General features: G+C 71.0%; 106 protein-coding genes and 3 pseudogenes (2 of these 109 only partly in view). 59 read left to right on the top strand and 50 right to left on the bottom strand.

Annotated elements, in window-relative coordinates:
• Positions 1-732 carry the 3' portion of an RICIN domain-containing protein gene (locus KGS77_RS33735; RefSeq protein ID WP_242587102.1) on the top strand. The gene continues 507 nt to the left of window position 1, outside the view, so the window shows 732 of its 1,239 coding nt (coding positions 508-1,239); its start codon lies beyond the left edge, outside the window; it ends in the stop codon at positions 730-732.
• Positions 733-892: 160 nt separating this feature from the next.
• Here KGS77_RS33735 and KGS77_RS33740 read toward each other — a convergent pair whose 3' ends face one another.
• A complete protein-coding gene (locus KGS77_RS33740) occupies positions 893-2,461 on the bottom strand; it encodes a PLP-dependent aminotransferase family protein (protein WP_242587103.1) in 1,569 nt (522 codons plus the stop codon).
• A gap of 156 nt (positions 2,462-2,617) precedes the next feature.
• Between KGS77_RS33740 and KGS77_RS33745 the strand changes: the two genes are divergently transcribed.
• The 5 genes from KGS77_RS33745 to KGS77_RS33765 all read left to right on the top strand — a co-directional run bounded on the left by KGS77_RS33745 (position 2,618) and on the right by KGS77_RS33765 (position 6,256).
• Positions 2,618-3,223, top strand: a complete 606-nt coding sequence (locus KGS77_RS33745; RefSeq protein WP_242587104.1) for a LysE family translocator — start codon at positions 2,618-2,620, stop codon at positions 3,221-3,223.
• 72 nt (positions 3,224-3,295) lie between these two features.
• Positions 3,296-3,988, top strand: a complete 693-nt coding sequence (locus tag KGS77_RS33750; protein ID WP_242587105.1) for a phenylalanine--tRNA ligase beta subunit-related protein — start codon at positions 3,296-3,298, stop codon at positions 3,986-3,988.
• 115 nt (positions 3,989-4,103) lie between these two features.
• Entirely contained in the window at positions 4,104-4,406 is a 303-nt protein-coding gene (locus KGS77_RS33755) for a hypothetical protein (protein ID WP_242587854.1), read from the top strand.
• Between the two features lie 166 nt (positions 4,407-4,572).
• The gene (locus KGS77_RS33760; RefSeq protein ID WP_242587106.1) at positions 4,573-5,301 is read left to right on the top strand and encodes an acetoacetate decarboxylase family protein; all 729 of its coding nucleotides are present in this window, start codon (positions 4,573-4,575) and stop codon (positions 5,299-5,301) included.
• Positions 5,302-5,563: 262 nt separating this feature from the next.
• Positions 5,564-6,256, top strand: coding sequence for a 2OG-Fe dioxygenase family protein (locus tag KGS77_RS33765; protein WP_242587107.1), 693 nt, complete (start codon positions 5,564-5,566; stop codon positions 6,254-6,256).
• Between the two features lie 77 nt (positions 6,257-6,333).
• Here KGS77_RS33765 and KGS77_RS33770 read toward each other — a convergent pair whose 3' ends face one another.
• Together KGS77_RS33770 and KGS77_RS33775 are read right to left on the bottom strand one after the other, a co-directional pair.
• Positions 6,334-6,921 carry a hemerythrin domain-containing protein gene (locus KGS77_RS33770; protein ID WP_242587108.1) on the bottom strand — a complete coding sequence of 196 codons (588 nt, stop codon included), beginning with the start codon at positions 6,919-6,921 and terminating at the stop codon, positions 6,334-6,336.
• A 108-nt stretch (positions 6,922-7,029) separates the two neighbouring features.
• Positions 7,030-8,235: a hypothetical protein gene (locus KGS77_RS33775; protein ID WP_242587109.1), complete on the bottom strand. Its 1,206-nt coding sequence runs from the start codon at positions 8,233-8,235 to the stop codon at positions 7,030-7,032.
• Between the two features lie 366 nt (positions 8,236-8,601).
• On the opposite strand from KGS77_RS33775, the gene KGS77_RS33780 reads away from it, so the two are divergent.
• Positions 8,602-9,642 (top strand): hypothetical protein, encoded by a 1,041-nt coding sequence (locus KGS77_RS33780; RefSeq protein ID WP_242587110.1) that lies wholly within the window; start codon positions 8,602-8,604, stop codon positions 9,640-9,642.
• A gap of 345 nt (positions 9,643-9,987) precedes the next feature.
• On the top strand, positions 9,988-10,731 hold the full coding sequence (locus KGS77_RS33785; RefSeq protein WP_242587111.1) for an alpha/beta hydrolase: 744 nt from the start codon (positions 9,988-9,990) through the stop codon (positions 10,729-10,731).
• A gap of 65 nt (positions 10,732-10,796) precedes the next feature.
• Here the strand turns inward: KGS77_RS33785 and KGS77_RS33790 are convergent, their stop codons facing one another.
• Positions 10,797-11,411, bottom strand: a complete 615-nt coding sequence (locus tag KGS77_RS33790) for a TetR/AcrR family transcriptional regulator (RefSeq protein WP_242587112.1) — start codon at positions 11,409-11,411, stop codon at positions 10,797-10,799.
• Positions 11,412-11,501: 90 nt separating this feature from the next.
• Here KGS77_RS33790 and KGS77_RS33795 point away from each other — a divergent pair, with 90 nt between their 5' ends.
• From KGS77_RS33795 to KGS77_RS35145, 6 genes are all read left to right on the top strand, one after another.
• The gene (locus KGS77_RS33795) at positions 11,502-12,500 is read left to right on the top strand and encodes a beta-ketoacyl-ACP synthase III (protein WP_242587113.1); all 999 of its coding nucleotides are present in this window, start codon (positions 11,502-11,504) and stop codon (positions 12,498-12,500) included.
• 228 nt (positions 12,501-12,728) lie between these two features.
• On the top strand, positions 12,729-12,989 hold the full coding sequence (locus KGS77_RS33800; protein ID WP_242587114.1) for a hypothetical protein: 261 nt from the start codon (positions 12,729-12,731) through the stop codon (positions 12,987-12,989).
• A gap of 135 nt (positions 12,990-13,124) precedes the next feature.
• Positions 13,125-14,339: a serine/threonine protein kinase gene (locus KGS77_RS33805; protein WP_347404562.1), complete on the top strand. Its 1,215-nt coding sequence runs from the start codon at positions 13,125-13,127 to the stop codon at positions 14,337-14,339.
• 7 nt (positions 14,340-14,346) lie between these two features.
• Positions 14,347-16,572 (top strand): protein kinase, encoded by a 2,226-nt coding sequence (locus tag KGS77_RS33810; protein ID WP_242587115.1) that lies wholly within the window; start codon positions 14,347-14,349, stop codon positions 16,570-16,572.
• 53 nt (positions 16,573-16,625) lie between these two features.
• Complete coding sequence (locus KGS77_RS33815; protein ID WP_347404563.1) at positions 16,626-18,287, top strand: protein kinase; 1,662 nt, start codon at positions 16,626-16,628, stop codon at positions 18,285-18,287.
• Positions 18,245-18,760 carry a PQQ-binding-like beta-propeller repeat protein gene (locus KGS77_RS35145; protein ID WP_347404599.1) on the top strand — a complete coding sequence of 172 codons (516 nt, stop codon included), beginning with the start codon at positions 18,245-18,247 and terminating at the stop codon, positions 18,758-18,760. Before KGS77_RS33815 ends, KGS77_RS35145 begins: the two co-directional genes overlap by 43 nt.
• A 102-nt stretch (positions 18,761-18,862) precedes the next feature.
• Here KGS77_RS35145 and KGS77_RS33820 read toward each other — a convergent pair whose 3' ends face one another.
• The 3 genes from KGS77_RS33820 to KGS77_RS33830 all read right to left on the bottom strand — a co-directional run bounded on the left by KGS77_RS33820 (position 18,863) and on the right by KGS77_RS33830 (position 22,062).
• Positions 18,863-20,101, bottom strand: a complete 1,239-nt coding sequence (locus KGS77_RS33820) for a cytochrome P450 (protein ID WP_242587116.1) — start codon at positions 20,099-20,101, stop codon at positions 18,863-18,865.
• 234 nt (positions 20,102-20,335) lie between these two features.
• Complete coding sequence (locus tag KGS77_RS33825) at positions 20,336-21,256, bottom strand: GNAT family N-acetyltransferase (protein WP_242587117.1); 921 nt, start codon at positions 21,254-21,256, stop codon at positions 20,336-20,338.
• 143 nt (positions 21,257-21,399) lie between these two features.
• Complete coding sequence (locus KGS77_RS33830) at positions 21,400-22,062, bottom strand: hypothetical protein (protein WP_242587118.1); 663 nt, start codon at positions 22,060-22,062, stop codon at positions 21,400-21,402.
• A gap of 210 nt (positions 22,063-22,272) precedes the next feature.
• Between KGS77_RS33830 and KGS77_RS33835 the strand changes: the two genes are divergently transcribed.
• Positions 22,273-23,226, top strand: coding sequence for an IS481 family transposase (locus KGS77_RS33835; RefSeq protein WP_242587119.1), 954 nt, complete (start codon positions 22,273-22,275; stop codon positions 23,224-23,226).
• Here KGS77_RS33835 and KGS77_RS33840 read toward each other — a convergent pair.
• The 4 genes from KGS77_RS33840 to KGS77_RS34770 all read right to left on the bottom strand — a co-directional run bounded on the left by KGS77_RS33840 (position 23,223) and on the right by KGS77_RS34770 (position 27,167).
• A complete protein-coding gene (locus KGS77_RS33840; protein ID WP_242587120.1) occupies positions 23,223-23,555 on the bottom strand; it encodes a type I phosphomannose isomerase catalytic subunit in 333 nt (110 codons plus the stop codon). The genes KGS77_RS33835 and KGS77_RS33840 overlap by 4 nt on opposite strands.
• Before the next feature lie 288 nt (positions 23,556-23,843).
• Entirely contained in the window at positions 23,844-24,482 is a 639-nt protein-coding gene (locus KGS77_RS33845; RefSeq protein ID WP_242587121.1) for a maleylpyruvate isomerase N-terminal domain-containing protein, read from the bottom strand.
• A gap of 260 nt (positions 24,483-24,742) precedes the next feature.
• Positions 24,743-26,170 (bottom strand): hypothetical protein, encoded by a 1,428-nt coding sequence (locus KGS77_RS33850; RefSeq protein WP_242587122.1) that lies wholly within the window; start codon positions 26,168-26,170, stop codon positions 24,743-24,745.
• Between the two features lie 862 nt (positions 26,171-27,032).
• Positions 27,033-27,167 carry a hypothetical protein gene (locus tag KGS77_RS34770; RefSeq protein ID WP_277994298.1) on the bottom strand — a complete coding sequence of 45 codons (135 nt, stop codon included), beginning with the start codon at positions 27,165-27,167 and terminating at the stop codon, positions 27,033-27,035.
• A gap of 833 nt (positions 27,168-28,000) precedes the next feature.
• On the opposite strand from KGS77_RS34770, the gene KGS77_RS33860 reads away from it, so the two are divergent.
• Positions 28,001-28,354: a hypothetical protein gene (locus KGS77_RS33860; protein WP_242587123.1), complete on the top strand. Its 354-nt coding sequence runs from the start codon at positions 28,001-28,003 to the stop codon at positions 28,352-28,354.
• A gap of 117 nt (positions 28,355-28,471) precedes the next feature.
• Here the strand turns inward: KGS77_RS33860 and KGS77_RS33865 are convergent, their stop codons facing one another.
• The 11 genes and pseudogenes from KGS77_RS33865 to KGS77_RS33915 form a co-directional block, all read right to left on the bottom strand.
• On the bottom strand, positions 28,472-29,668 hold the full coding sequence (locus tag KGS77_RS33865; RefSeq protein WP_242587124.1) for a hypothetical protein: 1,197 nt from the start codon (positions 29,666-29,668) through the stop codon (positions 28,472-28,474).
• Positions 29,669-30,180: 512 nt separating this feature from the next.
• Positions 30,181-31,641, bottom strand: a complete 1,461-nt coding sequence (locus tag KGS77_RS33870; protein WP_242587125.1) for a SulP family inorganic anion transporter — start codon at positions 31,639-31,641, stop codon at positions 30,181-30,183.
• Between the two features lie 68 nt (positions 31,642-31,709).
• Positions 31,710-32,368, bottom strand: a pseudogene (locus KGS77_RS33875) (carbonic anhydrase).
• 457 nt (positions 32,369-32,825) lie between these two features.
• Entirely contained in the window at positions 32,826-34,115 is a 1,290-nt protein-coding gene (locus KGS77_RS33880) for an MFS transporter (RefSeq protein WP_242587834.1), read from the bottom strand.
• A gap of 227 nt (positions 34,116-34,342) precedes the next feature.
• Complete coding sequence (locus KGS77_RS33885) at positions 34,343-34,921, bottom strand: hypothetical protein (protein ID WP_242587126.1); 579 nt, start codon at positions 34,919-34,921, stop codon at positions 34,343-34,345.
• 57 nt (positions 34,922-34,978) lie between these two features.
• On the bottom strand, positions 34,979-36,217 hold the full coding sequence (locus tag KGS77_RS33890) for a hypothetical protein (protein WP_242587835.1): 1,239 nt from the start codon (positions 36,215-36,217) through the stop codon (positions 34,979-34,981).
• 242 nt (positions 36,218-36,459) lie between these two features.
• Positions 36,460-36,615 (bottom strand): hypothetical protein, encoded by a 156-nt coding sequence (locus KGS77_RS33895; protein ID WP_242587127.1) that lies wholly within the window; start codon positions 36,613-36,615, stop codon positions 36,460-36,462.
• A gap of 141 nt (positions 36,616-36,756) precedes the next feature.
• Complete coding sequence (locus KGS77_RS33900; RefSeq protein ID WP_242587128.1) at positions 36,757-38,106, bottom strand: MFS transporter; 1,350 nt, start codon at positions 38,104-38,106, stop codon at positions 36,757-36,759.
• Complete coding sequence (locus tag KGS77_RS33905; protein ID WP_242587129.1) at positions 38,103-39,332, bottom strand: PLP-dependent cysteine synthase family protein; 1,230 nt, start codon at positions 39,330-39,332, stop codon at positions 38,103-38,105. Before KGS77_RS33905 ends, KGS77_RS33900 begins: the two co-directional genes overlap by 4 nt.
• Positions 39,333-39,479: 147 nt before the next feature.
• Positions 39,480-39,908, bottom strand: coding sequence for a hypothetical protein (locus KGS77_RS33910; RefSeq protein ID WP_242587130.1), 429 nt, complete (start codon positions 39,906-39,908; stop codon positions 39,480-39,482).
• 98 nt (positions 39,909-40,006) lie between these two features.
• On the bottom strand, positions 40,007-40,567 hold the full coding sequence (locus tag KGS77_RS33915; protein WP_242587131.1) for a cysteine hydrolase: 561 nt from the start codon (positions 40,565-40,567) through the stop codon (positions 40,007-40,009).
• Positions 40,568-40,871: 304 nt separating this feature from the next.
• Here KGS77_RS33915 and thrS point away from each other — a divergent pair, with 304 nt between their 5' ends.
• Positions 40,872-42,164: a threonine--tRNA ligase gene (gene thrS / locus KGS77_RS33920; protein WP_347404564.1), complete on the top strand. Its 1,293-nt coding sequence runs from the start codon at positions 40,872-40,874 to the stop codon at positions 42,162-42,164.
• A gap of 150 nt (positions 42,165-42,314) precedes the next feature.
• Here thrS and KGS77_RS33925 read toward each other — a convergent pair whose 3' ends face one another.
• Positions 42,315-43,397, bottom strand: coding sequence for an Lrp/AsnC family transcriptional regulator (locus KGS77_RS33925; RefSeq protein ID WP_242587133.1), 1,083 nt, complete (start codon positions 43,395-43,397; stop codon positions 42,315-42,317).
• Between the two features lie 84 nt (positions 43,398-43,481).
• On the opposite strand from KGS77_RS33925, the gene KGS77_RS33930 reads away from it, so the two are divergent.
• Together KGS77_RS33930 and KGS77_RS33935 are read left to right on the top strand one after the other, a co-directional pair.
• On the top strand, positions 43,482-44,423 hold the full coding sequence (locus KGS77_RS33930; RefSeq protein ID WP_242587134.1) for a VOC family protein: 942 nt from the start codon (positions 43,482-43,484) through the stop codon (positions 44,421-44,423).
• Positions 44,420-45,850 carry a carboxylesterase family protein gene (locus tag KGS77_RS33935; protein ID WP_242587135.1) on the top strand — a complete coding sequence of 477 codons (1,431 nt, stop codon included), beginning with the start codon at positions 44,420-44,422 and terminating at the stop codon, positions 45,848-45,850. The genes KGS77_RS33930 and KGS77_RS33935 overlap by 4 nt, the downstream gene beginning before the upstream one ends.
• On the opposite strand, the gene KGS77_RS33940 is transcribed toward KGS77_RS33935, so the two are convergent.
• Positions 45,770-46,897 (bottom strand): hypothetical protein, encoded by a 1,128-nt coding sequence (locus tag KGS77_RS33940; protein WP_242587136.1) that lies wholly within the window; start codon positions 46,895-46,897, stop codon positions 45,770-45,772. The genes KGS77_RS33935 and KGS77_RS33940 overlap by 81 nt on opposite strands.
• Positions 46,898-47,235: 338 nt before the next feature.
• Here KGS77_RS33940 and KGS77_RS33945 point away from each other — a divergent pair, with 338 nt between their 5' ends.
• The 4 genes from KGS77_RS33945 to KGS77_RS34775 all read left to right on the top strand — a co-directional run bounded on the left by KGS77_RS33945 (position 47,236) and on the right by KGS77_RS34775 (position 50,546).
• Positions 47,236-48,252 (top strand): DUF998 domain-containing protein, encoded by a 1,017-nt coding sequence (locus tag KGS77_RS33945; protein WP_242587137.1) that lies wholly within the window; start codon positions 47,236-47,238, stop codon positions 48,250-48,252.
• Positions 48,253-48,912: 660 nt separating this feature from the next.
• Positions 48,913-49,521, top strand: coding sequence for a sigma-70 family RNA polymerase sigma factor (locus KGS77_RS33950; protein WP_242587138.1), 609 nt, complete (start codon positions 48,913-48,915; stop codon positions 49,519-49,521).
• Positions 49,518-50,180, top strand: coding sequence for a hypothetical protein (locus tag KGS77_RS33955; protein ID WP_242587139.1), 663 nt, complete (start codon positions 49,518-49,520; stop codon positions 50,178-50,180). The genes KGS77_RS33950 and KGS77_RS33955 overlap by 4 nt, the downstream gene beginning before the upstream one ends.
• 234 nt (positions 50,181-50,414) lie before the next feature.
• A complete protein-coding gene (locus KGS77_RS34775; RefSeq protein ID WP_277994299.1) occupies positions 50,415-50,546 on the top strand; it encodes a hypothetical protein in 132 nt (43 codons plus the stop codon).
• Positions 50,547-50,648: 102 nt separating this feature from the next.
• Here KGS77_RS34775 and KGS77_RS33960 read toward each other — a convergent pair whose 3' ends face one another.
• On the bottom strand, positions 50,649-51,923 hold the full coding sequence (locus KGS77_RS33960; protein WP_242587140.1) for an FAD-dependent monooxygenase: 1,275 nt from the start codon (positions 51,921-51,923) through the stop codon (positions 50,649-50,651).
• 331 nt (positions 51,924-52,254) lie between these two features.
• On the opposite strand from KGS77_RS33960, the gene KGS77_RS33965 reads away from it, so the two are divergent.
• The 4 genes from KGS77_RS33965 (at position 52,255) to KGS77_RS33980 (ending at position 54,532) form a co-directional block, all read left to right on the top strand.
• Positions 52,255-52,416: a hypothetical protein gene (locus KGS77_RS33965; RefSeq protein ID WP_242587141.1), complete on the top strand. Its 162-nt coding sequence runs from the start codon at positions 52,255-52,257 to the stop codon at positions 52,414-52,416.
• 65 nt (positions 52,417-52,481) lie between these two features.
• Complete coding sequence (locus KGS77_RS33970; protein ID WP_242587142.1) at positions 52,482-53,150, top strand: class I SAM-dependent methyltransferase; 669 nt, start codon at positions 52,482-52,484, stop codon at positions 53,148-53,150.
• Between the two features lie 187 nt (positions 53,151-53,337).
• A complete protein-coding gene (locus KGS77_RS33975) occupies positions 53,338-53,850 on the top strand; it encodes a hypothetical protein (protein ID WP_242587143.1) in 513 nt (170 codons plus the stop codon).
• A 163-nt stretch (positions 53,851-54,013) separates the two neighbouring features.
• Positions 54,014-54,532, top strand: a complete 519-nt coding sequence (locus KGS77_RS33980; RefSeq protein ID WP_242587144.1) for a hypothetical protein — start codon at positions 54,014-54,016, stop codon at positions 54,530-54,532.
• A 56-nt stretch (positions 54,533-54,588) separates the two neighbouring features.
• On the opposite strand, the gene KGS77_RS33985 is transcribed toward KGS77_RS33980, so the two are convergent.
• Both KGS77_RS33985 and KGS77_RS33990 read right to left on the bottom strand, forming a co-directional pair.
• Positions 54,589-55,173, bottom strand: coding sequence for a S1 RNA-binding domain-containing protein (locus KGS77_RS33985; protein WP_242587145.1), 585 nt, complete (start codon positions 55,171-55,173; stop codon positions 54,589-54,591).
• Positions 55,164-56,090 carry a LysR family transcriptional regulator gene (locus KGS77_RS33990; RefSeq protein ID WP_242587146.1) on the bottom strand — a complete coding sequence of 309 codons (927 nt, stop codon included), beginning with the start codon at positions 56,088-56,090 and terminating at the stop codon, positions 55,164-55,166. The genes KGS77_RS33985 and KGS77_RS33990 overlap by 10 nt, the downstream gene beginning before the upstream one ends.
• A 71-nt stretch (positions 56,091-56,161) precedes the next feature.
• Here KGS77_RS33990 and KGS77_RS33995 point away from each other — a divergent pair, with 71 nt between their 5' ends.
• The gene (locus KGS77_RS33995; protein WP_242587147.1) at positions 56,162-56,893 is read left to right on the top strand and encodes an SDR family oxidoreductase; all 732 of its coding nucleotides are present in this window, start codon (positions 56,162-56,164) and stop codon (positions 56,891-56,893) included.
• 100 nt (positions 56,894-56,993) lie between these two features.
• Complete coding sequence (locus tag KGS77_RS34000) at positions 56,994-58,061, top strand: hypothetical protein (RefSeq protein WP_242587148.1); 1,068 nt, start codon at positions 56,994-56,996, stop codon at positions 58,059-58,061.
• A 45-nt stretch (positions 58,062-58,106) separates the two neighbouring features.
• On the opposite strand, the pseudogene KGS77_RS34005 reads toward KGS77_RS34000, so the two are convergent.
• Positions 58,107-59,376 (bottom strand): annotated as a pseudogene (locus tag KGS77_RS34005) (MFS transporter).
• 53 nt (positions 59,377-59,429) lie between these two features.
• Here KGS77_RS34005 and KGS77_RS34010 point away from each other — a divergent pair.
• Positions 59,430-60,194 carry a helix-turn-helix transcriptional regulator gene (locus tag KGS77_RS34010; protein WP_242587149.1) on the top strand — a complete coding sequence of 255 codons (765 nt, stop codon included), beginning with the start codon at positions 59,430-59,432 and terminating at the stop codon, positions 60,192-60,194.
• A 79-nt stretch (positions 60,195-60,273) separates the two neighbouring features.
• On the top strand, positions 60,274-60,792 hold the full coding sequence (locus tag KGS77_RS34015; RefSeq protein ID WP_242587150.1) for a hypothetical protein: 519 nt from the start codon (positions 60,274-60,276) through the stop codon (positions 60,790-60,792).
• Positions 60,793-60,834: 42 nt separating this feature from the next.
• On the opposite strand, the gene KGS77_RS34020 is transcribed toward KGS77_RS34015, so the two are convergent.
• The 3 genes from KGS77_RS34020 to KGS77_RS34030 form a co-directional block, all read right to left on the bottom strand.
• Entirely contained in the window at positions 60,835-62,421 is a 1,587-nt protein-coding gene (locus tag KGS77_RS34020) for a PE-PGRS family protein (RefSeq protein ID WP_242587151.1), read from the bottom strand.
• A complete protein-coding gene (locus tag KGS77_RS34025) occupies positions 62,393-62,830 on the bottom strand; it encodes a hypothetical protein (RefSeq protein ID WP_242587152.1) in 438 nt (145 codons plus the stop codon). The genes KGS77_RS34020 and KGS77_RS34025 overlap by 29 nt, the downstream gene beginning before the upstream one ends.
• 128 nt (positions 62,831-62,958) lie before the next feature.
• Positions 62,959-63,297 carry a hypothetical protein gene (locus KGS77_RS34030; protein ID WP_242587153.1) on the bottom strand — a complete coding sequence of 113 codons (339 nt, stop codon included), beginning with the start codon at positions 63,295-63,297 and terminating at the stop codon, positions 62,959-62,961.
• Positions 63,298-63,541: 244 nt separating this feature from the next.
• Here KGS77_RS34030 and KGS77_RS34035 point away from each other — a divergent pair, with 244 nt between their 5' ends.
• Positions 63,542-63,883, top strand: a complete 342-nt coding sequence (locus KGS77_RS34035; protein WP_242587154.1) for a hypothetical protein — start codon at positions 63,542-63,544, stop codon at positions 63,881-63,883.
• A 64-nt stretch (positions 63,884-63,947) separates the two neighbouring features.
• Here the strand turns inward: KGS77_RS34035 and KGS77_RS34040 are convergent, their stop codons facing one another.
• Together KGS77_RS34040 and KGS77_RS34045 are read right to left on the bottom strand one after the other, a co-directional pair.
• On the bottom strand, positions 63,948-64,430 hold the full coding sequence (locus KGS77_RS34040) for a hypothetical protein (protein WP_242587155.1): 483 nt from the start codon (positions 64,428-64,430) through the stop codon (positions 63,948-63,950).
• Complete coding sequence (locus KGS77_RS34045) at positions 64,427-66,964, bottom strand: nitrate reductase (protein WP_242587156.1); 2,538 nt, start codon at positions 66,962-66,964, stop codon at positions 64,427-64,429. The genes KGS77_RS34040 and KGS77_RS34045 overlap by 4 nt, the downstream gene beginning before the upstream one ends.
• 518 nt (positions 66,965-67,482) lie before the next feature.
• Here KGS77_RS34045 and KGS77_RS34050 point away from each other — a divergent pair.
• Positions 67,483-68,214, top strand: coding sequence for a chaplin family protein (locus KGS77_RS34050; RefSeq protein WP_277994339.1), 732 nt, complete (start codon positions 67,483-67,485; stop codon positions 68,212-68,214).
• A gap of 150 nt (positions 68,215-68,364) precedes the next feature.
• Here KGS77_RS34050 and KGS77_RS34055 read toward each other — a convergent pair whose 3' ends face one another.
• The 4 genes from KGS77_RS34055 to KGS77_RS34070 form a co-directional block, all read right to left on the bottom strand.
• Positions 68,365-69,192 (bottom strand): pentapeptide repeat-containing protein, encoded by an 828-nt coding sequence (locus KGS77_RS34055; protein ID WP_242587158.1) that lies wholly within the window; start codon positions 69,190-69,192, stop codon positions 68,365-68,367.
• A gap of 284 nt (positions 69,193-69,476) precedes the next feature.
• Positions 69,477-70,475 carry a TauD/TfdA family dioxygenase gene (locus KGS77_RS34060; RefSeq protein WP_242587159.1) on the bottom strand — a complete coding sequence of 333 codons (999 nt, stop codon included), beginning with the start codon at positions 70,473-70,475 and terminating at the stop codon, positions 69,477-69,479.
• Positions 70,476-71,159: 684 nt separating this feature from the next.
• Positions 71,160-71,828 (bottom strand): LysE family translocator, encoded by a 669-nt coding sequence (locus KGS77_RS34065; protein WP_242587160.1) that lies wholly within the window; start codon positions 71,826-71,828, stop codon positions 71,160-71,162.
• A gap of 169 nt (positions 71,829-71,997) precedes the next feature.
• A complete protein-coding gene (locus KGS77_RS34070; RefSeq protein ID WP_242587161.1) occupies positions 71,998-72,705 on the bottom strand; it encodes a TetR/AcrR family transcriptional regulator C-terminal domain-containing protein in 708 nt (235 codons plus the stop codon).
• A gap of 156 nt (positions 72,706-72,861) precedes the next feature.
• Here KGS77_RS34070 and KGS77_RS34075 point away from each other — a divergent pair, with 156 nt between their 5' ends.
• A complete protein-coding gene (locus tag KGS77_RS34075; RefSeq protein ID WP_242587162.1) occupies positions 72,862-74,337 on the top strand; it encodes an MFS transporter in 1,476 nt (491 codons plus the stop codon).
• A 197-nt stretch (positions 74,338-74,534) separates the two neighbouring features.
• On the opposite strand, the gene KGS77_RS34080 is transcribed toward KGS77_RS34075, so the two are convergent.
• Complete coding sequence (locus KGS77_RS34080; RefSeq protein WP_242587163.1) at positions 74,535-75,434, bottom strand: aminoglycoside phosphotransferase family protein; 900 nt, start codon at positions 75,432-75,434, stop codon at positions 74,535-74,537.
• 253 nt (positions 75,435-75,687) lie between these two features.
• On the opposite strand from KGS77_RS34080, the gene KGS77_RS34085 reads away from it, so the two are divergent.
• On the top strand, positions 75,688-76,302 hold the full coding sequence (locus KGS77_RS34085; protein ID WP_242587164.1) for a ScbR family autoregulator-binding transcription factor: 615 nt from the start codon (positions 75,688-75,690) through the stop codon (positions 76,300-76,302).
• Between the two features lie 125 nt (positions 76,303-76,427).
• Here the strand turns inward: KGS77_RS34085 and KGS77_RS34090 are convergent, their stop codons facing one another.
• Entirely contained in the window at positions 76,428-77,027 is a 600-nt protein-coding gene (locus tag KGS77_RS34090; RefSeq protein ID WP_242587165.1) for a hypothetical protein, read from the bottom strand.
• Positions 77,028-77,114: 87 nt separating this feature from the next.
• Here KGS77_RS34090 and KGS77_RS34095 point away from each other — a divergent pair, with 87 nt between their 5' ends.
• The 5 genes from KGS77_RS34095 to KGS77_RS34115 all read left to right on the top strand — a co-directional run bounded on the left by KGS77_RS34095 (position 77,115) and on the right by KGS77_RS34115 (position 82,421).
• Positions 77,115-77,639, top strand: coding sequence for a hypothetical protein (locus tag KGS77_RS34095; RefSeq protein ID WP_242587166.1), 525 nt, complete (start codon positions 77,115-77,117; stop codon positions 77,637-77,639).
• A 268-nt stretch (positions 77,640-77,907) separates the two neighbouring features.
• A complete protein-coding gene (locus tag KGS77_RS34100) occupies positions 77,908-78,264 on the top strand; it encodes an ArsC/Spx/MgsR family protein (RefSeq protein WP_242587167.1) in 357 nt (118 codons plus the stop codon).
• Between the two features lie 193 nt (positions 78,265-78,457).
• Positions 78,458-80,185, top strand: coding sequence for a sel1 repeat family protein (locus tag KGS77_RS34105; RefSeq protein WP_242587168.1), 1,728 nt, complete (start codon positions 78,458-78,460; stop codon positions 80,183-80,185).
• Positions 80,186-80,552: 367 nt separating this feature from the next.
• Positions 80,553-81,755 carry a hypothetical protein gene (locus KGS77_RS34110; RefSeq protein ID WP_242587169.1) on the top strand — a complete coding sequence of 401 codons (1,203 nt, stop codon included), beginning with the start codon at positions 80,553-80,555 and terminating at the stop codon, positions 81,753-81,755.
• A gap of 153 nt (positions 81,756-81,908) precedes the next feature.
• On the top strand, positions 81,909-82,421 hold the full coding sequence (locus KGS77_RS34115; RefSeq protein ID WP_242587170.1) for a hypothetical protein: 513 nt from the start codon (positions 81,909-81,911) through the stop codon (positions 82,419-82,421).
• Between the two features lie 60 nt (positions 82,422-82,481).
• Here the strand turns inward: KGS77_RS34115 and KGS77_RS34120 are convergent, their stop codons facing one another.
• A complete protein-coding gene (locus KGS77_RS34120; protein WP_242587171.1) occupies positions 82,482-83,243 on the bottom strand; it encodes a class I SAM-dependent methyltransferase in 762 nt (253 codons plus the stop codon).
• Positions 83,244-83,511: 268 nt separating this feature from the next.
• Entirely contained in the window at positions 83,512-84,360 is an 849-nt protein-coding gene (locus tag KGS77_RS34125; RefSeq protein WP_242587172.1) for a phytanoyl-CoA dioxygenase family protein, read from the bottom strand.
• Positions 84,361-85,002: 642 nt separating this feature from the next.
• Between KGS77_RS34125 and KGS77_RS34130 the strand changes: the two genes are divergently transcribed.
• From KGS77_RS34130 to KGS77_RS34155, 5 genes are all read left to right on the top strand, one after another.
• Positions 85,003-86,199, top strand: a complete 1,197-nt coding sequence (locus KGS77_RS34130; protein WP_242587173.1) for a SagB/ThcOx family dehydrogenase — start codon at positions 85,003-85,005, stop codon at positions 86,197-86,199.
• A 150-nt stretch (positions 86,200-86,349) separates the two neighbouring features.
• Positions 86,350-87,708: a cytochrome P450 gene (locus KGS77_RS34135; protein ID WP_242587174.1), complete on the top strand. Its 1,359-nt coding sequence runs from the start codon at positions 86,350-86,352 to the stop codon at positions 87,706-87,708.
• A gap of 135 nt (positions 87,709-87,843) precedes the next feature.
• A complete protein-coding gene (locus KGS77_RS34140) occupies positions 87,844-88,641 on the top strand; it encodes a MerR family transcriptional regulator (RefSeq protein WP_242587175.1) in 798 nt (265 codons plus the stop codon).
• Positions 88,642-88,916: 275 nt separating this feature from the next.
• Positions 88,917-90,350, top strand: a complete 1,434-nt coding sequence (rox, locus tag KGS77_RS34145; protein WP_242587176.1) for a rifampin monooxygenase — start codon at positions 88,917-88,919, stop codon at positions 90,348-90,350.
• Between the two features lie 178 nt (positions 90,351-90,528).
• Positions 90,529-91,926: a hypothetical protein gene (locus KGS77_RS34155; protein WP_242587177.1), complete on the top strand. Its 1,398-nt coding sequence runs from the start codon at positions 90,529-90,531 to the stop codon at positions 91,924-91,926.
• A gap of 110 nt (positions 91,927-92,036) precedes the next feature.
• Here KGS77_RS34155 and KGS77_RS34160 read toward each other — a convergent pair whose 3' ends face one another.
• Together KGS77_RS34160 and KGS77_RS34165 are read right to left on the bottom strand one after the other, a co-directional pair.
• The gene (locus KGS77_RS34160; protein ID WP_242587178.1) at positions 92,037-92,468 is read right to left on the bottom strand and encodes a VOC family protein; all 432 of its coding nucleotides are present in this window, start codon (positions 92,466-92,468) and stop codon (positions 92,037-92,039) included.
• Positions 92,469-92,710: 242 nt separating this feature from the next.
• Positions 92,711-93,823: a hypothetical protein gene (locus KGS77_RS34165; protein ID WP_242587179.1), complete on the bottom strand. Its 1,113-nt coding sequence runs from the start codon at positions 93,821-93,823 to the stop codon at positions 92,711-92,713.
• Positions 93,824-94,017: 194 nt separating this feature from the next.
• On the opposite strand from KGS77_RS34165, the gene KGS77_RS34170 reads away from it, so the two are divergent.
• From KGS77_RS34170 to KGS77_RS34185, 4 genes are all read left to right on the top strand, one after another.
• Entirely contained in the window at positions 94,018-95,232 is a 1,215-nt protein-coding gene (locus KGS77_RS34170; protein ID WP_242587180.1) for a pyridoxal-phosphate dependent enzyme, read from the top strand.
• 545 nt (positions 95,233-95,777) lie between these two features.
• Entirely contained in the window at positions 95,778-95,942 is a 165-nt protein-coding gene (locus KGS77_RS34175) for a hypothetical protein (RefSeq protein ID WP_242587181.1), read from the top strand.
• Between the two features lie 229 nt (positions 95,943-96,171).
• Positions 96,172-97,290, top strand: coding sequence for a helix-turn-helix domain-containing protein (locus tag KGS77_RS34180; RefSeq protein ID WP_242587182.1), 1,119 nt, complete (start codon positions 96,172-96,174; stop codon positions 97,288-97,290).
• A gap of 36 nt (positions 97,291-97,326) precedes the next feature.
• The gene (locus KGS77_RS34185) at positions 97,327-97,890 is read left to right on the top strand and encodes a hypothetical protein (RefSeq protein WP_242587183.1); all 564 of its coding nucleotides are present in this window, start codon (positions 97,327-97,329) and stop codon (positions 97,888-97,890) included.
• 521 nt (positions 97,891-98,411) lie between these two features.
• On the opposite strand, the gene KGS77_RS34190 is transcribed toward KGS77_RS34185, so the two are convergent.
• The 3 genes from KGS77_RS34190 to KGS77_RS34200 all read right to left on the bottom strand — a co-directional run bounded on the left by KGS77_RS34190 (position 98,412) and on the right by KGS77_RS34200 (position 100,464).
• Positions 98,412-99,164: an ANTAR domain-containing protein gene (locus KGS77_RS34190; protein WP_242587184.1), complete on the bottom strand. Its 753-nt coding sequence runs from the start codon at positions 99,162-99,164 to the stop codon at positions 98,412-98,414.
• A gap of 63 nt (positions 99,165-99,227) precedes the next feature.
• Positions 99,228-99,905 (bottom strand): ANTAR domain-containing protein, encoded by a 678-nt coding sequence (locus KGS77_RS34195; RefSeq protein WP_242587185.1) that lies wholly within the window; start codon positions 99,903-99,905, stop codon positions 99,228-99,230.
• A gap of 232 nt (positions 99,906-100,137) precedes the next feature.
• A complete protein-coding gene (locus KGS77_RS34200) occupies positions 100,138-100,464 on the bottom strand; it encodes a transposase (protein WP_242587186.1) in 327 nt (108 codons plus the stop codon).
• Positions 100,465-100,670: 206 nt separating this feature from the next.
• Between KGS77_RS34200 and KGS77_RS34205 the strand changes: the two genes are divergently transcribed.
• Positions 100,671-101,033 (top strand): MarR family transcriptional regulator, encoded by a 363-nt coding sequence (locus tag KGS77_RS34205; protein WP_347404600.1) that lies wholly within the window; start codon positions 100,671-100,673, stop codon positions 101,031-101,033.
• A complete protein-coding gene (locus KGS77_RS34210) occupies positions 101,030-102,463 on the top strand; it encodes an MFS transporter (protein WP_347404565.1) in 1,434 nt (477 codons plus the stop codon). Before KGS77_RS34205 ends, KGS77_RS34210 begins: the two co-directional genes overlap by 4 nt.
• 122 nt (positions 102,464-102,585) lie before the next feature.
• On the opposite strand, the gene KGS77_RS34215 is transcribed toward KGS77_RS34210, so the two are convergent.
• Complete coding sequence (locus KGS77_RS34215) at positions 102,586-102,861, bottom strand: helix-turn-helix domain-containing protein (protein WP_242587189.1); 276 nt, start codon at positions 102,859-102,861, stop codon at positions 102,586-102,588.
• Between the two features lie 102 nt (positions 102,862-102,963).
• On the opposite strand from KGS77_RS34215, the gene KGS77_RS34220 reads away from it, so the two are divergent.
• The 5 genes from KGS77_RS34220 (at position 102,964) to KGS77_RS34240 (ending at position 106,870) form a co-directional block, all read left to right on the top strand.
• On the top strand, positions 102,964-103,527 hold the full coding sequence (locus KGS77_RS34220; protein WP_242587190.1) for a carboxymuconolactone decarboxylase family protein: 564 nt from the start codon (positions 102,964-102,966) through the stop codon (positions 103,525-103,527).
• A gap of 35 nt (positions 103,528-103,562) precedes the next feature.
• Positions 103,563-103,856 carry a DUF1330 domain-containing protein gene (locus KGS77_RS34225; RefSeq protein ID WP_242587191.1) on the top strand — a complete coding sequence of 98 codons (294 nt, stop codon included), beginning with the start codon at positions 103,563-103,565 and terminating at the stop codon, positions 103,854-103,856.
• A 269-nt stretch (positions 103,857-104,125) separates the two neighbouring features.
• On the top strand, positions 104,126-105,013 hold the full coding sequence (gene nadC / locus KGS77_RS34230) for a carboxylating nicotinate-nucleotide diphosphorylase (RefSeq protein WP_242587192.1): 888 nt from the start codon (positions 104,126-104,128) through the stop codon (positions 105,011-105,013).
• Positions 105,013-105,861, top strand: a complete 849-nt coding sequence (locus KGS77_RS34235) for a PhzF family phenazine biosynthesis isomerase (RefSeq protein ID WP_242587193.1) — start codon at positions 105,013-105,015, stop codon at positions 105,859-105,861. Before nadC ends, KGS77_RS34235 begins: the two co-directional genes overlap by 1 nt.
• Positions 105,862-106,225: 364 nt before the next feature.
• The gene (locus KGS77_RS34240) at positions 106,226-106,870 is read left to right on the top strand and encodes a DUF6461 domain-containing protein (protein ID WP_242587194.1); all 645 of its coding nucleotides are present in this window, start codon (positions 106,226-106,228) and stop codon (positions 106,868-106,870) included.
• A 444-nt stretch (positions 106,871-107,314) separates the two neighbouring features.
• Here the strand turns inward: KGS77_RS34240 and KGS77_RS34245 are convergent, their stop codons facing one another.
• A complete protein-coding gene (locus KGS77_RS34245; RefSeq protein WP_242587195.1) occupies positions 107,315-107,941 on the bottom strand; it encodes a methyltransferase domain-containing protein in 627 nt (208 codons plus the stop codon).
• A 131-nt stretch (positions 107,942-108,072) separates the two neighbouring features.
• Here KGS77_RS34245 and KGS77_RS34250 point away from each other — a divergent pair.
• Positions 108,073-108,246, top strand: a pseudogene (locus KGS77_RS34250) (XRE family transcriptional regulator); the annotation flags it as partial.
• A gap of 112 nt (positions 108,247-108,358) precedes the next feature.
• Here KGS77_RS34250 and KGS77_RS34255 read toward each other — a convergent pair.
• Both KGS77_RS34255 and KGS77_RS34260 read right to left on the bottom strand, forming a co-directional pair.
• The gene (locus tag KGS77_RS34255) at positions 108,359-108,970 is read right to left on the bottom strand and encodes a pyrroline-5-carboxylate reductase (protein ID WP_242587196.1); all 612 of its coding nucleotides are present in this window, start codon (positions 108,968-108,970) and stop codon (positions 108,359-108,361) included.
• A gap of 376 nt (positions 108,971-109,346) precedes the next feature.
• On the bottom strand, positions 109,347-110,465 hold the full coding sequence (locus KGS77_RS34260) for a serine hydrolase domain-containing protein (protein WP_242587197.1): 1,119 nt from the start codon (positions 110,463-110,465) through the stop codon (positions 109,347-109,349).
• Positions 110,466-110,709: 244 nt separating this feature from the next.
• Here KGS77_RS34260 and KGS77_RS34265 point away from each other — a divergent pair, with 244 nt between their 5' ends.
• Complete coding sequence (locus tag KGS77_RS34265) at positions 110,710-111,369, top strand: TetR/AcrR family transcriptional regulator (protein WP_242587198.1); 660 nt, start codon at positions 110,710-110,712, stop codon at positions 111,367-111,369.
• Positions 111,370-112,040: 671 nt separating this feature from the next.
• Positions 112,041-113,340: the beginning of a TIR domain-containing protein gene (locus tag KGS77_RS34270; RefSeq protein WP_242587199.1), read on the top strand. 1,715 nt of this gene lie beyond the right edge of the window; 1,300 of the gene's 3,015 nt are visible here — the first part of the coding sequence; it begins with the start codon at positions 112,041-112,043; its stop codon lies off the right edge, out of view.

Genomic DNA, 113,340 nt, shown 5'->3' on the forward strand with positions numbered 1-113,340 from the left:
CTGACCGGTGCCGTGGTCGAGCCGACCGGCGGCATCATCTCCGCCATCACCACCGGCTTCAAGGCGACCCTGGAAGCCACCGGCGGGGTCTTCGGCACGGTCTCGCGGTGGGTCCCGGGCATCGACCGTACGCCCTACGTCCGGTTCTCCGGGTTCCGCGCGGATGAATTCATCCGCTTCTCGCAGCGCAACCGGGTCGAGGTCGGTCCGAAGAAGATCAGCGAGCAGTTCCGTCATCTGCCCAAGGAGTTCCGCGACGGCTTCGACGTCGTCATCGCCGCTCCCAAGCGCAGCGGCTACGACTACATCGGTGTCGCACAGGAGCTGTACGTCGAGTTCTCCGACCGGCGCAGCAGCGCTCCGCTGCCGTGGGACCGCCTCTTCCCCGCCGAGATCGCGGGCGGCCGGGGCATCTCCGAGGTGAAGGCCGTGGCGACCGCCTCCCCGGACGGGTCACGTCACCTGGCCTTCACCACCGCCGGAATCGAGGTCATCGAGGGGCACCTGCCCATCGACCCGAACCGCCGGCCGGTCGTGGAACCGGTCACCCTGGATTTCCTTCCCGAGGAATTCAAGCAGCCGGACGCGGTCTCCTCCGCCGTGCTCGGCGAGGAGACGCACTTCTTCGCCACCAAGGGCGACCAGTTCACCGTCTTCACCTGGGAGAAGGTCGTCCAGGGGCCGACGAAGGTGGTCGCGGCGTACCCGTTCCTGCTGGGGCTGTGGATGTAGGACGGTACGGGAGTACGGGAGTACGGAGAGGGCCCGGTTCTCCGGGCGCCATCCTGTCCGCCGCCCACGAGGAGTGATCCGGCGGGCGGCGGACAAGGTCCGGGCCAGGCTCAAGGCGGCCTCGGCCCGGGTGCCGGCGCACGGCACCTCGGACCAGGTGTCAGCGCAGGCGCCGCAGTACGTCCCCGATGACGGCGACGCCTTCGTCGATGCCGCTTCGCGCGTTCGCGGCGTACCCCAGGACCAGACCCGGGCGGTACGGCCGCCGGCAGTGCCACGACAGCGGCTGCGCCTTGACCCCGCGCTCCAGCGCCGCGGCGGCGACGCAGGTGTCGGCGAAGTCCCCGTCGAAGGTGACCGTCAGATGCAGACCCGCCGCGGCGCCGTGCACCACCGCGCCCGGCAGATGCGCGGCGATCGCCTCGATCATGGCGTCCCGGCGACGGCGGTGCCGCGTACGCAGGTACCGCAACTGACGCTCCAGTTCGCCCGATTCCATCAGGTGGGCCAGCACGAGCTGCGGCAGCGCGGCGTTGCCGAGATCCGCGAACCGCTTGGCGTCCACCAAGGCGTCCCGGTACCTCGGCGGCACGATCGCCCAGCCCACGCGCAGAGCGGGAGCGAGGGTTTTGGACACGCTGCCGGCGTAACAGACCTGCTCGGGGAGCATCGCCCGCAGCGCGGGAACGGGCGGCCGGTCGTAACGGTGCTCGGCGTCGTAGTCGTCCTCGATGATCAGCCCGCCGTCACCGGCCCACCGCATCAGCTCACGACGCCTGCCACCGCCGAGCACCACCCCCGTCGGGAACTGGTGCGCCGGCGTCAGCAGTACCGCCGGGGCGCCCTGTGCGCGCAGCTCGTCCACGCGGATGCCCTCGGCGTCGACCGCGATCGGCGGGGTGTCCAACCGCCGGTTCTGTATGTGCTGCCGGGCCCCGAGCGACCCGGGGTCCTCCACCGCCACCTCACGCACACCGTCCCGGCGCAGGATGTCCGCGAGCAGCCCGAGCGCCTGGGCCACGCCGGCGACGACGACCACCTCGCCCGGGTCGACCCTGATACCGCGGTTACGGGCCAGCCAGTGGGCGACGGCCACCCGCAGGGCCGGCGTCCCGCGGGGATCCCCGTACCCGAAGGCGGACGCCGGGAGGTCCCTGAGCACGGACCGCTCGGCGCGCAGCCACGCCGCACGCGGGAAGGCCGCCAGGTCGGGCACGCCGGGCGTCAGATCGATACGGGCCGGGGCGGCCCGCAACGCGTCGAAGACATCGGTACCGGGTGTGGCGGTGAACAGCGTACGGGCCGAGGGCGGGCCGGCCGCCCGTGCCGGCGGCGCTCCGGCAGGGGAGCCGTCGGCCGTGGCCGCCGCCATGTCCGGTGCCGTGGCCCCTGCCGTGTCCGCCGCGGACGCCGTGCCCGTCGCCGCCATCACGGGCGTGGCGAGCACCACCGTGCCATTGCGTCCGCGGCCCGCCACATGCCCGTCCTCGGTCAGCCGCTGGTACGCCTCGGTGACCACGCCACGGGAGACGCGCAGTTCGGCGGCGAGCACCCGGGTGGCGGGCAGTCTGCTCCCCACCGGCAGACGGCCGTCCGCCATCGCGAGCCGCAGCTCCCCGGCGAGCCAGTCGGACAGCCCGCCCGCCGGGGCGTCGGCGATCCGGAGCTGGAGGAAGTCGGCCCCCGAGGTTATGGACCGGTCAGTGCATGCTCCTTTGGACCTGTTCACCAGGCCATTGTGGCAGCACGCTGATCACATGCACACAGCGATGTCCCCGTACGCCCTCCATGGAAGCCTCCGCGGAAGACCCGGCCGGTCCGCCGGGACCGGCCGCCCGGTGTCCGGCCGGTCAACTCCCGTGGCGTTCCCGCACGGCAGGCGGCCATGAGCGTCGAATTCCTGGTGACCACCCTGGTCATCGTCCTCACCCCCGGGACCGGCGTCATCTACACCATGGCGACGGCCCTTTCCCGAGGCGCCCGCGCCGGCGTCATCGCGGCCCTGGGCTGCACGCTCGGCAGCGTGCCGCACATGGTGGCGGCGGTCACGGGCCTGGCCGCACTGCTCAATGCGAGCACGGTGGCCTTCCAGTCCCTCAAATACCTGGGCGTCGCCTACCTCCTTTACATGGCGTGGAGCACCTTGAAGGACAAAGGAGCCCTCACCCCGGACGAGGAGAACGCCCCTCGCCCGGCGGCGAAGGTGATTGTCTCCGCCGTCCTGATGAACATCCTCAATCCCAAACTCACCCTCTTCTTCTTCGCCTTCCTGCCGCAATTCGTCGACACCGGCGACCCGCGCGCCTTCCCCCGGATGGTCGAACTGAGCCTGGTCTTCATGCTGTTCACCTTCCTGGTCTTCATCGGCTACGGCGTCTTCGCCGCCGCCGTCCGCCACCACATCACCTCCCGGCCGCACGTCATGCTCTGGATGCGCCGGATCTTCGCGGGTTCCTTCGTCGCCCTGAGCGCCAAACTGGCCTTCTTCTAGAGCCACACGCCACCGGCCCTGCGCCGCCCGTCACCCCGCCACTCGTCACCGTCCAGAAAAAGGCAGCCGAACATGTATTTCCGTCACTCGCCCGACATCTGGCAGGATTTCCCGGAACTCGTCCCCGGCGTCCTGTACGCCAAGGGAATCACCGGCGACGTCTCCGTCGGCCACCGGGCCGCCAAGTACAACGCCATAGCCGAATCCCGCCTCGGCATCGCCTCGGAAGGTGAACTGCCCGAGATCCAGGCCTGGCGCCGTACGTTCTCCCGTATGGGCCACAAGCCCACCCAATACCGCTGCGCCGCGGAATCACTGCTGCGCCGCTTCAAGAAGGAAGGCTCCCTGCCTTCGATCCACCCTCTCATCGACCTGTGCAACGCCATTTCCCTGGCGTACGCGATTCCGGTGGGCGTGTTCGACGTCTCGCGACTGTCCGGTTCCCTGGAAGTCGCCTACGCGACGGGCAAGGAGACCTACGAGACCCTCTCCGGACAGACGGAGCCCCCCGCTCCGGGCGAGGTCGTCTTCGTCGACGACGCCGGCCACGCCCACGCCCGCCGCTGGACCCACCGGCAAAGCGGCCGGTCGGCCGTCCGCGACACCACCACCGACGTACTGATCGTCGCCGAGGCGATGCACGACTCGGCCATCCCCGACATACAGAGCCTCATGGCGACGATCGCCGAGGAACTCGGCATCGTCTGGTCCGTTCCCACCGAATCCGCCGTCCTCGCCAGCCTGTCACCCCGCTTCGACTTCTGACCACGCATGACCGGGTGACGGATGGGTAGCGGCGGACATGACATGCCTCGGGCGGTGCGCGTACGGATTCCCGCGCACCGCCTGCCCGAACCGTCCGCAGAAGGAATGACGCGCCATGACCCCCACCGCCGGCCGGACCACGCTGGTGCCCATTTACGACAGCCTCGTCCAGGAGCACGGCGATGTGCCGGCCCGGGCCCGCCAGGTGGCGCGGGAGGTGGAACGCGAAGCCAGGCATCTGCTGGACTGGAGCGAACTGCATCCCATAGAGGCCGAAGAGCGCGAAAAGAGCCGGGAGGGAGCGGCGAGGAAGGAAAAACCGCAGAAGGCGGAAAAGACCGGGGCGGACGGTGACAGCGGCCGGGGAGACGCCAAGGACCGACCGGCCGTTTTCCACAGTTTCCGTCGGCCGGGGTAAGGCAGAAAAGCAGCGGCCGGGCTGCCGGCGCGCGTACGCCGGGCAGCCGGGCCGGTCGCGTTCGTACGCTGTATGACGGGTCGGGTTACAGTCGGTTCCGTGTCCGAGGATGACGTCGAGCCCGCCGTCCGCACCTTCCCGCCGTCGCCGTGGCGCCTGGGGGGACATGTACGTATCGGTCTGGTGCGTTCCCCGCGGCGCCCTGCCCGCGTGGCCGCTGCCGCGCGGCGTACGGCCCCTGATGCTGCGACGGCGCTGCGTCCTGCTCACCATCTGGGCCGACTACCAGCGCGGCGGGGTCCTGGAGTACCACGAGCTCCTGGTCGCTCTCGCCGTCCGGCACCGGTGGCGGATCGCCGCGACCGCCGTTTCGGTGTGGGTGGACAACCAACGGTCGAAAGCCGGCGGGCGGGCGCTGTGGGGCATCCCCAAGGAATGCGCGCGACTGGTTTTCCGTCACGATCAGGAGGGCGGCTTCCGCGCGGAGTTGACGGCGGACGCGGACACGCACGCGGGCCCGGGTACGAACAGGAGCCCGGGTACGAACGGGAGCCCGGGCAGGGCTCCCGGGGTACGCGTCCGGGGATCCTTCCGCGATGCCGTACGGCTGCCGGTGCGTCTGACTCTGCGCACCCGGCTGGTGCAGCGGGCCGGTACGGACACCCGTCACGTACCCCTGCGTCTGACGGGCACGGTGAGTTGGGGCCGTGGCCGGATTCTCGTCGCCGCACCGGCGGCCCGGCCGGCCGCCGCCCTCAACGGCCGTCGCCCGCTCCTCAGCGTGGCGGTCAGGGATTTCCGCTTCACCGTCGGCAGGGATGACGGGAAGGACGGTCACGGCGGCGGTGACAGGAGCCGTTCGGCATCTGCCCGGGGCGAGCGACGCGGCCGGTGAGACGGGGCGGGACGGACGGGAGGCCCGGATGCGCACGGGGCCTGGGATGCGGGCGGTGCGCGCTCGGCCGACGATGGGAGGACCGTGACCGGACGCGTCGCAAGGCGGCGCGGTGAAGGAAGGCGGCCATCCCGTGGACAGCAGGGCCGACGACGGTGGACGGGGGCCCATACGGCAGGGGCCCGGGCAGCGCCCGGACGGTACGGCATCCGGCCCCCTGGAGGCCGCTCGGCGGGCACTGGTATCACAGGGGGCGCATCTGATGCCTCCGGCCGCCGTGTCCTCGTGCCTGGGGACGGACGGGGACGGCTGGACCGGCTTCTCCGCCCACTGGGAGGAGCTGTCACCGGATGTGTACGCGGCCGGGCGCGGCACCCGCCGCCTGCGGCGGTACGGGCAGTTCGCCGTCGCGCCGGCCACCGGCGAGGTGAAACCGCTGCCGCACATCCCATTCGTACAGCCGTACGATACCAACCCGCTCTACGTCCAGATGGACCGGCATTTCGACCCGCTGACCGAGACCTTCGCGGCCGATCCGCTCCTGCTGGGCCTGCTCGGGTTCCTGGGGCAGGTGGCGTCCGCCCTGGACGGGGCGGCCGAGTGGAACGCCAAGGTCCATCCGTTCCGTGTCATCGCGTCGGCCGACGGGCAGGGTGAGCCGACCCCGGAAGGGCGGCACCGTGACGGCGTCACCCTGGTCTCCTCCCTGATGATCGGCCGGCGCAACGCCGTCGGCGGTGAGAGTTCGGTCTACGACCTGGACGAGAGACCGCTGATGGCGACCACGCTCGACGAACCGGGCACGCTCCTCCTGGGGGACGACCGCCGTACCCTCCACGCCGTCTCGCCGATCCGCCCCCTGGACCCGGCCGGCCCCGCGTACCGCGACGTACTGGTCGTGACCCTCACGGCCCCGGAACCGGCCCCGCAAGCGCCGACCACTGCTGCTGCATAGACGGCCGGCGGCGGGCGGCCGACGCCGGGCAGCAGGCGAGGCACGGGGGTCCGGGGCCGGGGCTCAGCCGTCGGCCGTCATTCCTTCTTCTGCTGGGCGTTGCGGATGGCGTCACGGGTACGGTCCACGATGGCCGCCAGCGGCCCGAGAGCCATGTTCTTGAGCCCGGATTCCACGCCCGGGTGCGGATGCGTGGGCGCGGTCGCCTCGGCGGCCTTGACGCTCTTGGCCATGGCCGCCAGCCGCGCGGAGTCCTTCAGCCGCCGCAACTGGGCGAACTCATACCGTTCCTCGGCGCGGGCGTGCTCCATCACATCGGTGCGCAGGATCAGCAGTTCGGCACCGAACTTGGGGTCGTCGGTGTCCATGTCCTCCAGCCGGCCGAGGGTTTCCTTGGCGGACCGCTCCTCCGCCAGCCGGTCGGCCACGATCTCCTGGCCGCCGTCCACGGACCGTTTGACGTACGGGTGCACCACCTCCTCCTCGGCCGTCTCGTGCACCGCGAGCATCCGCACCAGCCGCTGGAAGGCGTCGCGACGGGCGTCACCGGTGGCCTGCTCGACCTCGTCGAAGAGGTTACGGATCTCGCCGTGCTGTGCCATCAGAAGGGCGACGACGTCCTGGTCGGGCCGGGGTGCCTCGCGAGGTGCCTCGGTCGCACTCATGGTTCCTCCTAGGTCGTGGACGCGGTCACGTGTGTGCGCGAGCGGTCACGCACGTTCGCGAGCGCTCACGGATGTGTGTGAGCGTTGACGGGCGCAGCGGGCCGGGGCTCACGAAGAGCGTTCGCGCAGCGCGGGGACCGGGTGCTCGCCCTCGGTCTCCAGCCGGTACTCGCGCCCGAAGTCCTGCTGGTGCTGCACCATGACCCGGTCGCTCGGACTCGCCTCGCCACCGTGGATCTCCTGCTGCATCCGCTCGAACCGCTCGTGCGCCTCCCGTACGTACCCGGCACCCAAGGTGGTCAGGTCCAGTTGCCCGGCGATCAGCTCCCGGAGGTAGCCCTTGTTCGGCTCGAAGGTCAGTACATTCGGCAGCTCCGGGGCCACGACCTGGGCCGGGTCCCGGCCGTCGTGCCGGCGCATCAGGTCGCACGCCTGGTGCAGATGCTCCAGCTCCATGTTCAGGTGCAGCTCCCACAGTGCCTTCACCTTGGGGTCGCTCTCCTGCTCCATGAAGGAGTGGTAGAGGTAGCACTCGTTGTACTCGTGGTTGACCAACTGCTCCCACCAGGTCTCGCCCGGGTCCACCAGGGATTCGTAGTGGGTGACGTGCTCCTCCTCGATCAGCCCGATCTCCTGGTAGAGCTGCCGGGCGATCGGCTCCATGTACGTCGGCCCGACGTTCATGTAGAAGTTCATCGTCTGCTGCTCCGCCGACATGATCGTCAGCGCGTGGAGCTTGGACAGCGGGTCGGTGCGCGTCTTGTCGTACGGATCACGTACGTTGTCGACCGGGTCGCGATGGTGCATCGGGGTCGGGCGGCCGGGCATCAGCTCGGTGAGGCCGTCGACGATCGACTCGGCCTTGCGGTGCTCGATCATCTCGTACAGATTCGCATACCGGTACAGATGGTCGAAATCCTCCAGGACGCCGAACTGGTACGCCTGCTTCAGGTACGGGTCCGGCTCCATCCGGGCCACCCATGCGGTCAGGTCCACCGCGACCTGTTCGTAGGCGATCGTCGTCTCCAGGACCGAAGAGACTCCCGGCAGCAGCCAGTTCACGGCCTTCTGCTGCTGGGCCTCGATGTAGCGCACCCGTGCCAGTTGGCGCTTCACCTCCTGATCCGGACAGTGCCGGGCGAATTGATGACTGAACATGATCGCCTCGACTTCGATCCCGTTCATCGTGATGATGCGGCATCGGGTGTACGGGTCGCAGTGATCGGGGTCGACCGGCTCCACGTTCAGTTCACGCCAGTTGCGTATCTGGCGGTCCAGCGGTATCCCGCGCTGTTCCAACGGATTGAACGACATCAACGGGCCTCCTGCCGCCGGGGTCGGTTCCGAAGCGGAATCGGAGTACCCCGTCGGGCCGGGGTGAACCACCCCGCCCGTCAAATGATCAGGAGGTGAGCATGGTGCGCGAGTGACCAAGGGGGTGGGTGAGGAGTGCCGTACGGGGGCGGTTAACCTGGCGAAAAGGTCCGGCCGACCGGTCGGATCCGAACCGATACCCAGATCCCGGGCCCGGATCCCGCACCCCGGACATCGGGCACCGTATTCCGGACTCCGCACTCCGGGCGCCGGATGCCGGACCACTGGATCACGATCATGACAACGGGGGTTTTACCTGTGCGAGTCCGCAGGCGGATGGCCGGCACCGTGGGAGCGAGCGTGCTCATGGTTCTCGCCGTGGGATGTGGCGGCACCCAGTCCGACGGGAAGGCGTCCCCGGGCGGCGCGTCCGCGTCGAAGACGGCGGCCCACCCGCTGCCGATGCAGACCACGACCCTCCCGGCCACCTGGACCGATTCCGATCACAAGGCGCACCCGCTGCGGGTCACGCCCAAGTCGCTGATGCGCGGCTCGGTCTCCGACTTCGAGCACATCCGGCTGGACGGCGACCTCAAGGGCCTGGTGCCCTACTACCTCACCGTCTCCTACAGCAACACCGACAGCAAGACGCTGAGCCGGGCGACCCCGCTGAGCAACTTCTCGGTCAACGGGGCGGACGGCGAGCCGGCCAAGCAGATCATGATGTTCTCCAACCCGCTCGCCACCAGCTCCGGCATGCCGGAGCAGTGCCGCAAGGGCAGTCCGGACAGCCTGGCCGCGGGCGCGTCCGCGGAGGCGTGCAAGGTCTTCATGCTGCCGCCGAAGCAGCAGCCGGTCACCGTCTCGTACAAGGACGACAAGAACGACAAGGGCGAGCCGCTGATCTGGAAGGTCGGCAGCGGCAAGGGCGACGCCGCCAGCGGTGTGCTGGCGGCGGGCAAGGCCGCCGACTCCGGCTGGCAGGACAGCAAGAACCACGACGTCACGGTGCGGGTCACCCCGAAGAGCGTGCGGGCCGGGTCCATCGCGGACCTGAGCCGGTTCAAGCTGAACGACGAGGAGAAGAAGCAGATCCCGTACTACGTGACGGTCGAGTACCGCAACACGGGCACCTACGATCTGTACCCGTCCATGCAGGAAGGCGTGACGCTGCGGGGCGCCAGCGGTCAGCAGGCGCGGAAGATGATGCTGATCGACATCGGCGGTGACGGGGTCAAGCAGTGCCCGGAGACGGTCCCCGACAAGATGGTCAAGCCGCAGGGCACCGTCACACAGTGCTCCATCCACCTGATGCCCAAGGGCGACCGCCCGGCGACGGTCGTCTTCACGGGCCGGGGGAGCGGCGCACAGCCCCTCACCTGGCACGCCACGGACGGCGAGAAGTAAACCGGCGCCGCGCCGCACCGGCCCGTCGGCGGGCGGCGCGCACCACACGGCCGGACGCCCGCCCACGGAGCGGGACGAGCGGGACATCCGCCCGTCGCCGCAGGGAACACCCCTGCGGCGACGGGCGGTTGTCGTTCCTACGGTCCTACGGTCGGCGCCGCCGGCCCGGGCAGGCGGGACCGCGATCCCGGCCGACGGACCTACGGATATATGGCGGGCGCGCCGGGAAGATCCCCGTTACGCTGCCGGCCGCGGCCCGGCGCCTGCCGTGCCGACCGCCCTGGCCGTTCATCTCGTCCGGGCCACCTGGCCGTTCGTCTCATTCAGTCCAGCAGGAGTCCCACCATGTCCGTGACCACCACGTCCGTGACCGCGACCCGCCCGACCTTCCTCCTCGTCCCCGGCGCCTGGCACCGGCCCACGTGCTGGGCCGCTCTGCAGGAGGCCCTCACCGCCGACGGCCGGCACTCCCGTACGGTCGCCCTGCGCAGCGCCGGCCCGCAGTCCACGCCCACCGCCGGCATGTACGACGACGCCGAGGAGATAGCCGCGCATCTGCGCCGGATCGAAGGCCCCGTGGTCGTCGTCGCCCACTCCTACGGCGGCCTCCCGGCCACCCAGGCGGTCACCGGCGACTCGAACGTCACCCACCTCGTCTACCTGGCGGCCTACATGCCCATGGAGGGCGAATCCCTCGGCGCCGTCCACGGCCAGGACGGCCCCGCACCCGGGGACGAGGATGTCGAACGCACCTGCCCGGCCGTCTTCGACGACCCCCGCACGGCCCTGTACGCGGACCTCCCCGAGGACCGGGCGACGCATGCCCTCGGTCAACTCGTGGAGCAGAGCCTGCGGTCCTTCCAGCAGCGGGTGACCCGCGCGGCGTGGCGGACCGTACCTTCCACGTACGTGCTGTGCGAACGCGACCAGGCGCTCCCGCCCGCGCTCCAGGAGAAGATGGCCGCACGTGCCACGCACGTCGAGCGACTCGCCACGGGCCACTCCCCGTTCCTCGCGGCCCCCGCCGAACTGGCCACCCTCCTCGGCAAGATCGCCTCGTCCGCCTCCCGGGCCGCCACCGCTTCCTGAGGCCGTTCGCCGACTTGTCCCGGCCGGACGGGTTCAGCAGGCGAGCGCTGGTGTGCCCGCAGGGCTTACACGGACGCGTCACCCAGCAGGCGGTTCACGGCGCGGCGGGTGCGGTCGGGGGCCGTGGGGTCGGCGAAGAGCTGGATCGCCTGGTTGAGTGCCATGTAGATGCCGAGCAGCTCGTAGGCGATCTGTTCGGGGTCGGTCGCCGGGGGCAGCTCGCCGGCTTCGACGGCGCGGCGCAGTTCGCCGATCAGCCGTCGTCGCCAGAGGATGAGCAGCCGGGCGACGGTGTCCCGTACGGGCCCGCCGCGCGCGTCGAACTCCACCGAGGCGGTGGTGAAGAAACAGCCGCCGGGGAAGGTGTCGCGTTCCCGTTCGAGGTAGGTGATCCATGCCTCGCAGATCGCTCGCAGCCGGGTCAGGCCGGGCGCCGAGGGCGCGGCGGGCTCCCATACGGTCCGCGAGAAGATCGCCGACGCTTCTTCGAGGGCGGCCAGTTGGAGCGCCTGCTTGGTGCCGAAGTGGCCGAGCACCCCGGCCTTGCTCATCTCCAGATCGGTCGCCAGACGTCCGATGGTCAGGCCCTCCAGCCCCTCCACCGACGCGATTGCGACGCTGCGCTCGATGATCCGGTGCCGCGTTCTACGGGCCTCGGCGGCGGACTTGCGTGGGCTCATGCCGCCATCGTAACCGTAGGGCTCATTTAACTTCCGACCGATCGGTTGCTATAAGCTCGGCGCCACCACGACACCAAGGAGACGACCGACGTGCCGGAAACCGCGACCCGCATCCTGGCCCTGGGGCACCACCAGCCCACCCGCGTACTGACCAACGACGACCTCGCGGGCATGGTCGACACCAGCGACGAATGGATCCGCCGACGCCCCGGGATCGCCACCCGCCGCATCGCCGACCGGGACGAGTCGGTGACCGACATGGCCACCGCCGCCGCGGCGAAAGCCCTGGCCAACGCGGGTCTGCGGCCCCAGGACATAGGGCTCGTCACCGTGGCGACCTGCTCGGCGATCGACCGCTGCCCCTCGATCGCCGCCCAGGTGGCGGGCCGTCTCGGCATCCCCGATGCCGTCACCTTCGACCTGAACAACGGCTGCGCGGGCTTCTGTACGGCGCTGGCCACCGCGGACCATTCGGTACGGGCGTCAGCCGCCCGCCATGCGCTCGTCATCGGGGCCGAGAAGATGTCGGACGTGGTGGACTGGACCGATCGCTCCACCTGCGTCCTGCTGGGCGACGGCGCGGGTGCCGCCGTGATCGGGCCGGCCGCGGGGGAGCAGACGGCGTCCGCGGGTGAGCGAGGGGCGAGGGGGACGCACGGCCAGGGGATCGGGCCGGTCGTCTGGGGCTCGGACCCCACCCGCTCCGACGCCGTACGGCTGCTCGACGACTGGCATCCGCGCTTCGCGCAGGAAGGCCAGACCGTCTTCCGCTGGGTCACCGCCGAACTCCCCGGCATCGCCCGGGAAGCCTGTCGCCGGGCCGGGATCACCCCCGCCGACCTGGCCGGGGTCGTCACCCACCAGGCCAACCTGCGCATCATCGAAGCCGTCGTACGCCAACTCGACCTGGCGCCGGACGCGGTGACGGCCCAGGACGTCGTCGACTCGGGCAACACCTCGGCCGCGTCCGTGCCGCTGGCCCTGTCCAAGCTGGTGGAGCGCGGCGAGGTGCCCTCCGGCAGCCCGGTGCTGCTGCTGAGCTTCGGCGGCGGGCTCTCCTGGGCGGGCCAAGTGGTCACCTGCCCGTGAGGGAGGAGGAAGGAGGGGGTGGCCGGTGCCCGCCGCCGGGCGTACGCGCGGGGCGGGGGCGGCGGTTTCCGCGGCTCGCTCCAGGGGACCAGTACAGGGCACGACACCGCAGGACACGTCAGAGCATGGAATGTCATGGCACGACATGCCATGACGTGCCGCGACAGGAAATGGCTTGCCGTCATCTCCTCCGCATCCTCCTCCCACAGCGAAGGAAGGTCAGGGAACATGGCCGACGAAGTGATCGACAAGTTCTTGGAACTGCTCAGTCCGGAGAACCGGGCGTGGGTGGCGGGACTGCCGGCGGCAAGGCAGCGGCTCTACGCCACGCGGCACCTGGAGCTGATGAACGGTGACCGGACCAGTGGCCATCTGCGGTCGCACGACATCCTCAACCCCGACGCGCAGGGGATGGTGCTGGGCGATCTCCAGGATCCGGGGAAGCTGGCCGACGCCATGGTGCGGCAGGAGCGGGAGCGTACGGAATAACGGAATAGGGGACGGGCAGCGGGCGGAGGGACGGGGAACGGGGATGGCCCTCGCTCCCGACCCGGTCTGCCGCGGACCGGCGCAGACCCCCTAGTAGGCTTTTCGTGTCGTGTCTCAACAGGGGGGACGTTGTCCATGCACGTGCCACGTACGGATGTTCCGCAGCGCATCGGTCCGTACACGGTGATCGTCGGTCTGGACGACGAAGCGGGCGCCACACCCATGCCGGAGAAACGTTTCATCGCCCGTAGCGCGGACGGCGAACGTACCGTCCTGGTCTGCGTTCCGGGCGACGGGGCCGATCCCGGCCGTTTCCTGGCCGAGGCCGAGGCGTCCCGCCATCTCCTAGGCGCCTGGTCATCCCCGGCCACCGAGACCTCCGGCCCGGGCGAGGCCCCATGGCACGCCCGCCCGTACGTTCCCGCGATCCCGCTCCCCACCGCTCTCGCCGTCCACGGCGGGCCCCTCCCGGAGCGTACGGTCCGGGCGCTGGGCGCGGCCCTGGTGGAAACCCTCGTCGTGGGGCACGGGCAGTCCCTGGTCCACGCGGGCGTCGCGCCGGCCGCGGTGCTGCTCACGGCCGACGGCCCCCGGCTCACCTGCTTCGGCGCCGTACGGGCCGCGGCCGTGGACGGCACGGTGCGCTCCGGCCTGCCGGGCCTGGAATCGGGCAGTCTCCCCCCGGAACAGGCCGCCGGCGGGCGGCCCGACGCGATGGGGGACATCTACGCCCTCGGCGCGACCCTCGCCTATGCCGCGACCGGCCACACCGTCCCGGAGCGGGAGGAGCTCCCGGCCGCCCTGCGCGCCGCCATCGCACGCTGCCTGTCCCGGGACCCCGCGGCCCGTCCGCGGCCCGCCGAACTGCTGGAGGTGTTCAGCCCCGCCCAGGCACCCGGATCCCCGGCCGCCGACGCGCACCCGGCGAGCCGTGCGGCGGCCGTGCTGGGCGCCGGCTGGCTGCCCGCCCGGGTCGTCGCGGCCCTGGCCCGTCAGTCGGCCGCGGTCCTCGCCGCGGAGATCCCGGTACCGGCTGAGGACCCCGCGGCCGAGAACTCCGCACCGCCGCCCGAGGACCCCGCGGGCCAGAACCTCTCGCCTTCGGCGAAAAGCCCTTCGCCCACGATCCCCGACTCCGCGCCCCCGGCAGCCGGCCGCCCCACCCCGCCCGGCCCGCCCCTGCCGTCCGATCCGCCGGCCCCCGCCTCCCCGCCGAAGGAGCCCCTTCCCCCGGCGTCCCCCCGGACCGTCCCGCTGCTCCCGCAGGCGTCCTCGCCCACCACCCCGCCCGGCCCCGCGTCCCCGCCGACCACACCCCTGCGCCTCGCGCCCGCGCCCCGCCAGGACTGACACCTCCATGCCCTTCCCCCTCACCCACGACGACCCGCACGGGTTCGGCCCGTACCGCCTCCTGGCCCGCCTCGGCAGCGGCGGCATGGGCACCGTCTACCTGGGCCGCTCCGCCGGCGGCCGTACCGTGGCCGTCAAGACGATGCACGCCCGTATCGCCGCGGACGCCGAGTTCCGCACCCGCTTCCGCCTGGAGTCCGACGCCGCCCGCGTCATCGGCGGCCGGTACGGCGCACAGGTCGTGGACGCCGATCCGCTGGCCGAGACACCGTGGCTGGCCACCGAGTACGTCCTCGGCCCGCCGCTGGACGAGGCGGTCGAGCGCTGCGGCCCGCTCCCCGAGCCCGCGGTACGCGCGCTGGGCGCGGCCCTGTGCGGGGCGCTGGGCCAGTTGCACCGCTCGGACGTCGTCCACCGCGACCTCAAGCCGTCCAACATCATGATCACCGCGCACGGGCCGAAGGTCATCGACTTCGGCATCGCCCGTGCCATCGGCGACGACCACCTCACCCGTACGGGCTCCGCGGTCGGCACCCCGGCGTTCATGTCGCCGGAACAGGCGACCGGAGAGGAACACACCCCGGCGGGCGACGTGTTCGCGCTCGCCGGGGTACTGGTCTTCGCCGCCACCGGCCGAGGCCCCTTCGGCGCGGGGCAGCCGGCGGACCTCCTGTACCGGGTCCGCCACGCCGAGCCGGACCTCACCGGCGTCCCCGCGGCCCTCGCCCCGGTCCTGGCCCGCTGCCTGGCCAAGGACCCCTCCCACCGCCCCACCACCTCACAACTGGCGGCCGAACTCCACGACGGCCGCGGCGAGTTCGCCGACCATCTGCCGGACGCCCTGCTGGCCCGCATCGCCGAGCGCGCCGACGAGGTCTGGCGGTTCGTACCACAGCGCCGGCCGGCTCCGGAGGGCGAACCCGCCCGGCCGCCCGAGCCCGCCACCCGGCCGGTGGCCGCGGGGCCGTCCCGGCGCGCACTGCTGCTCGCGGGCGCCGCCACCGTACTCGGCGTGGGCGCGGCCGGGGCGGGCACCTGGGCCTGGCTGGGCACGCGCGCATCGCGGGGACCGGGCCCGTACCGCACACCGCCTCCCGGACCCAGTGCCGCCCCACTGCCCAGAAAGAAACTCGACTCGCTGTGGCAGCGGCAGGCCCAGGACCCCGGAGACGTCATGATGCCCGCCGCGCCCCTGGCCGTCGGTGACCTGGTCGCGCTCGCGGTGGGCAGCGGCACCGGAGCCGTCGACGCGAGGTCCGGTGAGGTCAGATGGCTGTCGACGCAAGGACATACCTGGCAGCTCGCCTCGGACGGCGAGCGGCTGTACCGGATGACGGAAGCCTCCGGCGCCCGCAGACGCGGACACCGGACCTGGCCGCTGTCCGTCTCCACCGTCGACCTGGCGACCGGCAAGGAGGACAGGACGCTGCCCGGGCTCCCGGAGTTCAACGGGATCCTCTACGAGAACCAACTGCTGTGCGCCGCCGACGGCGTGCTGTACCTGGCGGCGGGACACGGCGACGAAGACATGGACGCCTTCCCGCCGGGCCAGTCCTGGCACCTCCTGGCCGTCGCCGCCGACTCGGGCAGGAAGCTGTGGTCCCAGCCGTTGCCGCGCCGGCCGCGCAAGTCCCTGCGGCTGTACTTCCTGGCCGCCACCGCCGTCGGCAACCGCCTGGTGCTCCTCCAGGAGACCAACGAGGGCACAGTACGGGTCGTCGCGCGCGACACGCGTACGGGCGACGTCCGCTGGGACCAGCCGCTGGACGTGGCCGGGCCCGACTTCCTCCGGGTCCCGCTGACGACCGACGCCCAGCACCTCTACCTGGGCAGCGGCCGGCTCCAGGCGCTGCGGCTCAGTGACGGCAGACAGGTGTGGAACAGCGGCACCGGCCGCCCGGGGCGGGTCTACGGGCCGCCCGCCGTCAAGGACGGTGTGCTGTACGCGGTCGAAAAGGGCCTCGGACTGGTCGCTCTGGACGCCGGCAGCGGCAAGACGCGGTGGACGGAGCGGAGCGAGGACGGCGTGAAGGCGGCCGTGACCGACCGGCCCGTGGTCGGCCCCGGACACGTATACACCAAAGGCAGCACGCTGCTGCGGGCCGCCGACCGCTCCACCGGACGGATCACCCGCGTCTACAGGACCACCGGGGACCGCTTCATCGCCCACGAGCGGAGCAAGATGGTCATCGCCCTGGGAGGCCACTTCCTGGCGGCCTTCCCCTTGCAGTGACACCGACCGCCGTCCCCCTCGCGTGACATGAGAAGAAAGCCATCTGCATTCCGATGAAACCGCTGGATACCGGAGACCCGCTGCGCCTGGGCCCCTACCGCCTGCTCGGTGTACTGGGTGAGGGCGGCATGGGCAAGGTCTACCTCGGCCAGGAAAGCACCACAACCGCCGCCGGGACGGGGGCCGCCACCAGAACCGCCACCGCAACCGTTGCCGCGGTCAAGGTGCTGCGCCCCGAACTCGTCGACGAACCCGGCCTGGCCGGACGGTTCGTACGCGAGGCACACGCGGCACAGGCCGTACACAGCCCGGGAGTGGCACGCGTCCTGGCGGCCCAGACCGAGGGCGGACGCCCGTGGATCGCGACCGAGTTCCTGGCCGGCCCGACCCTGGACCAGGCCGTCGAGGCGTACGGGCCGCTGGAGGAGCCGGCCGTACGGGCCCTGGCAGCATCCCTCGCCCGTACTCTGGCGGACATCCACGCCGCCGGGCTGATCCACCGCGACCTCAAACCGTCCAACATCGTCCTGACCTCGCAGGGCCCGCGCGTCATCGACTTCGGCATCGCCCGCCCCGAGCACGGCCTAACCCTCACCACCACCGGCCAGGTGCCCGTCACCCCGGGCTACGGGGCACCGGAACAAGTGCTGGGCCGCAGGGTCGCCTTCCCCGCGGATGTCTTCTCCCTGGGTGCGGTCCTGGTCTACGCGGCCAGTGGGCGGCGCGCGTACGAAGGCGGTCATGTGGCCGCCGTACAGTACGAGGTCGTCCACGGCGACCCGCAACTGGACGCCGTACCGGAGCAGGTGCGGCAGCTCATCGCGCCCTGCCTGGCGAAGGACCCGGCGCTTCGGCCCACTCCCGCACAGATCGTCACGGCGGCGGCACCGCCCCGTGGCGCCGGGCGCCTGTGGCGGCGCGGCCCGGTCGCCGAGGAAATCAAGGAGCGCGAGAGCGGTATCCACCAGCTCACCACGCAGATCGCGGGCACCACCACCGGACGCTCCCTGTCCCGGCGCCGGCTGCTGGCCTCACTCGGGGCGGGCGGCACGGTCCTGGCGGCCGGCGGTGCGGCGACGGCGTGGTGGCTGCATCCCGGCCCGCCGGTGAAGAAACCGGACCTTTTCGCCTTCCCGCCCGCGGTGCGCACCCCCAAGGCGCACGTCATGTCGGCGGACGACGGCGACTACATCAAGGGCGAGCCCCCCAAGGCACTCTGGGGCCCCCTGAAGGTGGTCGCCGACGACTCACCCGCGCCGCTGCCCGTACGGGACGTCATCGTCCTCGGAGCGCCGGGCGGCGGCATCGCGGCCCACAACGTCGTGGACGGCAGGCGCCGCTGGACCGCGCCCGCGATCCGCGCGGCCGGACGGTATCTCTCGCTCTCGGACCGGCTGATCGCGGCCGTCGACGCCCGGGGGACGCTGCGTACGTACGTGGCGTCCACCGGCGAACCGAAGTGGACGGCCGCCGCCGGCGCGGACGCGCTGCTGGCCGCGGACGCCACGGCGGTGTACCTCCTGACGAAGGACGGCCGGCTGCGTGCCGTCGGCCGCTTCGACGCCCGCGTCCGCTGGACGGCCGCGCTTCCCGCCGCCTTCCGGGGCAAGGTCCGGCCTCCGGGGCCACGGGGGCAGGCCGGCTGGTCCTGGCGACCTCGGACGGCGACGTCCTGGCCGTCGAGACGGCGACCGGCCGCCGGGTGTGGGACCTGAGGAACCAGTCCGACGGCCCGGTCCGCCCGGCCGCCGCCGACGGGGCGGTGTACCTCAACGGCAAGACCCTCACCGCCCGCCGGATCACCGACGGCAAGGAACTGTGGACGCTCAAGACCAGGTCCCCGGCCTGGGGAACCCCGGAGATCTGGGGCCCGCCGACCGTCTACGGGACATCCGTCTGTGCCGTCCACGGAAGGGCCATGGGCCGGTTCAGGTCCAGCGACGGCGCCAAGGAGTGGAAGGAGTACCGCGGCTTCGCGGACAACACCGGCCCGGTCGTCCTCCAGGGCGGCGGAGGATGGGCGATCGACGGCACGGAGGGCAGCGAGGTGACCACCATTGCCGCGAAGGACGGCCGGCCGGTCTTCACCTTCCCGCTCCCCGAGGCCGGCCGTCGCTGGATCGCGGCCGACGGCAACCGGGTCTTCGTCATGAACGGCAACTCCCTTTACGCGCTGCCGGTGTTCTGAGGCGTACGGGGGAGCGGACGCGCCAGGCGGGGCGTGCGGGACGGAGCGTGCGGGCGGAGCGTGCGGGACGGGGCATGCAGGAAGAGGGCGTGTGGGAGAGGGCTACCGGCTGGCGCCGGTTCGCGGCTGCCCGGTGACGGGCAGTTCACGCAGCGCGTGCGAGCGGAAGGAGGCGCGCCACCGCAACGTGCTGGCGGGGACCGCGAGTTCGAGGTCCGGAAAGCGGTGCATCAGGGTCTCCAGGGCGATCGCGATCTCCATACGGGCCAGTGGCGCGCCCAGGCAGTAGTGCAGGCCCTGGCCGAGGGCGAGGTGGGCCTTGTCCCGCCGGTGGATGTCGAAGCGGTCCGGGTCGGGGTAGCGGTCCGGGTCGCGGTGGGCCGAGGCCAGGCACAGCAGCACCGTCTCGCCGGGCGGTATCCGTACGCCGCCGATCTCGACGGGCTCGGTGGGGAAGCGGCGGATGGCCATCTGGTTGGGGTGGGCGTAGCGCAGCAGCTCCTCGACGGCGCCCGGCAGGAGGGCGGGGTCGGCACGCAGTTCGGCGAGCTGACCGGGGTGCCGGAGCAGGGTGAGCAGACCGCCGCTGATCAGGTGCTGGGCGTTCTCGCTGCCGGCCATGAGGATCAGGAAGGCCAGCGAGAGGAGTTCGTCCTCGCTGAGCCGGTCACCCTCGTCGCGGGCGGCGATCAGCGCCGAGAGCAGGTCGTCGCCGGGCTCGGCCCGGCGCGCGGCGATCAGGGCGAGAAGGAAGCGGTGGATGCGATCGATGGCCTCGGGCACCTGCCCCGGGTGCTCGGGGGCGAACATGGTGGACACCCACGCGGAGAACGGCTTGCGGTCCGGTTCGGGCACGTCGAACAGGTCACCGATGACGACCAGCGGCAGCGGGTTGGCGAAGTCGGTGACGATGTCGGCGTGGTGCCCGGCGGTGAAGGTGGCGGCGAGCCCGTCGGCGAGGCGGTCGGCCGCTTCCTGTACGCGCCGGCGCAGCCCTTCCACCCGGCGCGGCGTGAAACCCTGCGAGACCAGACGACGCAGCCGCAGATGGTCGGCCGGGTCGATGTTGAGCAGGTTGGCGTCCAGGGCCGGGGGCAGGGCGAACCCCCGGTAACCGGTGCCGGAGTGCGCCTTGTTCACCGACAGCCGGGGATCGGTGAGCCCCGCGCGTACGTCGGCCTCCCGGGTCACGAGCCAGACCGGGGAGCCGTCGGGGAGCGCGATCCGGTGCACCGGAGCCGCGGCGCGCAGCCGTGCGTACGTGGGATAGGGGTCGATGAAATGCGCCTTGCCGAACGGCTGCGGAAGGCCGGTGGAAGACGTGGCAGACGTGGAAGACATGGCAGGCAAGGACCGTGACGTCACTTCAGCTCCTTGGGGCGGGCGGGATCGATGGCGCGTCCCCGCCGGTCGCCGGCCGGTCGCCGGTCGGGCGGACACGGGCGGGGAATGCCGACCGTACAGGCAGCGCCAGAGGCGATGATCTTCGGCCGTCGGATGTCCGATGTCACGTCGCGCGAGCTGGTCGAGCCGGCCGGGACGGTCCTGTCGGCCGGGGGTGTGTCCCGCGCGCCGTCAGCCCGTCGGGGGCCCGGGGTGGCGATATGTGTACGTACGGGTGTACGGCGTGAAGCCCAGGGAGATGTAGAGCCGGCGCGGGAGGGGGTAAGCGGCGTCGCCGCGGCAGTACACAATGGCCCGCCGTCCTCCGGCGGCGGCGAAGGCGTGCAGCACGGCGGTGCACACGGCGCGGGCCAGGCCGAGGCGGCGATGACCGGGGCGGGTCCCCACCGGCTCGAACGCGCCGGTGCGGTTGACCTCGTCGTACCAGCCCTGGCAGTACGCGACGACCTCACCGGCGGGCGCGGTCACGACGAGATCGAACTCGGCCCGGTAGGGCCAGGTCTCGCGCATACGGGCGTGCCGCTCGGTGGTGACCCGGGTCGAGCCGAAGGCCAGGCGGTGGGCCCGTGCCCGGCCGGCCACATCGGTGCGGTCGTGCTGGACACGGATGGTGTAGCCGTCGGGGAGACGCGGGACATCCGGCAGATCCGTGAGCGGACGGCCGAGGCACATCATGAAAGGACCGTCGGCGGCACGTACGCAGCCGGCCCGGTCCAGGGCGGCGATCAGGTGGGACTCCGTCCCGGCGGCCTCGACGGTCAGCGGACCGCCGGCCGTGTGCGCCGCTGTCCGCGCCGCAGCGTGCCCGGCGGTGCGCACCGCCCAGGCCAGCACCTCGTCGGCCAGTTCCGGGTGGCCCGGGTCGGTCTGGAGCAGCAGGCCGTCCGGCGGGTCCAGCCATCCCCAGGCGGCCGTCCGGCCGTCACGGGTCCAGACGGCTGCCGGGGCGGTGGCCTCGCCGCGGTCCGGGGACAGGCACCAGTTCCAGGTGAGGTCACCGATGTGCCGGTAGCCCGTGGCGGGGAAGACTCGGACGGCCAGGCTCTGCATGGCACGCAGCGCCATGGGCCCGACGTACTCATGGTGTTGCACGGATGCCATGCTGCCCGGCCGTCCGGCCGTCGGGCAACGGATATTGTGCCGGCCGGTCGCAGCGCACGGCCGGGGACCGACCAGGGGGCCAATGGCCCGTGGGGCAAGGGCCCGTGGGGCAAGGCGGTGGCTGCGCTGGTGGGTCAGCGCAGTCCCTCGCCGAGTGCGGCGATCGCGGCCGGGTCGTGGCCCGCGGCGAGCAGGGGCGCGCGGACGTCACGGTCGAGGTCGGGGAGATATCCGAGGAGTACGTCGGCGGGGCCGTGGAGGTCCACGCCGTCGAGGGCGGCGGGCAGGAGAAGCGTTTCGGCCGGGCCGAGCCGTTCCCTCCGTCCCTTCCCCGCCGCGCAGGACACGGCCGTCGCGGCACCGATGTTGCTGAGCACCACACAGCTGTCGACGGTACGGAGACGGTACGTGGACGCCCGCACCCGCCACCGTTCGAGAGCGAAATACGGGCCGGCGCACAGCACCCGCCCCTCCACCTCACGGTGCCCGTCCGGCCCGACCGGCAGCCCGGGGTGGAAGTCCGGCCGGTGCTGCGGCTTCCACTCCCGCAGCAACGCCTCGACATTGGCGTGCCACCGGGCGTCGTCGATCGGCGCGCCGTCCTCCATCCGGTACCGCATCGCGTGCTGCTGGAGGTCGGAGGTCTGCTCGATCTCGTAGACGAGGGTGCCGGGCCCGAAGCTGTGCGGTGTCCCGGCCGGTACGTACAGGGTGTGGCCGGCGTGGACGGGCAGCCGGCGCAGGACCGCGTCGAAGTCCTGGTCCAGCAGCGCCTGCCGCAGTCGGTCGCGGTCCACCCCGGGGTGTACGCCGGCCAGTGCGGTGGCGCCGGGCGGGGCGTGGAGGATGTGCCATGCCTCGGTCTTGCCGTTCGGCTCGCCCTAGTTGTTCTGTTCCGGGAGGTTGTGGACGGTGACAGGGCTCACGGCTGATCGATCTTGAAATGGGTGAGGGCCTTCTGGCCTGGTGTGGATTGCGACATCTGCACCAGCAACAGAAAGGCCCTCGTGGTCCACCGTAATGCACCCCTGACCGAGACAGGCCGCCTGCGTCTGGCTCGCTGCGTGGTCGAGGACAACTGGCCCCTCAGGCGCGCCGCGGAACGCTTCCAGGTCTCGCCGACGACAGCCCAGCGGTGGGCTGAGCGCTACCGGCGGTTCGGTGAGGCCGGGATGTGCGACCGCTCCTCCCGCCCGCGCACAAGCCCGCGCCGCACCCCCACCCGCACCGAGCGCCGCATCATCAAGGTTCGTGTCCTGCGCCGCTGGGGACCAGCCCGCATCGCGGGCCTGCTGCGGCTGGTGCCCTCGACCGTGCACCGCGTGCTGACTCGCTACGGCCTGGCCCGCCTCGCGCATCTGGACCGGGCAACCGGCCCTGTCATACGCCGCTACGAACGCCAACGGCCAGGCGAACTGGTCCACGTCGACATCAAGAAACTCGGCAACATCCCCGACGGCGGCGGACACAAGGTCCTGGGCCGGCAGACAGGCCGAAAGACCCGCTCGAACGTCGGCTACAGCTACTTGCACACCGCCGTCGACGACCACTCCCGCCTGGCCTACAGCGAGATCCACACCGACGAGAAGAAGGAAACAGCCACCAGCTTCTGGAAGCGGGCCCACGCTTTCTTCGCCGAGTGCGGCATCACCGTCGAGCGGGTGCTGACCGACAACGGCGCCTGCTACCGCTCACACGACTGGCAAGACGAGCTGGCCCGGGCCGGGATCACGCACAAACGCACCCGGCCCTACCGGCCCCAGACCAATGGCAAGGTCGAACGCTTCAACCGCACGCTGCTGGACGAGTGGGCCTACGCCCGCCCCTACCGCTCGGAGCAGGAACGACGCGACGCCTTCCCCGGCTGGCTCCACACCTACAATCACCACCGCGGCCACACCGCGCTGCAAGGGAAACCACCCGCCAGCCGCGTCCCCAACCTCACGGGCCAGTACACCTAGTGCTCGCGGGCGGCGGTGTCGTCGGGGTGCAGATGCACCGGGAGCGGATGGTGGGCGTCGATGAACTTGGTCAGCAGCGGAAAGCGCGGCCCGCGCCGCCCGGGGCCGACCAGCTCATCGGGGTGCTCCTGGGTGAGCTCTCGCAGCGTACGGCCCGCCAGGGCGCCGTCGAGCACCCGCGCGCCATTTCCCTCGACGTCGCTGACCTCCCAGGTCTCGGCCACCGGACCGTCGGGCAGCCCGGCCCGGCCGAGCCGCTCGGGGATGGCCCGGCCGCCGAAGACATGCTGCTTGACCGGTGTGCTCAGCCGCAGTGGATACCAGTTCACGGGGACGCCCGGATCTCGACGCGGGAGGGGAGGACGGGGACCGGGGGACGGCGAAGACGGCGGGAAGGGCGGAGTCGTTGGGAAGGGCGGTGTCGTCGGGAAGGGCGGAGTCGGCGGGGACGGGCGCGGACGCAGGCACAGGACGAGTACACCGCGCCCGCCCGTGCCCGGCGTCCCATTACTCCGGCCACCGGCGCGTTCGCGGCGCGGTCCCGGCACGCCACCGCGTACTCCCCGCCGTTGACGCCTCGTCCGCTTCCCGGCGGTCTGGGACGGTCCCGGGCGAGCTCAGAAGGCGGCGACGGTGGCCGGGGCCCGCTCGGCACGGCTGAGGGCCCGGAGGACGGCGGTCGGGCCGTGGCGGCGTACGGCGAGCCGGGACAGCAGGCCGATCACCGTTGCGGCGGCACCCGGCAAGAGCACCGGCGTGGCGATGCCGACGCTGACCGCCAGGTCGTCCGAGTGCACCGCGAGTTCCATCATCCGTGTGACCAGCAGATCGTCGAGCGTCAAGGACCACGGCCCCCACAGGGGGATGCGCACCGGCCGGTCGGCGGCCGACGCCAGAACGGCGGTCAGTTCCCGTACGGCCGCGTCCACGCTCGCGGCCAGCGCCGCCGGCCCCTGCGCCGCGGTCTCCTCGCCGCCCCGCCGGATACGTACGTTGATCTCGTCGTCGAGGCCGGCGTCGGTCCACCGCACCCGGGCGTAGTGCTCCAGGAGGGGGACGGCCGGCTCCCGCGGCACCGGCGCGGACAGGCACTGCGGGACGGCGAGGACCTGGTAGGCCAGATGACCGGCGAGGCCGGCCACGCCGAACTCCGGCAGTGCGCTCGGGCCGCTCCACGCGGCGGCGACCGCGGGGTCGTGCAGCAGGTCCGCGGCCGAATCGGCCGTGGCCAGGAAATCGTCGCGTACGCCGGACATCCGCACCCGCCCCCTGTACTCGCGTCTACCCGTATGCATATCAGGCCGTGGTGCCGGTGCACATCAGGCCGTCGTGCCGGCGAGCGCCCGCCTTTCCGGGTTCTGCGGAGCCGGTGAGCCTTTGGGCACGGGACGGCTCGGCCGGCCGGCCGGAGCGACAGCCCCGGGCCGGCCGGCCGGACGAGAGGACTCACAGGAGTCGGGAGGTCGGAGGAATCGGTGGAGTTGGGGAAGCGGGACAGGGAGGTGGAGCGGGCGGGTCAGCCGCGGGGGAGCCGGACGTTGTAGACGACGCGCCCGTTCAGCTCGGGGTGCGGCCGTACGTAGCCGCGGTACGGCGACTCGTTCGCGACCCACAGCCGGCCGGTGGAGGGCCAGTAGAAGAGGTTCTCGGCCGCCGCCGGGGTCCGGCTCCACGTGTCGACGTGACCGCCGGAGCTCCCCCGGTACAGGCAGTACGGCTCGCCGAAGGTGCGCCGGGCACCGGGACACGTCGCCGAGAAGAAGAACCGGTCACCTCTTTGGACCACACCCTGCGGGCCGGCCAGCGGGACGCGGTAGCCCCCTTGCGCCTGGACCGTGCCGTCGTGCTCCTGGTGCAGCAGATGCGTCCGCGGACTCAGCGGCCACCGGACCACGCGCGAGGTGGAGGAGCCTTTCTCCACGGTCACCAGCGCCGGTGAGGAGGCGGAGGTGTGGTCGATGGACGCCCCGCTGAAGCACGGCGCCTCCTCGGGCCTGCTCCCGCAGCCGTCGGAGCCGACGAAGGAGTACTGGGCGACCTGCGGCAGCGCGGCGGACTGCCAGTTGGCGCTCACCCTGCCGCGGCTGACGCCCACGCGCGAGGTGGCGGCGTTCGTGGCCCACAGATGACGCAGGTCGAAGACGTGCAGCCGCTCACTGCTGTAGAGGAACAGATGGTTGCCGTACCAGGAGAGGGTGTCGGCGTGCCCGTGCAGCGCCTTGAACCCGCTGCCGTCGCGCCGGGGAACCACGAGCAGCGCACTGCGGTAACGAGGACGCGCGGGGGAGGTGACGTCCGTGAAGGAGACCCGCATGAAGTGGTCGATCTCCTTGGCGCCGGCCCACGGCCCCTTGCCCTTGGCGGGGGGAGCGCTGGGGTGGTCGTAGCTGGAGGCCCAGCTCGTCGCGACGATCCGCCGGCCGTTCCACCGCCCCGTACGGGGGTGGGCCTCGCCCGACCCGGTCAGGCCCTGCGGCACGTACGCCCAGCCCAGGTCGTCCGCGGACTTGTGCTTCCAGCAGAAGCCGTCCGCACCGCGCAGCGGCACCTTGGTGGGGCAGTGCGGCAGATGGACGGCGGGCCGGGAGTGGGTGTGCAGCCACTTCGTCAAGGACGCGGGGCGCAGTTGCCGGTGGTGCCGCTCCAGGGCGAGCACACGCTCCCGGTCGGAGGTGTCCAGGCGCAGGTGGAACCCGCTGGTGTCGATGGGCGAGATGACGCCGGTGGACTTGCCGCGGGGCATGGCGCTCTGCGGAACCTGCTCGTCGAGGAGGGCCTGCTGCTCACCTTCGTGGGAGTAGGGGCGTACGTCCGCGGGCGAGGGCGCCGGGGACCGCTGCGACGTCTGTGACGTCTGCGATGTCGCCGCCGGGGCCCCGACCGTCAGGGCGGTCACGAGCGAGCTCAGTACGCCCGCGACCGCCAAATGCCGAGAGAATTTCAATTGCACCAGCCACCTTTTCCGCGTTGTCCGCGTGATCCGCGTGTCCCGCGCCGCGGCTCAAAGAAAAGAGCCGCACGGGGACGCGCGAGTCGCGGAGTCACGGTGCTCCCCGGTTGGCAGCACCCTGAGATCACGGAAGGAGGATTCCACCGCTAGATCGTCGGGCGGGTGAACATCAGCCTCAACAGGCCGGTCTTCACCCAGTTGAGCTATCGGATGAGCTGTCAGGTGGACTATCGGCTGAGCTGTGGGCCGGTCTGTCGGATGAGCTGCGGGACGAGAGCCCCGAGAGTCACAAGAGCCGCGAGGGGTCGCCTTCCGCACGGGTGAGCCGCTGGGAGAGGCGGCCGAGGGAATGGGGGAAGGGCTTCGCGCTGGGGGAGACCATGAGAGGGGCCGGCCGGCGCGCTGCGCGCTGCCGCACAAGGTGGCCGCCACCGCCGGTGGCCGTGACGCCTGCGACGTCAAGGACGTCCTGCTGCCCCGGACCCTGCGCTTCGCCGGTCAGCCGGTCCCGGGCCGCCGGGCCGCTTCTCCGTACGGCACCGGGTCCGTCCACGTCGAGGGGCCTTGGCGCCGCCGTACGGCACCAAGGCCCCGAGGGTATGAACACCATCTGCCGGCTCAACGAGACGCCGGCTTCCTTTTTCCGTGCCCGGGCCCGGGAGGGCCGAGGCGCAAGGATCGCGGATGCGTGACCGGGGACCACCTTCCAATCCGGGGCCTGCAGTACCCGGGCGGATACGTCCTCGCCCGGGCGATCCTGATGGCGTCTGTCCTCCTTCTTGTTTCTCGTGACCAATCTGTCGTCCTGCTGAACTCCGGGATGCCCGCGGCCCCTGTGAGCCGCCGGGCCCGGCGGTCAGCGACGGGACCCCTCGGTCTTTCCGGCCCCGTCACTCCACTGCCGTGCCGCATCCCGTTCGCGGCAGTGCGTCCGTTCGTCCTTCTTGTCTGCCGCGTCCTGCTCGACGCTCGACGTCTTGGTTACGGGCACGACGTTACTCCCGTCACGCGGCCATGTCTACTTCGGCCGCGATAGATTTTCTCGTGTCGGGGAAGTCGAGACTCTGTCACCCACGTGCAGTAAACATCTGGCATATCTGCACAAGTCTGTAAACATCGACACGCTTGCGTACGTGTCCGTGCGTACCCCCGGACCGTGCGTATCCCTGACGGCGTGGCTTGCGGGTCCATCGCTCGGGGAGCGGGCCGGGGCCGGCCCCGAGTGCCACGCAACCAAAAGCACTCTTCCTCGCGTCGTGCCCATGGCACCGGAAACAGCGACCCCATCCGACCCTTCCTCACCCCTCTCCCCTCCCGCCCGTCCAAATGTATGAATATGCAAGACGTGTACGATCCGCTGGCCCGTGCCGGGCACCGTCCGCAGCCTGACCCCATCGAGGAACACGCACCATGAGCAGTCCCCACCCGCCGGCCTCCCCCCAGTTCCCCACGCCCCACCCGGGTGCTCCCCAGGCTCCGTATGTGCCTCCCACGGCACCGCCGCCAGGACCGCCCGGGACGCCGTTCCCCACGGCACCGCAGCCGCCCGGCCAACCCGGCGCGCCCGGTCACCCGGGTCCGGGCCAGCCCGGTCCCCCCGGTCCGCCCGGTGCGGCGTTCCCGACGGCGCCGCAGCCCGGCGCACCCGGCACGCCGTTCCCCACGGCGCCTCCTGCGGGCCCGGCCGGCGCCCCCTTTCCGACCGCGCCGCCGCCCGGCCCGCCCGGGGCGCCGTTCCCCACGGCCGGGCCGGTGCCGATGGGCCACGGCGTGCCCGGGGCGCAGCCGGCGTGCCGGCTCTGCGGTGCGGTTCCCGCCGTTCCGGTGACCTTCCGCGCCCACCAGGGCGTACTGCTGTGGATGCGTTTCTCCAGCCTGCAGGGCCCCTTCTGCCGGCCGTGCGGTACCGCGGTCTTCCGTGAGATGACCGGCAAGACCCTGTGGCAGGGCTGGTGGTCGCCGCTGTCGCTGGTGCTGTTCACCCCGGGCACCCTCATCATCAACGGCGTCGCGCTCGCCCGGATCAACAAGCTGTCCGCACCTGTCCCCGGACAGCCGGGCCAGCAACTCCAGCCCGGCACGCCGGTTCTGCGCCGCCCCACTTCACTGGCCGTCATCTTGCCCTTGATATGGGCCGGCTGGGTCATCGCCAACATCATCAACGACCTGACGTCCTGATCCTGCGCCCTGCGCCCTGTGAAACCCGATGGACGAAGTCCCGGCAGCGGAGCGTGATGGCTCCGGTGCCGGGACTTCGCGATCGGACCGTGGTTCCAGCGGTGTGGCGTGCGGCGGTCAGCCCTTCGCGGCGCCGATGTTGGGGACCTGGGCGCGGACGTAGTTGTACCAGCCGTCCCAGAATCCGTTCCGGTCGGTGCCCAGGTACTGGGAGAAGTGTTCCTGTTGCTTTCCGGGCCGCGCGTACTGCGCGGCCACGAATCCGAAGGCGGCCTTCTCACCGTACTTCTTGGCCATGTACTGAATCGCCAGCCGCGCCAGGACGTAAATGGAGCGGCGCTCCTTGGCCGTTTTCGCGTAGAACGTCTCGGCGTCATCGGCGGGGCGTACCCAAGGGCCGAATTTGTAGCCGTCCAGCGACCGCCGGGCCTCGGCGCTCGCCCGGGCGGTGTTGTCGCGGGATTCCAGGTAACCGGCGAAACCCTCGGCGATCCAGGTGTCGGGGAAGACCGGCAGGGGGCCCCGCGAGGTGTCGTACGTGGCCACCATCGCATGGCCGATCTCGTGACGGCTGATGTCGGTGACACCCTGGCGCCACGCGCTGGAGGTGAACCGGCTCAGGGAGGAGTCCATGACGATACGGGAACCGCCGTACTGGGCCTTTTCCTCGTACTCCGCCTTGTATTTGGGCATGGCCAGGTTGACGCCGGCTTCCAGTGAGTCGTGGTCCCCGTTGCCCTTGTAGAACTTGTCGTAGACGTTGCGCTCGGGCTCCAGCACGATCAACGCACCTTTGGACAGCCTGGTGGTGTCCGCGCCGCTGCGCTCCCACGTCCGTACGTCGTCATCCGCGGCACGGGCCACATACGGCGCGAAACGCCGGGTGTCCGCCTGGTGCTTCTTGTCCGAGATGATCATGACGCGGCCCTTGCGGACGACCGTCATGTCCTCGTAGACGTCCCACGGCGCCGGGTAGAACGAGCCGGGTGTGCCGAGGTACGGCTCGGTCGCGCCACGGAATCCGGTGATGACCTGGTAGTGCTCGGGCTTCGATTCGAATTCGAAGATGTACTGCTCGTAGACCGGAGCGTAGTCGATGCCCTTGATCTGGTGGACGAAGGCGACGGGCCGGCTGCCGTTTCCCGCGTTGAGTTCCTCGAACTTGGCCACCGTGAACGGCACCTTCACCAGATTGCGGAACAGCTTCCTGGCGTGCTCCTTGTTCTGTGCTCCCTCGAAGGGTTTGAGGTAGGCCGCCTCGTCCTTGTCCTTGATGGCCTTGGCGAGGGTGTCATACACCTTCTCCCGCGACATGGCGTACTCTTCGGCGGGCGTGACGTCGTGCGAGTTGAGGATATTTCTCGCGAATATGAAGCCCACTCCGAGGACCAGGACCAGGACTATCCCCAGGACGCTGAATCCAATGATCTTCCCCGTCCTGCGGCGCGGCGGAGGCGGCGGAGCGAATGGCGGGGCGGGTGCGAAGGCGCCCGGCGGCTGCTGATGCGCGTAACCTCCGGCGTACGGCTGGTACGGGGCATTCATCTGGTGTGGAGGCTGGTCCGGCATATTCCCCCTTTGCTGGTGACAGGCGTAGGGAGCCTATCCCAGACGTCATTTGGGGGCAGCGGCCAGCCCGCATCCCGTTGCTGATCGCCCCGGAAAAGCGACGGGATGTGAAGAAAATTGGGTGACCGGCTGGATGGGTTCCGGTTTTCGGGGCCGCGTTCCACGGGCGGCAAAGGCTTCGGCCGGGCCGGCGTGCGCGCCATCGGTACGTACACCGGCCCGGCCGGATTCGGTCCGGGGCCCGCCGAACCGATCGGTCAGGCGGCTTCGGACAGCGCCCCTATCGTCGTTCCGCGCCGCTCGGCCCAGTTCTCCAGCGTCGTACGGCAGGCGTGGTCGAGATGGCGGAGCTGGGAGAGGTCGAGTTCCACGATCCGGTTGGGCGGAAGCGCTTCGAGCGTTTCCAGCATCCGGGGCAGGCGCAGGAAAGTCGCATAGCCGGTGATCGTGACGACGAGCCGGCCGTCGGAGGGTTCCTGGACGTCCACGTGGATGTGAGAGGTCTCCCAGGCGATCTTGACGACGGCGAGGAGCAGGCCGAGGATGACGCCTTCGAACATGTTGGTGGTGACGATGGCGACAGCCGTCGCGGCCAGTACGACCACCTCACCGCGGTGGGCGCGCCACAGCGGCGGCAGTTCCTTGACCGGGATGAGCTTGCAGCCGGCGTGGACCAGGACACCGGCGAGGGCGGCCAGCGGGATGACACCGATCGCGGCCGGCAGGAGAGCGGCGAACAGCAGCAGCCACGCCCCGTGCAGGAAACGGGAGAGGGCGGTCTTCGCCCCGGCCTGGACATTGGCGGAGCTGCGGACGATGACGGCGGTCATGGGCAGCGCGCCGAGCACGCCGCAGACGGTGTTGCCCACGCCCTGCGCCATGAGTTCCTTGTCGTAGTCGGTACGCGGGCCGTCGTGCATACGGTCGACGGCGGCGGCACTGAACAGGCTCTCGGCCGAGGCGATCAGGGCGAAGGCGAGGACCGTGCCGACGGCGGCGAGGCTGGTCAGCGAGGCGAAGTCGGAGACCCCCGGCGGCTGGATCGCCGCCAGCAGACCCTGTACCCGGACCCGGGGAACGGCCAGGCCGGCCACGGCCGTCACAAGAGTGGCCAGGGCGACCGCGGCGAGCGGGGCGGGCACCACCTGGACCCTGCGCGGGAGTTTCTTCCACAGCACCAGGACCGCGACGGTGCCGGCGCCCACGGCGAAGGCGGTGAGTGCGGCGCCGTCGGTGACGATCTCGGCGGCGAGCCGCGGCACGCCCGTGATCTTCTCCAGTCCGGAGCGGGACTGCGCGACACCGGCCATGGTGTAGAGCTGGCCGAAGAGCAGGACCAGTCCGATGCCGGCGAGCATGCCCTGGACGACGGCCACCGATATCGCGCGGAAGAAGCGGCCGAAGCGCAGGAAGCCCAGAGCCAGTTGGATCAGGCCCGCGGCCAGGACCAGCGCGCCGAGGGCCGTCAGGCCGAATTCCTGGACGGCCTCGAAGACCAGGACGGTCAGGCCGGCGGCCGGCCCGCTGACCTGGAGGGCGCTGCCGGGCATGGCGCCGACGACAAGACCGCCGACGATGCCGGTGATCAGGCCGAGTTCGGCGGGCACCCCCGAGGCGACGGCCACCCCCACGCACAAGGGCAGAGCCACCAGGAAGACGACGAGGGAGGCCAGGAGGTCGCGTCGCAGGAAAGCGCGATCCTTGAAAGCGGAGAGCATGTGATGAGGTTCCTCGGACGGCAGGAGGGGGAGGGACCGGGGAGGCCCGTGGGACGGGCGGAGGCGTTTCACAGCGGCCGGAATCGCGCGTCGTCGGCCCGGTACTCGCTGACTTCGCCGGTGTGGACCTCGTAGTACCAGGCGTGCACCGACAGGGTTCCTTCCGCGACCCGTTCCGCCACGCAGGGATGGGTGCCGAGCCGCTCCAACTGGGCCACCGCGTGCCGCTGCACCGCCTGTGCCAGGTCCGGGAGGTGGGAGGAGGCCGGGGAGGTGAGGGTGGCGGAGACGGACGAGGCGGACGAGGCGGCGGGGGAGTGCGGGGCCAGGGCCTGCGCGGACCGTGGCACCGCCCGTTCGAGCCAGCCGCGCACCGCCGGCGCGGCGGACAGGTCGTCCCCCGGACCAGAGCGCTGACCGCACCGCAGTGGGAGTGGCCGCACACGATGACGTCGCGGACGCCCAGTACCCGTACCGCGTACTCGATGGTGGCCGTCTCGCCCGTGGGGTGGTCGCTGCGGTATTCGGGCACGATGTTCCCCGCCGTACGCAGCTCGAACAGCTCGCCCGGCCGCGCGCCGGTGATCAGGGACGGCACCACACGCGCGTCGGAGCACGTGATGAACAGGACTTCCGGGCACTGCCCGGCCGCGAAGGCCCGGAACTCCTCGGCCCGTCCGGCGACGTGCGTCGCGAAGGATCGTGCGTTGTCTACCAGAGACTTCATGGTGGCCTTTCTCCTGCGCCCGCCAAGGTGCGAAGGGCGCGGTGTGTGCAGGTCAGCATCGGGTGTCGTGGGCGTCGGGAGCCGGCATGCCCGGTGGCCGGGAGACCTGGCCCACCGCGGCACCGTTGACGCGAGGGGCCGGCCAGGACCCAGCTCATGACGATGGGAGCCAACGCCTCGCCGCCGTACGGGAGACGAGGGAACGCTCAGGGCGCCCGGCCGCGATCGCGCCGGTCGGCTTCCGCGGTCGTCCGGCACCCGTCGTCATTCCTCAGCACAGATTCCCCCGGCAACGTGAGCCGTCGGCCAGACGTCATACGTGCTACAGCAGCGCAGCGCCGGCAATTGGCCGCGACAGCCGCTTTACTTAGAGATTACCTTAAGTGGCTAGGTCAAACACCAGTCAAATAACGGTCAAACAACGGCCACGGACAGGCTATGGAATTGCAATGTTCAACTAGTGGTGCGAGCCGTGCCCGCTGACGCTCCCGTGGTCGTCCTCCGCCTCGCCGATTGCCTGCGCCGCCTCCAAGTGGGCCGGCACGGCACGCGGTGGGGCGGCCAGGGCGAGAAGCGGTACGAGTGTGACCGCGAGCAGCCCGCCAGCGATCGCCAGTACGGAGTACCCGCCGGCCGCGACGACCAGGCCCGACGCCATCCCCCCGGTGGCACCGGCGACCGACACGCCGACGTCGACCACGCCCTGGACGGCGGCGCGGGTGGCGAGCGGGACCGAGTCGGTGACCATGGCCGTCCCGCTGACCAGCCCGAAGTTCCAGCCCAGGCCGAGGAGTACGAGCGCGGCGGCGAGGGCCGGGACCGAGTGCGCGGGAGCCAGGGCGGCGAGCAGGCCGGCGGCCAGAAGAACGACGCCGGACGCCGCCGCGACCCGCGTCCGGCCCAGGCGGTCGACGAGCAGGCCGGTGAGCGGGGAGGGCAGGAACATCGCCCCTACGTGGAGGGCGATGACGAGACCGGCCGTGTGGGTGTCGTGTCCATGGGCGCGCATATGGACGGGGGTCATCGTCATGATCGCGATCATCACGAGCTGGGTGAGGATCATCACCGTGGCGCCGATGACGACACCGCGCGGGCGGGCACGGCCTGTTGGGGCTTCCTCCGGGGGCGGAGGCGGGGGAGCGGAAGGGGGTGGCTGGGCCGCGGCCCGGGTACGTGCCAGGAGCAGGGGATCGGGACGCAGCAGGCACCACAGCACGGCGGCGGCGACCGCGTAGGCGACCGCGGCCAGTACGAACGGTCCCGCGAGCCGGGGCACGGCCCAGGAGTGCGCGAGGTCTCCCGTGACGCTCACGAGGTTGGGCCCGGCGACCGCGCCGAAGGTCGTGGCGAACAGGACGGTGCTCACCGCACGCCCGCGCCGGGCCGGCGAGGCCAGGTCGGCGCCCGCGTACCGGGCCAGCAGATTGGTCGCGGTGCCGGCCCCGTACACGAGGAGGGAGAGGAACAGCAGTGGTACGTCGCCCCGGGCGGCGGCCACGACGACGCCGAGGCTGCCGAGGGCGGCGGTGAGGTACCCCAGCGCGAGGCCGGGCCTGCGGCCCCACCGCTGACAGGTCCGGCCGATGCCGACGGCGCCCAGCGCGGCCCCGCCGGTGAACAGCGCGGCGGGCACACCGGCGAGACCGGTCGAGCCGAGCATCTCCTCGGCGAGCAGCGCGCCGACGGTGATGCCCGCGGCGAGCCCCAGGCCGCTGAGGACCTGGGCGATCACCAGGACGGACAGCACCCTTTTCTGCTCGGGGGCCTCGGGCGGCTCGGGAGCCTCGGAAGGCTCGGGCGGCTCGGAAGCCTCCGGCGGCTCGGAAGGCTCGGGAGCGCCGCACGCTGCCGGGGATTCGTCGGGACGCCGTGCGGGCCGTGTGGCCCGGGCGGCGCCGACGGGCCCGTCGCCGGTCCCCTTTCCGATGTTCCCGGGGCGCTTCAAGGAGCCTCCAAGAGGGATGCGCGGATTTCTTATGCCGCGCCCAGCGGTTCGAGTGCCGAGATCTCCTCCAGCGTCAGATCCATCTGGTGGTGGAGGAAGCGTACGATCGTCCAGTGCGGCAGCGCGCCCTCGTCGAACGGGCCGAATTCCCGGCAGTACAGCGGAACCCAGCGCAGCGCCTCTTCGGCCGCCTGCTCCCGGCCGGGTTCGCGCTGGTATTCCTCGTACGCGATGCTCCGGTGCTCGACGAAGAACCGGCCCGGCAGCCGTTGTTCGCACAGGGCGCGGTATTCACGCGTCTGGAGAATGAGATAGTGCCAGATCTCGTCGATCTCCTGTTCCACGGGCAGGAAGAGACCGCTGAGCCGGTCGCGGTACTTCGATACGAGGTACAGGTACCGCAGGCATTCGAGGACCTGGCGCTCGACGAATTGCCGTGCCGTGTCCGTATCCGTATCCGTGTCCGTGTCCGGGGCGTCGGCGGAGGGGGAACTACGCCGTCCGCCGGCGGCGTTCGCGGTGAAATGTGTGACCACTTCGGCGTGGAGTGCCTCGCCGAGCAGTTCCTTGAGGTCGTCGGCGGACACGTAAGACTGTGCGGTCGTCATGGTTCTCCCGTGCAGGGGGCGGCGAGGCTGACGCCCGGCCCGTATGCGGACGGTGTGTCAGTGATCGGGCGCGAGCCAGGCGTATTTTCCGGACTTTCCGATGGGAAGGTGCGAGTGATGTTCCGACCGGCAGTGGCGCCCGGTCAGTTCGGCTACGGCGCGCTCCAGCCGGGCGGTCTCCGCGGCGCTCAGCGCGGCACCGTCGAAGGTGGTGTACCGCAGTTCGGCCTTCGCCTCGCCCGTCACCCGCAACTGGTGGACGAAGACGCGAGGGGAGACGCCGCCGAGGCAGTCGTCGAGATCGCCGTGGGCCACGGGGCCGTGCGGCGTGGCGAGCAACTCCTTCTCCCGGCCGCAGAACCGGGAGATCCGCTCCGGGTCCGGGGTCCCGTCCAGGGTGCGGACACAGTCCCCCGAGCGGTACCGGATCAGTGGCATGTACGGATTGCGCACACTGGTGACGATCAGGCTGAAGATACGGCTCCCCGGGGCGACCGGAAGGAGCTCGACGCTCATTCCGTCCAGATACGGGCGGTATCGCCCCTGCCGGTCGCTGTAGTACATGTAGCCGAGTTCGGTGCTGCCGAACAGGTCGATGATCGGGCACGCGAAGTGCTGTTGCAGAAAACGCCGGACGTTGACCGGGGTGTACTCGTACGCGTGGATGATGCTCGCCGGCGGCGGAAAGTCGTCCCACAGGCCCCACTGCGTGACTTTGCGTATCAGATGCGCCAAGTGGTAGCTGGAGCAGTCCAGGTGGTACCAGCCCTGCGGATGCGCCGCCCGGGCCGTCCGGATTTCGGCGAGCATCCGCTCGACGTCGGCCCGCTCCCACAGGGCCGGATCGAGCCGCAGATTGAGGTAGCGGGTGCGCGCGTCGAGCCGCCGTTCTTCCGGATCCGGTACGGGGTCCGGCTGCGCGCCGCGTTTCTTGGCGTTGACGCGGGCGACGTGTTCGGTGGCCAGCACCGTGGTCAGTGAGACGCGTTGGCAGTTCGCGTGCCAGGTCCCGGAGATGTCCGGGTGTTCGCTCCACAACCGGTAATAGGAATTGAGCAGGAAGTACGGGGGCCGGATGATCTGCATCCGGTCGTGGTGGGTGCCCGTGGACAGTACGAACTCCGCCTTGCCGGCCGCCAGTGCGTCGGCGAGCTCCGGCGTCATCCAGTTGTCGGGGAATCCGTGGGCTATCTCCGGCTTTTCGAGTACGGGGAAGTGGCCCCGCTCGATCGACGTGCGGTAGATCGGTATGTTCTTGATCCGGTCGACGACCTCGGCCGTCGGCTGACCGTCCATGGTCACCCTCTGAGCGTCAGGGGAAGAAGGAGTGGGGAGCGGGCCGGGAGTCCGGACGGATGTGTCCCGGCCCGCTCGGGGTGTTCACTCGGTGGTTGTTCCGGAATCGAGGGATTCGGGAAACGGAGTCGGACTCGGAATGGGAGTCGGACTCGGAATGGGAGTCGGACTCGGACTCGGAATGGGACTTGGAGTCGGAGCAGGAGTCGTCGTCGGACTCGAAGGAACCGGCGGTTCAGAGGTCAGGAGATGCAGCCGGTCTTGGGTGCCGCACTGATGCAGCCCGCCTTGGGAGCCGCGCTGATACACCCGTCCTTGGCCGCCGCCTGCGCCGAGTTGACGGCGACCCAGTTCCGCCAGATGTCGTCCTGAGCCATCTTCTTGATCAGCTTTTCCATGGTGAACCTCCGAGAGGTGTCGTATGGGTGGGAGATCAGGTGGTGGTGTGACGCGTTCAGACGGTAAAGTGAACACCAAGGATGTGTCAATGACAGGTAATGCGCCGCGTTCCGATCAAGTCACCGACACGGATGGACGCGTCAGCCGCGCCCGGCTGTATCGCCGACGCGTCGGCCTTCGCCGGGCCGGGGCCCGGTGACCGGGATGGGAGCCAGCTTGCCGGAGCGGGCCAGAGCCGATACCGCGCCCGCGCAGACCAGCCCGGTGGCGCCGAGTACGGTCCAGGTCAGCCACCCGGCGTGGTGGGCACGGGCGAAGTCCCACAGGGCGCCGGTGGCCAGGTTGCCCACGGTGATGCCGAGCCCGGACACCGTGTTGTAGAGGCCGTAGTGAGTGGCGACCAGCTTTCCGCCGGAGAGGGAGACCACGGTGTCCATCTCCAGCGGATAGACCACCGCGCTGCCCGCGGCCAGCCCCACCACGGCCATCGCCAGGGCCGCCAGGTGCGCGGCGGTCCGCGGCGTACCGTCGGCGGCGGGGACGGCGATGGTGACCAGCGCGAGCGGGACGAATGCCAGACCCATGGCGGCCAGCCCGCGGACCATGGCCCGCGGGCCGCTCCAGCGCCGTCCGGCCCAGCCGGTCAGCCCTAGCTGCCCGGTCACCGCGACGCCGGCGGAGAGGACGAACAGGCCGCCGGTGGCCTTCGTGCCGTCGGTGCCGAGGGCGGCGTCGGCGGCCATGGGAAGGGCCAGGTAGACCTGGAAGGTCAGTACGTAGGAGCCGATCATCGCCACCGAGAAGAGGAGGAACGGCCGGTTGGCCACCACCTGCCGCCACTGCCCCCACACCCGGTCCGCCGCCGCCGGCTCCCCGGCCCGGGCGCCGGCCCCGGCGCGGTTCCCGGCCTGTCGGCCGCCGCGGGCGGGCAGCGCCCGCCACTGGAGCACCGACAGTGCGGCGAAGACCGCCGCTGCCACCGTGCACACCAGCCGGAAGTCACCGGCCAGCAGGGCCAGCCCGACCAGCGGGCCGAGCAGCATTCCGGCCTGGTAGTAGACGTTGAAGGCGGCGAACGCCGCCACCCGTCGCTCGCCCGCCTCGACGGCCAGGTAGGCGCGTACGGCCGGGTTGAACAGGGCCCCGGCCAGCCCGGTGGCGGCCGACGCGACGATCAGGGCCGGCAGTTCGTCCACCCAGCCCAGCAGGGCGAACCCGCCCGTACGCAGCAGGCACCCGGCCATGATCGGCGCCTTGTAGCCGTACCGGTCGGCGATCGTGCCCCCGACCAGGAACATGCCCTGCTGGGACAGGTTGCGTATGCCCAGCACCAGTCCGACCGCCCACGCGGCCAGCCCCAGTTGGCCCGACAGATGCGCCGCCAGATAGGGCATGAGCATGTAGAAGGCGAGGTTGATGGAGAATTGGTTGGCCATCAGCATCTGCGCGGCGGGCGGGAAGGAGCGCGTGGTGCGCCACAGCGTCTTCATCGGCCGCGCGCCTTCGCGCCCGCTCCCGCTCCTGGCCCTGCCCCTCTCCTCGGCCCCGCCCCTTCCTCTGCTCCCGCTCCCGCTTCCTCACCCGGTCCTGTTCCTGTTCCCGTCCCGGATTTTGGCCCCGGGCCGGCCGTCGGCCGCTCCCGTCCCCCGCCCGCAACCAGCGGATCGACCACCGTGGAGCAACGGGTCCACCGTGTCACCGTCTCCTGCGTCGGGTGGGCGATCTCCCGTGGCGCCTGCGGGGGCTGCCCGTCGAGCAACCGGTGCGCGCGGCACCAGTCGTCGTCGAACACGGTGCCGACGTAGCGCTGCGGGCCGTCGGGGAAGACCGCGGCGATCCGCGTCCTCGCCGGCAGGGTGGCCGCCAGGTGGCGGGCCGTCAGGGCGACCGCGCCCACGCTCCAGCCACCGCTGGCGTAGCGTGCCCGGGCCAGCGCGCGGGCCGCCCACACCGCCTCGCCGGGGGCCACCCAGTGCACCTCGTCGAACAGCGCGTAATCCACGTTCCGGGGGTAGATGCTGCTGCCCAGCCCGCGCATCAGCCGGGGGGCCGCGGGCTGCCCGAAGACGGTTGAGCCGATCGCGTCCACGCCCACCACCCGCAGGTGCGGGAAGTGCTTGCGCAGCACGCGTCCCACCCCGGCGGAATGTCCGCCGGTGCCCACGCTGACCACCAGGACGTCGATCCGTCCGAGCTGGGCGACCAGTTCGCGGGCCAGCGGCGCGTAGGCCGCCACGTTGTCGGGATTGTGGTACTGGTCCGGACACCAGGCGCCGGGGCGCTCGGCCAGCAGTCGCCCGACCAGCTCGCGGCGGGCCTGCTGCCAGCCGCCGACCGGATGCGGCGCGGACACCAGGTGCAGCTCGGCACCGTACGCTGCCAGCAGACCGCGCATCAGCGGTTCCATGCCCGGGTCGGTGACCACCGCCAGCGGATGGCCGTAGGTGACCGCGGCCAGCGCCAGCCCCAGGCCCAGGGTGCCGGAGGTGGACTCCACGATCGGCGCGCCGGGCAGCAGCAGACCGCGTTCGCGGGCCCGGGCGACCATGTACAGCGCGGTACGGTCCTTGATCCCGCCCGGGTTGTGCCCTTCCAGCTTGGCCCAGAAGCCGCGCCCGGCGGCGGTGAACGGCTCGCCGACCCACAGCAGCGGGGTGTCACCCACCAGGCCGGCCGGGGTACGGGAGGAGGGAACGGTCGTGTCGAGAAAAGTCATCGCGCGGAACTCCTCGTGGCCACCTGAGCGGTGGCCGCGTCGGTGAGCGGACGTGCGGACAGGACACGGCACGGCACCGCGTACGAGCCCCGCGCGACCACATGTGTGCCCACTCCGCGCGGACGCCTCACCGCGGTGCGGGGCCCGTCAGGCCCGCCACACCCCCAGCGCCGCCCGGAGCCGTTCGCCCAGTGGACCGGCCCGCGGCTGCCGTGCCGCTCCCGCCGCCCACCGCCCGGGCGGTGGCACCATCACGGGTACGGCGGCGACGCCGACGCAGGCCGGTGCGGCGACCGCCGCCCGCCCGCCGGACAGGCCCGGTGGATCCACCACGTCGCACTCCGGGGAGACGCCACCGTGCGAGGGCGCCGGCCCCGACGCCCGGTCGAAGGACTCGGGCCCATCGGACGAAGCGGTCCAGGAAGCCCCCGCGAACGCGTCGGTCCGCGCTCCCGCGCCGGACTGTGGTCCGTGCGCACACCCCAGTACGTGCAGCACACCGACCAGCACCACGGCGAGCACCGCCGCAGCCGGACCGGTCGGCCGCCGCCCTCGGAGCGTGCTCCATACCGACACGCTGCACACCGTACGCACTCGCGCACCGAAGGACCCATAAGGCGACGCCGATTTCCGCGGGACCGGCCGAATACCGACCGGATTCCGACGCTCGGTGGTCACGAAGACGCGATCGCCTTGACCCAGTCGTCGACGGTGAGGACATCCGCCCACTGCGGGAACAGCCGCTCGATGAGGACCCGGTGCACCTCCGGGTCGATGTCCAGGCAGGCGTCGGACAGGACGGTGAGGCCGAAGTCCAGGTCGTTCGCCCGGCACAGGGTGGACAGCACCACAGCGCTGGTGGCGATGCCGGTGAGCACGAGGCTGTCGATACCGCGTGCCCTCAACACCACATCGAGATCGCTGCCCGAGAACGCGCTCGCCCGCCTCTTGGTGACCACCACGTCGCCCGGCCGGGGCGCGACGTCGGGGTGGATCTCGGTGCCCGGTGCGCCCTCGACGTAAAGGCCGGCCCGGGCGATGCCGGCCAGAGCCCTGTTGCGCGTGCTCACCTCGGGGAAGCCGGGACGCAGCGCGATGACCACGTAGATCACGGGGATGTCCGCCGCCCGCGCCCCGTCGATGGCTCTGCGCAGGCGTGAGAGATATCCGCGATCGCCGCCGACGAAGTCCACGATGGCCCGTTGGACGTCCATCACGAGGAGGGCACTGCTCATGTCGTCTCCAGGATCGAAGGCGGTTCGGCCTCGCAGCCGGCCAGCGCGGGCGAAGTTCTGGTGTACGAATCCTATGTACGAAACCTGGGGATGGCTTGGTCTCGCCGTACCCGGCCGGTTGCGCCGCACTCCTCGAACTCCGCCCGGAGCGGCGGGAAAACGCCCGCGCGGGCACCACGGTGCCCCTGCTAGCCTGATCGACATGGAGCGCGCCGACATGATGACGACGACGCCGGAGAGTGTCCCGGCGCGCTGAGAGATGTCTTGAGCCAAAGCCCCGGGGCGAGTGCCCCGGGGCTTTGCCGTGGGGCCCCGGCCGAGGGTTCGGGGCAGGTCACTCGCCCGCTTCCACGAGCACGAGGAGACCACCGTGTACGACCACCACAAGCTCGGCCGTGAACTGTCCCTGTTCGACACCGACCCGCTGACCGGCGCCGGACTGCCGTACTGGCTGCCCGACGGCGCGGCCGTACGGCACGCCCTGGAGGAGTACATCCGCAGCGCCGAACGGCGGGCGGGCTACCGGCACGTGTACTCACCGGTGCTCGGCAAACGCGAGCTGTACGAGATCTCGGGCCACTGGTCGCACTACAGCCAGGACATGTTCCCGCCGATGGACCTGGGTAACGAACAGGTCGTACTGCGCCCGAGCCTGTGCCCCCACCACGCGCTGATCTACCGCTCCCGCTCCCACAGCTACCGCGAACTCCCCTTGCGCATGGCCGAGTTGGGCGACATGTACCGGTCCGAGCTGTCGGGCGTACTGGGCGGGCTCTCCCGCGTACGGGCGATCCACCTGAACGACGCCCACATCTTCTGCACCCTGGAGCAGGTCGCCGAGGAAGCACAGGCCGCCCTGTCGATGATCCGCCGGGCGTACGAGGCACTTGGCATCACCCCGTCCCGCTACCGGCTCTCCCTCCCGGGCCCGGGAGGCAAGTACGTCGCCGGTCCCGAGATGTGGCAGCGGTCCACCGCCTTGCTGACCGACGTCCTCGACCGTTCCGGGCTGTCCTACGAGCGGGGTGAGGGCGAGGCCGCGTTCTACGGGCCCAAGATCGACGTCCAGGTCGCCGACGGCGCGGGCCGGGAGTCCACCCTGTCCACCGTCCAGGTCGACTTCCACCAGCCCGAGCGGTTCGACCTGCACTACATCGGCGCGGACGGTGCCCGGCACCGGCCGGTCATGGTCCACCGCAGCGTCATCGGGAGCGTGGAGCGCGCCGTCGCCCACCTCATCGAACAGCACGGCGGCGCCTTCCCGGCCTGGTTCGCCCCCACCCAGGTCATGATCCTGCCGGTCTCGCAGGCCCAACTGCCCGACGCCGACGCGCTCGCCCGGCGATGCGCCGACCTCGGGCTGCGCGCCGAGACCGCCGGTCCTGGAGGCGGGAGCCTGGGAGCCCGTATCCGAAGGGCGCGCCTGGTTCCCTATCAGGCCGTCATCGGGGCCAAGGAGGCCGCCGACCACCACGTCGCCCTGCGCCTGCGCGACGGCCGCCGCCTGGACCCGCAGCCCGTCGAGGACGCCCTCGCCCGTATAGGCGCGCTCGTCGGCTCCTACAGCACCGAACTGTGGGACGCCGCCGCCTCGTAAGGGGCGGCGATGTGTCACGCGCATCTCCTTGCACGTCGCACCCAAGGGGCCGGGCGCGTCCGGTCGTCTGGTCGTCCGACCGTCCGGTCGTCCGGTCGTCCGGTCGTCCGGTCGTCCGGCCGTTCGGTCGTCCGGGCGTACGGACAGACGTCACCCCATCCGTGCACCGGCCCGTTTGGCATAGTCGCTGACCAGGGCGGTGTCCACCCGCTGGACGCCGTCCAGCGCACCGATGCGGTCGCTGACGTAGTCGTACAGCGCCGCCTCGTCCCGGCACACCACGACCGCCATCAGATGATGGGCGCCGGTCGTCGCCCCGACGAACGCCGTCTCGGCGTCCGAGGCCACGGCGCGGGCGACGGCCGAGATCCGGGACGGGGCGACGGTCAGCCACAGCAGGCACTGCGCCGAGAACCCGAACAACCGCGGATCGGTCTCGACGTCGAAGCGGACCGTCCGTGAACCGCGCAGCTCCGCCAGGCGGCGGCGGACGGCGGATTCGGACCAGCCGACCGCGCGGGCCAGGTCGGGGTAGGCGGTACGGCCGTCGGCGGCGAGGACGGACAGCAGCCGTCTGTCGAGCTCGGTGAGGGTGCGGGGGCGAGGCACGGCTGTGCCGCCGTGGCCGCTGCGGACACCGTGACCGGTACCGTGCTCGTCACCGGCGTCGTGGCCCTCACCGTACGTGTCACCGGCGTCGTGGCCGGCACCGTGCTCGTCACCGGCCTGGTGACCGGCACCGTGCCGTGGACCCCGTATCGCGGCGACCTGTTCGGCGGTCAGGGCCGAGGTACGACCGCGCCACCGATGGTCCATCAGGTGCCGCAGCAGCCGCTGCGCGTCCGCCTGGACCACGCGGGGATGCCGGGTCAGGGCGGCGAGCGGCACCGGGCCGCCGTCCGCCGTACGGAAGAGGCAGACGATCTCCGTGCCGCCGGAGACCAGCGCCACCCAGGCGGTGTCGGCACGCCTGGCCAGCGCGTCGACGACGGCCTGCGCGCCGTCGGGAAGGACCCGCAGCCGCACCACCCACTCGGCGCGGCCCGTGCGCCGGCTGTCGGCCACACCGGTCACCCGTACGGCACCGGAGGCGCGCAGCCGTCCGAAGCGACGGGCCACCGTGCGGTCGGAGACGTCCACAACGCCCGCGATCCTGCTGAACGGCGCCCGTCCGTCCAGTTGGAGCGCATGCACGATCCGCAGGTCCAAGGGGCTCAAGGTGACCGATTCCACCACGACAGGGTAGACCCGTGTCGGATGACGGCGTCCAGGCGCTCACCAAGGACAGACCGGCGTCCGCCGGTCCAGGATCGTCCCATGACGCAGCACACCTCACACATCCACGGTTTCCACCACACCGGCATCCTCACCCGCGACCTCGACGGACTGGAGCGCACCTACCGTTCCTTCGGCTTCACCCTCAGCCCCCGCTCCCGGCACCTGCTCGGCGAGAAGGCCGGGCAGGCGCCCGTGCCCGGCTGCACAGCCAATATGTGCGCGCTGTTCGGCGACTCGTACATAGAACTGCTGGGCATCGTGGACGAATCCGCGCCCGATCCCTGGCACACCAAGGCGATGGCGGACGAGTACGAGGGGTTCCGGATCCTGAACTTCGACAGCGACGACGCCGAGGCGGTCGACCGGCGGCTGTCCGGCGCCGGGCTGCGCACCTCGGGCGTACTGGGGCTGGAGCGCGATGTGGACACCGAGGAGGGGACCCGCACCATGCGGGCCCGTGTCGTCCACGTCGATCCGGCGACGACGCCCGAGGGCTATGTGGGTATGGCCCAGCACCTGACCCGCCGGTACGTGCACCAGCCCCGCTACCTCGGTCACCCCAACGGTGCCCACGGCATCGACGCCGTACTGATGGTGGCCGACGACGCCGACGGGGGCACCTTCGACGCGATCGTGGACCGCTACGCACGCGTCCTTGAGGTGGAGCCCCGGCGGGAAGGGGCGCTCACCGTCCTGGAGATGAAGGCCGGACGGCTGGAGATCGTCCGGGCCTCGGCGGCCGGGGACGTGCTGCCCGGTGAGCCGGCGCCGGCCGCCTCCTACCTCGCCGCCATGACGATCCTGGTCAGCGACGTCGGCGCCGCCCGCACCCTCATAGAGGACAGCGGCACCGCCACGCAGACCACGCAGGACGGTTTCTTCGTCTCCGCGCGCGACGCGTACGGCACCGGGCTCTTCTTCACCGACCGGGGCGACCGGCCCGGCCGAGGTGTCCAAGGCGCCCGGGGCGTCGCCCGATGATCGTCGAGACGGCGGCCGGCCGGGTCCGGGGCCGGACCGATGACCTGGACGGCGTACGGAGTGACGACCCGGACGGCGTACGGAGTGACGACCGGGTCGGTGACCGGAGCGGGGGGCCGGTCACCGCCTTCAGGGGGATCCCGTACGCGCGAGCCGAACGGTTCGCCCCACCCGGCCCGGTGAAGCCGTGGCCGGGCGTGCGGGAGGCCGACGCGCCGGGCCCGGCCGCACCGCAGCTCCCGTCGCGGCTGGAACGGGCGATGGGCCCCTTCACGGCCCCACAGTCCGAGGACTGCCTCTCGCTCAACGTATGGGCGCCCCCGGGGACCGGCCACGCGGTCCTGGTGTTCCTGCACGGCGGCGGTTTCTCCAGCGGCGCGGCCGGGCTGGGCTGGTACGACGGCGCGGAGCTCGCGGCGCAGGGCGGCATCGTCGTGGTGACCGCCGGCTACCGCCTCGGCGCGTTGGGATATCTGCGCCTGCCCGGAGTGAGCGAGGGCAACCTGGGCCTGCTCGACCAACTCGCCGCACTGCACTGGGTACGTGAGAACATCGCCGCCTTCGGTGGCGACCCCGGCAAGGTCACGGTGGCGGGCCAGTCGGCGGGCGCGTACTCCATCCTGGCACTGCTGTCGGGAACACGGGCCCGCGGGCTGTTCCGGCGGGCGATCCTGCAGAGCACACCCGCCGGGATGCTGCCGGACACCCCCGAGAAGGCCGAAGCCACCGGCGAACTGCTGCTGCGGGAACTCGGCCTGACCCCCGACCGGTCCGCGCAGCTCCTGCGGGCCCCGGTCGGTGACCTGCTGGCCGCGCAGGCCGCCGTCGCACGGCGCACCGCCCGACCGCTGAGCGCGGTGCCGCCGTTCCAGCTCGTCACGGACGGCGCGCTGGTGGCGGCCGATCCGGTACGGGCTGCGGGCGAGGGCGCGGCCAACGGCGTACAGGTCCTCCTGGGCACGACCCGCGACGAGGCCGCGGCGTTCTTCGCGGCCGACGAGCGGGTGGCGGCGCTCGGCCAGGACGACCTCGACCGCGTTGCCCACCAGTGGTTCGGTGATACCGGACGTGCTGCGCCACGTGGCCGGACGACCACCGAGGTCGTGGTCCAGATGGCCACCGACCAGATGTTCCGGGACCCGGCGGCCCGCCTGGTACGCCTGCTCACCGAGCGCGGTGCCCCGCCGTGGCGGTACCGGTTCGACTGGAGCCCGCCGGGCAGCCCGTACGGGGCGTGCCACTGCATCGAGTTGCCGTTCGTCCTGGGGGACGCGGCGGCCTGGCGGGACGCGCCGATGCTCGCCGGCGGCCCGCCGCCCGGCCGGCTGGTCGCCGAAGTACGCCGCTCATGGGCCGGCTTCGTCCGGGACGGCACTCCCGGCTGGCCGGCCGGCACCGGCCACCACTTCACGGGGCGTACGGACTGAGGCACCGGAGCCGGGGCCGGGACCCGCACCGGGAGCGTCGTCGGGGGCGCCGTTGCCGGAGATGCTGCCCTTGGGGATGCCGTTGTCCAGGACACCGTCGTCGAAGACGACGGTCAGTGGCCGGGTGCCGGCGCGGCTGGTGGTGCGCAGATCCTCGGCGAGACGGGAGTAGAAGGCACCGGCCATGGCCCACGTGCCGCCCATGGGGTTCTCGTCGCGGGTCTGCCGCAGGGCGATGAGCGCGCCGATGACGGAACGGCCGGACAGCACCGCCCTGATCCGGCCGTTCCCCTCATCGGTGATCTCGGCGGTGGTACGGAAGTGCTCGCTGTCGGACGCGCACTCGGCCAGGAACTCCCAGGCGTCACGGTGGCACACCACGGCGACCGTCCCGGTCTTCGCCGCCGTCAGCAGCAGGACGCCGTGGTCGATGTCCTCCCGCGTCGCACGGCGGATGCCCTCGTGCATCTCTTGGGCCTCGCGTGCCTCCCGTGCTTCTTGTGTCTCGCGGGTCTCCAATGCCTCTTGCGTCCCCCGCGTCCCGCGCATTCCCCGCGTCCCCCGGACAGTGGGGGCGGTGTCCTCCTCGTTCTCCGGTGCCGGGGTATGCGTGGCACTCATGCCGATCGCGTCGTCATCCGCAGGCATGAGTGAGGCGACGCATTCGCCATCGGCACCCGGCGCATCGGTGATGTCGTCGGCGTCGGCGTCGTCGGTGTCGACATCAGTATCGGTGGAGAACACCATGTGCTCGGCGAGCGCGTCCAGCGAGCGCTGGAGCATCGCGACGGACTTCCGTATGCCGCAGACCTCCTGCCGCAGTGCCGCCAGGGCCTCGTGGGTCTCCATCGCGACGGCGGTGCCCTGATCGGCGCGGTCGCGGATCTCGTGACTCTCCGCGCGCAGGCTCGCCACCCTCGTGGTGACGGTCTCCAGTACCTCGCGCCGTGAGTCCGCCACGCTCCGGCTCAATCCGGTGAGCTGCTCGCCCAGTGCCCTGCGGCTGTCGACCAGGACCGTCATGAGCTCGCTGTTGCTGCGCGTCACAGGTACCCCCGTACGGAAAGTGATCAGGCGGCGTCGACCACTACCCTGCCCGGGCGGACGGTGTGCTGATGCGCGGATGGCGCCATCGCTTCCGGAGAGGCCGAAACCAGCCCTTCGGGCCCCAACGACCCCCGCATATCGGCCACTTGCTCCGTACTGCAGCTCGCCCGACGCACACGCACACGCACGCCTATGCGGACGCGGAGGCGGGCCCGCACGCGGACGCGGAGGCGGTGCCGCGGCACGACTTCCGACGCTCCCGGCCTCATACTTTCGTTTCCACCCTCGCGACCATCGGCGGATGCGCGCCGGCATCACCCGCCCCTAGCGTTGACGTCATGCAGCCCTTGCACCGTCTCGCACCCGCACTCGCCCTGTTCCTGCTGGCCCCGTTCGTGGGCGAGTTCCTTCTCGGCAATCTCACCCTGGCCGAGTTGCCGCTCGGGCTGGTGCTGGCTCCGATGTACGGATGCGGGGCCCTGCTCGTACGGGAACTGGGAAGGCGCAGTGGCGGCGGCTGGCCGACCATGGTGCTGCTGGCGGCGGCGTACGCCCTCATGGAAGAAGGGCCCGTCGACCAACTGCTGTGGAACGACTCCTACGCGGGCACCGACGTGCTGCACGGCGCTTCCTACCTGCCGTCCCTGGGAATGAGTGTCGAGCTGACCCAGACCGTGCTGGCGCTGCACACGATATGGAGTATCTGTGTGCCGATCGCGCTGGTGGAGACGCTGGTTCCGGCCCGGAGCGACGAACCCTGGCTGGGCCGTACCGGGCTCCTCGCGGTGGCCTGTGCGTACGTGGCCGGGGCGGTACTGGTCTTCTGGGGCAACTACAGCGAGGAGGGCTTCATCGCCGCACCGGCCCAGCTCATCGGCATCACGCTGGTCATCGGCGCGCTGATATCCGCCGCGTTCGCCGTGCGCGGTGTACGGCTGCCGGCGCTGCCGGGCCGTGCGCCCGCGCCGTGGCGGGTGGGCCTGGTGGCACTGCTGGTGACGAGCGCCTATTGGGGACCGCTCAACCTCGTCACCGCGGACTGGTACGCATGGGTGGGGGCCGCCGTGTGGTGTGCGGGAACGGCCGCGGGCGTGTGGTGGGTGAGCCGCTGGTCCCGGCGGCCGGGCTGGGACGCCCGTCACCGCTTCGCGCTCGCCGCCGGCGCGATGCTCACCTACACGTGGGTATCCTTCCCGCTCCGTCCCGAGTCCGGTGGCTCGGTCCGCGCCGACCTGGTGAGCAACGCCGTGTTCGCCCTGCTGGCCTGCTTGCTGCTGGTGGCGGCGGCCCGGCGGCTTCACGGCCGGCGAGGCGTGCCCCAGAGGGTGAGCAGCAACAAGGGGGCAGAGCTGTGACGCTGTCTCCGCGCCTTCTGTCGGGTGCTTCAGGTTCTGGCGGGATTCTGCGCATGCCCCGGTTCGGCGCGAGCTGCGCACGGTGCCCGAGCCGCGCACGGTACGCGAGCTGCGCACGGTGCGGATTCTTCGGGTGCTGTGGCGGGCGGGCCGGGGCCGCCGTCGTCACCGGCATTCAGCCGCCGAACGGCCCCGACCGCCGCCGCCTCGTTCGTCTTCCCCGAAGAACGAGGCCAGCCGATCATGCCCACCCTTCCGCCCGCCATGCACCGACCCCGGCAACTGTCACCCGGACAGCGGACGCCCTTCCCGCCGGCGGACGGTGACGGTGAGGAGAGTGGCGGGGTGGATGTGACATGCGCCACCTTCTGACTGGTCTGTGTCGTTGCACGTTCGGAGGGAGGCGCGTTTCGCCAGGCCATCCCCCCGTGCACGAACGAAAATACGCAGAACGTGCGTGTGTACGACTTCGAACGGCGGGCGCCGAGTGATTTTTCTCGGGCGGATGTGAGTGTGGCGCCGCGGAAATCGACAGGGTGGTTCCTGAGGGCCAACGGCGCTCTCGTACGGGCGAGTTGCTCGTACCCGTATCTCATCACCACCCCCTCGACCCCTTGGCGAAGAGGATCCCGTGGTGATCACCGCAACACGGAGGTCCGTGTGAAAGATGGCGACGTCAAGGCCGACGGCTCGCCCCGGGACAGCGCGAGCGGTCGGCCGGCGGTCGAAGACGTGCTGAACCTGCCCCTGGACTTCGAAGCGTTCTACCTGGGCCATCAGGAGTTCTTCCACGCGTACGCCGAGATCCACCTCGGCAGCCGGCGGGCCGCGGAAGAGGTGGTGCACCAGATCTTCCTGGAGATCCTCGCCGGCTGGGACCAGCTCCTGCGGGAAGGGGACCTGGAGCAGCAGACGCTGACGGTGCTGCACCGCAGCGTCCGCCGCCGGCTGGAGGCGGAGGGCCGCGAGCCGGCCTTCGTCATCAACGGGCCGATTGCGCGTGCCCTGCGCCAGGCCCGGGACAAGCTGGAGCTGATGGAGAGCAGCAGCGGTCTGTACGAGGCGATCACCAGGCTGCCGACCCGGCAGTTCACCGTCATCGTCCTGCGCCACCTCCTGGGGTACGAGACGTCACGGATAGCCCGGTACATGGGCCTGCACGAGCGCACGGTCGACTACCACGGCCGTAAGGCCAAGGAACGGCTGCGGATACAGCTCGGACTCCCCGCCACCCGGCGCGGCAGGAACAAGAAAGGGACAGCACAGTGACAGCCACCATCGAGGACCTGTTGGCCGACGCGGCCGTGCCGGTGTCCTCCGCGGCCTCCTTCGACGTGGCCGGGGCGCTGCGCCGACTGGCCACGGACGCCGCACAGGCATCACCGCCGCCCGACATGGCCCGGGCCGCACAGGCCGGCCAGCGCCTGGCGGTGGTCTCGCGCTGGATCCTCAACGAGCCCGACGCCGCCGTGCACGTGGACCGGCTGGCCACGGACACCGTCGGTACGGAGCGGGGCGAGGAGCACCTGGACGTCGAGGGCGCGCTGGTCTTCGCGTGCCTGCTGTATCTGACCGGCCACCCCGAAAGCGCCCAGTTCTGGTGGCAGTTGGCCGCCGGGGCCGGACAGCGGGCCGCCGCGTACTGCCTCCACCTCCACCACCTCGCCCTGGGTGAGAGCCGGGAGGCACAGCACTGGCTGCACGAGGTGACCCACTCCGTGGTGGACTCCGACGCACCGGACGAAGCCTTCCTGGCCTGCCTGGAGACGGTCGCGCTCTACGTGCGGCGGAACGGCTCGGCCGCCACCCCGCCGACCGGCGGGCTGGAGATGGAGATCGACCGCCTGGCCACGGACAACCACTGCATCATCGTCCGCGGTCCCGACCGCCGCCTGGCCGACCGGTTGCACGACCTGGTCCGCCGCTGACCTTCCGCCACAGCAGAGGAGTCTGTGCCGCCATGCACGACAACCCTGGCCATGGCCCGGCACGCCCGCCGCGCCCTGCCCGCCGCCTGACCCGTACGCCCCGGCACCGCTTTGCTCGCTGCCGTTCCGTCCGCTGCCGTTCCGTCCGCGGAGGTTACGTCGGTGGCGGCTGCGTCCGGCACGGTTCCGGCGGACGCGGTACGGACGGAGGGGGTAAGGAGGACCGGCGCCGCTGTGAGCGTTCCCGTCACGGCTGCCGCCATGGCGATCACCAGCGTGGTGATCGTCGCCTGTACGGTCGCAGGGGCCGGCGCGACAGAGCCGTTCGAACGGCCCGGAGCGATCGGCACCGGCGGGCCGCACTGATCCACCTGGTGCGCGGTGTCTGCTACGGCATCGGAACCGGCGTGATCAGCCTCATCACGTTCTGGGCCCAGCACCGCCCGTGACAACCGGCCGGGGACCGCCCTACTGAGCCCGGGGCGGCCCCTGGAACACGGCCGTACGGCCGTGACCCACCGCCATGGCCGTACGCCCGTAATCGGGGAGGGTGATGTCCTTCGCTTTGGCGAACTGCGCGGCGAGCAGGTTCCGCATCGGCCAGCGGTTCATCGAACGCATCGACGCCTCCCGCAGCCGGATGGCGAGCGCGCTGGACGGCGCGTAGCCGGCAGCACCGCCGGGCGGCAACTGCTGCGCCTGGCGCACGTAGGGGCCCATGATCCGGTCGTAGTTCCTGAACGCCACGCGGTGATCACCTTCGGCGGTGGCGAGTTCGCCGGCCAGCACATACGCACCCACCAGGGCCAGGCTGGTCCCCAGGCCCGTGAGCGGCGTCGGGCAGTACCCGGCGTCACCGAGCAGCACCACGCGGCCACGCGACCAGTGGTCGAGGCGTACCTGACCCACGGAGTCGAAGAAGAAGTCGGACGCCGAGTGCATCGCCCGCAGCAGGAGAGGAACCTTCCAGCCCGCACCGGCGAAACGCCGGGCGATCAGCTCCCGCTGCCGCGCGGTGTCACGTCGGTCATAGGCCAGGGGCGCCGACCGGAAGCTCAGACCGCCCTTGATCTCCCCGGGGGTCCGGCCGGGCCGGGCCGACGCCACCAGCCCACCGGGCGCGTTGAACATCTTGAACCAGCCGTCGAGATCCCAGCTTTTGGAGTCCGGGCCGTCCTCGGTGGCGGTGAACCACGCGGTGTAGAGGCCCAGCGGGCGCATGTACTGCGACTCGGGGCCGAAGGCCAGCGACCGCACCACGGAATGCAGCCCGTCCGCCCCGACCACCAGCCCGAAGCGGCGTGGCGCGGCGTTCTCGAAGGTGACGGTGACCCCGGAGTCGTCCTGGTCCAGTCCGGTGACGGTGTCGTCGAAGAGGTACTCGACGTCGGGCGAAGTGGCCTCGTACAGCAATCCGCCGAGGTCACCCCGCAGTATCTCGATCTCGGAGACGATTCCCTCGCCGCCGAAGCTGTCCGCGGGCATCCGGGCGGTGATGCGGCCGGAGGCGTTGACGAGCGCGAGACCCTGCTGTGCCACGCGCAGCGCCCGCGCCCGGTCCATGAGTCCCATGCGTGCCACGACGGTGCGGGCGGCGCCCCGCAGATCGACGGCCTGGCCGCCGGGCCGGGGACCGGGCGCCCGCTCGACGACGGTGACGGAGAAGCCCGCCTTGTGTAGCCAGTAAGCCAACGCGGGCCCGGCGATGCCGCCGCCGGAAACGAGGATGTCGGTGTTCTGCATGTCCGTGAATGTACGCCGTAAACAACCGCTGGGCAACCCGAAATCTCTGGGGCGGAAGCGCCGACCAGGCACCTGGTGCACTAGTGCGCCAGCTTTCTGACGGGCTCGGTCGGTGCGAATCGGCCTGCGGTGCGCCCGGTCGATGGCCGCAGCAAGGGGTATCTCGGTGCACTAGTGCGCTAGTGCACCGGGGGAGCTGCCGGGAACTCAAGGGCGCGTCCGTACACGTCGTATGGAGCAGTGGCGGTTGGTCCGGCGCAACGGGGTATGCGGTGATGGACAGCGGTGACGCAAGTCGCCGGTTCCGTTGTTCGCACCACCAGGAGTCGAGATGGGTGACGAGCGTACGTCCAAGGACCCGCGTGAAGCCGTGAGCGAGCGGGACGGGAAGCCCCGCCCGCGCGGGAGCGAGAGGGACCGCAGCGCGGAGGAGGTGAACGCCGACCGGCCGTCGCTGCGGGGCGAGAAGCCGAAGAGGGCGCCCAAACGGTAGTTCCGTACCACGCGCAGGCTCCCACCGCGCGATGAGCCGGGGAGCGGATCTGGTGGACTGCCGGCATGACCGCCATGACGACGCCCCCTGAGCACCGGATCCTTCAAGCGCTCGACCGGTTCAACGCCGCCTACCCCTGGGACCACAACGCCCACTACCACCGGTGGATCCTGCGGCAGCTCCCCAGGCGCTTCGGCAGCGCCCTGGATGTCGGCTGCGGCAGCGGTGACCTGGCACGATTGCTGGCCACCCGGGCCGGCTCGGTGGACGGCATCGACGCCGACCCGGCGATCGTCGCCCGGGCGCAGGAGCTGACCGCCCCGGCCGCCCCGGTCACCTACACCGTGGCCGACGCGCCGACCGGCTTACCGCCCGGCCCCTACGACGTCATCACCTGCGTCGCCGCTCTCCACCACCTGCCGTTCGCCGACGCGCTTACCCACTTCCGCCGGCATCTGGCACCGGGCGGCACACTGGTCGTCGTCGGTCTGGCCCGTGCGCGGACGCCCGGCGATCATCTGCTCGGGATTGCCGCCGCCCCGCTGAACGCCGCCGTCGGCTGGCTCAAGAACAAGGGCCGCGCAACGCCCCGGCCGGTGTCGATGACCGCCCCGACCAAGCCGGCGACCATGACGTTCCCCGAGGTCGTACGGGCGGCCCGCCGCGTGCTGCCCGGCGCCCGCCTGCGCCGCCGGCTGTTCTGGCGCTACACGCTGGTGTGGCACCACAGGTGAGCGGGCCGTGGCAGGCAGCGGCCGGCGCCCGCACCGAAAGGCGGTTTTCCCGGGCGTACAGCGGTTACCTGACGCGGCGAGCCCGGAGCGCCGGAGCAACTGCGGGGCGTGTGAGCGGGAAGCCGGTCATGGGCCCGGACGGCCCGGACGGCCGGGCGCGACAGAAAGCGACAGGAGAGGACTGCTCATGGTGCGCAAGAAGGTCGAAGGTGACGAGGAACAGCGGCGGGCGGCGGCACGCGAGGCCGAACGGGCCCACGAGACCCCCGGCGCCCGCCATGTGACGACCGGCGGCAGCAAGCAACGGACGCATCTGACCAGCAAGCATTCCCTGACGCACGAAGAGAAGATCGCCACCGTGCACGAGGGGAAGCAGCAGTCCGTCCCGGCTTCGGCCACCCGTCGCGAACGCGACCCGGCGGCCCGGGACGCGGAGCGGACGTTCCGGGGCCGGGGCAGCCCTGAGTACAGCGCACGGCACGAGGCGGTCTTCCGTGCCGTCGCGGACATGGAACGACAGCACGAGCCCGGCCGGGGCGCCTACCTGGACGAGGTGGCGCGGTCGGCAGATCTTCCCAAGGAGGAGACACGGGCGCTGCTGCACGACCTGACGGCCACCCACAAGCTCGTCACCGTACTGAGGGACAGCGGTGACACGCCTGATCAGGGCCCGCGCTTCGAGGTGAAGCCGGGATCGTGAGGTCGCGGCAGAACCGCGAGACGGCGGCGGAGCTGTGAGGCGGCGGCAGGGCCGTACGGTCTGGTCGGGCCGATGAGTACGGCTCCGCGTCGTCGGCGTACTGTGCGTCCTCGTTCGTCCGTACGAGGATGGTGCTCCCGCTCCCTCCCCCCAGGAGGCGCACATGCCGTCGGACGACGAAGTCTTATGGAAGCACTGCGTCTTCCTCGGCCGGGCCGTCCTGCCCGTACTCGACCGGGAACCCTGGAGGCGCGGCAGACGGCATGAACGGTTCCGCTGCTGGAACATCCCGCCGCAGACCGGCGAGAACCTGATCGTCGTCTTCGCCGCCCTGGTCCTGCGTGCTCTGCTGACCGGCACGGCTGAAAACGGCGGCCCGCGCTCGCTGCGGACCCTCTACGGCATCCCCCTGCGCACCGTGGCCGCCGATGTGGGAAACAGGCAGGTCTACGAACTGCTGGCCGGACTTGCGACCGATGTCATCGACGAGGCGGAGCAGACCTGCATCGACGTCGTCCGACTGCTCTCCTACCGGTGCGAAGGGAGAACCGTGCGCTGGCTGCCCGGCCTCGGCAGCGAACTCCGCCACGCCTTGGGCACCGTCGCCGAACGGTCCCGCATGCCCGAGCCGGCCTGCGGGGACTTGGTGCGGTGGGCAGCCGAGGAAGGACTGACGGTTTGACGGCGGAGGGACGGGGTGGGGCGGGGCGGGGCGGACGAGGGTGACGCGCCGCGACTTCACCACGCGCGCGTCAACATGACGCGCCGCCGTACCAGGTCGACTGCGGCGACTCCTACGGCGACCTCGTCACCCTCTCCGATGATCCGCTCACTCTGATCGGTCAGGTCTGACGTCCCACTCACCCGGCCAAAACCCCGCAGCACTTCGCAGAGGGGCAGCAGGCCCTCGATCCCCTCGGCGACCCGCACGAAGACGCCGAACGGCACCACCTTCGTGACCTGCCCGGACAAGGTGTGTCCCACTCGGCCGGCGAAGCGTACGAGGGGATCCTCCTGGAGAGCCTTCAGCGACAGGCGCACCTGGCCGCGCCACACATCCACGTCCAGGATCTCCCCGGTGACCCGCTGACCGGCCGTGACCACGTCCGACGGACGGCTGATCCGGGACCAGCTCAGCTCGGGAATCGTGATGAACCCGGTGCACCGGCGATCCGGTTCGCCGTCGAGACGCACGAACACACCGAAGGTGTGGGCGCTTTCCACCGTGCCCTCGTGCCTCGCGCCCAGCCGAAGCCCGAGGAGGAAGGTCCGCAGAGCCTGGTCCTGGTGAGGACCACCACCGTCGCGCACGGTCAGCGGCATTCCGCGCAGACGTTGCCGGGGCCGTTCCCGCGTCGTACGACTTCGGCGGCGGCCTGCGCGAAGGCGCGGGTGCGGCTGGTTTCGGTGGCGGTGCGCCAGGTCAGGCCGTACTGCAACGGTGGGGCGTCGGAGATCGGTACGTAGGCGATGTTGGGGCGGGCGTGGTAGCGGACCTCGTGGGCGGCGGTGGGATGGACGCCCCGGCCCGCCCCGACCAGGGCGAGGAGTTCCTGCCGGGTGGTGGCGGCCGTGCCCCGCTCGACCGTCCGTCCGTCAGGGGTGGTGCGCGGAAGCAGGTGGTCGAGCCAGTAGGCGGGGACACGTCCGGAGAGGCTGAGCAGCTTCTCGGTGGCGAGATCGTCGAGCCGGACGGACGAGCGGCGGGCGAAGGGGTGCCGTGTGGAGACGGCCAGGACCCGGGTGTCGGAGATGAGGACGGGTCCGGTGGACAGGTCCGCCTCGATGACGGGGTACTGCGCCAGAAGGAGGTCGAGTTCGCCCTCGCGCAAGGAGGTCAGGGGGTCGCAGAGCGGCGTCTCGTGGAGCGACACCTCGCCGGCCGCCGGATGGCTTTCCCCGTAAAGGGTGGCGGCGGTCAGCACCAGTTCGCCCGCCAGCGGACTGGTGAAGCCGACCCGCAGCGGCTCGGCCAGACCGCGCCCGGCCGCCGCCGCCCGTGCCAGGCCCGCGCGGATGGCCTCGTACCCGGGACGTACGTCCTCCAGCAACTGCCGGCCGACCGGCGTCAACGCCACGCGGCGGCTGGTGCGCTCGAAGAGCGCGGTGCCGATCCTCCGCTCCAGGTGCTTGACGCTCTGACTGACGCGGGCCTGGGTGACGTGCAGTCGTTCCGCGGTGCGGCCGAAGTGCAGCTCCTGTGCGAGCGTCAGGAAGATTTCGAGATCACGACGTTCCATAACTTCTACCTTATTGATCGTTTCGCGTTCCGTCGTTGATCGTCCCTTGGCGGTTGACGAAGCTGTACGACATGAACGCACACCTCTCCAAGCCCCTCGCCGTCATCACCGGAGCCAGCTCGGGCATCGGTGCCGCCACCGCCCGCACCCTGTCGGACCTGGGGCACCCTCTGCTCCTGCTGGCCCGCCGTATCGAACGCCTTCAGGCGCTCGGCCTCCCCGACACCCTCGCGCGGTCGGTGGACGTCACCGATGCCGACGCGGTGGCCGCCGCGGTGCAGGAGGCCGAGGCGCTGTACGGGCCGGCCGACCTGATCGTCAACAACGCCGGAGTGATGCTGCTCGGAGCGGTGGTCAAGCAGCCGGCCGACGAATGGCAGCGGATGTTCGACGTCAATGTGCGGGGCCTGCTCAATGGCGTACGGGCGGTCCTGCCCGGCATGACCGAACGGAACCACGGCACCATCGTCAACGTCAGCTCCGTGGCGGGCCGTAAGTCCTACCCCAACCACACCGTCTACAGCGGCACCAAGTTCGCCGTACACGGTATGTCCGAAAGCCTCCGGGAAGAGGTCTCGCAGCACGGCATACGCGTGATCACCATCGCCCCGGGCGCGGTGGAGACCGAACTCCTCTCCCACACCACCGATGAGACGGTCAAAGCCGACTACCAGGCGTTCAAGGACTCGATCGACGTGCTGACCCCGGAGGACGTGGCCGCCGCGATCGGCTATGCCTACCAGCAGCCGCAGCGCGTCACCCTGCGCGAGATCGTGCTCGCCGCCACGGCGCAGGCCGCGTAGGCGGAGCGGAGGCGAGCCGCCGCGATCCGGGATCAGCGATAATGGACAGTACGTACATGCGTTCGATCGTGTGACTGTGGACAAGGGATCAAGGAGCAGCGTGGCCGGCAAGGCGGAGATCATCACGGGCGACCCGGGACTTGTGGACCGTCTGGAAGAAGAGGCGTTCCACGACCTGCCCGGGTACGCGCCGTTCCTCGGCCACGAACTCACCCACCCCGACCAGGAAGCCGCCGACGCGGGGGAGGGGGAGGGGGACGGGAGTGCCTGTGAACTCTCCGGCCGTGGCCGGGTCCTGGCCACGGCGGTGATCCGTGAGGAGCGGCCGGTCGCCTGGGCCGAACTGATCGCGACCGACGAGGGCCATGAGCTGCGCTACACGCTCGCCGCGCGGGAAGCGGACCGGATCCGGGGCGACGCACCGGGCGCGGAGACCACCGCGGAGGAGTTCGCCCTGGTGCGCGCGCTCGCCGGGGAACTGCTGGACTTCGCGCGGGCGAACGGTGTGAGTGAGGTGTTCTGGACCGATGACGAGGCCGACCTGAGCGCCCGTCTGGCGGCCCGCTGCCACGCCGCACCGTTCGAACTGCACCGTGTGTGGAGCACCGTGCCGTCGGTGGGTGCCGCCGCGAGCGTGAGCGTGACCTCTGCCGCTGACGAGGGCGTACGGACGGCCCCCGAGCCCCTGCCGGTGGCGGAGTACGTCGCCCTGTTCTCCGCCGACCCGGTGCTCGGCGGCCGTCCGTGGACAGCCGCCGAGGTGGCGGACTGGCACGATGTCTCGCACATGGGGCCCGGCTTCCGGCGCCTGACCGTTGACGCGATCGACGCCCAGGGCGGCGTCCGTGCCCAACTGCCCTGCGACATCGCCGATGTCGACGACGCCGCCGACGCCGCAGACATCGCCGACGCCGACGCAAGCGCGGCGAGCGCCGAAGGAAGCGCCGAGGTGGCATCGGATGCCTTTGTCAGGCACATACCGCGCTCCCGGATCGAGCCGGGCCATCTCGCCCGGGCCCTCGCCTTCCTCGCCCTCGAACTGCGCAGCCGTTACCCCTCCGTACGTACGCTGCATGTGTACGAGGAGGACGACACCCTGGCACAGGCCCTGGCGCAGGCCGGACTCGTCACGACCGCCCGTCGCCACGGTTACCGGCTGACGCTGTGACCGGTGACGGTGAAACGATGACCGCATGCGGCTGCTGACGGCAGATCAGGGACGCGCCGCCGCATCGGCGCCGGTGTCCGGACGTGCCTCGGCCGGGGCCGGGGCGGCGGCCGTCTCCAGGGCCTCCGGCTCGTCCAGGGTGCGCAGGAGCAGCCAGCCGACGGCGGGCAGGGCGATCAACGGGGCGAGGGCGGCCTGCAGGGAGGCGGCGTCGGCCACGGTGCCGATCAGCGGGCCGGCGAGACCGCCGACGCTGACGGCCAGGCCGAGGGTGACACCGCCGGCGGTGCCCACCCGCCGGGGCAGGTAGTCCTGGCCCAGGGTGACGTGCAGCGAGAACGGTACGTACAGGCCGGCCGACGTCAGGGCGATGCACACATAAAGCGGCGGGCCGGGTACGAACACGACGCCGGCCACCGTCAGGACGGTCAGGGCATAGGACCACCGGACGACCGGGACCCGGCCGAAGCGGGTGGCGAGCTTCCCGCCGGCCACCGTACCCACCGCGCCCCGAGGTAGAGGACGAACAGCGCTGCCGTACCGGAGAGTTCCCCGCCGCCGGTGCGCTGGCGCGCGTACAGCGAGATGAACGCACTCAGCCCCACGAAGACGATCGAGCGGCACACGACGGCCCCGACAGCTTCAGGAAGGACGCCCAGTCGTCGCGGCCGACCACTTGGCGGCCCGTACGGGCGGTGGCCGTCGCCGGTGTGCTCGCCCCGTCACCTGCCCTGATGCCACGCAGTGCGGCCACGCAGAGTGCCGCGCCGACGAGGGCGGGGACGGCGAGCGCGGGGGTGGCGCGCAGGCCACCGGTGGCGACGACGGCGGAGACCAGCAGGGGAGCGGTGGCGAAGCCGAGATTGCCACCGACGGAGAACCAGCCCATCGCGGTGTGGCTGCCGCGGGCGGCGCCGCGTGCCACCCGCGCGGCTTCCGGGTGGTAGGCGGCGGCACCGATCCCGGACACCGCCACGACCGCGAGCGTGAGGGCGTAGGAGTCACCGAGGCCGGCGAGCGCGACTCCCACGCCGCCCATCAGCGTGCTCACCGGCAGCAGCCACGGCATGGCCCACTTGTCGGTGAGGGCCCCGAACAACGGCTGCACCACCGAGGACAGCAGCGAAGCGGCCAGGACGATGCCGGAGGCGGCGGCGTAGGTGTAGGCGCGTTCGGCGATGAAGTACGGCAGCAGGGCGGCCACCGCTCCCTGGTAGACGTCCACGCAGGCGTGCCCCAGAGACAGCAGTCCGATGGGGCCGGTCCGTGAGGCGCGTGCGACCCCTGAGTCATGTGTGATCTTATCCGTCGGCATCTGTCCATCGTCATCACTCCGCCACTGGCGCGCTTCCGATAAAGTGCCAATCCATGCCGGACATCCGCCACACTCCCCAGGCGCCCACCCGCACCCAGGTACTGGCCCCCGGCGAGAGCGTCGACGCCCACCGCCACGACGACCACCAGATCATCTACGCGGGCTCCGGCGTCCTGGCCGTCACCACCGACGCGGGCACCTGGTTCGCCCCCGGCACCCGCGCCATCTGGGTCCCCGCCGGATGCGTGCACGCCCACCGTGCCAACGGGCACCTCGACCTGCACCTCCTCGGCCTGCCCCCGGACACCAACCCGCTCGGCCTCGACGCCCCCACCGTCCTGACCGTCAGCCCCCTGCTGCGCGAACTGATCCTCACCTACACCCGCGACCCGCACCACGACACGCCCGAACGGCTGCGGCTGCGCACGGTGCTCCTGGACCAGTTGCGCGCCTCGCCCCAGCAGCCCGTCCAGCTCCCCGCCCCCACCGACCCCCGCCTCGCCGCCGTCTGCGACCTCCTGCACCGCGACCCCGCGGACCCGCGCAACCTGGCCGCCCTGGCCAAGGCGGCGGGAGCCGGTGAGCGCACCCTCAGCCGCCTCTTCCGCCGCGACCTGGGCATGACCTTCCCCCAGTGGCGCACCCAACTGCGCCTGTATCACGCCCTGCGGATGCTGGCCGACGACGTACCGGTGACCACGGTCGCCCACCGCTGCGGCTGGTCCTCCACCAGCGCCTTCATCGACGTCTTCCGCTGCGCCTTCGGCTACACGCCCGGCACCCACAACCAGCGGCGTCGCGCGCGCGGACCGTTGTGAGGCGCGCGATATTCCACTGGCGCCGACGTCCGCGACCGTGAGAACTTGCAGTCCACCACCGTCGACGAAGAAGACCAAGATGATCCCGAACGAGCGCAACGACGTCCTGCGTCGACTCGACCACATGGCCCACGAGAGGGCTTTCGGCCGGTACATAGCAGCCGACCAGCTCATCCAGACCGGCCTGGACGCACTGCTGGCCGGGGTGGACAGCCCTTCGCTCGCCATGCTGGCCGGTCTCGGGCGGAACGAAGAACGCGAAGCACCGGAACTCTTCGATCAGGTGCTGGTCGAACTGGGGCTCTTCGTCGAGACGCCGACCGACCCCCGCGCGGTGAAGTGGGCCGAGACCTACTGGATCGCCGGCCGGATCGCGGACGGCTCTCTCGACCCCTACAACGGCGTCCATCAGCTCCGGTGGAGCCTCGTCGACGAACTCGGCCACCCCAACGACCTGATGTCTCTCATCCACTGCGGAGACGACCTGGAGACGTGGGACGAGAACTGGGGCATCTCCCAAGAGACGCTGGAGCAGGAGGTGGTCCTGGCCGCCGCGGACTTCCTGCGCAAGCGGCCACCTGGAGAGCGCACGGACTGAAACGACCTGCTTCCGGCGCGCTCCTCCCCGTACGCCGCCCCCTCAGGCCCGGAGCCGTTCGGCCATCTTCCGTATGACCTCTACGGGAAGCGCCGGATGCCGGGCCGCCTCTTGAGCGGTCTGGTGATCCCGTAGCAGCGTGACCAATACGCCCGCGGGCAGTTCCGGATGCCCGATGGCCGCGTGGCGCACCTCGTCGCACGGATCGTCGAGCAGCCGCACCGCCGAGGCGACCGACAGGCGGGGATCGGTCGCGGCCCGCCACCGTACTTCCCGGTGGGGGTCACGGCTGAGCCGTTCCACGAGGCCGGCGGTCGACTCCGGGTCGTCCAGGGCCAGTCGCCGCATACGCGCATCGGGGTCCTCGGCGTACCGGAGGAGGCCGTGGCGGGGGAAGTTGGGATGGCTGCGCGGCCGGTCGGGGCAACTGAGACTGCCGGTCCACCACCGCCACACCTCCATCAGCATGTCCGCGGGCGCATCGTCGCAGGACTCGGCGAGGAAGAGCCGTACGACACGGTCCTGGTCCCGGGCCAGAAGCTCGACCACGTCCGGCGGCAGACGGCGCGCGCGGGCGACGCTCCGGCGCACGAGCGGGTGGGCCGAGGCAGCCAGCCGCCGCATCGCGCCGGGGTCGCCGTGCAGTTCATGGACCCAGTCGAGCGTGGGACCGCGGTCGCCCGGACGGAAGGTGGTTCCGAGCTCCAGGACGTCCGCCCGCTGCCGCTCGGTGAGGTCGGGGCGGACGGCCACTTCGTCGCGGACCGAGGGGTCCGGGTCCCGGGCGAGAGCGGCCACCACGTCCGCCTCCAGACGAGGATTGCCGGCGAGAGCGGCACGCAGGGCCGGCTCGGGGTGATGAACCAAGTACGCGGCCAGCTCGCGTTCCAGGAGACAGCCCCGCGCCGCCCGGTCCCCGAGCTCTTCCGAGTCGAAGACCGACCTGGGCAGCGGGTGGTCCCGATGGTGCCGGAGCAGCGCCTCGGTACGGACCTCGCCGTCCGGATCGGCGAGCAGCTCGCGCCGTACCGGCCCGGCCAGTTGTGACCAGGCGACCTGACCGACCGACTTCCGTACCGCCGGTTCGGGGTCGGTGGCCAGGGCGTGCAGCGACGCCGCGGGCAGTCCGGGAAGGCGGGCGGTCTCCGCACGGACCCGGGCGTCAGGATCGGTGGTGAGGCGCTCGTACGCGGTCGCGGTGAGCTGCGCGCCGCGGTCGGCGGCGTGCGTGACGAGGATCCACCGCCGCCCGGGGCCCTGTTCGGCCAGGATCAGACGGGACCACTGCTCGGGCGTGATGGCCGGCTGCACCTCGGCCAGCAGGTCCCGTACGTGCCACTGCGGATGGGCGATGGCCGCGTCGACGACCGTGGCCGGCAGTTCGCGCCACAGCAAGAAGTGTGACAGGCCCAGCAAACCGTGCCGTACGTCTTCGGGCGTGGCCGGGTTGCGCGCCAGTCCGTCGGCCCACAGGGTGCGCAACCGGGGTCCGGGTCCCGGGCCGCGGAACAGCCGGGCCCAGTCGGCCTCCTGCTCCTGTGCGGTCCGCGGGGCCGCCGCCTGCCGCGCGGTCCGCTCCCGCCACTCCTTGACCCGGCCCTCAGCGATCAGCCACCTCGTACTCCTCACACGTCGCGCCCAGCAGCGCGCCGCCGTCCGTGGAGAGGGTGACGAACTCCGGCTCCCCGGGACGGTCCCCCAGCACTCCGGCGAGATCCCACTCGGCGGCGAGCCGGACCCGCGTCCAGCGATCGCGCCGGCCCCCACTCCCGCGCACGTTCGCGGAGACGTGGATGAGGAATTCCCCGTCCTCGCCGATGACGTGGTGCTCCACCGCGAGCCGGTGCCACTGCCGGTTGATCTCGGCCAGCGCATCGGGCCGGTCGTCACGTATGACGTGGGCCGGCTCGGTATCGACCGAGACGAGAGGCCGCCAGGCGACCCGGGGCGGCAGTACGTCCTCGATCCGCCGGTCCGTCACGATCTCCAGGCCGGCGCGCCCCAGCAACTGCGACAACTCGTCTTCCCCACCCGTCATGAGAGCCCATTGTGTCACCCACGTCACAGCCCTCGCGCACGAGAGGCGCGCCGGCGTCCCCGCCGACGCACCCCTCATATCCGTGCAGCTCCCTCGGCCTTCCGGCCCTCTCGGTTCAGATGGCTCCCTCAGCCCTCTTCCCAGTTCACACTGCCCACCCCGGTGCCTCCACTGCAGGTGGCCGCCGAACTGTCGTGGTCGCCCGGGTTGAGGGTCTTCCACGGGCCGACCTGGTCCGGCCACCAGCCGCAGACCACGGTCACGCGGAAGGCGATGGTGCGGTTGGTGTTGTTGGCACAGTCGGCCGTGCCCGTACGGCCGTCGCTGTGCGTGGTGCAGCTCAGTTCGTTGGCGGCTCCGGTCGGGCCGGCCGCGACGGCGGGGGCCGCGGCGGTCAGTGCCGCCGCGCCTCCGAGCATCAGAACGGTGACGACGGCCCCCGTGGCCATGCGCTTGCGGATCTTCATGATGAAGTCCCTCCGTCGTACGTGTCGTAGTGCTGACACCCGGCACACGCATCACGGGGTGCGCACGTACGACACCACTCAAAGTGACGTACGTCACATTCCCGATGCTGTGAGAAGGTGCACCGTGCCCATCGACTTGAACTCCCGCTCGCTTCCGCACCCGGACCAGGACCCGTGCCCCTGCCCTGCCGCGCATGCCGCCGACCCGGCGCGACCTCGGCGGTCACGGCGTTCCGTACGGTGCGTGCCGGTACTGGCTGTCCTCGGGGTGGCCGGTGCCTTCGCCTGCGACCGGGCGGAGAAAGCCCACCTGAAGGCCGAGTGGGCGCACTGCGGAAACCTTCCGCCGAGCTGGCAGATGTACGTCTTCGCCCACGCCTCCCTGGCCTGCGGGCTGGCGGCCTTCGTCCTCCTGGTCCGGCTGGCGGCACGTGGCGGCCAGGGCGCTCCGAGCCCTTCCGGCGCCCGCTTCATCGGCCTGGCGATCGCCCTCGTACTGCTGGCCCTTGCCCTGTTCGGCGAAGCCCTCCTCGTCTGGGGCCTGTACCGGCCGGCGCCGGGCGGGCTCATCAGTTGCGCCGGATAGACCGGGGCACACAGGACACCGAACGCCGTCGCGGTCTTCGCCGCCCGGCATGGCGCATGCCGCCCTAGCTGACCAGGATCTGGGTCGAGGACTCCTTCAGTTTCCCGTTGGCCCACCGGATCTGCCTCAGCGAGTCGGGGTGGCACCGCTGGACGGTCTCCAGCAGCTCGGTGTCCTTGAGCCCCTGTGCCGCCTGCCCGAGCATCTCCCAGTCGACCGAGACCCCTGACGCCTTGATGTAGACCTCCCGCAGGTCGCGCAGGAGCAGCAGCGCGGCGTGCGAGCGCCGGCCGACGAGCTCGCCGGCCTTGTCCCGCAGGCGCTCGGCGGTCTTCAGTTCGTCCACCGGCTCGGGGTCGAGCCGGGCCCCGAACCGCTCGCCGGCGGCGGACAGGTCGCGTACGTGCTGCTGGGACCAGCGGGCCAGGTCCCGGGCGACGTAATGGACCTCGTGATCGGCCTGGTGCCGCTCGGAGACGCGCAGCAGCTCGTGGGCCAGGTCGTTCTCGTCGCGGTGCAGTTCGTGCAGGAGCAGACCGATCTTCATCGCACGCCTCCGGACGACGAGGGGCTGAACGTCTCCTCCGGCGCAGGGCCGGGCGTCTTGTCTGCCGCAGGGCTGAACGTCTCGTCCGGTGAAGGAACGAGCGCTTCCTCCGCCCGGGCGTCCGGCCCGCCGGTGGTCGGGGGCACGCCGTCGGTGACAGGGGCGGACGCCGTCCCGGTCGGCGCGGGGGAGGGGCCACCGGCGGCCTCGACGAGGCGCAGTGCAGCCGCCGCCGTCTTGAAGAGGGGCTGCTTGGAGGGGGGATCCCAGTCGGTGAGGGTGAGTTCGTTGGCCGCCCGGCCCGCGCCGTCCGGTTCGTGTCCGGCGCCGGTGTCCCAGTAGCCGTAATGGAAGGGGAGGAACAGCACGCCGTCACGGATGCCGCTGATCCGCAGCCGGGCCCGGACGCTGCCGCGCGCGGTGCGCACCTCGACCAGGTCCCCTTCACCGAGCCCGCCGGCCGCCGCGTCACGGGCGGAGCACTCCACCCACACCTCGGGGGCCGCCGCCTGCAACTGAGGAGCGCGGGCGGTCTTGGCGCGGGTGTGGAAGTGGAACAGCGTACGGCCGGTGGTCAGTACGTACGGGAAGTCCCCGCTGGGCTGCTCGTGCGGCGGCAGGTAGCCGGCGGCCTTGACGACGGCCTTGCCGGACGGATTCATCGCCTTGTACTCGGCCGGCTCCAGCGGCGCGCCGGTGACCAGGTCGCGGCCGTAACTCTCGCAGTACCCCGGATCGCTCCAGAACCCGCCGTCGGCATAGAGGCGCTCGGTGCCGTCGGGGTGCTCCTCGTTGCACGGCCACTGGATGCCCCCGCGCTCGCGGAGCTTGTCATAGGTGATGCCGGTGTAGTCGCACGGACGCCCGCGGCTGCACTCCTTCCACGCCTCGAACGCCGACTCCGCGTCGTGCCACTTCACCAGCGGCTGACCGTCCATGTCCGCCAGGCCCAGCCGGCGGGCGTAGTCCAGGAAGATGTCCAGGTCCGGGCGGGCCTCGCCGGGCGGCTCGACGGCCTTCTCCGACAGGTGCACCGTACGGTCGGCGTTGGTGAACGTACCGGTCTTCTCCCCCCACGTCGCCGCCGGCAGCACCACATCGGCGAGCTGCGCGGTCTCGGTGAGGAACAGGTCCTGCACCACGAGCAGCAGGCGCTCCTGGGACAGCACGGAGCGGATACGGCGCAGTTCCGGCAGGGAGACGGCCGGATTGGTGCCGCTGATCCACAGCAGGCGGATGGAGCCCTCCTCCACGTACCGGATCATCTGCATGGCGTGGGTGGGCGGCGAGTAGTGGGGGATCCGCACCGGGTCCAGGTTCCACACCCGCGCCAGGTCCTTGACGTGCTCGTCGTTGGACCAGTTGCGAAAACCCGGCAGATCACCGTCGGCCCCGCACTCGCGGGTGTTCTGGGCCGTGGGCTGGCCGTTCATCTGCAACACCCCGCAGCCCGGTCTGCCGAGCATGCCGCGCACCAGGTGGAGGTTGTTCACCTGGACCGCGGCGGCCGTCGCCTGGTGGGACTGGTAGAAGCCCTGAAGCACCGTGGAGAACAGCCGCCGCGCACCGCCGAGCAGCCGTGCCGCCTCCCGGATCCGCTCCGCCGGCACATCACAGATCTCCTCCGCCCGCTCGGGCGGGTACTCCTTGACGCGTTCGCTCAGCTCCTCGAAGCCGACGACATGGCGGTCGATGTACTCCCGGTCGATCCAGCCGTTCCCGATGACCTCGTGCAACAGCCCGTTCATCAGCGCCACGTTGGTACCGGGCCGGGGAGCCAGATGTACGGCAGCCGCCCGGGCGACCGGCGTCATCCGGGGATCGACGCAGATCACCGTGGGCGGACGAGGCCCCGCGAGCCGGTCCAGCACCCGCATCCACAACACGCTCTGCGTCTCGGCCATGTTGTGGCCGAACAGCGCGATCACCTCCGCGTGGTCGATGTCGGCGTACGAGCCGGGCTGCCCGTCGCAGGCGAAGGACTCCTTCAGCGCCGCCGCCGCGGTGGCCGTGCACAGCCGGGTGTTGCCGTCCACGTGGTTGGTGCCGATGCCGCCGTGCGCGATCACCCCGAGGGTGTAGTACTCCTCGGCGAAGAGCTGGCCGGTGGTGTAGAAACCGATCGCGCTGGGCCCCTGCGTCTGGAGCAGCTCCCGGGTCCGGGCGACGACGCGGTCCATCGCGGTGTCCCAGTCGCACTCCACCAGACGCCCGCCCTCGCGGACCAGCGGCCGGGTCAGCCGGTCGGGGGAGGCGTTGGCCTGCCAGCCGAACAGGTCCTTGGGGCCGAGCCGGCCGCGGTTGACACGGTCCCGCGCCAGGCCGCGGACGCCGGCCATCCGCCCGTCCTTCACCGCGATCTCCATGGCGTCGCCGTTGGAGTGCAGGATGGACGCCGTCGGCACCCACCGGTCCACCTGACCGGCGGTGATCCCGGGCGCGAGGTAGGTGTCCACCCGTACCGGCCACGGCTCACCGGGACCGTACGGTGTACGGGTTCCCCACGGCTCGGCGATCCGGTCCCTGTGGGTCATGTGCGCCCTCCTTCACGCTCCTTCACGCTCCTTCACGCGGCGATCGGGCACGGCGCCGCCGCCGACGGTGTCACCGTTCCACAGGCGTCCCCGCCGCGCCCCGCAACACGCGCGCCGACGGCCCGGGGTCCCTCCGGCGCGCGGTTCCGCCCGGTGCGACGGGATACGGAGGGCCGCGTGCCCTTTTGTCCCGTCGCTCGTTTGGCCCGTACGACGCGCCCAGCGCTCCTGGCAGACCGCGCCCCGCTCGTTCCACGGACGGCCTGCCACCCGCTGTCCGCCGCCCCGGGCGGCGCGCTGCGGGACCGGGGCGGCCGGGCTTTCCGTTCGGGATACGGGCCGCCGGTCAGCGTCGGTTGCCCGGTGCGTCATCTCGGGAAGACGAAGGACCACACGTGCAGCAGATCGTGAAACAGAGCGTGCTCGTCGTCGCCGCGGCGACCGGCGTTCTCGCGAGCGTGGGAGGAACCGCCCACGCCGACTCCATCGCAGGAGGACAGACCGTCAACTCCCCGGGCGTGATCGCGGGCAACCTGCTTCAGGTGCCGGTCCACGTACCGCTCAACCTGTGCGGGAACACCGTCGATATCATCGGCCTGCTCAACCCCGCCTTCGGCAACCGCTGCATCAACCCTGGCGGCTATCACGCTCCGCCCAGGGACCAGCAGCCGCCGGAACACGAGCCGCCGGGACACAAGCCCTCCGGACACGGACCTTCCGGAGACAAGCCTTCCGGAGACAAGCCCCCTGGCCACAAGCCCTCCGGCCACAAGCCCTCCGGCCACAAGCCCCCGGAGCACCACGCTCCGCCCGAGCACCACAAGCCCCCTGAGCATCACACCCCGTCCGGGCATCAGACTCCCGGACACCACAATCCGCCGGGTGAACAGCCTCCCGGTCACCACACCACGCCGGGGCACACCCCTCCCGGTCAGCAGCCGCCCGGACACACCCCTCCCGGGCAGCCGGACGCGACCGGGCACGAGCCGCCCGGACCGCAGCCACCGTCCGGGGAGGCAGGGCCGGGCGATCCCCGGGGCCCTGCCCCCGCGGCCGGCGGGGCGTCGTCGTACGGCGCTTCGGCAGGGCAGCCGGGCGGGCAGTGGGTCAGGAGGGTCGGGGCGCTCGCGCAGTCACCGTCGCTCGCTCGAACGGGAGCCGGTGAGCTGGGCACTGCCGCCGGGGCCAGCGTCTTTCTCCTGCTCGGGGGAGTAGTGCTCGTCCGGCGCGGTCGCGCCGGGCGTCGCTGACCTGGTGCGGACGGGCGCGGGGGCGGGGCCGGTGGTCCGGCTCCGCGCCCGCGCGTCCAGTCCGGTGCCGCGGTCTGTCGGTCTGCCGACTGCCGGTATGCCGTGTGCCGGTCTGTGGCGTGTGATCTGCGGTGCGGCCGTACCTGGTGGTCAGACGGTCCAGTGGCGGGGCCGCTGGAGGACGGCCGGGATCCTGGTGGCCCGATCGCCGCGCGCGGCGTTGAGCTGGGCCTGCGTCAGGAAGATCGCGCCGGTCAGATCCGCGCCGGCCAGATCGGCGTCGCGCAGGTCGGCGCCGATCAGGTCGGCATCGCGCAGATCGGCGCCGGAGAGATCGGCGGCGATCAGACAGGCCCCGCGCATGCTGGCCCCCCGCAGCTTGGCCCCGCGCAGGCGGGCGCCCAGGAGGTCGGCGCCGCGGTGGTTCTTCTTGCGGCCCGGTACCGCGGCGCGGGCCAGTTCACTGGCGCGCAGCAGGAGCGCGTTCACCTCCGCGCGCAATGCGGGCACGTCCGCCGCCAGAAGGGCCTCGGCGGTGTCCCGGGTGAGGGCGTCCAGCCGGTCGTAGGCCCGGCGCAGATCGCGATGGACGGGCCGGGCCGCCGCGAGGTCCAGCGCCTCGGCGGCGTACCGCAGCAGCTCGTGAAGCTGCCGTACGACGGGGAAGACCTCGTACATCGTGCAGGCCGAATCCGGCTCCGCCCGCCAGCTCCGTCCCTTGAAGGTGACCTGGGAGACCTTCTGGCCGGCCCCGAAGCAGTCGAAGACCGTACAGCCCGTGTAACCGCTCTCGCGCAGCCGCTCATGGATCGTGCAGCGGAAGTCTTCCTGGAGGTTGCCGCACGGGGTGCCCGCGGCCTTGTCCGCGGCGAAGTCCGCCGAGCGCGCGAAGGGCAGCGCGACGCAGCACAGGCCGAAGCAGTTCCCGCAGTCGGCCTGGAGGTCGGCATGGGCGGCGTGGCGGGTCTGCTCTGACAAGGCGCTCGTTCTCCTGGTACGCGGGCGGTGGTGCACCTCCCGTGATCACCCGTAGCGCATGATCCCGGGCGCCGGAACGGGAAGCGGTCAATTCTAGACCACCGACGCGGCGCGTACGGTACGAGGTGCCCTACGCGCCGGGGAGACGCTGAACCGGCCCGGGCGAAGAGCGGATCGGCGCAACGCCGTATGCCGTCACCATGCCGACGGCATACGGACGATCACCAGGGCCGGCGCAATGCGGGCGCATCCGGAATGTGCGGCGGGCCCGGTCGCCGGGTGGTTCACAGCACGCCCTGGATGTCCTCCAGCGCCGGCAGGACCCGCTGCCTGGGCATCATGTGCCGGGCCCAGCCGGGGACGGACCGCAGGGAGTAGAACCGGCGCAGCCAGCGGTCCCGGCCGTCGTAACGCGGGGTGAATCCGCTGCGGCCGTGCGCCGCGACGTGGTTGTCGACCACGACCAGCTCGCCGGGCTCCAGCACCACGTCGTGGCAGACGGCCTCCAGGGCCTCGGCCAGCGCCTTGAGCGCCGCGGTCGCCTCCGCGCCGGCCGCGTGTGTGGTGTGGGAGTGGAAGCGCATGAAGGGGCGGTCATGCGGTCCGAAGATGGCGGGGTGCGGCCCGGAGCGGGGCACCGGAAGGGTGCTGCCCCGGGTGAAGGACGCCGCGTAGGAGGTGTAGAACTGCGGCGTGCGCAGGATCGCGAGCTGTTCGGCCGTCAGGTGCCGGACGGCCCGGCGTACCGAGGCGACGCGGGTGGCCGCGGTGCGTTCGTGGTCCTGGCGTACGCACAACAGACCCAGGTAGTCCGGGCGCAGCGGGTGGTGGGCGTTCTCGGTGTGGAAGTCGAAGGCCACCGACCCGCTGTTCTCGATCCGCCGCTCCTCCCCGCGCACCGGATGTACGTCGTGGATCAGGGCCCCGTCCTTCTCTTCCTGGTAACCGACGAGCGAGCCGAGCAGATCCGCCACGAGCGTGAGCGTGCCGTCGGTGGGATGGCCGTCGAGGGTTCCGGAATGGTGGACGGCGGGGGTGTCGGGCAGGTCTCCGAGAGTGACGCCGCGCAGCAGGAAGAACCCCGAGTCCGCATTCCCTGCATTTCCCTCGGCGAAATCGAGCAGGGCGCCACGTACGGCTCGGGGCAGATCGAGCAGCAGGCCGGGAAGCGCCGAGGCGGACGCCTGTGCGGTGCCGACGGCCAGTGTCGAGAGCTGCCAGAGCCTATGGGATTCGGCCTCGGAGAGCTGATGGGCGTGCTGCTGCGTGAGGGAGGTGGTCACGGTGTTGCCTTCTTCCTGATATTTCACGGCCGGGCCGCTCCACGTCTTCAACCGGCCGGGGAGGGATCCGGGCTTCGAGAACGCGGAAAGTCGCACACATGCGATGAAGAAGAGGCATCGTGCCGCTCGCCGCCAGAGAAAGGAGAGAATGCGCCGGAATCGCGCGTCACGCTAGAGAATTCATTTCCGGCATGTCAACGAAAGATTTTGGTCACCGGACACCGGGTATATGCTGCCGCTGAAACGCGCCATTCATCCGTGAATGGAATGATGCAAGCGGTGTGCGGCTTTCCGTTGCTTGAGAGGTGCTACGACGCTCATGGGGCACGGGTGATCCGTGATGTTCCTGGTGCGAGCGGGGCCATCGGGCAGGCACATGACAGAAAGCCTTGTGGAGGCAACCGTGCTCCGGCTGGCCGTGACCGCGCTGCGCGCTGCCCGCCACCCACTTTTCGGTCATTCGGTGAACGGCGGCCTCGCGATCATTGCCGGGAGGATGTCCGAAAAGACGTCATAATTGGCTGGATCACGCTGCCCGAGAGGGAATACGATCGCGCTTGCTCGTTACCGGGTTACCGGCTTGCCCCATATGGGTGACCATGCTGCCGCGCAGTGGGCGTCGGGAGAACCGGAGAGCGTACGGCGCTTTCTGAACACCCGTCGGTCTCCCCGCCGGCTCGTCACTCAGTCGCCGAGGGCCAGCCGGACGCCGAACGCGGCGATGACCGTACCGCTGATCCGGTCCAGGACGCGGCGTGCCGAGGGGCGCTGAAGGGTGCCGCGGAACGCCCGGGCGAAGGAGATCAGTACGACCGACCAGAGCGAGGCGAGCGCGATATGCACCCCGGCCAGCGCGGTGCCGGTCACCAGATGCGCGGATCCGGCGGGCATGAACTGCGGCAGGGTGGCCATGTAGAAGGCGCCCATCTTGGGGTTGAGCAGATTCGTCAGGACGCCCCGCCGCCAGCCGCCGAGGAAGCGGTCGTCGGCATCCGGCCCGTCCGCCGCATCCGTCCCCTCCGGCGCACCGGGGGAGGCGGGATCCGCCTCGGCCGGGCCGCGGCGCAGGGCCGACACCAGGATCCGGCCTCCCATCCACACCAGATACGCGGCCCCCGCCCAGCGGAGCACCGCGTAGGCGAGGTGCGAGGCGGTCAGCAGAGCGGTGATGCCCAGCGAGCTGAGCGCGCCCCATATGAGGGTGCCGGTCTGGATGCCGAGGACCACGCCCCAGGCGCGCTTGCGCTGTCCGAGCGCGGCGGTGCGCAGGATCAAGGCGGTGTCGAGGCCGGGCGTGAGCGTGAGAAGTCCGACGATCAGCGCGAAGGACCCCAGTGCGGATGCGGAGATCATGAGTGATCACAGTAATGCCGCAGCCGCCAACTGCCTAAGATCTGCCCGAAATCGGGCAGGAATCTGCTGCTTCACCGACCGGGCGATGGAGGCGGAGCTGCAAAAGGATGCGACATAGAGGTGCGTAGAGGGCGAAGTCGAAGATAACGGCCGTGGTTGGGCGATTCCCTCACTCCTTCTCGCCGAGCTGCACCGCCAGCCCGTCGAGCAGGTAGTCCAGGCCGGTGGTGAAGCTCCCGTCCCAGTCGTCGTCGTAGAGGTAGCCTCCGGCGGCCAGGGTCGGGTACCGGTCGCGGCGGGCCCGCAACTGCTCCTGCCCGGCCCGGCGTTCCGCGTCGGTGATGTGCAGGGCCGATTCGGAGGCCGCGGATCCCATGACGTGGTTGTAGAGCGCCCAGGTCGCCGCGGAGAGCCCCTTCCCGGTGAAGCCGGCGCGGACCAGCGTCGCCTGCAAAACCTCCATCCACCCCAGGAAGTTCGGACCGATGGTGGGCCGGCGCCGGGCCGGGACGGCGGCGGCCCATGGGTGCCGCAGCAGCGCGCCCCGCCACGCGGTCATGACCGCGGTGATGTCTTCCCGCCAGTCCGCCGCCTGCCCCGCCCCCGGGGGCACTTCTCCGAAGATCGCATCGACGGCGAGGTCGATCACGTCGTCCTTCGTGTCGACGTGCCAGTACAGCGACGGGGCGACGACGCCGAGGCGCTCGGCGAGCCGTCGCATGGTGAGCCGCTCGATGCCCTCCTCGTCGAGCAGGGCGACGGCGGCCTCGACGATGCGTGCGCGGGACAGCGGCGGTTCGCCCTTGGATGTGCGACGGGGCCGTAGCCAGACGCTCCGCACCTGGTCGTCTTCTCGCCGGTCGCGCTCGCTCGCCACGATCTTCCTCGCCCTCGTCCTCGCCCTTGGCCGGAGCGCCGCCGCGCGCCGTCCGTATCGCCTTTGATCATCCTGCCGTCCAGGCAAGTGTAGTACGGTGTTCGCACAATCTAACAACGTTCGCCCGCCCTCTAACGACGTTAGGTAAATGGCAGGATGCTGACGGACACGAACGACTTGGACACCTCCCCGGCTTCCGTACGGCAGCGTCGATGGATGCTGCCGGCGGTGAGCGCGGCCCAGCTCATGGTGGTTCTGGACGGCACGATCGTGAACATCGCGCTGCCCTCGGCGCAGCGCGCGCTCGGCATGTCCGATGCGAGCCGGCAATGGGCGATCACCGCGTACGCCCTGGCCTTCGGCGGACTGCTGCTGATCGGCGGCAGGGTCAGCAGCGCGCTGGGCCACCGGCGTACGTTCCTCATCGGCCTGATCGGCTTCGCCGCGTCCTCGGCGCTCGGCGGAGCCGCGGTCGGCCCCGACATGCTGTTCGTCGCCCGCGCTTTACAAGGGGTGTTCGCCGCCGTCCTCGTTCCCGCCGGGCTGTCCTTGCTGACGATCACCTTTACCGAGCCGGAAGAACGGGGCCGGGCGTTTGGCGTGTTCGCCGCCGTCGGTGCCGCGGGGGCGGCCGTCGGCCTGGTCGCCGGGGGACTGCTGACCGAGTACGTCACCTGGCGCTGGTGCCTCTACATCAACGCCCCCATCGCGTTGCTCGCCGTCCTCGGTACGGCCTTCGTCCCACGGGACGCCCGGCGGTCCGCCCGCGGTGGCGGCCGTCTCGACATCACGGGCGCCGTGCTGAGCACCGCGGGCTTCTCGGCCGTGGTCTACGCCGTCAACGAAGCCGAGCCGCTGGGGTGGAGCGCGCCGAAGGTGCTCGTCCTGCTGGCCGCCGGAGTCCTCCTCCTGGCCGCGTTCACCGCCGTCGAGATACGGGCCCGCGACCCCCTGCTGCCGATACGGGTACTCGCGCACCGCGCCCGCGCCGGCGCGTTCGCCTCGATCACCTTGATGTTCGTCGCGATGTTCGGCTTCTACCTGTTCATGAGCTACTACACCCAGACGGTCCTCGGCTGCTCGCCGGTCCAGGCGGGTCTGACGCTGCTCGTCAACGCCCTGGCCGCCCTGGTCGGCGCGACCCTGATCGCCGGAAGACTGCACGGGCGCGTCCCACCCGCCCTGCTCATCCTGCCGGGCCTGCTGTCCGCGGCCGTCGGCATCTTCATCCTGACCCGCCTCACGCCGCACAGCACCGGCATCTTCCCCTGCTACCTGGTGCCCGCGCTGCTGCTCACCGGTCTCGGCCTCGGCTGTGTCATGCCTCCGACCGCGAGCCTGGCCACCGCGGACGTGCCCCAGCACGCCGTCGGCGCCGCATCAGCGGCCTACAACGCCTCCCAGCAGCTCGGAGCCGCGATCGGCACCGCCCTGTTCAACACCCTCGCGGCCGGCGCCGCCGCCTCCTACCCCACCTCGGCCGAATACGCCGCCCCCGCCGCGGCCTCCGTACACGGCTACACCACCGCCCTGACCGTCGCCTTCGCCCTCCTCATGGCCGCCATGTGCATAGCCGCCCCCTTGACCACGGCCCGTACCACTCGGTCTCCCGCCCGATCCCCACACCGCTGACCCCGAAGAACTCCCGAACCCCTAACACCTCACGAGAAAAGGAAGTTCCGGCCGGAGCGCATGGCCCCAGGAACGCACTGCGGCCATGCGCTCCGGAAGCCGCCGCCCACCGCCGGAACCAACACCTCTGCCACCACTCCCGCTTCCCCGCTCTGCTCAAGAAGCGCTGCTTTTCGAGGTCACCGGAGGAGGCGGTCTCAGCTCCCTGCCAGCACCGCCCGGATCACGTACCGGGCATTGCACGCCATCGCCGGGTTCGTCTCCCGGTAGTAGGGCAGCGCGATCAGTGCCTGCGAGAGCGTTCGCCCGCGCCCGCGCATCCAGGTCGCGTCGTCCACATCGAGCGCTTCGCGGAAGACCTGCCGCGCGTCGGCCGACAGCAGATTCCACGCCGGGAACAGGTCGCAGGCCGGATCGCCCACGCCCATGCACCCGAAGTCGATCACCGAGGTCAGCCTGCCATCCTCCACCAGCAGATTGCCCGGCATCAGATCGGCATGCAGCCACACCGGCGGCCCGTCCCAGTCCGGGGCACGCAGCGCGTCCTCCCATACGGCGGTCACGGCATCGCAGTCGACGCCCTCCTGCGGGATCCCGCGCAGCTCCTCGATCGCCGCCCGGGTCTCCGCGTCGAGCGAGGCGAGCGGCCCGCCACGGTGAGCCGCCGGCGCTCCCGGCAGGGTGATGCTCCGCATAGCGGCCACGAACTCGGCCAGATCCTTGGCCAGCAGCACGGGCTCACTCAGCGCCCCCGCCTCGGGATTCTCCCCCGCCAGCCACCGGTACACCGACCACGGCCACGGATGGCCCTCGACGGGTTTCCCGGCTCCGAGCACCTCGGGGACGGCCGTGGACAGCCGGGGACCGAGACGGGGCAGCCACTCCTGCTCCCTCGACACGTCCTCGGCGCCGCCGTCGACCAGCGGCAGCCGTACGACCATCTCCTCACCCAGCCGGTACATGGCGTTGACCGTGCCGCCGGACGCCAACCGCCGCACCGCCATCCCCGCCCACTGCGGGAACTGCCCGGCGACCAGCCGCCGTACGAGGTCCTCGTCGATGGGATGCAGACCGGCATGCATCTGTCCTGTGTTCATGAGGCGCCATCCGATCGCCGGACGCGGGCGAGCGTCAAACGCTTTACAGGGGCCTGCCCACTCGCGGCGACCCGTATCGCGTGCAGACCGCACGACCCCGCCGGCGGAAGACCGGACTTCGTGGCCCGCCCGATGCGGCCCCGGCCGACGCGTTCCGTGACGATCCACATCGGCCCAGCTCAGACCCCGATGCGACAGAAGGCCGCGATCCTCCGTACCATGCGCATGGTCGTCGAGGGGAACGGTGCGGACAGTGCAGGAGCGAGCGGTCAAGACGCGTGAACGTATCCTTTACGCAGCCTCTGAGCTATTCGACGAGTGCGGGTTCAGCGCCGCGAGCATCAGCAAGATCATGAAGCGTGCCAGGGTCACTCGGGGAGCGATGTTCTTTCACTTCCCCTCCAAGGAGGCCCTGGCGCACGCCGTGATGATCGAGCAGGGCAACGGACTGGAACTGCCGTCCGGCGAGGACGGGCTGCAACGGCTGGTCGACATCACGCTGTACCTCGCGGGTGAACTCCAGACCAACCCGCTGCTGCGGGCCGGAGTGCGCCTGGCTATCGAGCAGGGGGTCTTCGGCGCACGGGACGACTCCCCGTACCGGTACTGGGCAGAGGAGTTCGCCGGACAACTGCGCGCCGCGCGGAAGAAGGGCGAACTGCTGCCGGAGGTGGACGTGGAGGAGCTGGCCTGGATGCTGGTGGGCTCCTACTCCGGCACCCAGCTCCTCTCGCAGATCTCCGTCGGCCGGGCCGACCTCCACCAGCGGGTGACCGTGCTGTGGCGGTACCTGCTGCCGGGCATCGCCGTCCCCGCCGTCCTGCCGCTGGTGACCTTCAGCGGGCAGTGGGACCGCGCGGCGGCGTGAGTGGAGCGGATCCAGCGGTGGGAGGAGTGGCGGCGGCCGGGACCCGGGGGAGGCCACGGACGACACCCGGACGGCCGTCCTGGCTGCCCTGTCAGAGGTGGGAAGAAGCCAGAAGACGATACGCGTCAGAATGCCATTCCGGTCAGCTTGAGCAGACGGCACCAATCGTTGTCCGCCACATCCTCCGGGGGCAGGCCGGCCAGATCCCGGAAGCGATCGGTGACGACCCATCCGGTGAAGAAATCACTCATGGTGTCGGCGATCCGCTCCAATCGGCAGCCGGTGTACCAGAGCACTCCGTCGTCCGGCACCCGCCATACGCTGCCGTCCTGTTCATTCACCCACAGCGGGTTGCTTGCCGCCTGGCCGAAGCAGAAGAAGTGTGACGTATCGGGGAGACGGCAGCCATCAAGTGGCTCGGCGTGGGCAAGGAGCTCGGACATCCGGCGGTCCGGCAGGACGTCGCTGCCGAACAACTGGGTCGAGTAATCCAGGTGCATGCCGTCGGCGATGGCCAGTATCTCGGCAACACCGGCCGGTATGCCGTTCGCCATCTGCCACGGACCGGCCCCTGACGGAATGTCGGGCGCCCACAACTGGTGCTCCTCGCGGTGTTCTCCGAGGGCGTCACGGAGCCTGGCCACGAGCAGAGGAATGCCGGAGGCGGTCATTTTTTTCACTCCACCCTGGTATTGGGTCGTGTCCGGTGCCGGGGAGTTCTTCACGCTCCGTCATCCTAGGCCGGGTACGCGCGGTGTCCGGCTTGCTCCCGGCTGCTTTCCGCGTAGTCCAGGAAAAGGGAAGAGGCGCCGTTGACGAATGACGTGCCCCGCGGCCCGGCGCCGTGGCTTCGGCTGCTCCGCGGTATCTCTCCCGCGCGCCGCGGCTTCGTACTCGCCTGGTGGGGTTTCACCGTCACCTTCGGCGGCCTGCGCCTGCTGACCTGGCTCGTACACATCGATGCCGCCGGCGTGGGCGACGTCCGGGCCGGTGGCGTACATCTCCACCATTACGTATGGGGCATCCTGCTCCTCATCGCCGTCGCCGCCGCCGGTCTGGTCAAGCACTCCCCGCGCTGGCGGGCGTGGATGGGGCTGGCCTTCGGTGTCGGACTGGCGCTGGTGGTCGACGAGGCGGCTCTGCTCATCAGCCTGGAGGATGTGTACTGGGACAGCGAGGGCGGCATCAGCATCGCGCTGGCCATTTCCCTCATCGGCGTGGTGGGGGGCGTCCTTGCGATCACTCGGCGCGGCACGGGCCGGTCATCGAAGTCGGAGGAACCGAAGTCGGAGGAACGGAAGTCGGAGGAATCGAAGTCGGAGGAAGAAGAGCGCTGACGTCCGCCGAGGACCGTTACGGCTCCGGTCGCCGTCCGCCTACCGGCACCGGTCCGCAACGGCCCGGCCCGTACGGAGCCATGGCCCGCGCGTCGAGTACTCTCACCTCCGTCCTCCCGGGAGGGCTCCGTAGCGCAGACCGCTCACGCGGGTGCGTTCCTGATGTCTCCGGCCTGCCCTCCGGAACTCTGCCCGGCCGTCCACCGACATTGACCCGAAGCCGGACGAAAGCCGCCCGGTTCGTACCGATCACGGAAGATTCGCGCTCATGGAAATCTGGATCAACCCGGCGTGCTCCAAGTGCCAGTCGGCGCTGTCGTTGCTGGACACCGAGGACGTGCACTACACGGTCCGTCACTACCTTGAGGAGCCGCCGACCGTGGCGGAGCTTGAGGACGTGCTGCAACGGCTGGACCTGGAGCCGTGGGACATCGCCAGGCTCGGCGAACCGGCCGCGGCCGACCTGGGTGTGGCGTCCTGGCCCCGTGACCCGGCACACCGGGCCCGGTGGATCGAGGCGCTGGCGGCTCACCCCGTCCTGATCCAGCGGCCGATCATCACCGCCGACGACGGGACGACGGTGGTGGCCCGGACGCCGGAGGCGGTGCGGTCGGTCCTGCCGTAGCGGCTGGGCCACGGCATCGCACCGTACAACCAGCGTCGCCGGGCGGCGGCGGGGCCGGATCCGTACGGGCGTACGGGGCCGCCGCCCACCCCTCCGGGTACGGCTTGCCGACGGGCTCCGCCGGTCCGTGTGAGAGCCGCGTGGTGATCCACGTATTGGCGAGCCCTTGATGCTGCCTGGCACGATGCGACGCATGGCGCAGGAATCACAGGAGACACAGCGGAAACAAGCAGCCCATCAGAAGCAGGCGGCGCAGGAGATACAGGCGCACGGGGAGGCGCTCGTCGCCGCCGCGCGGGCCGGTGACACGGAGGCAGCTCGTCGGCACACCGATTTCTTCGTGCTCCGCGGGCATGTGGACGAAGGAATCCCGTACTGGGAGCAGGCGGCGGCGGCCGGTGACGCCTTTTCGCACTACACCCTGGCCCGGTACCGGAAGGTCCGCGGAGACCGGCCGGCGGCCGACGCGCTCTACCGTGCCGTTGCCGACCGGCACGCCGGATGCGCCTACGGACTGGGCGTACTGCTCAAGGAGAACGGTGATCCGGAGGCCGCCGAATGGTTTCGGCGCGGCTGGGAAGACGGCCGTCATCTCGACTGCAAGATCGAGCTGGGCAAGCTGCTCGCGGCTCAGGGGCGCCTGGAGGAGGCGGCAAAATTCCTCATGAGCGACGTCGAGCTGGGCGACATCGCGGTCTTCCGTTGGGTAAAGCTCTTCGAATCGATCCGCGCGGACTTCGACAGCGTCGCGGCGGGGCTGGACGCCGCCGAGGCCGCCGGGGACGCGGACGCCGCGGAGGAGGCGCTGCGCCCGCTGTTCGACCTGGAACAGCACTTCCGTGACTACCCGGGCCTGATCCCCGAAGCCGCCGGCTACTACCGCCGGGCCGCCGCGCTCAGTCCCTCCGCCCGGGTGGACCAGGCCGTGTTCCTGGAGGCCACCGGCACCGAGGCGTCCTGGCCCGAGGCGCGCGGACTGCTGCTCCAGGCCCACCAGGAGGGGTACGACGGTGCGGCGTACGTCCTGGGCGTGCTGCACGAGCAGCGCGGCGACCTCGGTGACGCGGAGCACTGGTACGGCCTGGCGGCCACCGGCGGGCATCCGGCGGCCCGGTGGAACCTGGGGCTCCTGTGCAAGCGGCAACGGCGTCTGGAGGAGGCCGAGCGCTGGTTGCGGGAGGTCGGGGAGGATGACGAGGACGTCGTCGAGCAGCTCGCCCGGATCGCCGCGCTCCGCGAGAGCGGCGAGGCCGGGCCGGGCAAGGACCTGCGCAGACTGCCCGGGCTGCGCGAGCGGGCCGAGGCGGGTGACGTCCATGCCTCGTACGCGTACGGGAAGATCCTCGGCGACTGGGCCGGCGCGGACGCCCGCCACCTCCTCCGCTGGATCGAGCCCGCCGCGCTGGCGGGCGACCCGCAGGCGGCGTACGACCTTGCGGAGCTCCACAACACGCTGCGCGCGCCCGGCCCGCGCGACCACTGGTACCGCAAGGCCGCCGAGGCGGGTCACCACGAGGCGTGCCAGCAGATGGGCTGGCTGTCCGAATACCACCGGGACTACCAGGAGGCCGAGCGCTGGTATGTGCGGGCGGCCGGTGACGGTTCGCCGCTGCACGCCATGTTCGCGGGCAAGCTCAAGGCCCAGCGCGGCGCGTACAGCGAAGCAGAACCGTATCTGCGTACGGCCTGGGAGGAGGGCGGCGACTTCGAGTACGGGACGGAGGCCGCCGGATACTACGGACTGGTCCTGCATCGTCTGGGGCGCCTGACGGAGGCCGTCGAGCCGCTGCGGACGGCCGCCGCGCGCTGGGAGGAGGACGTGTACGCCCGCTACGGCATGGACGACCTGAACGTCCTGGCACGCATGGCCGACCCGGAGGAGGAACTGGCGGCGGTGGAAGCGGCGCTGGCCAAGGCATGACACCGCGGGCCGGGCGGACCACCGAAGTCCTTGTCCCCGCCCGGCCCGCCCATTGGTCCTCGCGACGCCGTACCCATGCCTACGCCAGGCAGCTACCCGTTCCCGTGCCGGGCGGTACGTCCGCCGAGTCCCCAGGTGACGGCTCACCATCCGGCAGTGGCAGTGGCAGTGGCAGGAGCGATGCGAGGGGCCCTGAGTGGTCGCCCCCGGCTTCCGTTTGCGGAGAGTTGGCGCGTATTCGTGTCGGATCCGCTGTTCGACTTTCAGGGGGTGTTGACCCTCCCGCCACGCGGGCACCACCGTGTCCATGTCAAGCCATCAAACGGCCCAGAGGTTCCGGGCCGATGGCCCAACGGGAGGAAGAGCCGTGAAAGCATCCCTTGCACGGGCAGGCACCGCCGTACTGGCCGCCGCCGCACTGCTGTTACCGCTGAACGCCGCCACCAGCGCCGCCGCCCACACCGTCGACGGCGCCCAGGCCGCCGGCAGCGGTGGCGGCGGCCTGCGGGCCGTACTGGCCCAGCCGCCGGAACTGGAACGCGCCCACCACGACGAGGCGAGCGCCGGGCCCTCCGACGGTGGCGGCGTGGCCGCGCAGGCGATCACCTGTCCCAAGGGCAGATACGACTTCGACCGTACGGAGTCGTGCTCCAACTACGACACCACGATCAACTACTACCTCAACGGCACCTGGCGGGGTAAGGCCGACCTCCACGTGGAGACCACGGTCAAGCTGGACCCGCGCAACCGCTACACGTCCACGTACACCGCGGCGATGACCCTGACCAACCCGCCGCCGACCGTACCCGAGGCGTTGGCGTCCACCGCCACCGTGAGCATCAACTGCAACACCTGCGTGGCCACCAGCAACCCCGGCCCCCGCGCGCTGATACCCGGCACCCGGCAGAGCTTCGAGATGGCGGTCTCCAGCCCCGGCCGGTCCCTGGTCAGCGAGGGAGTGGTGCTCCAGGGCACCATCAAGACCCCACGGCACACCGACTCCACCGCCAACCTGGGTCCGGTGTTCCGCCCCCGGTGCGACAGCACCGCGCGGGTCACCGACGCCCGCACCGGCGGGTGTGTGTACCCGCAGTTCACGCCCACCTGGCAGTTGAACGTCAGGGACAACGACGTGGCCGCCGTGGCTTGGCACGTCGACTGGGCACAGCGCAACCTGAACCACCCGTGGGGCGTGAAGGGCAAGGGCTATCCGCTGCACCGCACGTTCGACCAGGCGTTGCAGCGGGAGAACCGCCGCGAAGCCTGCGTACGCGGTGTGCCCCGTCCGCCGAACTCCGGCGGCCAGTCCTGCGACGAGTACCCCATGGCGCAGACCCACGAGGGCGCCAGCAAGAACTCGGACTACAGTTGCCACTTCCTCAACGCCCGGCAGAACTCCAAGGAGGGCAGCCTGCGCAAGTCGTACCTGAACAGCCAGCGGGTGCTGGAGTGGGACGCGTTCTGGGTAGGGGTGGTCAAGCCCGTCGGTGCGAAGGCGCCCGCCCAATACCGCACGGGCGGCGCGGGCGCGCTGGGGCCGGTCGGCTGCGGACAGGACCTCAACCCGTGAGCCGTTCCTCCCCCGGCCCGTCTGACGGAAGGTAGGCAAGGCCGCGGCGGCGGGGGCAGACTCCCTCTCCGGGGCCTGCCCCGCCCCCTCGCCGCCCCGCCCGACGCTTCCCGGCCCCGTCCGCCTCCGCCGCCCGGAAAGGATTCCCGGCCCATGCCTCAGTTGATCCGGCGCGCCACCGCGCCACAGGTGTCCATCGACGCGTCCACCGTCGACCTGGTGGACGAAAGCCTGGTCGCCGAGTTCGAGCCCGACTGGTCGCACAACGGCCTGCTGGACGTTCATCCCGACGGCGGCGCGGCGAAGATCTTGTGCGGGCAGGAGGTCGGCTGCATCGCCGTCACCGCCGAACTGTGGGACGGCGCACCGCCGTTGGACCCGGGGCCCTGGCAGGACGTCGCGGAGATGTCGGTGCACTGGCCGAGCGCGCTGCTGGACTTCGGCACCACCACCGAGGGTGCGGAAGAGACCGGCAGCACCGCTCTGACGCTGCCGGGCCCCGGCGACTACCGCGTACGGGTCTGCGGCCGGAACCGCGACGACGGCGACCCCCGGGAGGACGACGCTCCCGTGGAGGAATACCTGATCCAGCTCTGGCCCGCCCCCACGACCGGGCCCGAGATCCACAAGGCGACCAGCAAGTACGGAACCCTGTGGACCCAATAGGCCGGCCGCACTCCCGTCACCCGCAGCGGTGGCACGCGCGGCGGCCGGCCCGGCCGCCCGTTACCCGGCCGAGCCGGTGGCCGGGGGCACCTCCAGGACGAAGAACAGGAAGCACATGCCGGCCGAGAGGCGCTGGAAGTCGTCGGGGTACAGCTCGCGGCCGGCCGGATCGGGCTGTGGCTCGCTGATGACGGCCAGGCGGAAGCCGGCCGTGGTGAAGGCGTCGGTCATCGCGTGCAGCGGCCTGCGCCAGAAGGTCATCGGGGCGGGCTGTCCCACCAGGTCGGCCCAGTCGTCGGTGTAGCTGGTGGTCGCGGAGTAGTCGGGCCGAGGATGGTGGATCGCGTAGTCCACGAAAGGGTGCTGCACCGACGCGATCAGTCGGCCGCCGGGCCTGAGCACCCGCCGCATCTCGGCCAGCGCCGGCCCCCAGTCCTCCAGATAGTGCAGGACCAGCGACGCGAGGACATCGTCGAACGCGCCGTCGGCGAACGGCAGCGGGTCGCTCAGGTCGGCCACGCGCAGGTCCGCGTCGGCCCCCAGCCGCCGCCGCGCCAGCTCCAGCATCCCGGCGCTGGAGTCGATACCGGTGACGAGGGCACCCCGATCACGTAACGCGGCGAACAGGGGACCGGAGCCGCAGCCGGCGTCGAGGATCCGGCGGCCGGCCACGGCCCCGGCGAGGGACAGCATCGCGGGCCGCTCGTAATAGGCGTTGATGAGACTGGTCTCGCTCAGGGCCGAGTACGCCTCGGCGAAGCTGTCATAGTTGTTCACCTCGGCCGGAGTTGCGGTCGGGGCCTGTTCTTCGGCGGTGGACATGCGGCGGTCTCCGTCTCGTCATTTCGACAGTTTGCACCGGGATCATTTCGCACCGGCGTCGTACCGGTGATCGACGATGTTCAGTACGCCCCGGTTCCGCGCTCCTGGACGAGGAGTGGGCGTGGGCACCGCAGATCTCCCACGCCTGCACCATGACGACCGCCTGTTCCTGTCTGTTCCTGCTGTTCCCTGCCGGTTCGGTCGCCGCCGCGTTCGTGTTGTCCGGGCACGGGTTCCCCGCTCGATTGCGGGAATTGACGAGGTACGCCTATCCGGCGCTGTGGCCGGCGCCGGCCCCGGCCCCGGTTCCGGTCCCGGCTTCGGTGCCGTCCCCGTCCGGGCCGGGCGTGTCCAGTCCCAGACCGCGGCGGATCGCGATCTCCACGGGGGAGTAGGCGCCGTCGGCCCGCTCCAGCTCGTACGGCGCGGCCGGCAGCAGCGGCGGCTGGGCCATGAAGCGCGGCCGTACCCCGTGGTGCGGCTGCGCCGCGTGCACCAGAAACGGATGGCACAAAAAGACGTCGCCCGGGGACCCGGTGGCCAGGGCGACGTCCCGGTGGTCGGACGCCGCCACCAGATCCGGCGCCAGGGCCAGCCCGCCGGCCCCGTCCTCCCCGTACTCCTCCAGCACCTTCGGCACGTCCAGATGGGAGCCGACCCGGATCCGGGTCGGGGCGTCCTCCTCCCCCACCTCGCTGAACAAGAACAGCATCAGCAGCGCCCGGCCCCGGGAGCGCAGGTTGGTGAAGTACCAGCTCTCCCCCTCCGGCAGATAGCTCCCCTCGATGTGCCAGCCCGCGTCGTCCGGCTCCTCCGGATGCGGGAACCGCAGCGGGAAGGTGCCCAGCGAATAGCGCGGCTCCCAGCGCCCCGCGCCGACGAGCAGGTCGTACGCACGATGCAGCGCCGGGGAGTTGGGAGCGGCGGCGAACGGCCCCTGCCCCATGCCCGGCACCCAGTGCACGGGCCGCGTCCATGTCGCCGGATCGTCCGGGTCACAGCCCGTCTCCCGCCACAGCAGCCGCGCGCAGTCCGCGGCCACCCGCGGCGCCACGGCACCCTCCAGCTTCACGAAGCCGTCACGCAGGAAACGGGATACCAAAGTCGTGTCATCCATGCCCCCATCGTCCGGCGACACCGACCCCGGCCACCCGACACTTCCCGTACCGTCTTCGTCGGGTGCGCACCGAGCCCTCTCTGCTCCGACGATCCTCGATGTCGTGCAGGAAGACGTCTGCGACCTGCGATAGTCCAGATCATGGAATTGCTGGACACGATGATCACGGGCGAGGACTGTGCGTGCGCGGATCAGCCCCGTACGGCGAGCGGTACGGCAACAAAGCAGTGGCCATGGCTCGTCGATGTGCACGGCGAGCTCCGTGGAGGGATGCGCTGCCCACAGGGAGCCTATGTGACGGTTCACTTACCCAATACGCCGTACGGGTGGTTAGGGCGCGATTTCCCGGGATTCGGCATCTTTTCGACAGCAGGTGGTCCAGGAAGTGGCATACATGCCTGTGATCACTGATGGAGAGGAGGTGACGACCCATGCGCAAGGTCGCGATGAACGCTCAAGCGGCGGTCCGGAAAGACCGCCGTCCCGGGTACTACATCTACAAGTTCCAAGGGGGCCCGGTGAAGTGAGTCCGGTGAAGTGAGCCCCTGGGGCGGGCGGCAGCCGCACCCATGCGGGGAGACCGCAGGTCAGGCGCCGGTCGCCCCTCCCTCCCTGCCCCGGTCCGCAATCGCTGGAGTCGCCGTGCGTTACCGCCGTTCCCGTTGTCTGACCTGCTACTGGCGCGACGGCCTGTTCATCGTCCACCCCTATCCCCACGGCACTCCCACCTCCCTGCATCCGGTGGCCGTCGAGGTCTGCTCCGCGTTCGAGGAATGGGCCGTGCCCGCCGAGGCCGCCAAGGTGCTCGACCACCTCACGCCCGAGACCGTCCAGGAGGCCGTGGCCGTCCTCACGGAGGCCGGGGTGCTGCTGGCCGAGGACAGCCCGGACGCCGACCGTGACGAGGAGATCGACCGCCACTGGGCCGCCTGGTCGCCCGAGGCGTCGTTCCTCCATTACGCCACGCAGAACGACTACCTCGAATCGCCCTATACGCGCGACACCCTAGACACACCCAATATGCCCGATGCGCCCGATACCCGGGTCAACGACGAGGACCCCGACGCGGCGCCGGACGCGACCCGGCTGCCGCCGCTGTTCACCGGCTACCCGGACGCCCCGCGGCTGCCGCTGCCCCGCTCCCGTGCCGGCCTGCACGCTCCGTACGAGCAGGTGCTCCACAGCCGTCGTACGCACCGTGACTTCAGCCCGGCCCCCGTGTCGATGACGGCTCTGGCCACCTTGCTCTCCACGGTCTTCGGCCCGGTGGACTTCATCGACAGCGGCCACGGGGCGCTCTACCGCCGCACCAGCCCCTCCGGCGGCTCCCGACAGGAGCTCGACGCCTACGTCGGCGCGCTCAACGTCACCGGCCTCGCCCCTGGCTGGTACCACTACAACTGCCTGGAACACTCCCTGGAGCTGCGCACCGAGGGTCTGCTCCGCGAAGAGGCCGCGCACCTGTGCGCGGATCAGGACTGGGCCGGTGACACCGCCTTCCTCGTGGTCCTCGCCGCCCGGCTGGAGCGGATGAGCGTGAAGTACCGCACTCCCCGTTGCTACCGCGTATGCCTGCTCAACGCCGGGCACCTGGGGCAGACCTTCGCGCTGACCGCCACCGCGCTGGGCCTCGGACCGGCCCAGACCGGTGCTTTCCACGACGCTCTGATCGCCGAGCGGTGCCTCCTGGACAACACCGGGCACACACCGCTGTACGTCTTGGGCGCCGGTCACCCCAGCCCCTCCGCCCCCAACGAGCCGCCACCGGCCACCCTCACCGCCTTCACCCACACGCCTTTGCATGCGACCGGGCGACCACGACGCGACACGGCCGGCTGAGCAGCCCGGAGGCCGAAGCGGTAACGGCAGCCGAAACGGCAGCCGAAGTCGAGGCCGGTGCCGAAGCCGAAGCCGGACGGGCCGTTCACGGCTGCAACCACTCCCACGCACGCTTCTACCGGCCCCCGCTCACCAGGAGGAGAACGCGCCATGCCCCCCACTCCCGTGAGCCCCACCGGAATCGACGCCCCCGCCGCCCCCTTGTCCACAGCCCTCCCACCCTCCCTCCAGGACCTCATCGGCAAGCATCCCGGCGAGCCGAACGTGATGGACCCGGACCTGCTCGCCGACCCGTTCGGCGGCTATGGCCGACTGCGCGAGCAGGGCCCCGTCCTCCGCGCACGCTTCATGGACGACACGCCCATCTGGCTCGTGACGCGCTTCGATGAGGTACGCGCCGTCCTGCGGGACCCGCGCTTCGTGAACAGCCCGTACTCGATTCCGGGCCACACCGGTCCGGATCCGCGCACCCGGCTCATGGAGCTGCTCGGCATCCCCGAGGAGCACACCGTCTACATCCTGGAGTCGCTCCTCACCAGCGACCCGCCGGACCACGCCCGGCTGCGCCGCCTGGTCTCCCGCGCCTTCACCGCGCCCCGGGTGCGCGACCTGCGGCCACGCGTCGAGGAGATCACCGACACACTGCTCGACGAACTGCCCGGACACGCCGACGAGAACCAAGTGGTCGACCTCATCGAGCACTTCGCCTACCCCCTGCCGATCACGGTCATCTGTGAACTGGTGGGCGTGCCCGAGGCGTACCGGCCGCGCTGGCGGAACTTCGGTTCCGACCTCGCCTCGCTGGACCCCCAGCGGATCGGGGTTTCCTTCCCGGTCATGATCGACCACATCCACGAGCTGATCGCCACCCGCCGTACGGAACCGCGGGACGACCTGATCAGCGCGCTCATCCGCGCCCAGGACGACGACGGTGGACGGCTCGGTGACACCGAGACGGTCACCTTGGTGATGACGCTCGTACTCGCCGGGCACGAGACCACCGCCCACCTCATCGGCAACGGCACCGCCGCCCTGCTGGCCCACCCCGGCCAACTGCGGCTGCTCAAGGAGGACCGGGAGCTGCTGCCGCACGCCGTTCACGAACTGATGCGCCGGTGCGGCCCGGTCCAGATGACCCAACTGCGGTACGCCGCCGAGGACGTGGAGCTGGCCGGCACCCGGATCCGCCGGGGCGAGGCCGTCCAGCCCGTACTCGTCTCCGCCAACCACGATCCGCGCCATTACGACGACCCCGAGCGCTTGGACCTGACCCGTCAGTCGGCGGGCCGCGGCGAGGACCACGTCGGCTTCGGGCACGGCACGCACTACTGCCTGGGCGCCGCACTCGCCCGCCAGGAGGGCGAGGTGGCCATCGGCCGCCTGCTGCGACGCTACCCGGATCTCTCCCTCGCCGTCGCCCCCGACCAGCTCAAATTCCAGGTACGCCGTCGCCAGCCGGGCGCCTGGCGCCTACTGAACCTCCCGCTGCGCCTGACGCGTACGGTCTGAGCGCGTCACGAACGAATCCGTTCCCCGTTCAACCGCGGCGGCGGACAGCCGGCCGGCCCGCGGACCGGACACCAACGCGCCGACGGCCACCGGCTGGTTTGTCCTTGGCGCAGCGACAACGTTTCTACTGGTGCCATGCGAATCGGAGAGCTCGCCGACATGGTCGGCATCACCACCCGCGCCGTACGGCACTACCACCGCATCGGGCTGTTGCCCGAGCCGCAGCGGCAGCCCAACGGGTATCGCGAGTACGCGCTGCGCGACGCCGTCGAGCTGGCCCGGATCCGTCGGCTGACCGAGCTGGGCCTGAGCCTGGACGAAGTGAAGGACGTGCTGGCGGACGACGCCGGCAGGGAACTCGTCGAGATCCTGACCGAGCTGGACGCCGACCTGGCCCGCCAGGAGGAGGCCATCCGGCAGCGACGTGCCCGCCTGGCCCGGCTGCTCGAACAGGCCGGGCAGACCGGGCGGCTTCCGGCCGAGGCCCCCGTCTCTCCCGAGCTCGCCGCCCTCTTCGAGGACATGGCCCGCGCCTCCACCCAGATGCCCGGGCCGGAACCGGCGATGGCGGCCAAGGAACGGGAACTGCTCGCCCTGCTGGAGACGGGCTCGCCGGGCGGTGACCGGAGCTGGTTCGACGCCGTGCGGCACAGCCTCGGCGCTGACCCGGCGGCCATGCGGCGAGCCTATGAGATCTATGCCCGAATGGACGAGCTGGCTCAGGCCGCCGAGGACGACCCGCGGGTGGAGGCGATGGCCCGGGCCATCGTCGACAGCATCCCGCCCGAGGCGGTGCAGTCGATGACCATCCCGGACGACGGCGGCGCGGGGGAGCGCGGCGGTTTCGCGGATGCCTTCTTCGAGGAATTCGCCCCCGCCCAGGCGGCGGCCGTACGCCGTGCCATCGAGTTGCTCAGGGAGCGTAGGGGGTGAAGGCGCGTACGTACGTCTCCCGGGCAAGCCTGCCCCGTACGCGACCCGTCACCGCTTCGTAAGGAAGCTGTCCACCCGTGGCGGACGGCAGAAGACGACAAACGCGGAAGACGGCAAACGGCAGAAGACGACAAACGGCGCAAAAGAAAAAGACGAAGAGATCGTCGATCTCCTCGCCACTCTCAACTTATAGCTCACCGGGGGGCTTGCCGCAAGGCCCTGGGCGTGCCGCAGAATCACCGCTCGAAGCCAGAACCTGCGGAAATGGGATTGTGATGATCGACGTGATCGTGGTCGGCGGCGGACCGACCGGCTTGATGCTGGCCGGCGAGTTGCGACTGCACGGCGTGCACGTGGTCGTACTGGAGAAGTTGACCGAGCCGACCGCGCAGACCCGCGGACGTGGCCTGCACGCGCGCAGCGTCGAGATGATGGATCAGCGCGGCCTGCTGGACCGGTTCCTCGCCGTCAGTGAGAAATTCCAGGTCGGCGGTCTCTTCGGCGGCATCGCCAAGCCGTGGCCGGACGGAGTGGACACGGCCCACGCGTACGGCCTGACCACCCTGCAGCCGGTCACCGAGCGGCTGCTCAACGAGCGTGCCCTCGAACTCGGCGCCGACATACGGCGCGGTTGCGAAGTGGTCGGGCTGAGTCAGGGCGAGGACGAGGCCGGGGTGACCGTCGACCTCGCGGACGGCACGCGGCTGCGCTCGCGCTACCTCGTCGGGTGTGACGGTGGCCGTAGCACGGTGCGCAAGCAGCTCGGCGTCGGCTTCCCCGGCGAGCCCGCCAAGATCGAGACGCTCCTCGGCGACATGGAGATGACCGAGGACCCGGCGACGGTTGACGCCGTCGTCGCGGAAGTCCGCAAGACCCAGATGCGCTTCGGCGTCATTCCCAACGGGGACGGGACGTACCGCGTCGTCGTACCCGCCGGGGGCGTGTCCGAGGACCGGGCGACCGCGCCGGACTTCGAGGAGTTCAAGCAGCGGTTGCAGGCGGTGGCGGGCACCGACTTCGGCGTGCACTCGCCGCGCTGGCTGTCCCGGTTCGGCGACGCCACCCGGCAGGCCGAGCGCTACCGGGTCGGCCGGGTGCTGCTGGCCGGTGACGCGGCACACATCCACCCACCGACCGGCGGGCAGGGCCTGAACCTCGGCATCCAGGACGCGTTCAACCTCGGCTGGAAACTGGCGGCGGAGGTGGCCGGCTGGGCGCCGGAGGGCCTGCTGGACAGCTACCACGCCGAACGGCACCCGGTGGGCGCCCGCGTGCTGGACAACACCCGCGCGCAGATCACGCTGCTGGGGACCGACCCGGGTGCCACCGCGCTGCGGGAGCTGTTCTCCACGCTGATGGACTTCGAGGAGGTGAACCGGTACGTGACCGAGATGATCACCGCCGTCGGAGTCCGCTACGACCTCGGCGAGGGCCACGAACTGCTCGGCCGACGACTGCGGGACGTACAGCTCAAGCGCGGTCGCCTCTACGAGCTGATGCACGACGGCCGCGGACTCCTGCTCGACCAGACCGGCCGGCTGTCGGTGGCGGGCTGGGCGGACCGGGTCGACCACATCGTCGACGTCAGCGAGGAACTGGGCGCCCCCGCGGTGCTGCTGCGACCGGACGGCCACGTGGCCTGGGCCGGTGAAGACCAGCAGGACCTGCTCAGCCACCTGCACAAATGGTTCGGCACCGCCGCCGGCTGACCGCCGTTGCCGTCGCCTGTGCCGTTGCCGAAGGGCTGGATGCCCCTTCGATGCAGCGCGTCGCTTCCGAGCTGGGCTGTACAGCCATGGCGCTCTGCCGGCACGTTCCGGGAAAGGATCAGCTCATCACGGTGATGGCCGATACAACCATCCGGCGTGCCGGTCGGTCTGATCGCGTATGAAGAGATCCATTGCAGGCGTACGGGGGCAGCGGGTGGCCGGGACAGGAGCGGCGGCCCTGCTGGTGGCGCTCGGTACGGTGGTGACGGCCGGCGGCACGGCGCCGGTGGCCGCCGCCGAGGGGCGGCAGCAGGCCACGGGGGCGCGGCTGGTGGCCCAGCACCTGATGAACACGTACTACATACCGCAGTACCGTGCCTCGGCTCCCGACGAGCGGCCGACCGAGTACCAGATCTCCCTGAGGGCGGCCGGGCGTGCCGCCGACGGTAGGACGTTGCCGGTCAAGAAGGTCAAGGTGACGCTCGACCTGGCCGTCTTCAAGGGCAAGGCGCGCGTCGAGTGGGAGAACAAGGGGTACGGCTGCACGCGCTCGGGCACCCTGATGACCTGTGAGCTGGGGGACATCGCCTCCGGTGCGCTGTTCACCCCGTTCCGTCTGAAGCCCGGGCCGGGCGCGGTGCCGGGCCCCGCCGGGAACATGAACGTCACCGTGACCAGCGCGAATGCCCCCACCCTCCGGCACACCACCCGCGTCGTGATGGGCGCGCCGGTGCTGACCGCCCGGCAGGACAAGCCGCTGACCGGGGTGAAGCCCGGTTCCGCGATGGAGGTGAGGCCCGCCTTCGGCAACAAGGGCGACACCGCGATCGAGGACTCCTTCACCGTTGTGGTGACGACGGAGGAAGCGACGCTGCGAAGGCAGTACAGCAACTGCCGCTACGACAAGGCCGTGGCCCCCACCAAGGCGCAGTGCGAGCTGCCCGGGCCGCTGCCGGCCGGTGCGGCGTACGAGACGGACGGGCCGGTGACGGCCGTGGCCGACAGGACGGCGATGTACGGGAAGGTCCACTACACCGTGCTCCGGGCCCACGACACGCTGGGCAACACCCTGCTGCCCGCCTCGGCGCCCCGCGGGACCGGTGGGCCGCTGGGCCTGCGCCCCGTGGACGGCAGCGGGGCCGATTTTGAACCGTCCGCGTACTGGAAGGCGGAGATGTCCGGCGGCGGTCTGTCCTTCAGCACCAACCAGATCAACGACGTACAGGCCATCGGGTTCACCATCAAGGGCAAGATCGGCCAGGTGGTCGAAGCGCAGGTGCCCTATCCGCGGAACTTCCAGGAAGGGCTGCTGCGGCTGAAGCTGCCGCAGGGCGTCAGCCTGGTGCCGGTCAAGCTCGGGGACCACCCGAGCGAGTTGTCGTACTGCTGGTACGTCAAGCAGGGGCAGGGCCTGGCGCAGTGCGCCGCACGGCCGGACGGCAGCTCCTGGCTGCGGGCCCGTATCGACAAGCGTGTCCCCGGCGCCCGGGGAAGCATCTCCGTCACCTCCGACCCGAAGACCGACCCCGATCAGAAGAACAACACCGCGCCGGTGACGGTGGAGTACCTCAAGTAAGCCCTGGTTGTCGAAGGCCAAGCCCTGGTTGGCGAAGGTCCCAGGGACGCCGGGCGGTTGCCGGGCGGGAGCGAGGCCGGATGGCCCGGCTCCCGCCCGGCCCGTGGGTGTCAGCGTTCCGACAGCTCCGAGGGGACCTCCTGGACCACCCAGCCGTTGCCGTCCGGGTCCTTGAAGGACATGAAGGAGTTCCAGGTGCCGCCCTTGCCCTCCGCCCAGCCCGTCGTGCCGAGGTGACGGACCGGGGAGACGTCCACGCCCCGGGCCGTCAGCGTCTCACGGGCCGCCTCGATGTCGGTGACACACATGTGCAGGCCCTGCAGCGTGCCCGGGGCCATCGCCTTCATGCCGGGCAGCAGGGGCATTCCGCGGAGCATCGCGATCGAACACCGTGAGCCGGGCGGTGTCATCTGGATGATGCGCGCTCCCGGGGCGACCTCGTTGTCCACGTCGACCGCGAAGCCGGCCTTGTCGGCGTAGAACTCCTTGGCCCGGTCCATGTCGGTGACAGGGACCGGGATGACTTCCAGTGTCCAGTTCATGGAAAGTCTCCTCACAGATCTCACAGAGACGCAGTGGGACCGGTCGAACGGATCGCCGCGGCCCAGCCGGAGGCCGTAGGGGGTGTGACCGCGGCACGAGGGCAGAAGTCACCGTCGCACATCAGCGACGGGACGGTCGATGCCTGGTGCGGTCCTTGCCACCCACCCCGGGGGCCCCGGCGGCCCCGCCGACGGCTACTTCCAGCCGTTCTGCTGTTGTCGCGGGCGACCGGCGGCGACCGTCACGGCTTGCGGGGAGCGGGGACGCGCCACAAGGACGTGGGCCGGTCCTCGCTCCCCGGGTGCGACTCGAAGGCGATCCAGCGGCCGTCGGGTGACCAGCTCGGAGCCCCGTCGTACGTACTGCGCTCCCGCGTCACCTGCACCGGCGCACCGCCACCGTCCACCGGCATGACGAAGATCTTCGGCAGGTCGAGTCCGCCCGTGGTGGAGGAGAAGACCACCGACCGGCCGTCCGGCGACCAGCTCGCGTCCGTATGCTCTCCCTCCAGGGTCGTCAGCCTGCGCACACCGCTCCCATCGGCGTTCATCACGTACAACGACCAGGCGTCGCTGCCCAGTTCCCGCCGCTGGAAGACGATCCGGTCGCCGCGCGGCGACCAGTTGGGCTCACGGTTGTCCGTACCGCTTGCGGGGCCGTTCACCAGCCGCGTCCGCCCCCTGCCGTCCCGCCCGACCTTCCACAGGGACCCGAGCGCCGACCGGTCCGCGAGCGCCGCCTCCTGGTCCGGGTCCTCGTGCTGCACGCTCTCCTGGAAGACGATCCACTTCCCGTCCGGAGAGAAGCTCGGTTCCAGATACCCCGAAATCCCATGGTGGCCGGTCACCTTCTCCGGCCGCCCGCCGGGTTTGAGCAGCCAGATCTCTTCTTTCCCCGACCGGTCGGAGGCGAACACCACCCCTGCCGACGGCCGCCAGCTCGAACCGGGCAGGTTCACCGCCGCCCGGTCGTACTCGTCCAGCAGGTCACGAGCCTCGCGCCCGTCACGACTGTCCCGCCCGCCCCCGCTCTCCAACGGGAGTACGCGCAGCGCGGCGGCCCCCTCGTTGTACCCGCCGTGGAAGACCGTGAACAGCAGCGACTTCCCGTCGGGCGCGAACGCCGGGTTCTGCGCGCTGCCCTTCCCCCGCTCCCGGTGGATCAGTTCGGCCCCGTCCCCTCGTACGATCCCCGGCTTCGCGGACGGCGAAGCCGCCGGCTCCGGTGACCCGGACGAGTGCGATGGCCGCGGCCCCGACGGGTGGCGCGGCGGCCCCTCTTCACCGCCACCACCACACGCCGCCGGCACCAGAGCGCCGACGCCCAGCAAAGCCGCGATCATTCCCCTGCGCATGCGGTCACGCTATGTACGCCAACCCCTCCGCCTCAACCGGGAATTGCATCGGCGACGACCGAAAACACGCGGATTGCCCGCACCTCGGCGCCTCTCGTCCTAGGTGCCTTCCGCTTGCCTCCCGTTCGTTCTCTGCACGCGCCAACGGCCTCCAGGGAGGCCATGGACGATCAGCGGGTCGATAGGCTCGGCGCATGACGGCAGACGGCTCCTTGGCACTCAGGCAGCGATCGCTGGGCGACCCGGCCATCACCTACCCGTTGTGGCCGCCGCTGACCGGAGGCTGTCCCAGGACCAGCACCGGCGACATCGCCTACCCGGTCGGGGTCGACTACGACTACGAACGGGCCCAAGGACCGGCCCTCTTCTCGGCCAAGGGCCCCTCACGGGGCGCCGGCCTGGACCGGTGGGCGCCACTGCTCCCGCCGCTCGTCGCGCCGGGCCTGGGCGAAGGAGGCACCCCGCTGATCGAGTTCGAGCCCGGCGTCTTCATCAAGGACGAGTCGCGCAACCCGACCTGGAGCCACAAGGACCGCTTGAACCGCTGCACCACCAGCGCCGCCGTGGGGGTCGGCGCGCCGGGAATCGTGGTGGCGTCCTCCGGTAACCACGGCGCGTCCGCAGCCGCTTTCGCGGCCCGCGCCGGCCTGCGGTGCGTCGTGTTCGCCGGCCCGGACATGCCGCCGGCCGTCGACGCGTTCCTCAACGCGTACGGCGCGGTGGTCCTCCCGGTGCCCTGGGCCGCACGGTGGCCGCTGATGCGACAGGTCGTCGACCGCATGGGCCTGCATCCGGTCAGCAACCTCACGCCCACCCATACCGGTCACGCCTTCGGGCCGGAGGGTTACAAGACCATCGCGTACGAGATCCACCCGGACATCGGCGTTCCCGCAGCCGTATTCGTCCCCACCGGCTACGGCGAACTCCTCTTCGGCATCTGGAAAGGATTCACCGAACTGCGACGCCTGGGCCTGACCGGGCGCCTGCCACGCATGGTCGCCTGCGAGCCCGCCGCTGCCGCGCCCCTGGCCCGGGCCGTACGGTACGGGCTGCCGGCGGCCCAGGTGGACGTGGCACCCACCGAGGCGTACTCCATCGTCTCCGCGGTCAGTGGTTACCGTGGCGTGATCGCCGTCCGTGACAGCGGCGGCCAGGTGGCCGTCCTTGGCGACGGACAACTCCACGCCGCCCGCGGCGAACTGGCCCGCGCCGGTCTGTGGACGGAACTCTCCGGCGCCGCCGGGCTCGCGGCCCTGCGCAGCCTGCCGCGCCCCGACGGGCCGGTGGTCTGCATCTCGACCTCCAGCGGCTTCAAGGACCGTGCCGTCGGCTCCCGGACGACCGAGAGCGTCGCGCCGCAATGGGAGGAGGTCAGTCGCAGGCTGCGCGCCGCCGGAATCCGTGAGTGACCGCGGCCGGCCCGGCGGCGTGTCCGGCCTCCCCGCTCCAGACGGCCTGCCCGCTCCCGCGGCGGGCCGCGACCCGTTGTCGCAAGGGTGGTGCTGTGGGGGTGGCCGTGTCGTCCGGCGGACGGAGTCGTTGAATGCGGCACTGCGTGGGCAAAGGTGGAGCTGGGCGGGCGCTGGAGTGTCCCTCTGGCCGGTGTGGCCGAAGTCGCCTGCGTGAGCCCGTAGTTCACCTGGCTTTGACGGTTTTTGATCGTACCTGCGGGTTACGAGTGGGGTTTTCCGCCGTGGTGCGGCACACCCTGGAGATAACGCTTGGTAGCGGTGGCGCCTCAGGCTGTCGCCGAAGTAGCGTCCGCGGAAACAAGAGAGAGCCCCCGGAGCTGGTTTGGGCGCCGCCCGGGGGGTCTCATGACTGCGTACTCCAAGGAGCGCTTATGTTCCAGCGTCCTCACCGCTGTCCGGACCGGTCACGATCGGACCGGTCCAACAGGGCCGAAGCTAGCATGCCGCCCGCCGGACCTCCTGAAACGGGACCGGCAAGTGTTTTGGGAGTAAGCGGGACCGCAGCCGCGTTCCTGGCCGTACTGAGCCTGCCGGTCATCCTCATCCACCACACCACGGCGGAGCCGGCAACTGCCGCCGCGCTGACCGCCGCCCTGTTCGCCGCCCGCGGTGTTTCCTGCCGCTACCTGCGTATTCGCTGGTCCTGAACCGTACCTCTGGGCCCGCACCTCCACCGCTGCGCCGGGCGGACCCGGTCCGGCCCGGCGCAGCGCCGGTTGCCTCTCCGGTGGGAGAGCGACACAAAAATATGATCTCGAGGGGGAGAAAAACGGCCCGCGGGCGCAGCAAATGCCTGCCGCGCGGCTGAAATCTCCCTCAACGCATCCCCCGAAAGGGGTACCCGCCGACATGACTTCTCCAGGCTCTGCCCCACGTATGTGCCCCAGGTGCGACAAGGAAATCCGCTACACCGGACGCGGCCGGCCCCGCTTGTACTGCTCCCGCTCCTGCCAGCGCCGCAAAGGACCGCCGGCACAGAGCCTGGAGACCGGCCCGCAGCGATGCGATGTCCTCCAGGCGGCGCACCACACCACCGGGGCGCTGCTGGACGCCGAGTACCAGTCCAGCCCCGGCCTGGCCCAGCGCCTGGCCGGCTCCGCACAGGCCCGCAAACTCCTGGACCTCTACGATTCCCTGACGGTGCTGCAGCTACGGGCCGAAGGCGCGAGCTGGAAAGCGGTCGGCAAGACGGTCGGCATCAGCGCCTCCACCGCCCGCCGCAAGTGGGTCCGCGCCACGGTCGCCGGTAAACTGCGCCAGTTCGATGCCCTGCAGAGCGCAGGCCCCCCGTCCCCGGACCCTGTTCCGCCCGCCGTCCTGCCCATCCCGCGTCAGCGTCCCGCCCACAACACCGGTGCGCCGCCGGGGCCGCCCGCCACCGACGAGGAACCCGCCGGCCTGACCAGCACCCAGCAATTCGCCAATGCCCTGTCCCACCTTCACCGGACCAGCGGCAAGGCCATGCGGGAACTCGCCCAGGACGCCCACGTATCCGCCTCCTACGTCTCCCGGGTCATCTCCGGCGAACGCCTTCCCTCCTGGCCCGTCGCCCGCCGACTGACCATCGCCTGCGGCGGCGACCCCTGCGCCGTCGCGACCCTGTGGCGCGCCGCCCGCAGCGTACCCGTCACCACCGACATCAGCCCCCACGACGCCGCGGACGCCCTGCACGCCGCGCTGCGCGGTCTGTACCTGTCCGCCCGCCAGCCCGACACATACCTGCTCAGCGTCCTGAGCCACCACGCCCTGACCGAAGAAGAGATCACCGCCGTCTTCGAAGGACGGCACTGTCCGGACTGGCCGGCCCTGGGCCGCCTGGTCCTGGCCCTGGACGGCCGCCCGGCCGCCCTGCGCCCCCTGTGGAACGCCGCCTACCGCACCGCCTCCCACGCCTCACCCCCCGCTCCTGCCTCCCCTGCCCCCCACCCTCCACCCACCACTGCCCTCACACATACGGGCACCCACGCCCCGCTCCCCGTGAGCGCCTTCGGATAACCGTCCCACCACCGCTCGTCACCGGGGGAGACGACCATGCGCCCGACCGCCATGCACCCGACGACCATGCACCCGACCACCATGCATCCAACCGCCGCACCCGGCCCGCTCCATGGCACCCGGATCCACCTGCCCCACCAGCCTCCCGTCAGCATCCACCTGCCGCTGGACTTCACCGCCTTCTGCGAACTGAGGTACGCGCACTACCAGCGCCACGCCCGCCTACGCCTGACCGACCCCGCCGCCGCGGACCACGCCGTCCAAAACGCCCTGGGCGCCCTGGCCACCGACTGGCGCCGTGTTCTGGGCAGCCCGCGCCCGGCCTACCGCGCCTGGCAGATCCTGACCGGGAGCATCACCGCCCTGGCCCGCCGGTACCCGGACGCGCCGCCCACCGCCGCCCGTACCTTGTACACCCTCCTGCCCGCCCCGCGGGCCGACGCCATGCTCCTGCACCTCCAGGGCCTGTCCCTCCACGAGGCCGCGGAGGTGACCGGCCTGGACGAACCGGTCCTGGCATACCGGCTCCGCGCCGCCCAGCACACCCTCGACGCCCGCCTGGCACCGCAGGCGAACCCGAACCGCAAACCTCCGATGTAGGGCTCGTCCCACCGCTCGAAGGCGCGGCATACGAAGCACTACGGCGACCGTCTGGTGCATGAGCCGCCGGCGAGCAGGCGCAGCGGGCACCGCGCCATGCATCGGGGGTACGGGCAGGACCGGCCCACCGCCACGCCGATCGGCCTGGCCGGGGCACCGTGGCCAACCGACGGAACTCGTCGAGCCGGCCTTGTGCGGTACTCGCAGGGCGATCGTTCCCGGTCGTGGTCCGCCGCCCGAACGGCGAGGCGGATCGCCGTGGGCGGCAACGGGCGCAAGCGGCGCCGGAGGAGTCGCGGACCTGATCGGGACGCACCGCGGACCGTTTCGGTCCGGCACAGTCCAGCCATCACCCCGCCCGATGACCCGGCGCCCAGACCCGGCGCCGGACCCGGCATCTGACCCGCCGCACGAACCGTCCCGCCGAACGCCGCGACGCCGCCCACGGCTACGCGATGCCCCAGGCCGCCTGATCACCCTGATGCCCTCCGCCCGCGCCCGGCGGGGTGGGCCTTGAGGGATTACTCCGCCGGTGCGTCGCCGGCCGGGGAACAGGGGGGAGACAGTGGCCGGGGAAGGTCGCCGGTGTCGATGATGTGGTGGGCAACGGTGGTCAGCCGCAGGTGGTGGTGGCGGGCGTGACGGCACATGGTGGTGAAGGCGTTGTCGAGGGAGGTGGTGCGCAGGGCGGCGAGCATGCCTTTTGCCTGCTCGATGACGATGCGGCTGTGCAGGGCGGTGTGGAGTTGTTCGTTGACGCTGTCGGCGTGGTCGAGGGCACGGGCGTGGACGAGGCCGATGGTGGCCGCGTCGGCGAAGGCCTGGGCCAGGGCAAGGTCGGCCAGGGGCAGGGGACTGTCGGTGGTGCGCAGGAGCAGCAGGCTGCCCAGCGTCTGCCGGCGCAGGCGCAGGGGGACGGCGCTGGCGTAGGTGTAGCCGGCCTCAACGGCTTGTGTGGTGAAGTCGTTCCAGGTGGCGGGGGCTCGGGCGAGGTTTCCGGGAGTGACTGCGGTGGCGGTGCGGTAGGCGTCCAGGGCCGGCCCCTCGCGCATGGCCAGGTCCATGACCTTGCTCAGGGCCGGGCTGGGGTCGCAGGGTGCCGGGCTGTACAGGCTCGGGCCGGGATAGGCCAGCAGGATGGTGGTGTCCGCCACGGCGAGCAGGTCGCAGCAGCGGACGGTCATCTGCTGCAGGAAGTCGATGACATCGAAGTCTGCGACCAGGGTGTCGGCGAGTTCGACGAAGGTTTCGGCGATCTTCTGTTCTCGGCTCATGGTCAACCTCTCGGGGCACGAACGCCGACGTGGCCGTGACGGGTTCGTGTTCGACGGCGTGGTTCACGGAGGCAGCTCGCTCAGGACGTCCTGGGCGATGTCGGCCAGCGTTCGTCCGGAGGCGAAGGCCTGGGCCCGCAACCGCACCAGGGCCTCCTCCAGCGGCACGCCGAGCCGGATACTGAGCACGCCGGTGGCTTGGTGCACCTCGGCCCGGTGCAGATCGACCGAACCCGCCTCCCTGGTCCTGCCGTCCTCCTGTCCGGTGCCCGGCTGCCAGGCCAGCAGCCGGCCGGTCAGGGCATCGGCCACCCGCAGCCCGTCCGCCGCCTGCCGCGCGGTCAGGAACCCGGGCGTCGTGCGGTACCCGGTCAGCGTTCCCAACCGGGCCGCCCCGCTGCGTACCGGCCACACGAACATCGCCCGCACCTGCAGTGCGCCGGCTTCGGCGGCGAACTGCGGCCACGGGCCGCCCCCGTTCCCGGTCTCCTGCAGATCAGCTACCTGGTAGGGCACCACGGTGAAGTCCGCGGAGATCGACGGGCCCTGCCCGAGGGTGAACTGCGCATCCTCCAGCCGCCCACTGATGTCGTCGCTGAACCACACCAGCTCCGCTCCCCACCGCAAGGAGACCGCTATGCCCTCCAGGCCCAGCGCATGCGCGCACCGCACCGCCCACACGCGGTGCTCCTCTGCGGCAACGGCCTGCTCCAAGCCGTTGAGCAACTCCTGCACAGACACCCGGCGCTCCATAGCTGAGCCTTCCACTCAAGAGCAGACCGGCTCCTCAGGGCGGCCAGCATTCCGTACCCAGAACACTACTCCTCAGCGCCCCGACGGAACCTGCCAACGCGGGTGACAGCTTCCATCCGAACCGGACTTCGTACTCACCACAACAGCACAAGGCGTCGCCCGAGGGGTTCCGGCAGGGTCTATCGGAACTGAGGTGCGATTCGTCTGTCTGGCCTACGAGTTAGAGGGCGGCCTGCTCGTTGGGGAAGTGCCCGCATGTCTGGGCCGCGCGCCGGTAGCGGGCGTTGAGGGACTCGATGGCGTTGGTGGTGTGGACGACCTGCCGGATCGCATCGGGCAGGCCGAGGAAGGGCAGGAACCCGCTCCAGGCCCGCTCTCGGGTCCCGGCGATCGACGGGTAACGCCTGCCCCCCTTCTCGTCGAACTCGGCGAGCCGCAGCCGTGCTTCGTCCTCGTTGACGGCGGTATAGACGGGCTTGAGGTCGCGGGCGACCTCGGCCCGGTGGCGGCGGGAGGCGTGCGCGGGCCGGCGCGGACCGGTCGTCATCCCGTACGTCCGGGCGAGATCGGCACGTCACCGGCTCCCAGCGGTCGAGGCCGCCCGCGGCAGTCGACCATTTCCATAAACTATGAATATAAAAGTGCTATGCTCCGAGCATGAATCGTCAAGACACCGCTCCTGGCGCGTCCGCCGCCATCGGGGCAGCCCTCTACGGCCTGGCCACCAGGGCCGCGAGACGCCTGCCCCGGGACATGAGCCTGACGTCCGCCGCCACCCTGGCCACCCTGGACCGGACCGGCCCGCGGCGCATCACCGATCTGGCCGCGGTCGAGGGCGTCACCCAGCCCGCGATGACCGCCCTGGTCCGGGTGTTGGAGGAGTCCGGCCTGGTCGAGCGGCGGGGTGACGCGTCCGACAAGCGGGTCACGCTGGTGTGCCTGACCGAGGCCGGCGCCTCTTATGTCCGGACGCGGCGCCAGGCGGGCGTCGACGCGTTCGAGCGGTTGATCGGCGAGCTCACCGGCGACGAGGTCGAGGCGCTGGTGGCGGCCCTTCCGGCGCTGAAGCATCTGGCAGAGCTCGAAAGCCGGGACCGCGAAGGGCCGAAGCAGTGACCGGGCAGCCGGTCGGCGGAGTCCCGATGAAGGCGTTCCCGGTGCCGCGTTCCAAGGCGCGGCTGCTGGTCCCCGCCCTGATGTTCATCGCTCTGGTCGTGGCGGCGGTCGCCAGCCTCGGGACGCCGCTCATCACCAGCGTGGCGACCTCGTTCCACGTCTCGCTCGGCAGCGCGCAGTGGACGCTGACCGTCGCGCTGCTCAGCGGCGCCGTCGCCACGCCGGTCCTGGGCCGGCTCGGAGCCGGCCCGCACCGGCGGGCCACGATCCTCGCCACGCTGGCGGTCGTCGTCGCCGGCAGCGCGCTCACCGTGCTGCCGCTGCCGTTCGCGTGGCTGCTGGCCGGCAGGGCGGCCCAGGGCGTCGGGCTCGGGCTGACGGCGCTGATGATGGGCGTGGCCCGGGACCACCTCCCCGAGGAGCGCAGCGCGGCCGTGATCGCCCTGATCTCGGTGGTCTCGGTCATCGGAGCCGGCGTCGGGTACCCGCTGGCCGCACTGCTCGCCGAGCTCGGCGGGGTACGGGCCGCCTACGGCCTCGGCCTGGTCGTCACCGCCGCCGCCCTTGTGACCGCGTGGCGCTCCATGCCCGAAGCCCCCGAAGGCCGCTTTGCCCGCGTGGACGTGGCAGGCGCGGTCGTCCTGGCCGCCGCGCTGCTCCTGGTGCTGTTCCTCGCCGGCGAACGGAATCTGTGGAGCCGGCACCTCGCCGTGGCGGCGGGCCTCGCCGTCGTCGCGGTGGTGCTGCTCTGCGTCTGGGCCGTCATCGAGCTGCGCAGCACGACGCCCCTGGTCGATGTGCGTGCGGTGCGGCACCCGGCGGTCGCCGGGGCGAACCTCGCCATGTTCGTCGGCGGGATCGGCATGTACCTCCTGCTCACGCTCATCACCCGGTACGCGCAGACGCCGCACGGCGCCGGCTACGGCTTCGGGCTGACGACCTTCGTCGCCGGGCTGGTCCTCATCCCGTTCTCGGTGCTGGGGTTCGTCGCCGGCAAGCTCACGCCGCGGGTCCGGATGCGGATCGCCGACCCCCTGCTCCTGGCCGGCAGCGCCGTCGTGGTCGGCGGCGGGTTCGCCCTGTTCGCGGCGGCCCGGTCGGACCTGGCCGAACTGTTCGTGGCGATGGGCGTGCTCGGCTTCGGCGTCGGGGGCTTCTCGGCCGCGATGCCCGGCGTCATCCTGGCCGTCACCCCCAAGAGCGAGACGTCGAGCGCCATGAGCTTCAACTACGTCGTCCGCAGCGTCGGGTACTCGCTGGGCAGCGCCATCGGCGGCCTGATCCTCGCCGCGGGCACCGGCCCCGGCCACCTCCTCCCCGACGACAGCGCCTACACCACCGCGGCGCTGGTCGGCATCGGCGCCATGGCGATCACGACGCTGACAAGCCTTGCTCTCGCCCGCCGACGTCCGTCCGAGACCACCCCGTGAGAGCTCGCGCACATAGGCGGTGTGGCGAGCCTCTGCAAAGGCGGGCACCGGTCCCGATGGACATGGAGTCGCGACACTCTGTGACCGCTGGAGAGACTGGGCCCGTCCTGCCGCCACGGCCGTCAGTCCGCCGCCTTGGGCCGCCAACCGGAGGCCCAGGCATCGAGCGGGGCGAGAGATTCCTGAAGGGTCCTGCCCTGTTCGGTGAGCAGGTATCCCTCGCCGGCGTGCTCGACGAGGTCGGCCTGTCCGAGCTCGCGAAGCCTGTCTGCCAGGACGCTTGATGAGACGCCGCCACATCGTTGCTGGAGCTGGCGGAAGGTCGGAGATGAGCCGTCCCGTAGCTCCCACAGGATGCGCAGCGCCCAGCGTCGGCCCAAGAGGTCCAGGAGCGCCATGATCGGGCGCCCCGTGTGCGAGCCGCGGACCCGGCGGCCCGGGAGTGGAGTTGGTCGTGTCATCTGCTTCCCTTTCCGAAGCGTCAATGTTAACGTCCCGCTATGCCTCTGAAAACGAAGCAGCCGCGCATCGAGCCGCTCTCGCCGCCCTATGGCGAGGGAGCCGGCGAGGCCCTTGAACTCCTCGGGCATTCCCCCATCCAGCTCTTCCGGGTGTGGGCCCGCCGGCCCGAGCTCGCCCGCTCCATCGCGGGCTGGGGAAGCTACTACTTCTCTCGGCGCTCCGCTCTCACTCTGCGCCAGCGCGAGCTGGTCATCGACCGGACCACCGCGCTGTGTGGCGCCGACTACGAGTGGGCCGTGCACGTCGCGGGCTTCGCCGAGAAGGTGGGACTCGACGCGGCGCAGCTCACGTCCCTCGCGAAGGGAAGGCCGACGGACGACTGCTGGCACACCACCGATCGTGCCGTGCTCGAAGCGGTCGACGAGCTCCATGCGACCTTTGACCTCTCCGACGACACCTGGACGAACCTGGTCGCTGTCGCCGATGAAGATGCCGCACTCGATCTGGTCTTGGTCTGCGGCTGGTACCACGCCATCTCGTTCGCCGTCAGGGCACTCCGCCTGCCCCTTGAACCCGGCACCGAGCCGATCTCCGCACACTGATCCACGTCACATGCACTCCCAACACTGGAGGTTCCATGCCCAAGGGCTACTGGATCAGCGTCTACCGCACCATTTCCGACCCTGAGAAGCTGGCTGCCTACAACAAGCTGGCCCGTTCGGCCGTCCAGCCCTGGGGCGGTCGGACCCTCGTCCGTGGCGGTCGGGTCGCGGCGTATGACGCCGGGATCGCCGAGCGCACCGTCCTGGTCGAGTTCGACAGCTTCGAGCAGGCCGTCGCGGCGCGGGAGAGTGCTACCTACCAGGAAGCGCTGGTCGCCCTCTCCGACGGCGTCGAGCGCGACTTCCGCATCGTCGAAGGCATCGACTGACCGAGGCCCGGTCGGACCTCACTGAAGGCTCACAGAGCTCCAAGAGGCTCGACTCGCCGAGGGGCTGTGCAACGGCATCTACACCCTCGCCCCGCTCGGCCACGACGCCCGCGAAGCCCTGCGTTCGGTCACCGAGTGGTCGCAGCGGTGGGCTGCCAAGCCCCGCCCACTGCCGCCGAGGGTGCCGGCGCAACCGGTTGTGACAGCGGTCCGCGCGCGGGGCACCTCAGATTTTCGGCCCGTAACCACAGGACTGGAGACCACGGATCATGACCGAGTTCCCCTCACAGGCGGCGCGAACCGCCGTCGCCGCTGCCCTGGCCGAGGACGAGTCGGGCCAGGACATCACCACCGTGTGGAGCGTTCCCCAAGACATGGCGGCCGTGGCCGAGATCCGCGCCCGGCAATGCGGCATCGCCGGCGGTCTCCCCGTGGTCGCCGAGGTCTTCGCCCAGATCGACCCCGAGGTCACAGTGGAAGCGCTCGTCCCCGACGGCGCCCGGCTGACCGGCGACGATGTCCTGGTGCGCCTGTCCGGCTCGGCGCGCAGCCTGATCACCGGGGAGCGTACGGCGCTGAACTTCCTGCAGCGTATGTGCGGCATCGCGACGCTCACCGACCGCTACGTCCAGGCCGTGGCAGGGACCGAGGCGCGCATCCTGGACACCCGCAAGACGGCGCCGGGCCTGCGCGCCCTGGACAAGTACGCGGTGACCGTCGGCGGCGGCTGCAACCACCGGCTCAACCTCGCGACGACGGTGCTGCTCAAGGAGAACCACATCGCCGCGGCAGGCGGCGTGACCACCGCGATCGACGCGGTCCGGCGCGGGATGGCGCGCACCGGGCAGAAGGTGGAGACCGATGTCGAGGTGCAGACCGTGACGCAGGCCGTTGAGGCCCTCGATGCCGGGGCCCGCTGGATCCTGCTCGACAACATGCCGGTGGCCGACATCGAAATAGTCGTGAAAATCCGGGCCGAGCGTGCCGACGCCTCCCGGATCCTGCTGGAGGCCTCGGGCACCGTCCGTCTGGACAGCGTCCGCGCCATCGCCAAGACGGGAGTCGACCTCATCTCGGTCGGCGCGTTGACGCACAGCGCGCCTGCGCTGGACCTGACGATGCTGCTGACGACCGGCCCGGTGCCATGCCCGAGGTAGTGGTCATCGACGCGTGTCAGCGGCAGGGCCGGGGCGGCAGCCCGACCGCTGTTCTCGACGAAGCGTCGTTCACCGATGAGGAGCGATGCCGCATTCCCGGGGAACTGGGCACTTCCCACGCCGTGTTCATCCGTGCCACCGGAGTTGAGCGCGGCCGTCCCTCGTACTCGCTCCGGTTCTTCACCGCCGAAGGCGAACTGCCTGCCTGCGGCCACGGGACCGTCGCGGCCCTGGCGCTGCTCGCCATACGGGAAGGCGGCAGCGACCACCACGCCGTGCTGTGTACGACGAGCCGCAGCTTCGAAGGCTGGGCCATCCGAAACCGCGACAGCGTGACAGCGTCGTTCGACCCGGGCCCGGTGAACCTGCGCGTCGCCCAGGCACCCGAGCTGAGGGCGGTCACAGCCGGCCTCGGCCTGGCCGACGAAGCCGTCGTCGGCAACGCCTGCGTGGCCTCGAATGGGCGGCCGAGGCTTCTTCTGCCAGTGCGATCGCGCGCCGCGTTGGCCGACCTCTCCCCAGACTTCGCCCTGCTACGTGCTGCCTGCGACCGCTACGGCCTGTTGGGCTGCTACGCCTACTCGATCCCGGACCGGCACGGCCGGGCAGCCGCTCGGATGTTCGCCCCGTCGATCGGCGTCCCCGAGGACATCGCCAACGCCAACAGCACAGCCTGCCTGGCCGCGCACATGGCCCGAATCGGCACGGACCGCCTCACTGTCGACATGGGCGATCGCCTCGGCAACCCATCCACCATCACGGCAACCATCGACGACACCCACCTGGAACACCCAGTCCGAGTCGGGGGCCAAGCAACTCTCGCACGAACAGTCGTGCGTCAGGCTTGACGTTTGACGTCCACCCAGTTCGTCCGCCTTCCCGCCGCGTCCCGCGCAACTTGCAGTAACCGCGGATTCGGGTCAGACCGGCTGCGATGGAGCCGGGGGAGGGGGTACTGGAGGGTGGCCGTCGGCGCGTTGACCACCGGCGCGGCATGGGAATCCGTTCGGCCAGGAAGGCTTCCCAGGTTCGGGTACCCGACTTGAGCACGCAACTCCAGCAGGAACGCTTCGACTTCGAGGCGGGGCCTGATCGAGGCACCGGACATCACGGATTCAGCCTGAGCAACCGATTACTGACAACCGGTGGGGCACAGCACAAGTTCTACGCTGTGCCCCACCAGCTCCACGTCACGAACAGAGGGACCCAGCAGTGCCCGAAGATCTTGCCTGGATCGCCGACGCCTGGCGCGGCACCAGCCTGAACGCCGGCGACCTCTACATCACCTGCGCCCGCGGCCTCACTCCCCAGCAGCTCGCCGAACGGATATCCGACCATGAGCCTGTCGAGATCGGCGCTGTCCTCACCGGCCGGGAAGCATCCGCCCTGGTCGACCTTGCACAGATCTACTGCGTCGGCCGTCTCGGTCAAAGCGGCGACTGGTCGTTCATCGTGGAGTCCGGAGGCAGCGAAGGATGGGCCCTCGATCCAGCAGTCTCCCGAGACGGTGCCGAGGTCCTGATCTTCGATCCGCGGCCGGACGACCCGCCCTCCTTCTTCCGGTACCTCGCCGATGGCGAGCTGCAGTTGCACTTCGAGCTGGGCGCCGGCTACTACCCCAGCGGCGCCCAACCCGACCTGCTGCGCCCAGCCCTGGAAGCCGTCGGGGCCATCGCGCCGGAAGACTCCCTCGAAGACCTGCTCGGCGACGACGAGGAACTATCGCCTCACGAAGCCAAGCGCAGGGCCCTCCGGGCCATCGGTGAGCATTTCGGGCTGGCCCTGTCGCGGCAGGTGCTTGAGGGCGGGCAACTTCCTTCCGTCGTCACCCGCACCTCGCCCCCCTCATCCTGGTAAGCCTGAACGGGCCCGTCCGGAAGGATGGACCCGGTGCGGTCCGGTCACCCACCTCACCGCGAGCGTGGCCCCCGGCCTGCTGTTCAAGCAGTCCCCTGGGCCGGACGAGGCCATGGTTACGTGAGCCGCAGGCAGCGCACCGTTGCACATGGCTGGTGACCGCCGCACACCCCCATCTCCGTCCGCCTCTGGAGCGCCGATCGCCACCGACCGGCGCGAACTGCGGGAGCGTCTTGCCGGGGTCCGTGTCCATTGCGGGGTCCGGCGCATCCGCCCCGTCCTCGTCGGTCGACCGCCGTTCTGTTACGGGGACGGGACCGGCTACTACGGTCGGGCGGCTTGCTGAGCCCCGTTCAGCTCCTGCGGGCGGTGACGTGGTCGCCGAGGAACGTCGCGCGCTCGACGTAGGTCAGGTGGTTGAGCAGGCCGAGCCGGGCCGCAGGGTCAGGCGGTGCGGCGGATGAGGAGGATGTGGTCGGTGACCTCGGCGGTGCTCCCGTCGGGCCCGGTCGCGATCCGGCGGGGCGTATCGGCCCGCTCGATGGTCCAGGTCTGCGCGGCCAGGCCGATGCCCGCGGCGACCTCCTGCGGGCTCGGATACCGGGTCTCGGGGTCCTGCTGCCACGACCACGGCGCGGTCGAGCCGTGGTCGACGACCAGCAGCCGCCCGCCCGGGCGCAGGGCGTGCGCGGCCGAGCGCAGGACGGCGGCCCGGTCCAGGCCGAAGGGGGTGTGCAGGTAGTGGGCGCAGATCAGGTCGAATTCGCCGGGCGGGAAAGACCCGTGCAGGTCCTGCCGCACGGCGGTGAGACGGTCGCCCAGGCCGTGTGCGCGGGCGAGGGCGGCGAGCCGCTGGACCGCCAGGGCCGAGATGTCGACGGCGGTGACCTGCCATCCCTGGCCGGCGAGCCACAGCGCGTCACCGCCGTTGCCGCATCCCAGATCCAGTGCGGCACCGGGCGGCAGGCCCGTCACCGTCTCGGTGAGGCGGACATTGGGCTGCGGGGTACCGGCCGCCGGCCGGGCCGCGTAGACGCCGTCCCAGAACGCGACCGCATCGGTGGTGCTCATCAAGCCTCCTTGTGTCGGTGGCCGCCAGTCTTGCCAGGCCCACCACGGCCTGGCACGAAAACTTGCGGTAACGGCAAGATGGGTCGATGGACCCCACCACGGACGACCAGGTGCTCGACGCGGTGGGGCCGCGGCTGCGGACGCTGCGCCGTGACCGCGGCCTCACTCCGCCCGGTGAGGCGGCCGAGTTCGACACCTCCTTGCCGCACTGGCTGGGCAGCGCCGACGGCGGCGCGGTCGAACTGCTCATCCTCTTCGGCCTCCAAGGACTGCGTGCGCACCTACGCACCGACCCCGACCGGTGACCCCGGACCGGGGAAAGCCGTTACCACCGGGGGAGCCCAACTGACGGGCTCGGGCCGGCTCGACGCGTGCTGTGCGCAGAGCCGGGCGGCCGTCCGTGCCGATGTGTTGTGGCTATGCGAGATCGGCGAGGAGCGCGTCGAGTGCGCCGGTCAGGGCTCGGGAGTTGGCCGGGTCGAACCAGGTGGTGCGGATGCGTTCGTTGTTACCGTTCGGGGTCTCGTGGTCGGCTGCGAGTTGGTGCAGGGAGCGGGACTCGTCGCTCAGAGCACGACCGACGCCCTGGAAGAGGCTGCGGACGTAACGGTCCGCGTCCTCGAAGGCGATGTTGTGGTCGGCGGCCCACGTCGTGAGAGTGGCGAGGTACGAGAGGTGGGTGGTCAGCGTTCCCGTCAGCGCGGACAAGACGTTGAAGGCGGCCTCGTCCGCTACGGGGAGCACCCCGCCCAGGGGCTCGAAGAGGGAGTTCACCTCCGGGTGCGAGGGGTGCACCACCGTGACGGAGCGGCGCTCGCGGATGGCCGGCAGGGGGATGGCGCGCACCAGCGGGGCACCGGTGGCGAGCGTACGGCGCAGGTCTTCGTTGCCGACCCCGGCCATCACGTTGACCACGGTCTTGTCGTCGGCCACTGTCACGCCGGCCAGGGCATCGTGCCGGTCCTGGCGGCGTACGGCGATGATCACCAACTCGCAGCGGTCCACCACCTCTTGGTTGTCGGCGCACACCTGGACGCCCTTGTAGCGCTCGGAGAGCTCCGCGGCCGTGCGGGCGCCCCGGGGGAGAGGAACACCTCCGGCAACTCCTCGCCCCCGTTGCGCAGGCCGGTCACGATGGCCCGGCCGATCTCGCCCACTCCAATGATGCCGATGCGTTGCACGGTTCTTCCTCCATGGTGCGTGGTGGTCGTGACCCGTGTCGGCCCGGGTCTGTGATGGTGGCCCGACAGCAGGGGAGTTGGTGCCGCGGGCGCTTGACACGGTGCCGACGTACCGGACGTGCTGCGGTCCTTCCTGCCCTGCTGCCATTTCGGCTCTCCCGTCTGGTGGAGCTTTGAAGCCTGCCGGCTCGGGGGAAGCGGGAAGGCGACGCTGCGCGGCCCGCTCAGCCGTACATCGCCACGCGGTGGAGAGCCATGAGCGCGTCGTCGATGGGGTGGGGCTGCGGCTTGCCCGAGGAGCCGAACCTGTTCCACCTCTGCAGGTTCACCGCGACGGCCATCTGCCGCCGGCCATCGGCACGGATCAAGGCCAGTGCCCCGGCCCCCCAGACCGTACCGCCGTGGCCCCAGTAGGTGTCCTGGCCGGGAGCCGCCATCGGGTGCAGGCCGAGTCCGTAGTCGATCGTCCTTCCCTCCTGGGAGATGACCGGGACGGTGCGCTGCATCTGCGCCAGCGACGACGGGCTGACGATCTCCCCGGCCAGCAGCTTGCCGAAGAAGCGGTTGAGGTCCGTGACGGTCGAAATCAGCGAGCCCGCCGGCCCCACCCATGACATGTCGTAGACGCTGTAGTCGCGCGGCGGGTCGATCATGCCGAACCATGCCTCGTAGATCTGCGAGTGCGGCCCGTCGACGTGCGGTCCGGTGGGGAGTTCGGTGTCGCAGAGCCCGGCGCGTTCGATGACGTTCCGGGTGATGTACTGCTCGGCCGTGGTGCCGGTCACGTGCTCCAGGAGTGCGCCGAGGAGCAGGTAGTTGGTGTTGGAGTACACCCCCGGAGTACCGCCCGGGGTGCCGACGGCAGGTGCGGTGACCCCCATCTCGATCAGTTCGGTGGAGTGGAACCGTGTGAACCGGTTGTCGTCCAGGCTCTGGGGCTCGGTGTTCGCGAGGTCGGGATATGTCTTGAGGGAGGGGTAGGCACAAGGGAGGTATTCGGCGAGGCCACTGGTGTGGTTGATCAGCATCCGGACCGTGATCGCGTCTCCCCGTTCCCCGGGAACCAGTTTCGGAAGGTACCGGCCGATCGGTGTGTCGAGACCGATCCGACCGCTTTCGACCTGCTGCAGAACCGCGGCGGCGGTGAAGGTCTTGGTGATGCTGCCGACGCGGTGCCGCATATCGGCGGTGACGGGACGACCGCTGTCGACGTCGGCGACCCCGGCGGCGCCGCGCCAGATCTGGTCGCCGTCACGCACCTCGGCGAACAGGCCCGGTATTCCGGCGCGGTGGACGTCTTCCAGGGCGGCTTTCAGCGCTGCGGGATCCAGTGACTTCCTCACGACGTGCGTCCTTTCGTGTTCCTCGTTCCCCGGCGGCGAGCTTCACGTCGGTCGCCTGACCGGGTAACACCGGGTGACAGGGCGCGAGGGGCACGTCGGCCCGCCTGCTGCCGGGTCCCTCGGCACACACTTGCCCTCATTATGCACGCAGTGCGTGCAACACCAAGTGCATGAGGTGGCGCGAGATCTGGTCCGATCTGGTTAGATCGGATGCGGCCTGGCGAGATGCGGCGAGAGGGGTGAGATGCCAGAGCGAAGGCGCTGGTCGACCGAGGAGATCCTGGACACGGCGGCGGAGCTGCTGCGCACGAGCGACGCCGAGTCGTTCAGTGTGCGCAAGCTCGCCGCGGTGCTGGGGACCGACTCCTCCAGCCTCTACCGGCACTTCCGCAGCAAGACCGAACTGCTGCGCGAGGTCGCCGACCGGATCCTCCTGGCCGCCATGGACGGATACCGCCCGGAAGGCGACTGGAAGCAGCGCATCACGGCCCTGGCCCTGCGTGTGAGAGAGGCATTCGGCCAGCAGCCCCAGCTCGCCGCGGTCTGGGGACGCTACGCGTCGAGCGGCACCGGTTCACGGCTGGTCATGGAAGAGGTGCTGCAGGCTCTGCGCATCTCGGGACTGCCGGACGAGGAGATCCCGGTGCGCTACCACCGGATCGTGGTCCTCCTCTTCGCGTTGGTCGCCTCCGAGGCCGGGGCCGGCGCCATCACTCCCAAGGAGCGTGAACAGGGCATGGAGCTGTTCCGTGTTGCGGTACTGGGCGCCGACCCCGAACGTTTCCCCGCCCTGGCCCACTTCGCCCGTGACGTCCGCCCTCTGGGAGCGGACCGCCGCGCCGCGTTCGAGGAGATCCTCGCCGCGCAACTCGCCCACATCGAGGCCACGATTCGCCCGCTCTAGCCGACCGGCTCGCAGTTCACCACGCGGGCCGGCGGTTGTCGGCCGTGGGGGAGCCGCTCTGGTGGGGCCGCTCGGCCTGGCGGCAACGGGCGGGCCGAACCGACTCGCTCATGCTTCCCCGGCCGTGGTGCGCAGTTCTTCTCCAGCTCCGCCGCCGCCCACCGGATCGACGGCAGCGGATCCAGTACGAACCCCAGTCGACGCCACCCGGACGCGACTGGAGCTCGCAGTGCGGCCAGAGCCTTTCGGTTGTCGAGGCGCAGCGCCACCGGGCCGGACGGTCCGGTGACGTACAACATGCCGTCGCTTTGAAGGGACAGGTCCGTGATGCCGGTGCCGAGCCGCAGCCGGGACCCGGCAGCAGGCCCGGGCACACCGACCTCAGCACTTGGGCACCGGGAAGAACAGCCCGCCGGGCACGTGTATAAGGCGACATTCGCCAGAAGTGGTCGATCGACGACGCCTACGAAGTCGCGCTCAGTCAGCCGCACTCAGTCAGGAACAGTACTCAGCCAGGAACCACACCGCCTTCGGAACGTGCGGTTCCCCTCCCCACCCGGCGCTTTGTTTGACACGCTGAGCTGACGCCACCTCACAAGTGATGAGGGGAGTCGTGAGTTGTCGGGGGTGCCTGGACCGTGCTGAAGAGCCGTCCTCGCCAGGGTTTTGCGGTGCGTCGGGTGCGTCGGCGGCAGTCGGGCACGTCCCCTCCTGCGGAGTCCGCCGAACGGTTCACGTACGACGCTTTCCTTTCCTACAGCAGAACACCCGACCGCGAGCTGGCCCTGGCCCTCCAGCAAGGGCTGCACGCCTTCGCCAAGCCGTGGTACCGCTTGCGGGCCCTGCGGGTGTTCCGGGACGAGGGGAGCCTGGGCGCGGGCCCGCGGCTGTGGGATTCCATCCGGCGCGCGCTGGACTCCTCCCGCTTCCTCGTCCTGCTCGCCTGCGAGCACTCGGCCCGTGCCCCGTGGGTCCAGCGCGAGGTGGAGTACTGGTGCGCCCACCGGGGCGTGGAGAATGTGCTCATCGTCCTCACCGACCCGCCGGCCGACGGCGGGGAGGCGTTGCCCGGCATGGCCTGGGACGCGCTGCGCGGCGACTTCGACTGGCGGCGGACCACCGCGTTGCCCGGGTGCCTTGCGGGCCGGTTTCAGGAGGAGCCCCACGCGGTGCTGCTGGGCTGGGCCCGCGCCCGGCAGGAACTGTCCTTGCGCGACCCGGATTTCCGTATGGTGGTCGCCGAGCTGGCATCCCCCCTGCACGGCGTCGACAAGGACGGCCTCATCGGTGAGGACGTGCGTCAGCACCGCAGGACCCGCCGCCGTGTGCGCTTGACGATCGCCGTACTGGCCGCTTTGGCCCTGGTCGCCGCGTCGGCGGCGGTGACGGCCGTCCGCCAACGGGACACGGCCCGTCAGCAGACGGCACTGGCCGAGGTACGTCAGTACGTGGCGGAAGCCCGCGGTGCCGCCGACCCGTATACGGCGCTGGCCTTTGCCGTCGCCGCGGAACAACGGATCACGCCGGCCCTTCCGGAAGCACGTGCCGCATTCGGTGAGGCAGTGCTCAAACTGGACTCATGGGGTGCCCGTCCGGTCGGGGAGGCGTCCCTTGAACGGCTCGACCCCGACCGCTTGTACGACGCCTCGGTGCGGTGGTCTGGCGACGGCTCGCAGGCCTGGCTGGCGGATGCGGACGGGAATGTGGCGCGCTGGTCGGTAAGAGACAGCCGTACGGTGCTCCCGCTGCGGAAAACGGCCGCCCCGGTGGCCGGTTCCCTGGCGCCCGACTCGGTCCACTGGAGCCGTGACGGCCGGTCGCTGCTGATGACCCTTCATGGACCGAGTGACGGGCTGCCCCGGTGGTACCTGGTGCGCGAGGCACTCTCCGGCCGGGTGACCGCGGGGCCGTTCGCCCTGCGTCCTGCGGGTGACGGTGTGCACGGCGTCGCGTTGTCACCTCGCGGTGACG

The sequence above is a fragment of the Streptomyces sp. MST-110588 genome (assembly GCF_022695595.1).
GTDB lineage: Bacteria > Actinomycetota > Actinomycetes > Streptomycetales > Streptomycetaceae > Streptomyces.

What these genes read in the sequence shown, in the direction of transcription:
- KGS77_RS33745 (WP_242587104.1), top strand. Translation starts at nt 2,618, where the DNA reads ATGAGCGTCGAATTCCTGGTGACCACCCTGGTCATCGTCCTCACCCCC.
- KGS77_RS33750 (WP_242587105.1), top strand. Translation starts at nt 3,296, where the DNA reads ATGTATTTCCGTCACTCGCCCGACATCTGGCAGGATTTCCCGGAACTC.
- KGS77_RS33755 (WP_242587854.1), top strand. Translation starts at nt 4,104, where the DNA reads ATGACCCCCACCGCCGGCCGGACCACGCTGGTGCCCATTTACGACAGC.
- KGS77_RS33760 (WP_242587106.1), top strand. Translation starts at nt 4,573, where the DNA reads ATGTACGTATCGGTCTGGTGCGTTCCCCGCGGCGCCCTGCCCGCGTGG.
- KGS77_RS33765 (WP_242587107.1), top strand. Translation starts at nt 5,564, where the DNA reads ATGCCTCCGGCCGCCGTGTCCTCGTGCCTGGGGACGGACGGGGACGGC.
- KGS77_RS33770 (WP_242587108.1), bottom strand. Translation starts at nt 6,921, where the DNA reads ATGAGTGCGACCGAGGCACCTCGCGAGGCACCCCGGCCCGACCAGGAC.
- KGS77_RS33775 (WP_242587109.1), bottom strand. Translation starts at nt 8,235, where the DNA reads ATGTCGTTCAATCCGTTGGAACAGCGCGGGATACCGCTGGACCGCCAG.
- KGS77_RS33780 (WP_242587110.1), top strand. Translation starts at nt 8,602, where the DNA reads ATGGTTCTCGCCGTGGGATGTGGCGGCACCCAGTCCGACGGGAAGGCG.
- KGS77_RS33785 (WP_242587111.1), top strand. Translation starts at nt 9,988, where the DNA reads ATGTCCGTGACCACCACGTCCGTGACCGCGACCCGCCCGACCTTCCTC.
- KGS77_RS33790 (WP_242587112.1), bottom strand. Translation starts at nt 11,411, where the DNA reads ATGAGCCCACGCAAGTCCGCCGCCGAGGCCCGTAGAACGCGGCACCGG.
- KGS77_RS33800 (WP_242587114.1), top strand. Translation starts at nt 12,729, where the DNA reads ATGGCCGACGAAGTGATCGACAAGTTCTTGGAACTGCTCAGTCCGGAG.
- KGS77_RS33805 (WP_347404562.1), top strand. Translation starts at nt 13,125, where the DNA reads ATGCACGTGCCACGTACGGATGTTCCGCAGCGCATCGGTCCGTACACG.
- KGS77_RS33810 (WP_242587115.1), top strand. Translation starts at nt 14,347, where the DNA reads ATGCCCTTCCCCCTCACCCACGACGACCCGCACGGGTTCGGCCCGTAC.
- KGS77_RS33815 (WP_347404563.1), top strand. Translation starts at nt 16,626, where the DNA reads ATGAAACCGCTGGATACCGGAGACCCGCTGCGCCTGGGCCCCTACCGC.
- KGS77_RS33820 (WP_242587116.1), bottom strand. Translation starts at nt 20,101, where the DNA reads ATGTCTTCCACGTCTGCCACGTCTTCCACCGGCCTTCCGCAGCCGTTC.
- KGS77_RS33845 (WP_242587121.1), bottom strand. Translation starts at nt 24,482, where the DNA reads ATGTCCGGCGTACGCGACGATTTCCTGGCCACGGCCGATTCGGCCGCG.
- KGS77_RS33865 (WP_242587124.1), bottom strand. Translation starts at nt 29,668, where the DNA reads ATGTCGCGGGAGAAGGTGTATGACACCCTCGCCAAGGCCATCAAGGAC.
- KGS77_RS33870 (WP_242587125.1), bottom strand. Translation starts at nt 31,641, where the DNA reads ATGCTCTCCGCTTTCAAGGATCGCGCTTTCCTGCGACGCGACCTCCTG.
- KGS77_RS33885 (WP_242587126.1), bottom strand. Translation starts at nt 34,921, where the DNA reads ATGACGACCGCACAGTCTTACGTGTCCGCCGACGACCTCAAGGAACTG.
- KGS77_RS33890 (WP_242587835.1), bottom strand. Translation starts at nt 36,217, where the DNA reads ATGGACGGTCAGCCGACGGCCGAGGTCGTCGACCGGATCAAGAACATA.
- KGS77_RS33895 (WP_242587127.1), bottom strand. Translation starts at nt 36,615, where the DNA reads ATGGAAAAGCTGATCAAGAAGATGGCTCAGGACGACATCTGGCGGAAC.
- KGS77_RS33900 (WP_242587128.1), bottom strand. Translation starts at nt 38,106, where the DNA reads ATGAAGACGCTGTGGCGCACCACGCGCTCCTTCCCGCCCGCCGCGCAG.
- KGS77_RS33905 (WP_242587129.1), bottom strand. Translation starts at nt 39,332, where the DNA reads ATGACTTTTCTCGACACGACCGTTCCCTCCTCCCGTACCCCGGCCGGC.
- KGS77_RS33915 (WP_242587131.1), bottom strand. Translation starts at nt 40,567, where the DNA reads ATGAGCAGTGCCCTCCTCGTGATGGACGTCCAACGGGCCATCGTGGAC.
- KGS77_RS33930 (WP_242587134.1), top strand. Translation starts at nt 43,482, where the DNA reads ATGACGCAGCACACCTCACACATCCACGGTTTCCACCACACCGGCATC.
- KGS77_RS33935 (WP_242587135.1), top strand. Translation starts at nt 44,420, where the DNA reads ATGATCGTCGAGACGGCGGCCGGCCGGGTCCGGGGCCGGACCGATGAC.
- KGS77_RS33945 (WP_242587137.1), top strand. Translation starts at nt 47,236, where the DNA reads ATGCAGCCCTTGCACCGTCTCGCACCCGCACTCGCCCTGTTCCTGCTG.
- KGS77_RS33960 (WP_242587140.1), bottom strand. Translation starts at nt 51,923, where the DNA reads ATGCAGAACACCGACATCCTCGTTTCCGGCGGCGGCATCGCCGGGCCC.
- KGS77_RS33965 (WP_242587141.1), top strand. Translation starts at nt 52,255, where the DNA reads ATGGGTGACGAGCGTACGTCCAAGGACCCGCGTGAAGCCGTGAGCGAG.
- KGS77_RS33970 (WP_242587142.1), top strand. Translation starts at nt 52,482, where the DNA reads ATGACCGCCATGACGACGCCCCCTGAGCACCGGATCCTTCAAGCGCTC.
- KGS77_RS33975 (WP_242587143.1), top strand. Translation starts at nt 53,338, where the DNA reads ATGGTGCGCAAGAAGGTCGAAGGTGACGAGGAACAGCGGCGGGCGGCG.
- KGS77_RS33980 (WP_242587144.1), top strand. Translation starts at nt 54,014, where the DNA reads ATGCCGTCGGACGACGAAGTCTTATGGAAGCACTGCGTCTTCCTCGGC.
- KGS77_RS33985 (WP_242587145.1), bottom strand. Translation starts at nt 55,173, where the DNA reads ATGCCGCTGACCGTGCGCGACGGTGGTGGTCCTCACCAGGACCAGGCT.
- KGS77_RS33990 (WP_242587146.1), bottom strand. Translation starts at nt 56,090, where the DNA reads ATGGAACGTCGTGATCTCGAAATCTTCCTGACGCTCGCACAGGAGCTG.
- KGS77_RS33995 (WP_242587147.1), top strand. Translation starts at nt 56,162, where the DNA reads ATGAACGCACACCTCTCCAAGCCCCTCGCCGTCATCACCGGAGCCAGC.
- KGS77_RS34010 (WP_242587149.1), top strand. Translation starts at nt 59,430, where the DNA reads ATGCCGGACATCCGCCACACTCCCCAGGCGCCCACCCGCACCCAGGTA.
- KGS77_RS34015 (WP_242587150.1), top strand. Translation starts at nt 60,274, where the DNA reads ATGATCCCGAACGAGCGCAACGACGTCCTGCGTCGACTCGACCACATG.
- KGS77_RS34025 (WP_242587152.1), bottom strand. Translation starts at nt 62,830, where the DNA reads ATGACGGGTGGGGAAGACGAGTTGTCGCAGTTGCTGGGGCGCGCCGGC.
- KGS77_RS34030 (WP_242587153.1), bottom strand. Translation starts at nt 63,297, where the DNA reads ATGAAGATCCGCAAGCGCATGGCCACGGGGGCCGTCGTCACCGTTCTG.
- KGS77_RS34040 (WP_242587155.1), bottom strand. Translation starts at nt 64,430, where the DNA reads ATGAAGATCGGTCTGCTCCTGCACGAACTGCACCGCGACGAGAACGAC.
- KGS77_RS34045 (WP_242587156.1), bottom strand. Translation starts at nt 66,964, where the DNA reads ATGACCCACAGGGACCGGATCGCCGAGCCGTGGGGAACCCGTACACCG.
- KGS77_RS34065 (WP_242587160.1), bottom strand. Translation starts at nt 71,828, where the DNA reads ATGATCTCCGCATCCGCACTGGGGTCCTTCGCGCTGATCGTCGGACTT.
- KGS77_RS34075 (WP_242587162.1), top strand. Translation starts at nt 72,862, where the DNA reads ATGCTGACGGACACGAACGACTTGGACACCTCCCCGGCTTCCGTACGG.
- KGS77_RS34080 (WP_242587163.1), bottom strand. Translation starts at nt 75,434, where the DNA reads ATGAACACAGGACAGATGCATGCCGGTCTGCATCCCATCGACGAGGAC.
- KGS77_RS34100 (WP_242587167.1), top strand. Translation starts at nt 77,908, where the DNA reads ATGGAAATCTGGATCAACCCGGCGTGCTCCAAGTGCCAGTCGGCGCTG.
- KGS77_RS34105 (WP_242587168.1), top strand. Translation starts at nt 78,458, where the DNA reads ATGGCGCAGGAATCACAGGAGACACAGCGGAAACAAGCAGCCCATCAG.
- KGS77_RS34115 (WP_242587170.1), top strand. Translation starts at nt 81,909, where the DNA reads ATGCCTCAGTTGATCCGGCGCGCCACCGCGCCACAGGTGTCCATCGAC.
- KGS77_RS34120 (WP_242587171.1), bottom strand. Translation starts at nt 83,243, where the DNA reads ATGTCCACCGCCGAAGAACAGGCCCCGACCGCAACTCCGGCCGAGGTG.
- KGS77_RS34125 (WP_242587172.1), bottom strand. Translation starts at nt 84,360, where the DNA reads ATGGATGACACGACTTTGGTATCCCGTTTCCTGCGTGACGGCTTCGTG.
- KGS77_RS34135 (WP_242587174.1), top strand. Translation starts at nt 86,350, where the DNA reads ATGCCCCCCACTCCCGTGAGCCCCACCGGAATCGACGCCCCCGCCGCC.
- KGS77_RS34140 (WP_242587175.1), top strand. Translation starts at nt 87,844, where the DNA reads ATGCGAATCGGAGAGCTCGCCGACATGGTCGGCATCACCACCCGCGCC.
- rox (WP_242587176.1), top strand. Translation starts at nt 88,917, where the DNA reads ATGATCGACGTGATCGTGGTCGGCGGCGGACCGACCGGCTTGATGCTG.
- KGS77_RS34155 (WP_242587177.1), top strand. Translation starts at nt 90,529, where the DNA reads ATGAAGAGATCCATTGCAGGCGTACGGGGGCAGCGGGTGGCCGGGACA.
- KGS77_RS34160 (WP_242587178.1), bottom strand. Translation starts at nt 92,468, where the DNA reads ATGAACTGGACACTGGAAGTCATCCCGGTCCCTGTCACCGACATGGAC.
- KGS77_RS34165 (WP_242587179.1), bottom strand. Translation starts at nt 93,823, where the DNA reads ATGCGCAGGGGAATGATCGCGGCTTTGCTGGGCGTCGGCGCTCTGGTG.
- KGS77_RS34170 (WP_242587180.1), top strand. Translation starts at nt 94,018, where the DNA reads ATGACGGCAGACGGCTCCTTGGCACTCAGGCAGCGATCGCTGGGCGAC.
- KGS77_RS34180 (WP_242587182.1), top strand. Translation starts at nt 96,172, where the DNA reads ATGTGCCCCAGGTGCGACAAGGAAATCCGCTACACCGGACGCGGCCGG.
- KGS77_RS34185 (WP_242587183.1), top strand. Translation starts at nt 97,327, where the DNA reads ATGCGCCCGACCGCCATGCACCCGACGACCATGCACCCGACCACCATG.
- KGS77_RS34190 (WP_242587184.1), bottom strand. Translation starts at nt 99,164, where the DNA reads ATGAGCCGAGAACAGAAGATCGCCGAAACCTTCGTCGAACTCGCCGAC.
- KGS77_RS34200 (WP_242587186.1), bottom strand. Translation starts at nt 100,464, where the DNA reads ATGACGACCGGTCCGCGCCGGCCCGCGCACGCCTCCCGCCGCCACCGG.
- KGS77_RS34205 (WP_347404600.1), top strand. Translation starts at nt 100,671, where the DNA reads ATGAGCCTGACGTCCGCCGCCACCCTGGCCACCCTGGACCGGACCGGC.
- KGS77_RS34215 (WP_242587189.1), bottom strand. Translation starts at nt 102,861, where the DNA reads ATGGCGCTCCTGGACCTCTTGGGCCGACGCTGGGCGCTGCGCATCCTG.
- KGS77_RS34220 (WP_242587190.1), top strand. Translation starts at nt 102,964, where the DNA reads ATGCCTCTGAAAACGAAGCAGCCGCGCATCGAGCCGCTCTCGCCGCCC.
- KGS77_RS34225 (WP_242587191.1), top strand. Translation starts at nt 103,563, where the DNA reads ATGCCCAAGGGCTACTGGATCAGCGTCTACCGCACCATTTCCGACCCT.
- nadC (WP_242587192.1), top strand. Translation starts at nt 104,126, where the DNA reads ATGACCGAGTTCCCCTCACAGGCGGCGCGAACCGCCGTCGCCGCTGCC.
- KGS77_RS34245 (WP_242587195.1), bottom strand. Translation starts at nt 107,941, where the DNA reads ATGAGCACCACCGATGCGGTCGCGTTCTGGGACGGCGTCTACGCGGCC.
- KGS77_RS34265 (WP_242587198.1), top strand. Translation starts at nt 110,710, where the DNA reads ATGCCAGAGCGAAGGCGCTGGTCGACCGAGGAGATCCTGGACACGGCG.